This is a genomic window from Acutalibacter caecimuris (assembly GCF_034335085.1).
In the GTDB taxonomy this organism is placed as follows: domain Bacteria; phylum Bacillota; class Clostridia; order Oscillospirales; family Acutalibacteraceae; genus Acutalibacter; species Acutalibacter caecimuris.
Map to the genome: position 1 here is coordinate 1 of NZ_JAWXXJ010000011.1, position 113912 is coordinate 113912.

A 113912-nucleotide genomic window follows, 5' to 3' on the forward strand; every position below is an offset into this window, starting at 1 on the left:
TCCTTCTTCTCAAAAGATGGCGCGGTATTGCTACGCGCTACGCCAAAAACGCCTCTTCCTTCGCCGCCGCTGTCCAGATCCGTTGTATTGCTATTTGGCTCCTTGTTTATTGACGACGCCATCTATTGGAGCTATAGCTGCTTTTCCCCTGTCTGCAAATAAGCACAAACAGCCGCATAAAAGTCCGCAGCACCCAGTAACTGCTCTTTAGCATCCTCGGCAGATACCAGGAAGAAATCTTCATAATCGCTTTGGTTGCGAATCAAAGATGCTTGTCCGACAATGCTGGATAGATCTTTCGAGAATATGCCGGGTTTAATATATTTTCCTTGAAATGGGAAATCACACCGGAATGTTTCTTATAATCAACGCCTTCCAACGCAAGAACAGCCCTCATACTATGGAATATCGTGTAATAGGAGCGATTAACGCAGTCTTTGTACCGGGCATTTTCGTAAAGGAGTTGGGCAGTTTTCAGGGTCTCTTTAGCCGCCTCAATTCTATAGTTGGAAAGCTCTCGCCATTTGGTATCAGGCATATAACTGCACCCCTTCGTTGTGGATGTTCCAATAATATGGCAGCACATTTTGATAATTCTGAAAATCTGTAAAAGGAATAGCGGTAGGCGAAACGGTGATCCCATAGGTTAGGCTCAGTTCAGAAGAAATCTCGCCCAATCGTGCAAAGGCTTTATGGAGTGTTTCCCGGGAACAGTCCACAAGTGCGGCGACATCCACATCAGATTCTTCGTCAGGGTTTCCCCGAGCGTAGGAACCGTATAAAATGACCTGCCGAAGAGAATCGCCAAATAACCTGCGATACTCTGAAACCAAATCGGTGGTTAGTCCATTTAACTGCTCAGCAGTACACATACACGTTCCCTCCTCGACTTTTGTTAAATTTAGTATACCATAGATTATGAAAATACACAAGTGGGTTATTTGCAGGGCCTAAATGTCATCAACTCTACCCTCAGTTGAGTTTTCTCCCTCAAGCACTACAATCTCGTTATTGTGAAATCGCCTCCTCTCGACTATAATATTACCATACTGCCGAAAGGAGGTACCAACCATGCTCGACAGCCAAAAAATATCCGCCTTCCTTGCTCTAAAGCGTAAGGAACTCGGTATGACCCAAGTGGAGATAGCGGACAAGCTGAAGGTTTCCTACCAGGCTGTGTCCAAGTGGGAGAACGGCGCCGTCCCCAGTGTGGAGGTGTTGGTAGAGCTGGCCCGGATACTGAATGTTTCCGTGGACACCCTGCTCAACGGCGGGGACAGGATAACCTATGACCAGACCGAGGTTGACCTGGTACACTTCGCAGATTTAAGGCAGAAGATAGCCGCCCAACTGACCATAGGCGACCAGCGCGTCCTTAACAAGCCCGCCATGCCTACTGTACTCTATGATTTCCAGTTCCCCGATATAGAATCTCCGGTGCTGGTCATGAGTCCCGGATGGTACGGCTCAAAATGTAAGCTGGCCGCCCGGTATGGATATGGCGAATCTGCGGGCCACGACATTGTAAACGATTTGGTAAGCAATGTCCTTTCTATGGGCGCAAGGCCGCTGGCTGTTACCGACTGCATCGCCATGGGCGAGGATAACGAGGATGTCCTGCTGTCCATTGTCAAGGGAATTTCGGACGCCTGCAAGGAAAACGGGTGCTCCTTTATCGGCGGCAGCACCCGTATCCACTCGTTCACGGTGCAGAAGGGGGCTTATGAAATTTGTGCCAATGTTGTGGGCGTTGCGCCAAAAGGGGGCCTTCTGGATGGGAGCGCGATCCGCAAGGGCGACGTGATACTGGCCGTGGCTTCCAATGGCCCGCACACCACGGGCTACACGTTGCTGGGCATACTCTTGGAGAAAATGCCGCTTATAAAGAAAGAGATGGTGGCCGGGGAGACTTTCCTGGAGCAGATCATGAAGCCCCACGCCTCCTATTACAAAGCCCTATCTCCTCTGCTGGGAAGGGAAGATGTGCACGGCATGACCCACATCATCTGCCACTATGGCCTGGAGAGCCATATGGACGAGATAATCCCAGAGGGCCTGTGCGCAGAGATTGATTTGAGCAAGGTGCGTCTCTTGCCAATATTCCGCCACATCAAAAAAATGGGGAATATTTCTGAATCGGATATGCTCTCCTCCTATAACTGTGGGATGGGGATGTGGCTGGTTGTGGCAGAGGAAAGCGCTGGAGAGATTGCAAAAATCGTGGGCAGATATTATGACTGCTATGAAGTCGGCAGAATCATAACAGAAAGTCCGAAATCGGGAAATGTGATTTACAAGGGAGAAATAAGCTGGTATAATTAAAAAATCAACCCAAAATGAGGAGGGGTGCAAATGAGAAAATATTGGCTCGTATTCAAAAAGTCCCTGAAGTCAGAGCTTACCTACCGCGCGGCAGCCCTATGGGGAATTGTCGGCGCGGGGCTCAGCTTTCTGATTCAGATATTTCTATGGCAGGCGCTTTTAAGCTCTGGGGTGCGCAATGATATCAGTTTCCCGGATATGCTGCTGTATGTGCTTATCAACTCCCTTGTGCTACAGTTGACCCGCGCCAATGTGGCAGGAGTGATAGAAACCGCCATGATAGACGGTACCATTTCCATGGAACTGCTGCGGCCTATCTCCTACAAGGGATATATGCTGGCCCATACCCTTGGCAAGAACATCTACGGAGCGTTGACCGCGACTCTGCCAATCTTGCTCCTGAGCCTGTTCTTCCTCTCCGGGGCGGTGCTGCCGGATCTGGTACATATCCCGCTGTTTCTCCTGTCCGCGTTGCTGGGAATTGCTTTGAAGTTTGAAGTGACATATCTGGCCGGGCTGACAGCGTTTTGGCTGCAACGCTGCTGGTTTATCCGCTTTTACCTGACCGGGTTGAGCAGCATATTCGGCGGTACGATGGTACCTATCTGGTTCTACCCGGAATTTTTGAAAACTCTGAGCTATTGGCTGCCCTTCCGCTATGTGACCTTTGAACCCATCAACATCTTCCTGATGAAGACTTCGGTAGAACAGGCGTGGGTTTCTATTCTGGCGGCGTTGCTGTGGCTGATAGGGCTAAGTATAGTGGACAAGCTGGTTTGGCGGGCGGCAACGAAGAAACTGACCGTCAACGGCGGCTGAGAGGAGGGGAAACATGAGAGATTTCCGGCGGCTGTTCAGCAGCTTTTTCAAGGTGGCCCTGCGTAGGGAGATGGCCTACCGGGGCACGTTTATAGCCGGTATCATAGGCCAGTGGATCAGCTATGGGGCGACATTTCTGGGCATATACATTATGGTTTCCAGCTTTGATATTTTGGGCGGCTGGAACGGCTCCGAGGTGCTGATGCTCTATGGGCTGTCGGTCATGTCCTACGCAATCGGAGCATCGTTCTTTTATAATTTTTCTAATGGACTTGCAGGGCGCATCCGTTCCGGAGAGTTCGATGCATCACTGACAAAGCCCATCCACCCATTTCTGCACGAAGTGTTTTCGGCAGGGTACAATGTGGGTTATATCAGTCATTTTACCGTTTCACTGGTCATCATGGTGATCGCGCTTTCCCATACAGACTTTATCCCTACTGTGCCAAGCCTGCTGTTTTTGCTTTCGGCAGTGCTAGGCGCGTCACTGGTGCAGGCGGCGGCACTGATCGCCTCCTCCACCATGAGCTTTTTTACGGTGGGGAACAACCCTATTGCAGATTTTCTGCTGTGGGATGTGAAAGAGTTCACCAACTACCCCATTACGGTTTTCCCCAAAGGGATACAGTTTGTGCTTACCTTTATTTTGCCCTTTGCGTTTATGAATTTCTACCCGGCCGCTGCTCTGCTGGGAAAATCTATCCCAGAGGGATACCCGGCTATACTTCCATACCTCAGCCCTCTAGTGGGAGCGCTTGTATTTGCGCTGAGCATTTTGCTGTGGAATTGGGGACTAAAACACTATAAGAGCACAGGCTCTTGAGAGCGAGCCATAAGGAGGCCAATATGAGCTTTATTGAAGTAACAGACTTATGTAAGGATTACCGCATCGCCAAGCAGGAAAAGGGAATCGCGGGGGCGGTCAAGTCTCTGTTCCACCGGGAATACACCGTCAAAAAGGCGGTAAAAGATGTATCTTTCTCCCTGGAAAAGGGCGAGGTCGTGGGCTATATTGGCCCTAACGGCGCGGGCAAATCCACCACCATCAAGATGCTCTCCGGGGTGTTGCTGCCCACCAGCGGCGTGGCAAAAATAGGGGATATCATCCCTTATGAGAACCGCAAGGAGAACGCCAAGCGTATTGGTGTGGTGTTCGGCCAGCGTTCCCAGCTCTATTGGGATTTGCCCATATCCGACACGTTCGATTTGTATGAGAGCCTATACTCCGTGCCACGGGAGCGGTTTCGCCAAAACTGCCAGTTCTACACAGAGCTGCTGGATATGAAAGACTTCCTGCACCAGCCGGTACGCCAGCTAAGCCTGGGCCAAAAGATGAAAGCCAACATTGCAATCGCCTTGCTTCACGACCCGGAGGTGCTGTACCTGGACGAGCCCACCATCGGCCTGGACGTGACCAGCAAGAAGGTGCTGCGGGACGCATTGAAAAATATCAACGCCCAGCGAAACACGACCATTATTCTGACCACGCACGATATGGACGATATCGAGGCGGTGTGTCAGCGGCTTATTATGATTGACCAAGGGAAAAAGCTGTTTGATGGTACGCTTGAGGATTTCCGCACCAAATATAACGATGGGTTTACTGTTAAATTGGAGTTTGATACTGTACCGCCGTCCTGGCAAGAGAGCAGCAAATACGAGCTTTTGGAGCGGGACGAGCGCCATTGGCTTATCAAATCCAAGACAGAAATGACCGCCAAGGCTGCTATGATCGACTTGATTGGGATATACGACCCTGTGAACCTTTATGTGCAGGAGGAGAGGATCGAGGATATTGTACGAAGGGCGTACGCGATGGATGAGGTGGTATAAATAGTGCTGTGGCCCCACCTACATGAGGAGCGTGTCAGGTGCTTTAGAGCAACAGTCGGAGAAGTTGAGGGGCACTGGCAAAGAACGCCATGTGAAAGCCGTGTTTGTCGAGTGGAATAATGTGGCCGCAGTAGAGCCTATAATCCTGCACAAATAGCACAGATTCTCAGTCGTCCGATTTTCAAGCAGGAGAAAGAGTAGGGGTCGTGGAGCGTCCCCTACTCGGTTCACAACGCCCGGCAACGCCGGTCGTTTCAAGGGATTACGGGATTCTTAGTGCAGAATCACAATAGGGGTCATGAATCAAAATTTGCGGAAAAAGTGGGGTTGCAACACGAAAAAATGGCGGTTTTGCGCCAGATTTTTAGGGGTCAAAAAAGGTGTTGCGGAGGGTTTGCGACTGCTTTCCGTTTTCAAGAAAGCAAGAGAGTTGTTAGCTCAAAAATTGCGCCGCATAAACAAAGAAAGAGCTTTTCAGCAGAGTAGAAAACGTAAGAAAAATGTCAGTGGACTTTCTCAGCAAGGTGTGGTATTGTGGTGTGCTGAGAAAGGAGAGCTGACAGATGGATCAGAAGAAGTTGTTGACTAACGGAAAAGCCTTTAAGCGCACAGATGACCGTTGGGGCGGTACAGTCTGGTACATGGACGAGAAAGGAGAACGTAAGCGTAAATCGTTCTCCGGTACTACCAAGGCAGAAGTCACCAAGAAGATGACCGACTACGTTGCGGCCTTTAACGATGTCTTGCAGGAGTCCGATGAATCCCGCAAAACGCTCAAGGAGAGCATGACCCACTGGCTACAGGTTTTTAAGTTTCCCTCAGTGGAGCGCACTACCTACGACCGCTGCGAATGTACGGTGGAGCACCAGATTTTTCCTCTGCTTGGTGAGAAAGTAGTAGGTGACATCACCGCCGCCGACCTTAAGGAAGTGCTGAACCACTGGATGAGTGAGGGTTATGCCTACACCACGGTGAAAAAAGTGTACATCGTCCTCAACGAGTATTTTCGATACCTGGCCCAGCAGGAAATCCTGCAAAAGAACCCCATGAACAGCGTCCCTATGATAAAGAAGTCCAACTTCATGGCTGCGCAGAACAAAGAAGACCTGCCCACACAGGAAACGGTCACAGTGTTCACGCCAGAGGAAATAGAGAAATTCAAGGCTGAGGCGTTCAGTAAATTCAGTAACGGCAAGCCGAAATACCAGCAGCCGGCGGCTTATATTCTCATGCTAAATACCGGACTCCGCACCGGTGAACTGCTTGGCCTGCTCAACAGCGACATCAATTTAGAGGGTAGATATCTTGAAGTGCGCCAGAACGTCAAAGAAGTGTGCAGGCGAGAGGGGACAGACTACGTCCCCGGCAGAGAGGTCAAAGTCGGCAAGACAAAAACGGCCACCAGCAAACGCCGCGTGCCCCTGAATCAGGCCGCAGAGCAGGCAGTAAGGGAGTTACGCCAGGAGCGCGACTTCGGCCCCACAGCGCCCCTCGTGAGCGACGAGAGGGGCGACTACACCAGGCCAGTGAACTTCCGCAAGAGGTACTACAGAATCCTCAAGGCAGCGGGGATAGAGCAGAAGGGATTACACAGTTTAAGACATCATTTTGCCACTCAACTGATAAATGGTGTGAAACAGCCCGACGGCACCATCAAAGCACTCTCGCCCCGGCAGGTGGCCGACCTCCTAGGCCACAGCACCTCGCAGATAACTGAGATGTACTATGTCAAAAAAGATACAACCCGTCTGCAGGGAATCACGGACGGGTTCAATTTCTAGCCAGAGCAAGCCAACACAGGGGAGAGCACCCCGAAATTTTGATGATTTATTGATGCTGTGCCAGACGGAAAAGTTAGAAACGGATGCGAACAGATACGAAAAAACGGCAAAATACACGCCCAGGGGAGCGGCAATCCAGACCGCATACCACCACCCCAAAACACAAGAAAAGCCCGGAATTCCAAGGAATTCCGGGCCAAGTCTGTGGCAGGGGCAGAAGGATTCGAATATTCAAAAGTGTTACCTAGTTGTGTTATATAATACCCAACTATACCATATTTTGTAGTGAAAAACGTCCTTATTTACCGTCTTTTACCTCGTAGTACCACCTAATACCTCCCGCTTAAGGGAAAAAATAAGGGAAACTTTTTGAAACCTTCGGTACAGCAGATACTCCGTTTTATACGGTAGAAATGTTCATGTCCTTTTAAGTATTCAATTTTCGTATAACAAATTTGGTAATGCTATCGATTAGTGAGAAATATTGCTTGTGAAAGATAGAAACTGGAGCCTCAACTATTTGATGGGCAGAGGAATATGTCTTCATAATTTTATTCATGGAATACTTGAGTTATATATATTGCTTGAGCACAAGTCTTTTCAGGAATAACAGAACATTCCCATACACTATTACTTCCATCAATTGTATTAAAATCACCAATATTCTCAGTTTTACACTTTCTACCATCATATGGATAAAAAAACAAAGAAAAGCTAGAAGGATTTATCTTTTCCTGGACTTCTTTGTAGTCACATTGAATATATAATTGATCAATAGTTTTTGCAAAGAAGAATGGACAAGTAAGGAATGCCCCATTTGTTTTTGTCTGGTAGACTTCTTTCATGGTAAATTCAATTGAAAGTTTTTTCATACCCTTTTGTGGGGGAATAGTACACTGTAGAAAACCTTTGAAACCGGAATGATTGTTTACCCGACAGGATGTGACTTTCTTATTAAAAGATTTATCATTAACGATGTAAGTTATAGTATGAGTTTCTTTCCCTCTAGGTTGAGAAATAAGAAAATTGATTGAGTTGGAATTACTTAAGCTTTTAAGTTCAAATGTCCAATTACACTGCAAGTCAAATGGGCCATCAGACATATGATTCCGCTTGACTGTGTATTTGTATGTTGCGCGCTTTATATGCAAATTCCCAGATTGAAACGTTTTATTATCAGATTTATTATGGTGCTTAGAAGATTCATAAATTAAGAGCAATTGTATTGCTTGTGATCTTTTTTCATCCGAGAGTAATTGCAGAACTTGTGACTTATTGGTCGTTGCATAAAGATAGTATACCAGAATAAGCAGACATAGAATTCCGATAACAGCAGTGACAACAGCAAATAGTGTACGACCAACGAAAACTGGCGTGAGGGCGCATATGATTGAAAAAAGAGTTGCCAGATATGCTAAGAAATTGCTCAAATTTTCCTTTATAAAATTGACGCATTTTTTCATTTTAATTTCCTCACTTATCATTTTAATACTTCAAGTGTGGCTGTGCCTTATCGGTAATCAACTTTACACAGTCAATCATAGGATGCACTTTTAATTACCTAATTGATTCATTATCCGTAATCATATAGAATATATAGATAGAACTCGTCCGGATTCTAACTTGGATTAAAAGGAGTTCGGGTATGATTATCAATAATGAATCAACCTGCCCCAAGTGCGGCGGGAGATTGAAATATTACGACAAAGTTCCCAGGATTGCACGGACGAAAGGTAGACACACAAAGTGGGTAACGATTCGGCGAATGCGATGTGCCAAGTGCGGTATGCTGCATAGAGAATTACCGGGGTATGTTTATCCATACAAACAGTATGAGTCGGAGCTTATTTCAGGCGTTCTGGATGGAACGATTACTCCCGACACTCTCGGATATGAAGACTATCCGTGCCAGGCGACTATGCTGAATTGGCTGGCGCATAAATCCCAGTTCCTCTTATGAATACATATTTGGAGGTTATACTATGGCTGGGAGAAACAACGAAACTGACAAAGAGATGGCAAGGCTACTGGAGCAATTTGCAAAGGAGTATCATGAAATCATGTATCGCGAGGCGTGTAAGACAATGATATTCTGTACATGCGCTATGGTCTTACTAACCTTTGGCTTTGACGGCGTTCGACAGGCAGTTAGAGAACGGAACTTCAGAAGAATGTATCAGATTAAGAAGTAAAGGAGAGGGGCCAGCACGGCCTCTTTTCTTTATTCAAAATCTGTTTTGTCATCATCGGTTTCCTCGAAGTGTTCTATCAGCTTATCTTCAGTTTGTTGAGCTTCGATATCCGTGATGGTATGTTTCTGCTTATACTCTTCAAATAAATTGTAAGCACCTTTTACCGCAAGTGGAATAAGTATAGCCAGTGCAGGAATGATACCACTCACCCATCTTTTGTTTACAGCGTTTGTTGTGAGCTGTCTCTCATGCAGCCTGATTTTTCGTATGTATTGCTGAGGACCACCATTCTGACTTGCTAAATGGGATAAATCACTATAAGGCCAACCCAAATTTGTCACCTCTTTCGCATTTAATGCAGATGCTTTTATGAAACAAATTTTGAAAGGAGTTTTTTGATAATGCTAAATAAAGTTAAGGGGAAAGTTGAAAAACATAAAAAGATAGTTAAAGCGTGTGCGTTGACGGTTGGCGTTTGCACGATACCGTATGTATCGTTCAGACTTGGCGCTCAACATGGCATTAACGTGTTCGAACGATGGCTTTTTCAATCCGATCCGGACTTGCACGAACAGGTCGATACTCTATTCAAGAAATGTTTATAGGAGCGATGAGAGCTTACGAAACGTAGACTCTTATAGTATACCATATTGTTACAAATTTATCAAGAGGGATTGTACTCCGCGAAATTCGCAAAGTCTACTGTGAAGAGAGGGTTGCCCATTGACGCTCTCTATTACTTTTTCACCGACTTCTTTTTTACTTTAGGCTCCGTCTAACCTAGAATAGAAATCGGAGGGAAACTTAAGCCGAAAGGAGCAAAAACACAATGAGTAAGAATCTGAGGCATCCGGAGCTATCGGAGAAAAATCCATACTGGATTGAGAGGCACCGCTACTACGAGCTTAAGCATTTCTGCTTGCAGTACCCTCCCTGGAAGAAGGAGTACGACATAATAGATGGGGCCAGCAAGCGCGGAGATGACCTGGGGACAGTCATTCAAATCAGCGGATATGGCGACCCCACCGCAAAAGCGGCCGAGGCAACGATCTATCTTTCGACTAGGATGGACATGGTTAAGAAAGCCGCTGCTGATTCGGACGAACTACTTGCAAAGTATCTTGTCATAGGAATTACGGAGGGATGGTCCTACGATGTACTTAAAGCTAGGTTAGAAATTCCATGCGGTAAGGATACGTATTATGACCGGTATGCCCGCTTGCGCGGCTGGGTAGGGGCGCTGCCCCTAAGACCCTGTTTTTAGAGCCGCAGAAAGGAGATGTTCATATCAATACCAGAAGAACGAAAAAGCTCAGTCTTCGGCTGAACGAGAAAGAGCACAAGAGGATTACGCGCCGAGCGAAATCTTGCGGGCTTACAAAGTCAGCTTACGTTCGCCAGCTTATCGTTGGATATGAGCCGAGAGAATCACCGCCTGCTGATTACTTAGCTATGGCCCGCGAGTTGAAAGAGATTGGTAATAATCTGAATCAGCTTGCTTTTGTGGCTAACGCCACCGGGCTGATTGATGAGGTCGCTTACTACGAGAATGTGATCCACCTGCGGGATAGCCTACGGCGCATTGAGCAAACAGTAACCTGTACAAGCTATGATAGTTAGAAATGCAAATTTTCCCTTCCTCTTGCTGCTAATGTCATAATCGCATTATAAGCTACATTTTTCGAGCGCTGTTGCCGATATTATAAAAAACAAGAAAAAAGTCTTGCTCATGACGTAACGTAATGAGTTATACTATTCGCAGGAGGTCGTTTAAGCGTGGAAAAATATAGATCTGTCCCACAGGGATATTTGACGGTGGGCGAGGTTGCAAAAAAGATGGATGTTACAGTCCGAACATTGCAGCATTACGATAAAGAAGGGTTACTCTCGCCGTCAGCCGTGAGTGATGGAGGCCGCAGACTTTATACTGACAAAGATATTGTCAAACTGCACCAGATACTGTCCTTGAAACATTTAGGGTTTTCCTTGAATGACATCAGAGACAGACTGATTCCACTAGACGATCCAGCGGATGTGGCACAAATTCTTTCAGAGCAAGCAGCTACAATACGCAATGGCAAATGTCAAGTAATTTATGCGAAAAAACTATAAAATATTTTACGCGGCGAGCCCGACGGCCTCGGAGAACACGCTCGCGGCGCTCTTAAAGCCCAAAATCCCACGAGGATAATTGTTGAGCCACGTCTCGGCGGCTTTGACCTCGGATGGCCTCACTTTATCGAAATTTGTACCTTTCGGGAACTTCCGGCGTATCATGCGGTTTATATTCTCATTTGTCCCCCGCTCGCAAGCTGTGTACGGGTGACAGTAGTAAACGACCGTCCGCTTTTTTCCTTTCCTCCGAAGGCTCCGCTCGAGGCCCTCGCAATCCGCGAACTCCGAGCCGTTGTCAAAAGTAATAGACTTGAATATCCTCGGGAAGTCCGCGCCGAAACGCCTCTCGAGCCTGTCCAGCGCCCGGACGACGCTCTTTGTAGTGCCGTCCGGGATTTTTATAATTATCTCGTTCCGGGTAGCCCGCTCGGAGAACACGAGGAGCCGCGCCTTTGAGCCCTTTTTTCCGACGACGGTATCGCCCTCCCAATGTCCGACCTCCTCGCGGGTCTCGACCTCTGGCGGACGCTCCTCAATACTCCGGCCCCGAGGAGCCCTTTTCTCGCGCACCTTTTTATACTCCCGCTTGCGCTGGCCTTTCTCCGGGAGGTCTTTATTTGTGATATGGGGGAAGATATTCCCGTCGTCTATGTACTTGTAAATCGTGGCCCGGCAAAATGTGATATGGTATTTCTCGAGATACTCCTCCTCCCGTAAAAGGGCGCACACGGCGACCGGGGAATAGTCCTCGTGTAAAATCTTCTCCTCTATGAACTCGGCGACGGCGAAATTATTCCCGATTTTAAGGGGCGCTCCCTTTGCGGCGAGCCCCTCTTGATATTTCGCCTCGGCTTTGTCGGCGCTGTACCGTATCTCCGTCGTGTAATCGCTGTTTAGGTGCTCATACTCCCCGCGCTTGATTTCCCGGTAGATGGTGGAGATATGTACCCGGAGCTCGTCGGCTATGGTCTGCTTGTGTATCTTCTGGCGGAGCATGACCTCGAGGCGGAGCCGCTTTTTATACGTCAAGTGCTCGTACTTTTTCTCTTTCTGCTTTTTCTCCGTCTTTGCCTTCTTGGTCGTGCTCTTTCTCCGCGCCATTGTCCGGCCCTCCCCTAAAAAATCGAAAAGGGGGACGGCCTCCCGTCCCCCTTGCCCTCGGTTACTGGCTCAAGAAATCCTCTATTGCCTTTTTGATAATCTGCGCTTGTGAAATTCCCTCGGCGGCGCATTTCTCTTTGAAAGCCGCCGCAAGGTCTTTCGGGACATATGCAGTAACCGCCCCGTAGGTTTTTTGATTGTACCGCCTCTTTACCGCCGAGGATGTCTCACTTTTTCTTTTTCCCTCCGTCATTCTTCCGCCACCTCCGCGAATTCTTGTTAATAAGATAGCATACTCTCGAGAGTATGTCAATAGCTTTACTCGAATTTATGCGAAAAAATCGCCCGGCGGGAGCTCCCCGTCGGGCCGTTCTCATTCTTTGCCTGTGAGCCAATCCATAGACACGCCTAAAACCTCGGCGAACGTCATTAGCTCGTAGTCGGTTATAAACCTGTCCCCGGTCTCTATCTTCGAGATAGCCTCCCGCTCGATAGTGACCCCTTGCACCTGCATACGGGCGGAGAGGTCGGCTTGTGATATTCGTAGCGTTGTGCGCCGCTGATGGATACGCTCCCCGGCGACGTTCTTTAGACCGTTATAGTCGTAAATCTTCAAAAAATTGCCCTCCCTGTGTTGTGGCCCCTTGACTGTATCATAAATATCGTGTATTCTTGTAATAAAGATTTACAAATCGGTTTTCTTTCTTACAATCTGTATTAAAGGGAGGCTTTACCAATGCGAAAGCTCAAATCGTGGGAAATCGTCTTACTTGTTATTTTCTACCCGATCGGTATTTGTGTACTGATATACCGCCTATGTAAAAAGAGCAAGCTCAAGCGGGAGGCGGAGGAGGCCCAGCGCACCGCCGCCGAGGAGCGGGAGCGGAAAGCCGCCGCCGACCGGGAGCGCCGGGCACGGGAGGAGGCCCGCCGAGCCTCTCTCGACCGCCGTATTTACCGGGTCGTTGGCGTGACCTTTGACAATGACGACGGCCCGGCTCGTAACCGTCAAGAGATACTCCGGGAGATAGCGGCAGAGGAGCCGCACCCGAGAGCATTTTCTCTTGAGGTCTACGATTTCGAGGGTGAGCCCGCCGTCGGCGTATTCTACAACGGGGAGCAAGTCGGCAATATTGCAAAAAAGGATTTGCCCGGCGTTCTCCCACTCATGGATAGATACGCGGGCCTCTCCGATTTCGCTGTCACGGGCGGCGGGGATAAGTGCGGCCTCGAGATAGCCGTCTATTTCAAGAAAAGCGCATAGCCGCCGGAGGCAAACAAAAAGCGGGCGAGGGTATCAAACCCCCGCCCGCTTTTCTTATTCCTTGTCCGGGAGGGCCTCGAGGAGTCCGGCCCGCTCGAGCGTCCGATAGAGCACGGCGGCGACCTGTTCGCGGGTAATCGGCTTTTGCCAATCGAAATTACCCGCGCCGTCCCCGGCAAAAATGCCCTTGCGCTTGCAATACTCCGTTGCGGCCTTGGCCCATGCGGAGGGATTGTCTCCCGTCCCGGCGGGAGCCGTGGGCTCGGCGGGCTTATCCGCCGCCGCGAGCCGTTTCGTTACCTCCTCCGCGATTTCCCCATGACGGCTATACAGGTATTCGCCGGGACAAGCCTTGTTTGCAAACCACCGATGAACGGTCAAAACCATTTCGTCGGCTTTCGGCGTGTAGGCGAGGGTCTTTTCCTTGTCGCCAAACCATAGGAGCCTCTTTTTCCCGTTCCTCTTGCAAATGTCGGTACATAGGTCGAGGAGGGCGGAAAAGGCGGCGGTTTTCACGGCGTATGGGTGTGCGGTATCGCTGGCGACCTCGATAGTAACGGCCCTGTGGTCGTTCGCCCCGCTCGAGGTACACCACGAGCGGTCTTTTTCCTCGACGTACATACCGATACGCCCGTCGAGGCCGATACCGTAGTTAGAGCTCGCCTCCCGGCTCTCCGGGGCGAAAATCTCCCCGATACGCTCCGCCGTACACTGTCCCACGACACAATGGATAGAGATACGGTCGATAGCGTGATTTCGCGGGCTGTTCCTGTTCGGCGAAATCCTCGTATAGTTTACTAAATTGCTGTTGCTCATTTTTTGCGCCTCCGTTTTATTTTGTCTGTTGTTCCCCCGCGTCCTCTACGGTCTTTTTCAGTTTATCAATGAGTTTCAGCAGAAAAGCGGGGAGAGGTACGCCAATCTCCGAAATGTTCTCGAGGATAGAGATACACTCATTGAGTACGAGCCAGATAGTCACGAGCAAGCCGAAAAAGAAAAAGCCGCCGAAATCAATACCAATTTCCGCCCCCGCCACCTGCACGACCCAATCCGCGACGATAGCCACGGCGACGGCGAGGAGATAGGCGACTTTCTTCACGATACCCAGCACTCCCACGCGGGAGGAGAGCTCGCACTTGACCCACGCGCTAACCATGCCGGAGAGGTAGTCGATAACCATAACTCCGGCGAGGACAAAAACCGGGATAGCAAGCTCCCGGAGATAAGCGGTAGCCGCCGCCATAGCGACCGCAATAGCGGCCTTTAAGGTTGTTTCTTTCATGTTGTTTTACCTCCGTTATTCTTCTATGTAGTCGAGTACGACGGTCTCTTTCCCCGGCAAAAGAGCGCACCCGCGAACGTGGTAAATCTCCCCGCCCACGAGAACACCCTCGCCCTCGTCCTCGCCGCACACGAGATAAAGGCCGGGAGCGGTGAGGCGTACCCATATCAATGCCTCTAACCGGGCAATCTCTACACCCCCTTTCGAGACCGTGTAGACCGCCCGACTCATTCTACCCGCTCCCATGCCGCCGGGTATTCCTCCGGCGACCATGTATTTCCGTCTATCGTGCTCCGATAGATGGAGCCCTTGTAAACGACCTTATCGCCCTTTTTGTATGCGTTGTGCGCCCCGGTCGGCCTTGTCCACTCGTCGAGGCCCGTCTCGCCGTCCACCTTTACCGGGCTCCAAAGTGACGCGGCGGCGGGCGGGCTCCACTCCGCCGCCGACGTGTGAGCGGTCTCGCACTTGTAGAGGCCCCCTTTATGCCGTACCCGTGTCCCGGCGGCGTAGTCCCGGCCCGGCTCCCACGCCGGGAAAAGCTCGACGGCCTCGAGCGCGGTCTCGTCGTCCAGCCCGGCGGCGGAGACGCTCCGCTCTATCACGGCCCGGAGCTTTTTCGCTTTCTCTACGGAAATCATTCGCTACTACCTCCCGTCAGAATGTTAATAACCTCCTCGGCCTGTTCGACGAGGAGCGTCCCGCTCGTCTCCTCGAGCGTGGCCTCCTGTTCAATGCCGAGGAGCTCCCCGCCGGGGAGCTTAAAAACAATGTCCTCGGCGGTCTTGACCGTGTTCCCGTCCTCGTCAGTGTGCTCATAGGGGAGCTTTACGCACACACCCCCGGCCTCCGCCGGGCCGCACGGGACATAGGAGCCATTTTCCGCGACCTTGACGTATACCACCGTATCAGAGTATCCGGCGAAAGCGCCCTCGACTGTGACTTTATACATTTACCGTCCCTCCCTCGGCGGCTCCCCGAGCCTCGCCCGGTAGAACGCCGTTAAATCCTCCGTCTGCATAGTACGGAGTAGGCTTTTCCAATAGGTGTTATCGGCCTCCGGCCATTTCGCCGGGTCGAAATCCTCGGCGGCGAGCTCCGGGCGGCGCTGGTAGTGCTTATAGAGCCGCTCGAGCATTTCTTGACGGAAAGCGCCCTCGGTTGTGTTCTGCCGGAAATGCCCCCAGCCGTTTTCACTCGTGGCGGCGCAAATGCGGCGACCGTCCGGCGCGAAAAGGTATCCGTCCCGCTCCTCGCATACTGTACCGTGCCGGAGGTTAAAAGGGCCGTCGATACCCTCCCCCCGGAAACGCTTATAGACGATATACTCCATATAGTGACCTCCCTACGCGGCGAATAGCTCGCGGTATTCTCTTTCGACCGTCTGCACGGCGAAATAGTCGTTAAACCTCCTCATGTGCCCCCGGAACGATGTAACGGACGTATCTACGTCCTCTTTCGCCATTCTCCCGGAGTCTACCCAACGGCGGAAAACCTTTAGCTTGTCCCTCATGTGCTTTATGCTCTTGTAGCAAGCCCGGCGGATAACCGCGCCGTTTTTCCCGTAGCGAAATCGCACCTTGAGGAAAGTAAAGCCTCGCGAGAGCTTGACTATCTGCGTCTTTTTCTCGTTTAGCTTTATCCCGAGCTCGGTGCAAAGCCTCTTGATATGCCCGAGGCACTCCCGGAGCTTTTTCTTTGAACGATGGATAATACACCCGTCGTCCATATACCGCTCGTAAAACTTCATGCGGAGCACGTCTTTTACGAAATGGTCGATTTTGTTCGGGAGGGCGATAGCGGCAATCTGCGAGACTTGACTCCCGAGGCCGAGGCCCACGTCCCCAAAGCATTTGATAAAATACTCGGAGATAGATACGAGTCGGTCGTCGAGGCCGCTCTTTTCAATTTCCCGAAATACCGGGCCGTGTTGCGCGGTATCAAAGTATTTTGAGAAGTCGAACACGAGGACATAGCCCTCGCGCCCGTGCTGTCGGTAGTGCTTTGTGAGAAAGCCCGAGACCCGCCGGACGGCGAAATCGTAGCCTTTCCCCCGGAGGCTCGCCCCGTTGTCATAGATAAACGTCCGGGAGAGCATAGGTACAAGGGAGTAATCACATAGGCAACGCTGGACGACGCGCTCGCTTATGTGGACGCTCCGAATATGCCGGGGCTTTCCTCGCTCGACTAAATCAAACTCATAAAAGCCCTTTGTCCGAAAACGCCCGGCGAGCAATTCGTCGTGCGTTTTGTTGACGTTCGCGAGGGCGCTCGCCTTGTACCTCTGTGTGCTCGCTTTCCACCCTACGCCTTTCACGGACTCCCGATAGGAGCCGTACAAGTGCTCGAATGAGAAAACGCGCTCAAAGTCTCCGTATTGTTTCGCAAGCTCCGCCCGCCTCTTGAGACGGGCGGCTTTACGGCGCTGGTAGCGCCGCTCGTGTCTTTCTGCGCTATTCATAAAAAAATGATACCTCGCACAATTCTTTCTATGTCGCGTTGTCTAAATTGCGTAACGGTGGAGTCATGAAACGGCGGTAACGCGCAAGCCGCCGCCATGCAAAAAGCGTCCGGCTCCCCGTGTCGCGGTATAGGTTTGTCGTCCCGCCTGTTGGCGGTCGGAGGGGTCGTATCCCCCTTTTGCAAGGGCGCGGCTTTAACTCGTTTCAAGCTATTCGGTCTGGCCCGTGCGAAATCCCGGCGTGAACGCGAGCGAATAATTCGCGTTGTTGTTGTTGACCGTGCCGTCTGTGTTCACATTCACGAAATTGTTGGAGTTGCTACGATTAGGCGAACGGAGCCACCAATTAACGGCGATACGGGATACGGCCCAATCGAAACGGAGCGATAGGGCCTATCGGCTCTTGTCGCTCCGCTTGATTTTGGATATTTGAGAAATCTCGTCGGTTATCTTCCCGACCCATTCCTTGAGGACGCTCGCCGGGAGCTTTTCGCGGTTTACGCTCATAAAGGCGAGGTCGAGTACGTCCAGCATGGAGTTATAGTATCCTTGCGCGTTCTCGTAGAGCTCCCGCCGCCGCTGGATATTCCGTCGGCGTATCTCCTCCGGCGCTTTCTCGTCTATGAAAATGAGATTTGCCGTCTTTATGAGCCTATACGCCCTTTGCGCCGCATTGTAGAGCGGCAAGGAAAAATAGAACGTATGGGATTTCGGGAGTATCTTTACCCGGTCGTATGTAAAGACGTAAATCTCCCGCGCAAGGTCGAGATAGTCGGCGGGGCTTTCGCCCCGCCGGGATTTCGGTACGCTCATTTACTGCCCCCTTTCCTCTTGTGGCGTTGGAATTGCGCCCATTGAGGGCGCAATTCTCGAGGCCCGAATTATACGCAAAAGCCCGGCGTGAACGCGAGCGAATAATACGCGTTGTAGTAGTTGACCGTGCCGCCTGTGTTCACAATCACGAAACCGTCGGAGCCTCTACGACGAGGCGAACGGAGCCACCAACTAACGGCGATTCCCGTGGCGTTGTACTTGTACTTTACCTTGCTGTTTCCGGCCTTGTAATAGTCGTACTGCGCTTGCTTGTTGGCCTCGTATGTGTTCGCGTAGGTGATAGTCCCGAAAACCTCATACTCCGAGAGGAGGAAAAAGTAATCGGTCGTCGCGGTTACGTTGGCCTGTGCGGTCGAGGCGTTTCCCGTGTTGTCTGTGTACTTTGTAACGCTCTTGAGGTTAGAGCGGAGGTCTGAGGGGATAACCCCGAGGATTGTCCCCGCGTAACTCGTGAGGCTCGTCCCGCAAATCCCGGTACGCATTTGCGAGCTATTCCAGCCGCCCGCGTTGGTGTTGCTCGCGTTCATAACGAAATAGCCCGCGCCCGGCGCGGCCCATGAGCTGTCCGGGCCGTACTTGTTATCGTAGAGAGCTACGTCCGTCCCGCCGGAAACGGCGGTCTTGCCCGTGTCCAGCGCCTTAATATTTTCCTGTACCGCCGTTTGGTCTGCCGCCGTGAAATAGCGCCCGATAATATCGCCCTTTGTCCACGAGCGCGGGGTCGTGCCGTCGTACCCCCTCTCGATGGTGAGGACGTTCCCGGCCTTTGCCGTCATGAGGACGGTCTCCGCCGTGGTGGTATCTGCGCCAATCGTCAAAATGTTAGGCGCGTCCGGCAAGATAGAGCCGTCGAGGACGGTTACGCTCGTGTCGGAGGTCGTGAGAGCTCCGGCGAGCGTGGTCTCCGGCGTGTTCGGCTGTGCCGGGTACATTGTCTTTAACTCTGCCATTGTGTAACCCCCTTAATAATCCCCGCCGCCGCGAGAATTGCAAAAAGTTTGAGAGAATACCGCGCCGACAATACGGCTCATAGTGTCCGGGAGTATCTCGACCGTATGCCATGCGTTACGGAGGTTAATCTTGTCCTCGTCGTCGATAACGCGGACGATTTCCCCCGGCCTAAACCGCGAGAAAGCGTCTTTCGTGAGACGGTGGAGGTCGATAGCGCCTATCTCATAGGAGACGTAGGGCTCGGCGCTCTCCCGTAAAATCTGCTTTGCGTATGCCTTGAGATTTTCTGCGACCTCATACCGGGTATCGACAAGGATATCGACGCTCCGAAAGACGACTCCCATAGCCCCGCTATGGGTATTGTTGAACGTAAAGCCCAGCGCCACGTTATACCACTCCTTTCCCGCGAGATTTCGCTTTCTGCATATTGTAGAGCTCCCGCGAGATTTTCTTAACGTCGGCCTCCTCGCGGACGACGAGCTCGGCAATATGGAAATTGTTCGTTACGTTCGTGTCCCCGCCGCCGGAGACCGCCGCCCGGCTCCGCTCGTCTGTCAGAGACGGGACGGAGGCGGCGACTTGCTCTATCGTTGCTTTCGCGGAAAAGCCCGTCTCTATCTCCCCGATGGAGTCGGCGAGGGAGGCGTTTACTTTCTTCATGCCGCCCTCTACCTCGTCGAGCATTTCCGCCGTCATATTGCCGTAGGCTTTGACCGCTTTCCCCTTGTTCTTATCGAGGCCGACGACCGCGCCCTCGACATTCATTTCCGAGACCCACTCCATTTTTTTAGATGGAGAATGAATACCGAAAAAGTTTAGGACATTATCCCAAATACTCTGTACCCAGCTTGAGACGTGATTCCAAAGCCACCCGGCTAACGACTGGATACCACTCCAAAGACCGCGCACTAAATTAGCGCCTATCTGTACGAACTGGCTTACGCCTTGCCCGAGTGCGTTCACCATGCCCGTAATGATTTGAGGCATAGCCCGGACGAGCTCCGAGATAATCGTCGGGAGGTTTGTAATCAGGGACGTTAGGAGCTTTACGCCCGTCTCGATGATTTTCGGGATATTGCTAACGAGGGTATTTACTACCGACGATATAATTTGCGGTAGGGCCTGCACTATCGTCAAGATGATTTGCGGGAGGTTGGTAATCAGCGCCGTTAAAAGCTGGACTCCCGCCTCGACGATTTCCGGCAAATGGTCGAGGAGCGTCGTTATTGTGGACTCGATGATTTGCGGCAATACCTCGCATATCGTCGTAATGATTTCCGGGAGAGCCTCCACGAGCGACGTTAAGAGGGTGATACCCGTCTCGATTATCTGCGGGATAGCCTCGAGGAGCGACGTAACAAGGCTCTCTATCAGCGTCGGGATTGCCTCGAGCAATACCGGGATAGCGTCTATCACGCCTTGCGCGAGCCCTGTCACGAGTTGGAGGGCCGCGTCTATGAGGAGCGGTATATTTTCTATGAGGGCTTGTACTAACTGCGTGATAGCCGCCACCGCCGCCGGGATAAGCTCCGGGAGCGCCTCGGCGATACCCGTAACGAGCCCCGACACGATTTGTATAGCGGCCTCCGCGAGTTGCGGGAGCGCCTCGACGAGCCCCTCTATGAGCGTTGTAATGACGGAGACCGCGCCCTCTGTGAGTTGCGGCGCGGCGTTCGCTATCCCGCCCAGCACATTTATAACGATTTGAGCGCCAAAGTCGAGGAGCTCCGGGAGCTTGTCGGCGGCTTTCCCGATTATCCCGTCGATAGCGTCGGCGAGCGCGTCCTCGGCCCCGTCCGCCCCCTCCATGAGCCCGATAAAAGCGTCTACTACCTCGGAGATTGCCGGGGCGAACTCGGCGACGAGCTCGCTCTTTACGTCCGCCACCGTCCCGCCGAGGCGGGCGAGGGTATCGTCGAGCTCCGCTTGTGCCTTGTTTGCCGCTATGAGCGTCGCGTTATTTTCCTTGAAAATATCGGTCGCGTTTTGATATGTGCCGGAGAGCGTGTCGGTAATGAGGGCCGTCCGCTCGGCCTCGTCCGCACACGCGGCGAGCTTTTCGTTAAACTCGTCCTCGGAGATACCGACCCAATTCAGCGCGTCGGCAAGTGCGCCCGTGACCTGTCCGACCTTTGCGGTCTCGTTCGACGCTTCTATGAGGCTGTTTATCGGGAGAGCGTCGCCAAACGTACCCGTAACCCCGGCGGCAATATCCGCCCATGTAGCAACGTCCTTTTCCGAGGTCGCAAGTTGCGCGAGTAGTTGCGCGGACTCCGTATCCCGTCGCCCTCTCGAGCCACCCGAAAAGCGTTTGTATGAAAGCCTTTTGAAAGAGGTCGAGCTCGAGGGTAGCCCCGAGCGTCCCTTGTGACTGTTTGCAAAACCGCTCGACGAAAATAATCGGGCGCTCGCCCGTCTCCTCGTCGAAATACCACGGCGAGCCGTCCGGCGGCTCGTCCATTTCCCGCACGAGGCGACCGTAAACGGCCTTGAATGTATTGAGGGCTTGCGGAAGTATGACAGCGGAAGTATAGTCATCAGCGGGCGCATGGGGATTCAGCTGCAGTCAGCCTCTCTGCCTGCCTACATCAAAGGAATGGAGGCTGTTCGTCTTTTTGCAAAATGGAATAAGGCAACGGTCAATACCTCTATGTTGGTGGCATTAGGTGTAAACGATCTGAGCGGCAAACAGTATCGGGAGATGTCAACCGGGCAGAAACGGCGGCTGCATTTGGCACTGGCTTTAATCAGCGATCCAGATATCGTGTTCTTAGACGAGCCAACTGCCGGGTTGGATGTCGAGGGGAGGATCGCTCTCCACGAGTATATCCGCACTCTGAAAGCCCAAGGAAAAACGATTTTGTTAGCCAGCCATGACATGGCCGAAGTAGAGAGCCTGTGTGACAATATCGCAATTCTGAAAGACGGCCGGATAGCGTTTAAGGGAACAGTGAACAAACTGACGGAGGCGGTCGGAAAACATTACAATATCTGTATCAAAACAAGCCAGGGAACAGAAACCTTTGAAGCTGACAACATTGGGGAAAGTTTGATCTCCATATTGAAAGGTTATCAAGAAAAGAAGATGGATATTCAAGACATCCAGGTAGACCGTGGCTCTTTGGAACAGCATTTTGTAAAAATAGCAAGGGGGAGTAGGGAATGAACGGCTTTTTATATGGAATTGAACTGCAATGGAAACTGGACTTAAGAAGCAAAACAATGTTGATAACGTGCTATGCCGTTCCACTCCTGTTTTTTGCAGTCATGGGAGGAATCTTTACATCTGTTATGCCGGATAGCCGCGAAACTTTGATCCAATCCATGACAGTCTTTTCCGTCGCCATGGGTGCGCTGATTGGGTTGCCGCCATCGCTTGTGGAAATATACAGGAGCGACGTGAAGAACGCATATCAGGCGAATGGCGTGCCTCTGTCATTAGGATTATTTTTGACGAATATTTCAGCATTTGTACATTTGCTCATTATGAGTTTCATCCTTTATGTCATTGCGCCGGTTGCCTTTGATGCAAAAATCCCGGCACATCCGGGAACATATTTCGCGGGGTTGATCACCCTGATAGCCGTATCGCTTAGCATTGCCAGTGTGATCGGTTTAGCCGCAAAAAGCACGGCGAATACGTCAATGATATCTATCATGTTATTTCTTCCCTCTACGATGCTCTCGGGGATCATGTTTCCAAGCGATATGCTGCCCAAGGCATTTGTGATGGCTGGCAAATTATTTCCCGCGACATGGGGATACGCATTTTTGACTGAGAGTACGTTTATTTGGAATAACCTCTGGCCTTTGCTTGTGATCTTCGTTATAGCTGCACTATTGTGCGCTTTTTTGATGAAGAGAATTGAAACACGGCAATAGGAACGAAAAAACTGCCCAGCGGCAGAAAGGAAAGACACCGCTGAGCGAAAAGACTTTTATACTTGGCTTATCTTCAGTTGCGGCGGTTTTGAGAAATCAGAACCGCCGCATTTTTTGGTGTATAGTGTATAGAGGAAGGGACGCTAAGCAGTTACGGTAGTTCAAGGGCACACTAATATTACAGTATTGATAGAGTTTGGGGAAATCTTTTCAAAAACTTTTGTAAAGAGGACATTAGGTGTCCAGTTTATAGTATATCCTTTGTGGAAAGGAGCAAAGGGAAGGAGATGAGTACATGAGTGCCGTCGAGCGGCGACAAGCCTTGCTTGAAGTTTTATGCCGCCGGCGGTCTGACACCTATGCGAATTTAGCCTTTGAATTTGGCGTATCAAAAAAGACAATTCAGCGAGATGTCGAGATACTCATATGCTCATATCCAATCGAAACTGTCCGTGGACGCTATGGAGGCGGGGTTAAGGTCGTAGGGGATTATCCCTATAACAGCCATGCCTCAAAACGCACGCTAAATTGCGAGCAAACAGAACTGCTCGTGCGGATAAGGAAAATGTTATCGGGAAAAGACATAGATACTCTTGACAGTATTATCACCGGCTTTGCTCCTTGAACTACATAGCACCTTGAAAACCGCATAACAGCGCACAAGTAATGCACCGCCCGTACCGCAGGGTCAAAGGGGGGTACTGGTGGATAGGCCTGGACGGTTTAGTCAGCCGTTGTCACCATTCGCTGGTATCGCGCCACACGCCAACGTGGGCTTGTGCGCTGCATTTATACCCAAATGAAAGAAGTATGAACTATGGCAAATAGTATTTTTGCAAATTACCCGGATGTCGTATCGGTGGATGATGTACAAGCCATGCTCCACATCGGCAGAAATGCCGCTTATAGCCTACTGCAAAGTGGGGCAATCTCTACGGTGAGGGTGGGGAAGAGGTATATAATTCCGAAAGCCAGCGTGATTGACTTCTTGGGCTTGAATAAGGGCGCGAAACCTGCTATAATGAATCCATCAGGTAAAGCGTGTGAAAGCCTCGAAAGGAGTAAATAAATGGCAATCACGGGCTTTGTAACAACGAAAGGCGGCAAGTACTATGCCGTACTGAATCTCCATGACGAGAACGGAAAGCGCAAGCAAAAGTGGTTTCCCACTAACCTGCCCCTGAGAGGAAACAAGCGCAACGCTGAGAAGATTTTGCGCACCTTGATAGACGAGTGGGAGGCTAAGGACATACCTTTCTGCCAGCTAACCTTTGCCGACTACTTAAAGCAGTGGATTAAGCGGGCCGGGGTGAACATCAAGCCTAACACCTATCGCACTTACCAGGCCATGGTCGCTAATCATATCGTGCCGTATTTCAAGCAGCACCCAGTATTGTTGCAAGAGTTGAAACCCACAGACCTGGACGCTTATTACCAGGTCAAACAGCAGCCAGGGAGCAAACAGAACGGCAAAGGTACGCTGTCAGCTATGTCCATCCGGCACCATCATCAAGTAATCTCTAAAGCTCTAAATGACGCGGTGCATGACAGCCTAATCCAGTATAACCCTGCCGCAACCGCAAGAAAGCCAAAGGCCGAGCGCTACAACGCCAGTTTCCTCAATCCGGCAGAGATAGACACCCTGTTGGCCTTATTCATTGGGAATGTGGTGGAGCTGCCGGTTAATCTATGCGCTGTGTATGGCTTTCGCAGGAGTGAAGTGCTTGGGCTGAAATGGGAGCATATCGACTTCGAGACCCGCACTCTGACAGTCACAGAAACGCTCCAGCAGGGCGTTAAGGGCAATTATGTGGACACTCCAAAGACCAACAGCAGCTACCGCACCTTGCCCATGACAGACAGCGTGTACGCGCTCCTAAAGACACAGAAACGCGACCAGGAGCGCATACAGGCTGCTCTCGGCAAAGGGTACATACAGAGCGACTATCTATGCACCTGGGCAGACGGAACGGTTATATCACCCAACTATCTGTCCCGCACGTTCCATAACATCATTTCAAAAAGCAGCTTACCTAGTGTCAGACTTCATGACTTGAGGCATAGTGCGGCCAGCAATCTGCTAAACATGGGCTTTTCCATCGTCCAGGTACAACAGTGGCTGGGCCACGGTAGCGCGTCCACCACGCTGAATTTCTACGCCCACGTCGATAAAAATTCCAAGCTGGACATGGCCGCTGCCATGGAGAAGGCCATCTATCAACCCACCTGATGGATTGGGTGATAGAAAAATGATAGAAAAACCGCTGGAAACTGATAGAAAGCAAAATGAAACCCCCGGAAACCCTAGAGTTTCCGGGGGATAAGTGGCAGGGGCAGAAGGATTCGAACCCTCGGCACGCGGTTTTGGAGTGGATGTGGAAAAGGCATCAGCGGACATATACCAGCCAGTTTTCCGCGCGGTTGAGCCGTTTGTCTTTCCAAGACACACGTCCGAAAAATTTTTGATGATTTATTGTTGATTTCCGAAATTCTCAAGCCCAAAACCGGAGCTTTCCAACATGAAAACAAGCCGCTTTTGAGTGGATTGGGCATAACGATGGTAGTGATAGTAGCATAGAAATAACACTTTGTCAAGTCGGCAGTACTTCTCAATTTTTGCGCCGCTAAACAAAGAAAGCATTTCCAAATCATACCATTTACTTCTCCAAAATCTTAAAAACGATACGACAGCATAGCTTTAACTCCCTTTAGCTTCCCATCCCCATCATAAACCGTAACCAGAGCGATCTCCCCTCCATCCGTAGACTTAACAGAGAACACACCGCCTCCCGGCCTCATGTCCGTAAAGCTGTCTACAGCCTTGCCTTCATACCGTATGCTCCTCTTGCCGTCCTTCTCCTGATAGCTCACCCCATAGGGCGCATACTTCTCCATACGCTCCGCAATGGTCTCCCCGGAGCTGTCGCCAGTACCTTCAGTAGCGGTGGCTTCAGCGTTTATGACCGCCCCGCTCTCCACGAAACTTTTATCCTCCGCGCTTTCCTGCAAGCCGGTGAGCTTGCCTCCCTCATAGACGGCCTCCAAGTCCAGGCCCTTCGTACCCAGGCTGTTGCACACCCACAGCTGGCGTTCCGGGTCGAACAGGCTGCGCACCGGCTGGCCGTTCCAGCTCATGGAGAGGCTGCCTGTTGGGCTGTTGGCATTCGAATCAAAGGTCAGCCCAAACTTTTCGTACCGCTTCAGCTCCTGGGCAGTGCGCTCAGCCTCGTACTGGAATTCAGCACCCACATACCGCTGGCCCTCCAGGGCATCCAAAAACATCTGCTCAGGCTCAAACTCCTCCAGCCGCACCAGGGGCCCCATCAGGTTGTAGCTGCCGTCGCCGTTGTCCACCCTCTCCCGGATGGTGCGCACGTCCACGCTGCCCTCTGGGTCGTAATGCTCGTACTGAGAAACCCATCCGCCCTCATGCTCCGCGCCGTCCACAAAGATGCGCACCCGCTGGCCGTTCCAGTACAGGTTGCCGTCGCTGTTCTGGAAGGTAAGCCCGCAGCTCTTGTAGTCGTCGAAAAGGCTCGTGTAGTCGAAAGTATCATCGTAAAAATCGGACTGCTCTTTTGCCTCTATGGCGTTCTCCCAGTCCGCGCTGCCAACCACCCGGTCAAGGGGATTCATTACCAGCATGGTGTTCTCATCTCCGTCAACGGTCTTGGAGACAAGATAGCCGCTCTCAATCATGTTCAGAATTTCCTCGTACTCGGCTATTGTCTCGTCCACCATCTCCTGGGTCCAAGTGAACCAGCCGGTGCTTTGTGTCCAACCTTTTGAGCCGATCATATCCTGCAAATCCCTTTTCTCGTTCTCTAACCATGCGGCGTATTCTGCGGCAGTCCACCACTCGACCTCCGGCTCGGGGTATGCTGCGGCGAACTCCTCGTCGGTCATGGCGGTCCAGGTCTCGCCGTCATCGAAGCTGTAGTAGGTGGTGCCGTTTTCATCGGTATAGGAAACCAGAGCGGCATCTTTGTTTTCCACCACATAGCTGGTTTGGGGTGCATCATTATTATTGTTATCCGCGCTGGCGGAGGTGGCAAAAACTGTCGCTGTACCGCCTATTAGGCAGATGGATAGAGCCAGCGCAATCATAGATTTCCTTTTAATAGTCATAATTGATTTTATCCTTTCTTCAATAGGAGCTTTGCTGAAATAATTTCCTATCAGGGGCGGCCCGCCTCTGCGCTCCTCCATGCGGATAAGCGCCATGGCGTACCCGGACCTCATGTCCTGTCCCAGCTGCCGGAGTACCGCTTCATCGCAGGCCAACTCGATGTCCAGGTTGGCAAAGAACAGCATGACCCAGACCAGCGGGTTGAACCAGTGCACGCAGAACGCGGCAGCCAGCGCCAGCTTCAAAAGTCCGTCAAACCGCCAGATATGCGCCCACTCGTGGGCCAGCACGCAGCCTAAAGTTTCCCTGTCGTCCCAGTCTGTTGACTTGGGCAGGAGTATCACCGGGCGCAGGATACCGTAGGTCAGCGGTGCGGCTATTCTGTCCGACTGCCGGACGGTGACCGGGCGGCGAAGCCTATGCTCCAGGAGCCAAACACTCACATAGTCGTTGTGAACAGGCAGTGCCTCCCGGAACTCCCGGCGGCATTTTACATAGACTGCCATAAAGTACCAGGAGCATACCAAGAATCCTGCCAGCCAGAGCGCGACCCAGGGGTCAACGCTTGCGGCAGCGCCGCCCACAGCAGTAGGCGTTCCGGTGGCTTCGCCCGCCCAAGCGGAAGGGGAGAGGGGCGCTATTGCTGGCCCGGGCTGGTGTACCGCAACCGGCACGGGGCGGCTCAAAAGCGAGTACACACTGCACGGCGCGGGCAGGGAAAATGGTACCAGCAGGCGGATCAGCACCAGCCACCACAGCGCCGGGAACAGCCGCTTGGGCAGCCGTTGTAGAGCCAGCGTTCGGACCAGCAGGATCGCCAAAATCATGGCCGCGCCGGACAGGCTCATTTGCAGGAGGCTCATTTCTCCACCTCGCCCTCAACCATCTGTTTCAGCCGGTTAATTTGCTCCGCCGAGAGCTTTTTGCGCCCCAGCAGCGCGGCGAACAGCTTATCCACCGAGCCGTCGTACAGCTTGCCTATGAGCTCGTCGGTCTCGGCCTCCTGCACGGCCTCCTTTGGAATGAGGGCGTGGCAGAGAAAGCCCGGCTCACTGCGCTCGATAGCCCCCTTGGCGATACACTTTTTGATGACGGTATAGGTGGTGTTCATGTTCCAGTTGGTCTCGGCCTTAAGGATGTTAGAAATCTCCTTGGCGGTGTGGTCGCCGCCGCGCCAGAGGACGTTCATTACCTTGAGTTCGGAGTCGAATAGCTTGATTGGCATTTTTATCGGTCCTTTCTTTGAAACTATTGCAATAGTTTACACGTTTATACTACCACAGTAGTGCTAAGCTGTCAAGACTATTGCAATAGTGCAAATGTAAAGAAATTGTGAATAGAACGATTATCAGGATAAACAAAAAGCAGATATGCAGGACTATGAAAGATTTTCCAGTCTCAAAGGGCGCAGAAAACAGTCAGAAAGACAAGCAGGTTAAAGCGCGGGGTCTACCGCGCGGAAGACATCGGACGGCAGAGCCGACCGTCGGGGCAAAATGAGGGATTTTTCTTTCTGAAAATCAGGGGTCGGTGGATGAATGGTAGTTTTAGGCAAGAATATGCACGAGATAACCTGCCCATGGGGCAGGGCAAGCATAGCGTCCGGCTATACGCCGTCCGCATGAGCCGGGAGTTCCCGGCTCTCCCCCTGCCCCCTAAAGGGGAGTTGGAATGGCTTTGCTCGGCGCTCAAAATTTGCGCCGCATAAACAAAGAAAGAGCTTTTTCGGGAGGGCAGAAAAAGTAAGAAAAATGTTAGTAGACTTTCGCGGCAAGGTGTGGTATGTTGTGTTGTTGACGAAAGGAGGCTGACAAGCATGGCACAAAAGAAACTGCTCACAAATGGAAAGGCCTTTAAGCGAACGGATGACCGTTGGGGTGGTACAGTTTGGTACATGGATGAGCGAGGAGAGCGCAAGCGCAAATCCTTCTCCGGGACCACCAAGGTGGAAGTCACTAAGAAGATGACCGACTACGTTGCGGCCTTTAACGAAGAATTGCAGGAGTCCGATGAATCCCACAAGACACTCAAGGAGAGCATGACCCACTGGCTCCAAGTGTTCAAATTTCCCTCAGTGGAGCGCACGACCTACGACCGTTGCGAATGCACTGTGGAGCACCAGATTTTTCCTCTGCTTGGTGAGAAAGTGGTGGGTGACATCACCGCAGCAGACCTTAAGGAAGTACTGAACCACTGGATGAACCAGGACTACGCTTACACCACAGTCAAAAAGGTTTACATTGTCCTAAACGAATACTTCCGCTACCTGACCCAACAGGAAATCCTGGTGAAGAATCCCATGAACAGCGTACCCATGATAAAGAAATCCAATTTCATGGCGGCGCAAAACAAAGAAGACCTACCCACGCAGGAAACGGTTACCGTGTTTACGCCAGAGGAAATAGAAAAATCCAAAGTCGAGGCGTTCAGTAAATTCAGTAACGGTAAGCCCAAGTACCAGCAGCCAGCGGCATACATTCTCATGCTGAACACAGGTCTACGCACAGGGGAGCTGCTGGGCCTGCTCAATAGCGACATTGACCTGGAGCATAAATATCTTGAGGTGCGCCAGGGAGTAAAGGAAGTCTGCAAGCGGGATGGGGTAGAGTACACACCCGGCAGAGAGGTCAAGGTTGGCAAAACCAAGACCGCCACCAGCAAGCGCCGTGTGCCGCTGAATCAGGCCGCAGTGCAGGCGGTAAGGGAGTTACGCCAGGAACGCAACTTCGGCCCCACAGCGCCCCTCGTGAGCGACGAGAAGGGCGGCTACACCAGGCCGGTGAACTTCCGCAAGAGGTACTACCGGATTTTGAAAGCAGCGGGCATAGATCAGAAAGGATTGCACAGTTTAAGACATCATTTTGCGACCCAACTGATAAACGGCATGAAACAGCCCGACGGCACCATCAAAGCACTCTCGCCCCGGCAGGTGGCCGACCTCCTGGGCCACAGCACCTCACAAATCACCGAGATGTACTATGTCAAAAAAGACACAACCCGCCTGCAAGGAATCACGGACGGGTTCAATTTTTAGCCAAAGCCAGCGTGAGAGGGGAAAGCACCCCGTAATTTTGATGATTTATTGATGCTGTGCCAGACGGAAAAGTTAGAAACGGATGCGAACAGATACGAAAAAACGGCAAAATACACGCCCAGGGGAGCGGCAATCCAGACCGTATACCACCACCCTAAAACACGAGAAAAGCCCGGAATTCCAAGGAATTCCGGGCCAAGTCTGTGGCAGGGGCAGAAGGGCTCGAACCCTCGGCACGCGGTTTTGGAGTGGATGTGGAAAAAGCATTAGCGGGCATACAACAGCTGGTTTTCCATGCGGTTGGGCCGTTTGTGTTTCCAAACGGTACGCATCAAAAGATTTTGATGATTTATTGATGATATCCAAATTTTTGGAGCCAAGAAACAGACGGTTTCGCCTCCACAGGCAGCGAGTTTTTGAGTGATAAGGGCAACCAACTCTGTGAAGGTAACATAAAATTTGAGATAAGCCAAGCAACTTTTACCCACCAAAATCTGCGCCGCAAAACTAAAGAAAAGGGGACCCTTGCAAACGAGAACGGTACTGAGTCTATATGACAGCGCCATGAGATAACTCACTTTCCGACGATTAGGTCCGCCAGCGTAATCGGCTCAAGATAATCCGAAATCACCTGGTCCAACCCCTGCCAAAGAGGCAGCGTCCGGCACCGGTCTTTCCGGGGGCAAGGCGCCTGTCCCGGCTTCAGGCAGGCAACCGGCACCAGCGTCTCCTCCATAAGCTCAAGGATAGACTTCACGCTGTATTCTTCCGAAGGGCGGTTCAGTCGGTAGCCGCCTCCTTTTCCCCGCATGACGGCAAGGAAACCGCCTTTGACCAGTTCCTTCACCACGATTTCCAGATATTTTTCCGAAATTTCCTGGCGCCCGGCTACATCCTTCAACGGCACATACCCCTCTGCCTGGTGTTCCGCAAGGTCCAGTAGAAACCGCAGCGCATACCTTCCTTTTGTAGAAACCATCCCAAATCCTCCTTTCTTTTTCCTATTATACCACAAGGTAAATAGGGTTTCAAGATGCGCAATATACCTATTGACAAACTAGGTTAATAGGTATATAATGGAAGCACTTCATCGAATGGGAATAGAAAGGAAGGTTGCTTTATGAATTATAAATTTGAAACCCTACAGCTGCATGTTGGGCAGGAGGAGCCCGATCCTGCTACGGATGCCAGGGCTGTGCCTATATACCAGACCACGTCCTATGTCTTCCGGGATTCAGCCCACGCAGCTGCCCGATTCGGGCTGGCTGATGCCGGAAACATCTATGGCCGTTTGACAAACTCCACCCAGGATGTGCTGGAGAAGCGCCTTGCGGCTTTGGAGGGCGGTGTGGCGGCGCTGGCTACGGCCTCCGGTGCGGCCGCTATCACCTACACCATCCAGGCGCTGGCCCAGGCGAGGGACCATATCGTGGCCCAGAAAACCATTTATGGCGGCAGCTACAACCTGCTGGCCCACACCCTGCCTCAGTACGGCATCAAGACCACCTTTGTGGATGCACACGACCTGAGTGCAGTGGCCTCGGCAATCCAGTCCAATACAAAGGCCGTCTATCTGGAAACCCTGGGCAACCCCAACAGCGACATCCCTGACATCGACGCCGTTGCGGAAATCGCCCATTCCCACGGCCTGCCGCTGGTCATCGACAACACCTTTGGCACGCCCTTCCTCATCCGTCCTATTGAGCATGGGGCCGACATCGTTGTCCACTCCGCTACGAAATTCATCGGGGGCCATGGGACGACCTTGGGCGGCATCATCGTAGACAGCGGCAAATTTGACTGGAAAGCCTCCGGGAAATACGCGCCCATTGCGGAGCCGAACCCCAGCTACCATGGTATCAGCTTTGTAGACGCTGTCGGCCCTGCCGCTTTTGCCACCTATATCCGGGCCATCCTGCTCCGGGACACTGGGGCCACCATCTCCCCGTTCAACGCGTTCCTGCTCCTTCAGGGCGTAGAGACCTTGTCCTTGCGTTTGGAGCGCCATGCCGAAAACACCAAAAAAGTGGTGGAATATCTCGCCTCCCATCCGCTTGTGGAGAAAGTCAACCATCCGTCCCTGCCCGGCCACCCGGACCATGTCCTATATGAAAAATACTTTCCAAACGGCGGCGCGTCCATTTTTACGTTTGAGATCAGGGGCGGCCAGGCGGAAGCCCACAGGTTCATCGACAACCTGGAGATCTTCTCCCTACTGGCCAACGTGGCGGATGTGAAGTCCCTGGTCATTCACCCGGCTACCACCACCCACTCCCAGCTTTCCCCGGAAGAATTGCTGGACCAGGGCATCAAGCCCAACACTATTCGCTTGTCCATCGGTACGGAGCATATTGACGATATCCTAGCTGATCTGGAGAAGGGCTTTGCCGCTGCGGCGCAGAAATAATCAGAAGTGGTTTTGTTATGATCTATACATCCGCTGACCAAATAATTGGGAAAACGCCCTTGCTGGAGCTGACACATATAGAGGAATCAGAAGGGCTGAAGGCTTAACCCCGCCGGTTCTGCGAAAGACTGTATTGCTAAGGCAATGATTGACGAAACCGAGGCCAGTGGCAGGCTACAGGCGGACTCCACCATTATTGAACCCACCTCCGGCAATACCGGGATCGGCTTGGCCTCCGTGGTGGTGGCCAGGGGATACCGCATCATCATCACCATGCCGGAAAGCATGAGCGTGGAGCGCCGCCAGTTGATGAAAGTTTACGGCGCAGAGCTGGTGCTGACTGAAGGGGGCAAGGGGACGAAGGGCGCCATTGCCAGGGCAGAGGAACTGACAATGGAAATCTCGGGCAGCTTCATCCCCGGCCAGTTTGTTACCCCCCGCCAACCACAGCCGCCCGCAGGACCTCCACTGGCCCGGAAATCTGGATAGACACAGAGGGGAAAGTGAACATCTTTGTGGTGGGCGTAGGCACTGGCGTTACCATTATAGGCGTGAGCCAATACCTGAAGGAACAAAACCAGGCGGTGCAAATTGTGGTGGTGGAGCCCAGGGACTCCACTACTCTCAGTGGGGGACGGGCCGGGGTGCACAAGATACAGGACATTGGCGCTGGCTATGTGCCAGAGGTGCTGGATGCCTCTGTTTACGATGAAATCATCCTTGTCGGTAAGGCGTTTCTGCACTGCCACATAGCCCATCAGTTGATCAATGCTGCAGTGCAGGACATTGGCCAGCAGCGGCAAAACAGAAATATCCGGCATAGAACTTCCATTTTCCCACTTGGAAACAGCTTGAAAGGATACCCTTATCTGTTCAGCTAGTTTCTCTTGGGTCAACCCCTGCTGTTTACAGAAAGCGTGTATGTTTTTGCCGATTTGATTGCCTATAAAATCCGCCCCTTTCGGGATAAGTATAACCCAAAAGGGGCGAGCCATGTATAGCTTGTTTTTTGAGCTGGGGTAAGGATTCAACTGGGAGTAGAATAGGAGTGTACGGCCTAATACTCCCATGAATAAGGCTGGTTTTGCACCGTTCGATAAAAAAGCAGGCTAAAGCGTGGGCCCTCCATACAGATAGCAGTTTGTCGAGCCGTGTGAGGACGCTGTCAGCAGTTTTATGGCAGTGGTCATGCGTGAACAGGGCAAAGCACGATAAACACCATTGTGCGGCATTTGTGGCGATTTGTGAGGGGATAGCCAAGCAGGATATTGCGCCGCATCTCACTTGGATTTCGAGACTGGTTTTGAGAGAAGATACACCGCAAGGAGCGCCACTATATTGCACAACCCTTGAAGATTCCCAGCCGTCCGATTTTCAAGCAGGAGAAAAGTGGAGGGGTTGCGGTGCACCCCTCCGCCGGTTCACAACGCCCGGCAATGCCGGTCGTTTCAAGGGATTTCGGGCAAAATCACGATAGGGGTTGCTAATGACAATTTGGAGTGAAGGGAGGGATTGCTGTCGCGAAAAACGGCGAGGCTGCGAGGAATTTCCAGGGGTTGTAAATGAAGTGTAAATGTCCTACAAAAATCCTCCCCTTTTGGGGAGGGCAAGCAGAGCGCTCGTCCGACGTTGTCGGACGGCACGATTACCGGGCAGTAGCCCGAACCCACTTTTGTAAGGGCAAGATACCTGGCTCAAAATTTGCGTTGCAAAACAAAGAATGCAGCCTTTAGAAATTTGAAAGCCACAGAGCAAAAGTAAGAAAAATGTCAGTGGACTTTCTCGGCGAGGTGTGGTATTGTGGTGTGCTGAGAAAGGAGGCTGACAAGCATGGCTCAAAAGAAACTGCTCACGAATGGAAAAGCCTTTAAGAGAACCGATGACCGCTGGGGCGGCACCGTGTGGTACATGGACGAAAAAGGAGAGCGTAAGCGCAAATCGTTTTCCGGCACGACAAAAGCAGAAGTCACCAAGAAGATGACAGACTACGTTGCTGCTTTCAATGATGCCTTGCAGGAGTCGGACGAGTCCCGCAGAACACTCAAGGAGAGCATGACCCACTGGCTACAGGTTTTTAAGTTCCCCTCAGTGGAGCGTACCACCTACGACCGCTGTGAATGTACGGTAGAACACCAAATTTTTCCTCTGCTTGGAGAGAAAGTAATAGGTGACATCAGCGCCGCAGACCTCAAAGAAGTGCTGAACCACTGGATGAACCAGGACTACGCTTACACCACAGTCAAAAAGGTTTACATTGTCCTAAACGAATACTTCCGTTACCTGACCCAACAGGAAATCCTAACAAAGAATCCCATGAACAGCGTACCCATGATCAAGAAATCGAACTTCATGGCGGCACAAAGCAAGGAAGATTTACCCACGCAGGAAACGGTTACAGTTTTCACTCCAGAGGAAATAGAGAAATTCAAGGCAGAGGCATTCAGTAAATTCAGTAACGGCAAGCCCAAGTACCAGCAGCCAGCGGCCTACATTCTCATGCTAAATACCGGACTCCGCACCGGTGAACTGCTTGGCCTTCTCAACAGCGACATCAATTTGGAGGGCAGATACCTTGAAGTGCGCCAGAACGTCAAGGAAGTGTGCAGGCGAGAGGGGACAGACTACGTCCCTGGCCGAGAGGTAAAGGTGGGCAAGACCAAGACAGCCACCAGTAAGCGCCGTGTACCCCTAAATGGGGCCGCAGTGCAGGCGGTAAGGGAGTTGCGCCAGGAGCGCGATTTCGGCCCCACAGCGCCCCTCGTGAGCGACGCGAAGGGCGACTACACCAGGCCAGTGAACTTCCGCAAGAGGTACTACCGGATTTTGAAAGCAGCGGGCATAGATCAGAAAGGATTGCACAGTTTAAGACATCATTTTGCGACCCAACTGATAAACGGCGTGAAACAGCCTGACGGCACCATCAAAGCACTCTCGCCCCGGCAGGTGGCCGATCTCCTAGGCCACAGCACCTCACAGATAACCGAGATGTACTACGTCAAAAAAGACACGACCCGCCTGCAAGGAATCACAGACGGGTTCATTTTTTAGCGAGAGCAAGGCGGCACAAGGGAGAGCGCCCCGGATTTTTGATGATTTATTGATGATGTACCAGACGGAAAAGCTAGAAACGGATACGAACAGAAACGAAAAAAGCGCAAAACACACGCCATAGAGAGCGGCATCGTAGACCGCAGCCCACCACCCCAAAACACGAGAAAAGCCCGGAATTCCTTGGAATTCCGGGCTTTGTCAGACTTGCCGGAGGCAACGTCTTTGTGAAGTGGATATGAAAAAGATATTTTGTCAAATCTGTGGGTGTATCTGAACCTTTACTGAATTTAGCTTTTTGGATTATCTTTAAGAAGGGGAGTTATTGAACTTAATACGAAACTGTGCTATAATAAAAATATTACTCAAGTTCTCAAAACGTGACAATCACGCAGTTCTGCAGTGGCATTGAAAATATGATTTCCAGGAAGTGAGAAGTTATATGACAGTGTACGATGCTCTTAATCAGATTGAGAGCAATTCTTTTGAATTTCTTGAGATATCTGCTTTTCAGGACAAATCAAATAATTTTGATAGTGAGAGAGATAAACGGATATATGATTTAATAAAGAATATCTGTAGCATGTATGTGAAAATATCTGATACCAAGATAGAATTTCAACCTTTCATCACATTAATGGAAAAACGGTCATTCGGCATTCAGGATATGACCAAAGAGGATTATGGATTATTAGAATCCATAGACTTCTCTTTGCTTCCTGTCAACATTCGCGCTAGGCTTGCTGATTTACTGTGGACGGAAAAGAAAATCTATTCTTATGCAATTGTTGCGATAAATTCTTATATGATTTTATTTGACCAACTATTTTCAGACGATGAATGGTTGGAAAGTTTGAATATGATTCGAAGAGCAATATCCATATCGATATCGATTAACGAAAAGGAAAAATGTACTGAAGCATGTGAATCAGTGTACAAGCATATCCTTAGAATTGATGGGATGGACAAATCTTTCTTATCGATCCGTCTTATAAGCATTGTGATAAGAAAAAAATACGGTGATATCGATACAATAATTAATATCTTGAACAAAATCATTATGAATAACCATTCTAATGTTCACATTGTTGAAGCGACTTATAAATTGTTAGGTGACTGCTTTAAGTGGAAGGGAGACAATGCGGGTGTTTATGATGCTCGTATAGCTTTAGGCCATTATTATGAAGCGAAAGCCGAAGAGCTGACAGGAGATGATTTTAGATCGCTTTCTATTGCAGTTGATTACTTACAAAAATCTATTTTCATTTACAGAAACTGTAAGTTGGCAGAAAAGGCGGAAAAGGCCCAAAAGAAAATGGTATTCCTTCAGAGTAAAATTCCACAAACTATGGGAGTTATCCATAGAAAATATGATGTGAGCAACTTGAGCCAATATATGAATGAAGTTTTTGATGGCTTATCATTCAGTGAGGCTCTTTTACGGCTTATTCAATTCACAAGTTTCCGAAAGAAAGAGGATATGAAAAAAGATGTGCTTAATGCGTTAAAAGAATATCCTCTATCGCATTTGTTTGGAAAAAAGGCTATTAATTCTGCCGGACAAACCACCTTTGCTTTAAAACCCTTGGATATGCATGACCCTGAGAGCGATTCACAAATACTGAATGCACATATACATCAGCGATTGCTGGAATATGAAACTATCGACGGAGATTTATTTTTAAGGATAGCATTGGGAATTATAAGAAACAAATATGATTTCCAAATTACTGACTTGGATTTTTTAATTCAAGATAATCCTATCATCCCTCAAGGGCGTGAATCGATATTTAAAAGTGCAGTATATATGGCATTAAAAGGGCAGGAATATGAAGCTATTCATATACTGTCATCGCAAATAGAGAATCTATTTCGGAATTTAGCACGAGAGTTAGGTGCACTTACGGTTACGCTAGAAGATGATGGTACCTCCAAGCAGAAACTTCTTACTTCTGTCTTTGATTTACCAGAACTTGTAGATGCATATGATAATAATATTCTATTTCTATTTAAAGGATTACTTAACGAACAAGCAGGTGCAAATATCCGAAATAATGTCGCACATGGGTTGTTAACGGAAACATCCGCTAAGTCAGGAGTTTGCATTTATTTTATCTGTGCTGTCATTCGTTTGTTATCGTATACTTCCTCTGAATGCGTTAATATTCTTAACAGTCCCAAGCTGAAAGACTTAAAGCCGCCAGATAGGGACATCATGCCAGTATTATCATAATGCGGTGAAAAAATACTCTTGTTCTATTTCGAAAAAAACCGATGAACTTTTGATGCGAGTAGGAATCTAACATGATTATGATTTCAAGATATCTTGTTCAACTTCTAGCCCTCCTGCAAAAATTACTTTGATCCTGTCCTTGGATTCGACCACTACACATTCCAGCACCTGCCGTGCCAAACGGTCATCGTATTCCATGGGGTGATTCTCAAGCCCATCCAGGATAGTGAAAATCTCATCCAGCCTTGATTTCGTATTCTCCTTTTCCTGCTGTACATTATCGTATTGAGTGAGCTGTTGTTCAAGGCTGCTTTTCTCAGCCATGAGTTCTGTGGCCCTTTGCTCGTCGAAATCTTCGACTGTATCCGTGGCTATGGCCTGAAGCATGGTCCTGAACTCTGCATCGATTTCTGCAATCCGAATCTGAATATCCATGCTTTTATCTTCAGTATCACCAGTGTCCAGTCCCATGCCGATGTGCAACTTCAGTGTGCCTAGCACATCGGCGCTCTGTTTTGCCGTCCGCATGATTGCCGTCATGATGGCCTCTTGTAGCACACTTTCATCCATGGTGGGGGAGTGATGGCAGTATTTTTTGCCGAAGTCCAGCCGGTTGATGCACCGCCAGACCGCTTTTTTCTCACTCTTAACTGTCCAGGTGCATCGCCGGTATGGGGTACCGCACTCACCGCAGACCAGGAGTTCCGTCAGAGCGTACTTGCTGGAGTATCGGCCCTGCTCCGTCTTTGTACCTACCTGTTTAACTTTTCGCTTGCCTGTGCGCCGGGCCAGTTCTTCCTGCGCCCGACTAAAAGTAGCGGGATCAATGATGGCAGGATGGTTATTCTCGACGAAGTACATGGGCCGAGCCTTGCCGTCGTTGCGCCTGACTTTTTTGCTGATACAATCCACAACATAGGTCTTATTGAGAACTGCATTTCCAGCATATTTTTCATTTGAGATAATTGACTGTATTGTCCCAGGCACCCATCTGCCGGAACCGGTAGGAGTCGGGATGCCATCAGCAGTCAAGTCATTTGCAATGGTAGTCATACTGTCACCGGCCAGAAAGCTGGTATAAATTCGTTTTACCACTTCGGCCTGCTCCGGGTCAATCTCCGGCTTGCCGTCAGGTCCACGACGGTATCCCAGGAACCGCTTATATTGGAATGGCACCTTGCCCTCTTTCGCACTCTGGTTCTTACCCCATATGACGTTGGCGCTAATGTTCTCGGATTCGCTCTGGGCGATGCTGCCGTAAATGGTGATATAAAACTCAGCCCCAGGCTGGGTGCTGTGGATGTTCTGTTCCTCGAAGAAGATGTCCACACCTATCTCCTTAAGCATACGCACATATTTTAACACGTCAGCAGTGTTCCTTGCAAACCGGCTGATGGATTTTGTAATAATCATGTCAATTTTGCCACGCCGACACATTTTAATCATTTTATTGAATTCATCGCGCTTTTTGGTGCTGGTGCCGGAGAGTCCCCTGTCTGCAAAGATGCCCACGAAGGCCCATTTTGGCTCACTTCGTATCTTTTCGGTATAGTATCTTACCTGCACGTCATAGCTGTTCAATTGTTCCTCCTGGGCCGTGGAAACGCGGCAATAGGCGGCCACCCGGAGCTGCCTGTGTGCCTGCTTGATTTCTTCAGCAATATCGACTTTGGCAGGAATTTTGCGAACTACTTTCTGCGGAGTAGTCGTTGTCGGCTGCATATTCTTCACCCTTTCTGATAGTCTGATTATTTATTAGTGTGATTGCAACTGTGCCATTTTTGTCGAGGTGGATGCTTTGCACTGCCCTCTTAAAAAGTGGCATAGAAAAAGCTGAAAGCGGCTCCGTGTTTGCAAGAGTCGCTTTCAACCTATGTGCTGTATATGAAGCGGAATCAATATCCGCATATTTTAGGGAGACACATTCCAGCATTTTTTGCCGTAGGGTGTCCTTGTCATAATCGAGCGTATCCAGTGTCCGGGCAATTTCATTCTCTATTTTGCGAACCTGCACACTTGGCTCATGCTCTGGCTCAGCGGAAACTTGCACCAACTCAGGGTTGACAATCACTGTATTAAGCAGTACAGTAATATCATCGAGCAGAACATCATCTGGCTTGTGAATCACCGTGCGGCAGTCGGCGTTGGAGCATATCCATCTTTGCTGACACTTTTTGAACCGGCTGTCGTGCCTGCGATTCATTTCATGACCACAGACCGGACAAATCACTGGAACATCAATATGGAATATTTTAGCGCTGCGGTCGGTGCCAGCTTGCGTATTCTTTTCAGTCTTCATCTGGCACAGTGCTTGGTGCGTTTCCATGTCAATAACCGCAGGAAAAGCACCCATACCAACATACCGATCATCTTCAATTAGTCGCATGATTCTGGATTTGTTCCAGCCGGTAACGCCGGGCTGGTACTCCACGTTTTCCACATTCAGCTGGTTGGCGATATCTAGCAGGGACAGTCCCTTCAAGTAATCGCCGAAAATGCGTTTTAGCACAGTAACTTCCCGCGGACAGGTTACTATTATGCCGTCCTGGTACTGATACCCGAAGAGGATATTTCTCTTTTTCATGCTGTGCCACACCTCGCATTCTCCGGGATTTTTTCGGTGAGTGCCAGCCCACCGATGAGATGGAAAGCCAACTGCGCATTATCCACAACCGTAATGCTCTGGACGATTTGCTCGAATAGCTGCTGGTCGAAGGGGGTACCCGGCACATATTCTGCCAGGATATCATCCAGTGATTTCAGTGTATCCATCAGTTCGTCATCTCCATCCTCTGCCAGAGCCTTTCTACGATCCAGCCGCAGGGCATTGATTTTGTTGCTTATCACCGAGGACTGCGCAGCAAAATCAGTGGCATTGAGAATGCCGTTGGTGTGGAGCCGGGCAACCACCAGATTCTGCGCACTCAAGTCGGCTATCTGCTTGTCGATCTGGCGGATTCTATCTTGGCTCTCAACATTGCGGCTCTGCATGAGTTCTAACTGATGGATGAGTGTCCCCAGCAGATTCTGACGGTGAGCGGCAAGTTTATCGACCATCAAGCAGAAAGTGTCATACACAGCATTTTCCCGCACACGGCGATTTGAACATTTAGTGGCACCTGCGGCCCTGCCGTTACACAGCCAGTATACCGTGCCATTTACAAGTTGCCTACGGAAACTTCTCCCACAATCTGGACACTGTAGCAGGCCGGATAGCAGATATTTGTTTACCTTTCTGTCAGCATTGCTCCGCACTTTTTGTAATCTCTGTGCAGCATAATATATTTCTTTGCTGATGATTGGAGGATTACTGTTCTCCACATAATACTGAGGCTTTTCGCCACAGTTTCGAACCTGCCGGAAGGGGAGGGTGTCTGTTGTGAATTTTTTCTGCAAAAGTGCATCGCCCATATATCGTTCGTTGTTCAATACATAATCAATGGTATGGTGATACCACTTTTTCTGACTATACCTGCGGGGAACTCTCTCTGCATTAAGGATATTGGCGATGTTTTGTTTGCCGATGCCTTGCAGATACAGGTCGAAAATCCTGCGTATCACAGCCGCCTCATCTTCCTTGACGGCGAGCAGGCCGTCCACCATCTCAAACCCATACGCAGGCGCGTTGCAGTTAAATTCGCCGGATTCCATGCGCTTTTGGTAGCTCCAGCGCATATTATCTGAGATGGTGATGCTCTCCTGCTGGGCGGCCATGCCGGGGAAGGTCACCAGCATTTCCATGTTCATCTTGTCGCTGTCGATACCCTGTTCCTCGAAGTAAATGCTTACACCCATCTCTTTGAGGCTACGCAGGGCTACAAGCAGTTCCTGCGTATTCCGGGCGAAGCGGGACACTGATTTGGTGATGATACGGTCAACCTTGCCCAGCTTACAGTCACGGATGAGCCGGTTCAGCTCATCACGCTTTTTCATGTCCGTGCCGCTCAGCCCTTCGTCAGCGTACACGTCAACCAGCCGGTACTGCGGATTTTTACGCTCATAATCCTTGTAGTAGCGAATTTGCGCCGCAAAGGAGTGTAGCTGGTCAGCAGAGTTACTGGACACCCGGCAGTAAGCGCCCAGCCGGATAACCTTTGGAATATCCGGTTTCCGGCTGATATCTGTTACAGTCATTTGCATCTTTCCTTTCTTATAGATTTACCTTGTGGCAACACCAAGGATATCACAAGAGTTCAAATACATCCAGTGTAAGCGGCCAGAGTTTTCACTCTAGACATATATTTTTTCGGCATCGTAATGAGCAGCGCTGATCTGCAAAACTCGCTCGTATTCTTCCTGGGTGATGAGCTGCATTTTCAGCAGCAGGTGGAGCATATTCACGCTGTAGCAGAAAGCAGAATTATTGATGTCGTTGTTCATAAAAGCGCCTCCATATATTTGAGTCCAAAACTGACGATGATAGCGTGGTCAACCCGGCCCATGGCAGCCTTGTCTAGCCTACCGCTATAACGGATGAGCCGTTGTTTATCGATAGTCCTGATTTGTTCCAGCAGAACAACAGATTCCATCTCCAACCCATCCGCATGGACAATGACATGGGTGGGCAGCTTTGCTTTATCTGACTTACTTGTAATAGCTGCCACAATGGTGGTGGGGCTGAACTTGTTTCCGGTGTCATTCTGGATAACGAGAACAGGGCGTGTGCCCTCCTGCTCACTGCCAACCACCGGCGATAAATCGGCGTAGTAAATTTCACCGCGCTTGACTATTTTCATATTTCCCTCCGTAAGTAGAGGCAGCAGTCAAAAGGGCGGACTGCCGCTTTGTATCAATCGTTTTACTTGTCCATATTTGTCCTCAACACCCCTGGACAGGGAACGCACCTTCCGGCCTGTGCACATGAGATATTTCATATCTCGGCCTCATTGGAATCACACCACCCCCAGGATCTCTGCGGGGCGCCCTCCTTTGCTGCGACGGGTCACGCTCGGCTTTAGGACGGGACGCAAGTATCATTATCCCTTCTGCTGGTCATCGCCATCGTTGGATGTGCATTCCATCGTCTGAGCCTGGAGGCGTATAGTTAACGCCACCGCGTTAACTATTGGCGTCCGCTCATGTAGCTGCCGCTCCTCACGGCGGCAGAAGGAAAGTAAAAGGTGCGCTGGATATGCGGTTGTCAAAGAGCAAGGAGGGGAATAAGAAAGACCCCTCACTTTCCATGCCGAAAAGTGAGGGGTCTGCACAAGAGAAATTTTTAATTTCTCAAAAGTTTTTTGAGTTTGGCAAGGAGCCGCTCCTTGCGATAGTGGATTGCATTGTGATACACGCCAATCTGAGCAGCGTATTCACGTTCCGTCTGCTGATTGATGTATAGTGCTTGTATAAGCTCCCTGTCATCTACAGACAACTGCGCCAAAGCCTTCCGAAGCTTGTCCAGCAAAAGATTCCTTTCTGCCTGTCCTTGCGTATCGGCTACGGTATCTACCAAGATATCCTCGCCATTGAAATCATCCGTGGTGAGCATATCGTAGGAGAAGTCGCCGTTGTCATTTGAACGCTCGTTCAAATATTTTTGGCGGCGCTGCTCACAGTAGAATGCCTTGTATGCATCTACGGACACTTCCATCAACATACCATGCAGAGGCAGGAAATACCTGCCCAGGTATGTATCTTTCTGCTGGTGGAACTGAGCATAGCTGAGTTCCAGGTACGTTCCGTTTTCCAAGACGAACACTTTCTTCGGTGCGTATTTCACCATCTATTCCTCCAATCAATCTGTTTTGGGTTGCAAAACGATTGATTGGGGTGGGCCACGACACTGTGCGGAAGAACAAGTGTAACTCATGAAAAAGGCATTCTTGTTGGCGGTTAGGCCAACAAGAATGCCTTTGCTGTATTTTACTTCATGTTTATATGTATGGAGGCTTGCGGCACAAAGTGGAAATGTATTTTAACAACATATCGTAGGCTCACTTCCATGTCAGAACCTCCATATTGTACTGAATTAAAATACATGATAATACGAATTAACTAACATTCCAGCAAGGAAGAGTGTATTGTAAAATGCATATGAGGTGAAATATAATGCCGAACTATGCGAAGCCCTTGGGGGATACCATCAGAAAGGCGCGGGTAAAACTCGGATTTACACAGCGCGGCCTAGCAGAACAGCTCCACATTGACGAAAGAACCGTTCTTAACATCGAAAACTATCACGGAAATCCGGAAATGAGAATTCTCTATCCTCTTGTCAGAACCCTAGAAGTAGACCCGTGGGATATTTTCTATTCAGAGTTGGAACAGGAAAGCAAGGCGTTCCGGCAATTACGGATACTACTAAAAGAGTGCAGCGATGATGAGATCGCTGCACTACTCCCGGTCGTACAAGCCACTCTTGCCATTGTCAAGGCAAAAAGCGGTGCGGTTATTGAGAAAAACTAATCTTCTGCCTCGTCATTGACCACCAATTTGAGATTGATGACACCGATTCGTATTGTCTTTTTACATCTCGGACAATAGAGTGGGAAATTCAGCAGTACTGTATCCTGTTGCACCTTTGTGCGTGTTTTTGCCTTGCAGATGGGACAGTGAATCCAGTAGTCCTTTCGATCTTTATTATCCATATTAACACCTCCGGCGGTACTAGCTCTGTGTCTGTGCAACTGGCTTTGACCGCCTTTTTTAGTTGTGGTTGATACGCTACTATTTCATTTCCTGGGTGTACAGTACACCTTTTTTTAGCCGCAGAACTACATCGGCCTGCTTTGCCAGTGCATTGGAGTGTGTTACGATTACCACACACTTTCCAGATTTATGTACGCTGTCTTTTAAGATAGCAGTGATTTCATCGGCAGTATCCTCGTCAAGATTGCCGGTAGGCTCGTCCGCGAGAATGACCTGCGCGTTGCTGGCCAGAGCGCGGGCAATGGCTACTCGCTGTTGCTGACCGCCGGACAGCTTCAAAACATTCCGCTTACTTTCTTCGTTGGTCAAGCCCAGTTGTTCCAGAATGGGCAGGGACGGCACCTTTGAGGTCAGGGACACGTTTTCCAATGGTGTCAGATAGTCAATCAGGTTGTAGCTCTGGAAGATGAACGCCACATGGCTGCGCCTGTGATTGGCAAGCCCTGTCAGGGAAATATCTTCACCCTGGTACAAAATCTGACCGTTGGTAGGGCTGTCCAACCCACCCAACAATGACAGCAGTGTGGTCTTGCCGCACCCGGACGGGCCGAGGATGGCGTACATCTTGCTCTGCTCCATTTGCGCGTTGATATCGCGCAAAACAGGCTTACCATTTTCGTAGGCGTATTGCAGATTTTTCATTTCTAAAATGCTCATTGTGGAACCTCCTTTAGCTCATCTGTGATAGAATGTTTTTCGGCTTCATTCTTATAACCGGCAGGGATGCCAGCATGACAGCGATGGCACATATAAAGATTCCCAGCAGGCAGACCCACAAGAAGCTTGTCGGCGTAACATGGACTTCTACGCTGTCCGGCGTTACCATGTTGGTGGTGTCATATGGGATGTACTGGCCAGTGATGTCCAAGTATTCTGTTCCATCGTCGGGAAGTTCTATCTGCATTTCCGGTTGATTCTGCGCCGCCTGTGCGAACAGCAGATTGCTTGTGCCTTGTGCCATCGCGCCGCTGGTGAAGTAGGATAGTCCAAAGGCTGCTATGGCAATCATCAGTGTTTCCAGGATGTACTGTGTTACGACCTGTACCTTACTCATGCCGACGGAAAGCAGGATACCAGTTTCGTGTGTGCGCTGTTTTATCCACATATGGAGGATAAGCGCTAATATCCCGATACTAACAATTACGATTCCGATAATCAATCCTGTTACCATGCTCTGCATAGTGGTCAGAGAGGATGCCACGGCTTCGTAGGCAGTATTATCAACGGTTAGTTTGAAGCAGCTCCAGTCCAGGTCTAACTCCTGTATCTGTACCGCAATCTTATCTATGTCTCTGGGATCGTCCACAAAGAACTCTACACCATTGTCATACTGGATAGCATCGTTCATCATGATCTCCTGCATGGCCTTGTGGTCGATGATCAGGCGGTTCCGCTTGTCTGTTGACGTGGTGTTAAATTGTCCATCGTCCATGGTAACTTCATATATTCCGACGATTTTCAGTGATACGTTAGGATAGCCGCCTGCGTCATAGCAGCATTGCACCGTGATGGTATCACCCAGCTTCAAGCCGTTTCTTTCAGCAAGCGCGGTGCTGATCAGGGCGGCGTGATCGTCCTCGGGAGTGATGTGACGGCCCCCTACCAGTTTGAAAGCCCCTCGTCGGAAATAGTTGAAATACTCGGAATTCGTAACGGAGGGAAGTGCGCTGTAATCTCTCACTTGCCCGAAGTTAATGCCTGGAATAAACGAAAAATCCATTGCAAAGACGCTGCCAAAGCCTATACCGTTATAGTCACGGATACCTTTGACGGTCGAGACCTTTTCAATATCTGCGTCCGTGATCGGCGTACCTGTGTAGTCTACCAGCACACCGCCAATGCCCTGCTGGTATGTCCAGTTCTGGCTGTTGTCCATATCCCGTTCCAGCTTGATACTCCCGCCCACGGACTGCCGCAGGCTCAATGCGGACTGGTCTGCCGCTGTTAGGATGGAAAGCCCGGTGAGAACGAAGGTGGAGATTATAAGCAGGGTAAGCAAAAGAATTATGGATTTTCCTCGTTTTCGGGTCGTGTATAGAAATGCACGTTTTATGATGTTCATGGCCTGACCTCCTTAACTTAATTTGGATAGAATTTCTTTAGGTTGAAGCCGCATAGTGGGGCAGGCGGCTATGATTATGCCAGTTGTTGCAACCACCGTTTCAAGTGCATACTGCGCCAGTAGTTCCCAAGCGGAGATCGTCATACTGACAGTTCCAATCATGCTCTGCAAAACTGCACCGATCTGCACGGTTGCGAGGTAGCTGATCGGACAGGATATTATCGTGGAGAGCAGCAGAATCGTCCAAGTTTCGATTAGAAATTGTGCCAGTATATGCCCTTTTGAAATCCCCATTGCCAGGAATATTCCCACTTCGTGGATGCGTCCACGGATACGCATGGCGAGTATCAGAAGTAGGACTATGGTACTGACCACGATTGCCGCTACTATCAGCACTGTGGTAAGCTGGCCTATTGTCGCAAGCTGGGTGGAGATAGCGTCATACTCCGCTGTGTTCGTTTGCAGGATGTAATCCCCATCTATTTGTTCCATGACCGTTTCCAGGTTGGCAGGGTCAGTGACAAAGAAGTCTACGCACTCTATGTCGCTCCCTACCGCGCCGAGGTCTGTCAAAATCGTATCGGTGTCAAACTCCATGCTGGGGTCGCTCTCGTAGATACCGATGATTTCCACGGTTGCAACCGGGTCAGCAAAGGACAATTTGTCACCAACCTGCAAGTCGTTTTCTTCTGCTAGTTCCTGGCTGACCAGGGCCACACACTCATCATCCTCGGTGATATGACGTCCCTTTGCCAGCGTTAAAATACCGCTGGTAAAGTTCTGATTCCAGGCAGATTCCATATTTGCAGAAATCGGACCGGAAGGCATACCGGATGGATAGATAAAGCTGCCAGCCGTTGCGGACATAGATTGCTGGGCATTGTACGCCTTGATTTCGGGAGCGTCCGCAATCTGTTGGATGTCTTGCATAAAAACCGGTGCAAACTTCATAGCGTAGTCATTACCGTCGGTCTCGAGTTCCAGCGGCTTTCCACGCAGGGTAAAGGACGCGCCCACGGTTTCCCGCAGGTTTGCGGCTGCGCTCTGCACCGCACCCAGCATAGTAAAGCTAAGCGTAATGAAAACCGTGACCAGCAGAAAGAGCAGGAACAGGGTCAGGCTTTTTCCTGTTTTCCGTGTGTCGTACAGGATAGCCCGTCGTAATGTGTTCAAAAAAATACCTCCAATCCGTTTAGGATGGAGGTATCATATCACGCCAATATGGAGCTAATATGGGTGGTGTGTGGATCTAATATGGAATTGGCTCAAAATGTGATCTCAAATGACATCCCAGTCATGTTTTTGGATGGCGTGAAGGCAAAGGGGATGTCTAAAGATTTCAAAGTGGTGGCAACAAGGTATAGGCCAAGGCCATTCCCGCCGGTTGCGCGGTCGCGGCCATAGTCGGGCCGGTAGAACGGTTCAAAAATATGGACTAGGTGTTCCGGCGGGATGGGGGTGCATTCATTTTCCACTACAAGCTGTCGCCCATGACAGGAAACTGTAATGATACCATTGGGTTTTGTGTAGGATACAGCATTTGCCAGAACATTAGAGATTGCTTTCTCCAACATCCCTCTTGGCAAGCACACCGTATGCGGTTCGCCCAACTCTACATTCATAGTAAGCCCCTTGGATTTCGCTATGATTTGGTATGGCTCCAAAACAGATTCCAGCACATCGGCGACAAGAAATTCCGTCTGTTCCTGCTCCCCGGCAAATTCGGCCTTGGTTGTGTCCAGAATTTCTTTTATCATCTGTGCCAGCCGGTCGGTCAAATCCTTGCACTTAGCAAGGTAAGTGGCATGGTCTTTGTATTTGCCTACGCCCAGCAGCATATTTTCCAGCATGGCGCTAACGGCGGTGACAGGAGTTTTCAACTCATGGGACGCAGCTCGGAGAAAATTTGTCTTTTGTGCGTCGGCAGTTTCAACTTTTTGAATTTCCTGCTCCAAGTCTTGAATAGTAGAAAGTAAGGTGTGGTATAAATTATTCACGTTGTCAGCCAACATACCGATTTCATCCTGCGTATCTACCGGGCAAATTATATCAGGCTGCAATCCCTGCATTTGCTCTGCTGCGGCGCTGATTTTCGTGATAGGCCGGGAGAACATTTTGGAGTAGGCTAGAGAAAATAGCACGGAAATAACCGCACATAATGCGAATGTTATTGGCAGTATCATCAGTACCACATGGATGGCATCTTCAATGTGCTGTCGAGAAACAATAGCGGAGATCGTGCCCGCTCCCTCGGCAAATGTCTCGGTTACGTTGAAATAATCTGCGCCGCCATAGGGGTTCTCTGCCAGGGAGATTTTCAAGCCATCATCTGTACTGTCCGCGATAATTGTCACTTCGGTCTTGCCCTCTGGCTGAGTTGCGCCGATTTCTTCCTGGAGCAGGTTCACGTCATAGGAGAAGCCGTCATAAGTAACAGATGTATTTGCTTTCCACCTGGCGGCAAAGGCGGTCACACTGTCTATTCTTTTCTCTGGCGGGACAGTGAGAACCTCCTGGGACAGGAGCCCCACATCATTTTCCAATTTCTTTTTCTGCTGGTAACTGTATGCTTGCGGCATGAGAAAGTAAATCAGCGCATGGGACAGCAGAACGATGATAAGCATTAGGCTTAACGTGTAGAGGAATGTCTTTGGAAAAATTTTAAGTTTCTTCATTGGCTGACCTCTAATTTATATCCGATACCTTTGACTGTCTTAATGCAGTCCAGGTGTAGCTTCTTCCGCAGGTTCTTGATATAGGTGTCCACCAGGCGGTCAAGGACTTCTGAGCTGTTGCCCCATACGGCGTCAAGGATTTGGGAACGTGAAAGCACAAGCCCCTGGTGTTCCACCAACAGCTTGAGCAGATCAAGCTCCCTGGCAGTGACATCCAATTCACCAGTGGAATCATGAGCAGAGTAGCCCGAGAAATTGACTGTCAAACAGCCATACGTCCATATGCGGATGGGTTCCTGGGGATTGCTTCTGCGCAATAGGGCTGCAACACGTTTGCCCAGAATCACCATGGAAAAGGGCTTTGTCATGTAATCGTCAGCCTGTCCGTCAAAGCTAGCGACCTGGGTCTGCTCATCCTCCATAGCTGTCAGCATAAGTACCGGGACTTGGCTGGCCTTGCGGATGGAGTTCAACACTACCAGCCCTGTGACGGTGGGGAGCATAATGTCCAGCACAACAAGATCTATCTTCTGTGCTAAAAACAACGTGATGGCTTCGTCCCCATCAAAAGCGGGAATTACAGTGTGTCCAGCTTCTTGCAAGTATTCACAAACGGCTTCGTTCGTGTCGATATCGTCCTCAACAATTAGTATGGTTGCCATTGGCGCACCTCCTTTGGTTTAGTATAACATGGCAATGTGGAGGATATATGGAATTTTTCAATTTTCACAAGGATTATAGCCGCACTCTAGCAATAAATCAAGCCCACAATTGTAAACAAGGAGATAAATGTATATCTTTTCTTTCTGCTGTACTCTCTTTTCACTTGGGTAGTTCATTACACCTTCCATGGTGACAGGAGGCACCTACCACTATGAGGGTACAATATCTCTCTGGTGGGAAGTGTGTTTTTACCGCAGAAAAATGTACACATTGTTATCAGCATTTCTCGCCTTAGAACCGTACGTGACAGTTTCCCGTCATACGGCTCAAGCATTTCATCACGCTTTCGCGCGGCGCTCCAAGAAAATTTGCTGGCAATGTTTGTGGACGTAGGCCATATTGTTGACCTCGGCCGTGCCGCCCATATTGATTGGTGTTTTGTAAAATATTTCTTTATCTTCACCAATATCCATGGAAAGCCCACAGTGAAAACAACACCCATTTTGTTCTTTCCAGACCTTTTTGAACTGTCCGGAGAGATACTTCATCCCGCGCTGGAATTTGCGGTCTTTGAAATATTGGGTATCAAAATAGGGGTTTGCATCCATTCGTACTTTGGTATGGCGAATGATGGGGAAGTAGGCAATATTCACTAGCCGCTCCTTATCTGTAGAAAATATCCAGTTTTGCAGTTCCCGGCTGTGCCAATAATTCCTCACTATCCACTTGCGGTTCTTGTTAGGGTGGCGGCGCTTGGTCCATCTCCACAGCATTTCGTAGAGGATATGGTCAATACGGGAGAATGCCTCACTGGAACAGACGGATTGATGGTAGTTCGCCCAGCCCCGAAGCTGCTGGTTCAACTTGCGTATCAACTGCCCTTGCCCCCATGATTTGCCTTGCCCTAAAACCGTATCGTGCAGCTTGGAGATAAAGGCTTTCACAGACTTTTGTGACGGCCTGACAATGAGCTTTCCCTTAAACTTACGAAATGTCCAGCCCAGCATATCAAAACCGTTATCAATATGAGTGATGACCGTTTTTTCTTCGGATAGTTCCAGACCCCTGGTTTGCAGGAAATCGCGGATGATTTCTTTTGCTTCTTCCGCAATCTCCTTGGTAGCCGCAGTGACAATAAAATCATCGGCATAGCGCACCAGATTGACCTGGCTCTTGTTGTGGACGAACGCACTGTATTTCCCTTTCCTGCTCATGTCAAAGCGGCTTGATAATACTTGCTGTAAACCATCCAGCGCCATGTTGGCGAGGATGGGGGAGATGATACCGCCTTGTGGTGTGCCTTCATCCGTAGGGAACAGTTCTCCCTGGAAGACGAAACCGGCTTTTAGAAATTGCTTTAATACAGACTTGTCCATGGGAATATTGTCTATAAGCCATTGGTGGCTGATGTGGTCAAAACACCCTTTGATATCTCCTTCCAGCACCCACTCCGGGGAAAAGCTGCGGCTAAGGGCCGTGAATATATATTCACAGGCATCTTGGGCACAGCGCCCTTTGCGGAAGCCAAAGGATTTTGTGTCTGCTGTTGTTTCCGACACCGGGTCGAGAGCCAGTGCATAGAGCGCCTGCATGGCCCTGTCATACATACAGGGAATCCCTAGCGGACGTTTCTTTTTCTTGCCCGGTTTCTCGATATACACCCGGTGGAGCGGTTTTGCCTTGTAGCCTTTGTCTGTCAGGGTGAGCGCACCCCGCATTTTTGCAGCAGGGGTACTCCAAAGCTGTTTGTCCACGCCGGGCGTGTTCTTGCCTTTGTTCGTGGTCACCTTTCTGACAGCCAGCACTTTCGCGTAGTACGAATGAACTAACAAATATTGTAGTCTTTTCACTGTGTTCCATTTCTTTTCTTGGGTCGCCTTAGCAATCCTGGCTTGCAGCCTATTAACTTCCAACTCCGCTTTCTTCCAGTCGATGGATTTCCACTGATGGGAAAGCGCAGTCTTGTCCGGCAACCTCTCAGGGAGTTTACGCCCTGTCGTTGAATGATTACCGTTCATAGGTTTACCTCCATTTCTTGCCATGAAATACCATGGGATAAGTCAGCGCCCTTTCAGGCTGGGGCAAAGTTTGAACCCCTATCCCGCCCCATTACAGAGCAGGCATTCGCTTTTTATCCTGTTCCTCTACCCTCTGCGCCGTTTCTTCTCCTTGCGGGGTTGATACCTTTCCATTCCTGGAAAGGAACGCATAGGGCTTACCACGTTCCGCGTAACGAATAATTATGCGTGCTTTAGGAGCCGTCTATGAGCCGGGAGGATTGTGTCCATTTGTCCAGGGTACAAGACACTTCCCCAGACCACCTCCGCACCTTTTGGTTCAGGCGGTTGCGTCTGATAACGCCAGCCTTATTTCGCCTGTTCAACGTAACGACCCTTACAACGGTTCACATTACATTCTCCATGGCACGCTTATCCTGGCAGTACGACCGCATTAGGCTTGCAGTTTTCCCACGTTGTCCCACAGGCTCCCCACCCCGCCGTTACCAGCGGCGCAGGCTGTGGTAGGATTACCCCAAATGGATAGGGCAGCTTCTTAGGCAATTCTGTTACGCGACTTCGTGTCGCACATCCTGGACGTTATCCACGATAATTTCTGCTCCCTCCTTGCCGTAGTTCTTCTCCAACTGTGCAAAGGATTGGATAATGGGCACAATCTGCAATCGGCGGGAGCGGGAGGCGGAAAACATCATTTCCGCTGATTCAATTTTTGGAATCGTCCCGTACTCGTCACAGAAGAAAATGCACCTGTTTTTCAGTTTACCGCCGTTTTCATCTGCCACAGAAAGTATCTCCCGGTAGAGCTGCTGAATAATGAGTGAAATCATAAAAAACGAGTTAGGATTTTCCTCCGGTAGGATAACAAATACGGCGCACTTCTCGTTGCAGAATCTTTCGGCGTCTATCTCCGTATCAAAGCATAGAATCTGTTCAAGTTCGCTGTCGAGGAAGGAATTGAGGCGCGACAACGCAGTACCCATCACACTGGCCATGGATTCCTTTGAGGTGTTCAGCGCGGCCCCGGCAAACCATTTTGCTTTGTGGTCGTTGGGCAGCATGGACATGAGCTGCTGGAACTGATTTTGCCCTTTCTGCTGAGAAGGAGCCAGAAGTTCTTGGATAATTTTGAACACAGATACAATGTGCCGTTTCTGTGGCTCACAGAACTCTGCCACCAACAGGATTGTTGCCGTCAGCAAACCTTCGGCGGCATCATAGAAGTAAGCGTTGTCGCCAAAGGAGGAGCCATCCATGCCGGACATGATGATGGTCTTTGCAATGATTTTTGCGTATTTCTCAGCCTTTGCTTTATAGGCAAGCTGGTCTGGACATTCCAGATAAGCATCCATATATTTGTTGACCAGGTGGAGCAGGTTGTTGCCGTGGGAGCGGGTGGGATTGCGCAGGTCAATAACGGAAACATGATAGCCGTATTTTTCAGCTACCACACCATAATTTCGCGCCACGTCCCCCTTCGTGTCGGTCGAGAGCCAACTCATACCAGACGCGCAGGCGTACTCAATACAGGGGTACAGCCAGTATGCGGTCTTGCCAACACCTGCAGCACCAATCATGAGGGCATGGACATCGCCGGTGTCCACCATAGCGATGGTTTCTTTTCTGCCGGTACAGCCCATAACGATGCCTTGTGGAAGCGGCGTGCTACTTTCCAGCGTAGGCTCCTGATGATTAGCCGCTTGCTCCCGCCATCGCTCCGGCGTAAAAGGAACGTGCTGGTAGATATGGCGTATCTCACTTTTGCTTGCCCACCGAGCCGTACCGTGCTGACCATCGCCAACAGTCTTGGATTTTATATTATTCAGGCTATAGAAGTGCGCCAGAAGAGTAATGCCGCTTAGCACACAAAACATAAGCGCGCCCACAAAAATCAGCGCCGCAATATTGGGCATAATTCTTCCACCTCCAATCCTTCGCCACAAAGCAAATCCTCGTTCCAGTCCTTGTTGACCGGTACGAGAATCTCAGCTTCTATACCCTGCACAAGCAGCTTTGTGCTGATTCGTTGGGCGGCAAGCTGGCCCGGCTCATCGCTATCAAAACAAATAGATACTTTATTGATGCCAGGGTTATCTGTTATACATTGAAACAGCACTTTGTCCGAAACAGAGCAGGCCGCCGCATAGCTGTGATCACGCCAGCCGTCCTTATTCATGGATATAAAAGACAGCATATCAATGGGAGCCTCAAACAGATAGAGCCGGTCACTTTTGCCGTTCCAGTGAAAGCTGTATTCCGGTACACTTCCCCCTGCGTTGCCCTTATAGGTGGAATCGGAGCCAGTTCCTCGTTTATTGGCATGGCAGGGAGTACCGTCTTTATCAAATCCAACGAACACTACGTTGTGGTACTGCGCAGACTCATAAATCATTTTCTTGTGAACGAAAGCATACAGCACGTCCTTGTCGATACCGCGCCGGGATAACAGATACGCAAACACCCGCCGCATATTGTCGTTGGCAGACGGCAGTTCAAACTTCGGTGCAGTCTTTTGTACAGGCGGCATGACGGAAAGCATACCGCCACTTCGGCGCAGCAAATATTCCATTGCTTCCGGGTAAGATTTGTGGTAAAATTTCCTTACGAAGTCAATGGAATCACCGCCCACCTGCTCGTACTGATGAAACCACAGGTTGTCACGGATGGTCACTTTCTGAGAACCATCCAGCCACTCCAGCTCTGAGCCGGATTTGCGCAAGGTTTCACCCTGGCTGCGGAGCAGGCCAGCCAGATCGGTGCGCCGCGCCTTTTCTTTCTGCTCGTCCGTGAAGGGAATATATCCTGACATGAAACTCCTTTCCAAGAGAAAAGCCGCACCAGGCGGTGCGGCATCCCCTTAATGAATTTTTTACTTGCTATTCTGGTTCAGTTCGTCCAATTCCCGCATCAAGCCCACCCCAAACCGAACACCCTCCGCAAACATACACCGGCATTCTTCGTCTACGATATTAAACGAGAGGGTGACGATCCGCTCCAGCAGAAGCTGGTCAGAATCAGATAATTTGTCGCGCAATTCGTCCAGCAATTTTTTGAATTCCTCATCAAGCTGGCAGTATTTCTCCGTTTTGGGGTTGACATTTTCAGCGGGATAAATCCTGCCGTCGTAGAGCATATCAAATATTTTCATGATAGCACCTCCTGCCACAACAATACCCGCTTTGACGGCACAAGTCCAGAAGAATCGATTCGGCAAACCTACAGAAGATATGCGCAGAGAAATCATAATTTTTATCCCTGCCGCAAACCCTGTGCCTGCTTTTTCTCGTTGATTTTCCGGCGCAGCTTGCGGTCGACACTTTTATCCTGGTAGACAGGCTGTAGCTCATTTTGCAGGATTTGACTGGTCTGCTGCAGCAACCGCAGCGCACTCATCCCGATACCGGTACCACCAATTGTGAGCGAATGCTTGTGCTCGGTTTCCGTATCATTCCCGGCCACAGCCTGATTTTGTTGACTCTCTAAAATCAGATTCATCGCCGCTTGGATAACGGCGTTCTTAATGGATTTGAACTCTTTGTTTTGCGAGAGCGGTACTCTATCCGGCAGGCTGCTGTTGTAGGTGCGCAGGATTTTTTCTTTCTGCTGATACCACAAATCATAAAGCGTGGAGATACGGGTGTCCTCTGCCAATTCGTCCACGATGGAATTAACGATAGATTTCACATCCGCTTTCAGATATCCATACACTCTTTTGCCTTTGGTACGGGAGAGCCGCCTGGCAAGTTGCACCAGCAGTTCTTCCAGATGGTGATTGGAACATCCACCAGTATTTATCTGAGAAATTATTTCCGCAAGCGCATCCTTGCTAGTGGAACGCAGGTTGTCCCTATGCTCCGTCTGCTTTTCGTAGATGCACAACAAATCCTGCGCGAAAATATCTTTTGCAAAAGCCGAGCGCAACTTTTGTACCCCCTGTTTGGTGAGGTAGCCCTCGCTCTCTACTGTAGAGTACGCAATCAGATGCGCATGGGGATGATGTCCATCATTGTGAAATGCGGCAAACCACTTCAAGTGTCCCATAGGAATGCGCAGATTTTCAGAAAGCGCCTGGGTCTGAGTGCGCAGCATATCCCGCCAGCGAGAGCCGTTATCAAAGCCAAGGCGTTCCGCATCTTCGCGCCGGAGAGAAATAATCACCGTCCACACATTGCCGCCGTATTCGTTCAACTCCTGCGACACCTTTTTGAGATTTACCTGCACACCGTCATCCGTGAAAAGCCCATGAGAACCAAAGCGTTCAGCGCGGGGGCGAGTGGCAATATAGTCAGCATAGGTTTTAGCGTTTAACGCAACAGCCGCATTGTCCTCAATGGCGCGGGAGATAAATTCGGATGCAGATTCCACTGTCTGTTTCTGCTGGTAGTCCTTGTACTCCAACATATCTTTGGCGTCAAGAAAATCACGGAGGATTCTTTTGATCAACTGTTTCTGATTCCAACTGACAGGCGCAAACCTTTTGGTGTTATCGATTTTCTCCACGCCGTCACGGGTGGCAATATATTTTGCGTACCCACCACGTCCCTGCCGAGCGCCTGGTTTCAGATATTTGAACTTGGTAACTAGCTTTGCCACTCTACCGCATCCTCAAAACTGAAATTGCCATTGAGCCTTTTTACCTCCTGGATGCACTCACCACGCAGCCGTGCCAGAGATATTTCGTCGATCTCATTGCTGGCGGCAACTACATTCATCATCATGGCGAGTTCCACTGCTAATTTGAAAAGCATTTTGCTCTGGCGGTTATCGCTCTCGGCCACGATGCTTTTCATGTTGGAGAGGAAAGCGTTGGGGAGATAAGACGCACTATCCTCGGCGGTGAGACAGCCAATATAAAAGCGAATCGCCTTTTCAATAAATTCCGACTTGCTTCGGCAGTCATCCTGTCGGTATAGCTCCTTGACCTTCTCAAGTGTATCTGGATGGAGCCAAAGTGCGAATTTGTATTTGTCCTTTGGCACTGAAATCTTGCAACACCTCTTTTCTGATGGGCAACCCCGGAATATTTGGCTGAACACGGCCATTTATTGGGACTGCAACCCCATTTTTATTAAAACACAAATTTAGCAACCCCTTTTTGATTTCTGTCCCGGAATCCCGAAAAAGCCCTACGCGACCGGCATTGCCGGGCGTGGTGAGCCGTGCCGGGGTGCAGCAGCAACCCCGGCACTTTCTCCCGCTTGCTTTTCGACCTTGCCCAAACCCGCCCCAAATCTCCTAAAACCAGCACCTCTCCAAACCCGGCCCACAAATGCCCAACACGGCCTGCTTGGGGCCTGGGCCGAGTGTTTTCCCGACCTGGCCCCGCAAGCCCCGACATGGGGCCACACGGTGGGCAACGTGGGCCGACTGTGCTGATCCACTGCATTAGATTTTCTTATCCGGCGGCACGATGCCCTCCAACCGCTCAAAGCAGCACTCGGTATAGGACAGGCCATTCTCCGAAACGATCCTGTCCAGCGTAGCCAGCATATCCTGTTCTTTCAGACTGGCAGGGCCGCTGGGGCTGTCGAAACAGATCCACTCGGCAGAACCGGGGGAATCCTTGACATACACGTCATAGCCCAACCACAGGGAGTCCTCTGCCTGGAACAGCACCGAGTTTATCTTCATGCATCCCACAGTCAAGCTGGCGGCGACGGTATCTTCCATGTGCCGGGGACCTTGTCTGCGCAGACGGAACACCTCCCGGTCAGTCATGAATCTCTGGTACACATAGCCATCGCCCATCGTGCGGCGCAGTTCTTTTGCCCGGTTCACGCTGCCACCTCCTCACATATGAAAGTGGAAATCGTAGCCCTCACTCTCGTTCTCATCATCCTCCACATCATCCCACTCAGTTTCTTCCTCATCATCGAAATCCTCATCTTCCTCCGGCTCATCCTCGCCGTAATCGAACAGGGACTGCTGTTCATACCGCACGGCGGAATCGTAATAATGCTGTGCGCTGCTCTGCAAAGCCTGTTCCAGCGCGGAGGTATCCAGGCCGCAGTCCCGGTAGCCCTGATGCACCGTAGCGTAGTAGTTGGGGGAAGGAAGGTTGAAATTCATCCGCAGGTTCATCACATAAACCATGGCGCTGACTTCCTTGCCGCCCACCTGCACCGGCACATCTTCCTTGAAATAATGGCTGGGGAACCCTTCATACATATCCAGCGCCCTTTCGTCCCTGGCCTGAATCTCCCATAAGCCCACAGGGACGGATGCGCCGTCCTTGGGCGCAATGGTAGCAAAGGCAGAGCGTTCCCGGCCCTTGAACTGCAACTCATAGCCTTGCAGCATACCGGTTCCGTAAAATTTTGCAGTAGGGCAGCGGTACTTCATCTGCCCTTTATTGAGGTTACTGCCGTAGGCAACGTATAATTTCTTAGCCATATCAAACGTCCTTTCACATTCTCATGCCCATCTCTTGGGACTCGTCTTGTTCATTTTCTGTTATCGATTCCGGCGGAGCGGGTGCTTGCTCCATAGCCTGGGCAACTGATTCTGCCAACCGTTTCTCAGCCAACCGTTGCTTTTGAGCCTCAGCCTGGGCAGGGTCTTTCCAGGCAATATTACCCTCCAGATTTTTCAGCAGATGGTGACGGGCCGTCTTGAACTCATCGCCAATCAGCCCCAGCCGCAGGAGCCACACCCGGAAGGTATACTTCTCATTGCTGCTCTGTGTCTTAATTCTGGATGCCGACTTCTGCACCAGCGCCTGGTGGCTTATAGCAAGGCAAAGCTGGATATACGATTTTATCTCCCCAGCGTGGAGCGTGGAATTGAACAGCCGGAACTCGATGGTGCCTTTGGAGAACACGCTGTGCAGATTGAGCCCATGGTACCGCGTCCCATCGTAATGGTCGTAGCGACCGGTGGGGCCGTTGTACCAGATGGACTCCAAGGTATTCATGGAAGTGGGCCGCTTTTCATTGAGTTCGTCCAGAAATCTGGTATCCGTTTTCGCACAATAATGCTGCCGGTGCACGTCCACCTTGAGGGTCTTGTAGAGCAAGTCCTCTTTTGCGGCCATGATATTCACAATGTTGCGGAGGGTTTTCACGTCATGGTTTGATGCGTCCACATGAACATGGATACCACAGGAATCATTGACTTTGGCCCCGGCAGAGCGCAGCTTACGAATGAGCTCCTGGATGGTTTCGATATCCTCGTATTTGCAGATGGGAGACACGAACTCCACCGCGTAGGCCCCATTGCTGGAGGAACCCCGGCGGGATTCCCTGCGGATAGAAGAATCAGACACAAGTTTCCACTGCCGGTTCTCGTTATCGCGCACCGTGTAGGTGTCATAGCCGCCGCCCACATGGGTAGCGCTGGTATCAAAATGACCGGCGATCACCTGGGCGGCTGCGGCCCTGGTGATGCCGGTCATCTCGATCTCTATTCCGAACTTTTGCGTCCTCAAAAGCCATCACTGCTTTCCGGGCCAGGTGCCGGGGCGGATTCCTGCTCTGCCTGCGGCCTGGGGCGCTTGCGTTTCTCCGCAGGTTTCACCTCCATACCAGAGCGCAGGTCCAGGAACTCACGGACATTGCCGGGGACGGCTTTGGCATAGAGTGCGTCCACGGCAGAAACCATCTCCTGCTCAACCGCCTGCCCTTTCTGCTCCAAGTATAGGCGCAGAGCGGCCAGCTTTTCTTCGTCATAAGGAATCGTTATAGAGTCTTTTTTCATGAAAAATCCACCTTTCACATAGACATCCCCGGAGTTTCGTTCTGCACAAACTCCGGGGCAACCGTCAGGCATATTTCATTGTTTGTGGTCTCCATCTCATCGAACTCCGGGCGCGCGGAGAGCATATCCAGGAACAGCCGCCAGTCAAAAGTGGTCAGGTCTTCGTCGAAGATTTGCTTTTCGACGTCCCTGTCTATATCGGCGTAGGAAATAGTAAACTGCCCATCCTCCTGACCGGCAATCGCCTGCTGGACGTATTTGTCCACCAGCGCGTCCATCTGCACACAGAAATCCCGCAGTGTGGGGTACCGATCCATGAGCGACAGCGTCCTCGCGCCGGACAGATATGCGGCGTACCGTGCGTAGGACATCCCCTCGGAATTCACAAGAATTCCGTCATCGATGCCCTCACATAGCACCAGCATTCCGTGGGTGATGCCATGCTTGTCCATATACATCTCGCTGGCGTGTTCCGCAATGCAGGGATGGTCCCGCAGCAGGTGTTCCTTCAAATAGCGGAACTCACCGGGCGGCAACTCCACGGTGCGTTCGATCTCCCAGGGCTGGGCCTTGATCTCAGGCTCCTTGCGCTGGGGAATTACTTTCACTATCATCTTCTGTACCTCCGATTTCATATTTCGGTGTACCATAACCCAGGATCTCAAAGTATCCTATTGGGTAGCTGTTCTGCTGGCAGGCGTCGCCGGAGTTTCCCTCTATGGTGTACACTCTGCCGTTTTCTACCTTCTCCACGATGCCAACGTGGTCGGAGTTGCCGTCCTGGGTGCCGTCATCGTCCACCCAATCGAAAAATATAATAGCCCCTGATGTGGGCGTGGCGGAGCCATCCAGCCAGAGGTTCCTGGCCTTAAACCAATTAACTCCCTGGCTGCAGCCAGAGAAGCGGGGGATGATCCCGCTGTCGATATAACCACACTGGTCGGCACACCAGGAAACAAAACAGGCGCACCATTCTACCCTGGAGGTGAATCCGTACCAACTCCAGTACGGTTCGCCGCCCACATTGCCAAGCTGGGAACGGGCCACGTCTACGATCTGCCGGTTCACAAAAGTCATGATCTTCTCGAAATCCGCAGGGTCAATGTCCGTACCAAAGGCTACATTGACAGCGGCGATGAGTTGGGCATTGGTCTGCTCTTCAACGAAACACCCAGCCAGCTTTGCGGCAAAGTCCGGTTCGTGGGCGAAGTCGCCCAGAGCAAAGACAAACAGCACCAGCGCCTCTTTGAGCCGTTTTTCCTGCCCTCTGCCGGTCAGCTCCGCTTGAATGGCGCTGCCGGTATCCTCCATGAATTGCAGGTCGGCGCGCTGCCCGGCAGTGAGATTCTGCACAGCCAGGCGCTGGAACTCATCCACGTCTATTTCGAAATCAGCGCTGAAAATGGCGATCACCGCCGCAATGGGCATGATGACCGCCACCAGCAGCGTCAGCACAATGCCGACCACTTTCTTCAAGGTTTTGGGGTCTGACAGCAGAGCGACAGCAATTTTCTTGAGGGCCGCGCCCAGGGCAGCACTCATAACAGGTTCCCCCTTTCATAAATCCTGGAGCGCAAGCGAAAAAGGTAACGGCACTTACGCTGTTCGTATGCGAATTGCCAGAGGTGGCTCACCTCCCACCTGCCTTTCCGAACAGAACGGACTTGTAGTCCGGCGCAATCACCTGCAAAAGATACCGCTCATTGCCGCAGCGGTACAGGCAGGTGCCGCGCTCCGGGTACTTTATCAACTCAAACTCGCTGGGTTCCACCTGCAAGGCGTCCATGAAGTCCTTGGGGTTGATCTGCCCGGCATTGAACAGAAACTGATGGGTTGGAATGGAAAACAGCGGTTTCGTAAACTCCCGGATGCTGGGAATCAAAAAATCCTCGATATTCTGGCTGGCCAGAATGATCGAGGAATCTTTTTTGCGAACACGCTTCATGGCATTGCGGATATATTCGATTGCCGTCATATTGGTGAGGAAGAGATACAGCTCGTCGATGCTGGCGGCGGTGTTTCCCTTGCCCAACAGCTCGTTGGACATATAGGAGAGGATATTGAACAGCATGGCGTCTTTCAGGCGTTTGTTGGTATCCATCAGCCCTTTCACACCAAAGCACAGGAACTTGTCATCCACGATATTGGTATGCCCATTGAAATATTTGCTCTCCGCGCCCACGCACATAGAGTTGATGCCCAGGCACACTTCCTGGAGCATTTCCTCGGTGTAGAGGTACTTCCTCTCTCTGTCGTAGGTGTTGAATTCCTCCTGGCACAGCTTATAGAAGTCGGACATGATGGGGAAATCCGTTGGCCGCTTAGTGGAGTAGTCGGTGCTGTCGGTGATGCCGAACCGGGCGTAGAGCTTCATGAGGAGTATCTCGATGGTATCAATCTGGGGGTCGCTGAAATCCTTATAGGCCCGGAAGAAGTCTTTGAGGAAGGCGATATGCTGACTCAAACGGGTGACCCGCTTGAAAGCATCAGGTGTACCGGCGTCCACATCGCCGGAGCCGTCTGTCCATGCTTTGGGTTCCAGCGGGTTGATGGTGTACTCCCCGGACATGAAGTCAATATAACAGCCACCCAGAGCGCGGGTCAGCTCCTCATACTCACTTTCCGGGTCCAGGCAGATACAGGTCTTGCCACTTTCCCGAATATTTGTTAAAATGAGCTTTAACAGGTAGGACTTGCCCTGCCCGGAGTTGCCCAGGATGAAGATGTTGCTGGTGGTTTTGTCCTCCGCACGGCGGTCAAAATCCACCAGCACATTGGAGCCGTACTTATCCCGCCCGATATACAGTCCGTGGGGATCGGTCTTGCCGGAGAAATTGAAGGGATAAAGGTTCGCCACACTGGATGCAGGCAGCACCCGTTCGTACTGCGCCCCAAACTGATTTGCGCCTACAGGCAGAACAGAGAGGAAACCCTCTTTCTGGCGCAGGGTCAGCCGGTCGACAGAGATTTTGGAGCGGGTGAGTTCCATACTGATCTCACTCTGCAACTCCTTCAGCTTGTCCAGCGTCCGGGCCTTGAGCTCGATAAATACGGAACAGTGGAGCAGGGGTTCCTTATTCTTCCGCAGGTTGGCAAGAAGCTCCACCACATCCTGGAGGTTGCCCTGGGCCTCGATGGTTTCATTGACATCGTTGCCGCCGGACATGAGCTTGTTTTTGCGAGTGGCGTTCTGCATGATCTTGCGCTGCTCCATGGGCTCCACCAGCCGATGGTAGATGCGCAGGGTCACGCCGCTGCGGTCGGCAAGCTGGGAGAGGATGGCCTGCTCCTCGGTGCTGGGCGGGTACTCGCGCACCACCCACACTGACCGGTAGCTGTCGCCCACGATATAATAGTCACTCATGAAACGCACAGTACCAGGCAGGATGCAGTCAAAGAAGTCCTTGGTGCGGACGGCCTCAAGCTGGGCCGGGTTCATCTTTTTACGCTTTTTCTTAAACATATAAACACTTCCAATACTATATTTTTGCCGCTATGACCAGCAGCCTGCCGTTGTGGGAAGAATCGTAACAGGTGGACAGGGTCAAAAGCTGCCGTCCATATTTAGGCAAATCGATAACCGTGAACAAAGCCCTGCCTGCAATATTTCCAACAGCCTTGTTGAAATCTTCCGCGGTACCAGCGTCCACAAACTTGTACCAGTCATCGTTACTTTTGACCTGTACCACGGCAAACACCTGATACTCAGCACAGCCGTCTGCTGTTTGAAATTCAATGATGGGATGCTGGTCGCAGAAGTCTTTCTGCACATAACCCCGCAGCCCCGCAAACATGGTACCGTTCATCATGTTGTGGCCGTAGATGATGAGATTGTCACTGTCCAAGGTACACCTAAAATCCAGGAATGGCACACCCGATTCGCTGTACTCGCCGTGAAAATTCCGGCGCAGGTACCGCTCTGGATCGTCTGTCGTGTGCATGACGGGGTAATTGATGTCAGTATCGGGAATATACAGCCAGCCCACAAAATCGTCGTTCATGGCGAAGAGTTCGGAGAGGTCGCGGCGCTGTTCTTGAGGTTCTTCTCCATTTTCCGGGGCAGGAGCTACGGTGGCCTCTGGCTGCTCAGTCACAGCAGGAGATTCCGTTGGAGTGGAAATCGAATCGAGATTTTCCATCGTCACCAGTTTGACGAGCTGCTCGAAGTCCTTATTTTCTTTCTGCCGTGACAGAATCTCTCTGCCTACCATGAATCCACAAACCAGCAGAATGCCCAACAGCAGAAAAGCAAAGATGCCGAATTTAATCCTCCGGCTCGTCATGGTACACCTCGAAAAACTGGCCGCCGTCTGTGTCGGGCAGCTGGTCGCCATTCATGCTGGAATCGAAATAGATAGCCAGAAAGCGCTTGATATCGCTTTTTCTCATGCGCCGCACCTCAAAGCCCTGCTCGGAGATCACTTTCTCAATGCGGTTCACGGCCTGGAATACCTGCTCAGATTTCATCCCCTTGCACCGGCTTATGAAAAGGAACTGCCGGGCTGTTGCCATCTCCGCCTGCGCCCGATCCAGCATATCCATGTCCTGCTCCAGGAGCTGCCGCACCTGGGGATTGCGTTCCTCGTGAAGCCGCCCTTGCAGATATACCTGGTTGTCATCGAAACACTCACAAGAGTCGGTGCAGGTGATCTCGATATCCGGGATGGCAGACAGCACCATCATGAGGTGCCTGATTTTTATCTCGATGTTCGTGTGGGACAGCACCGAGATATTGGTGGGGGACACCAGAAAAAATAAGAGCTCGCCACGGCTGGTGGCAAGCCCGTATCTGGTGAAATTCTGAATGCCCATGAGCTCCTGGGTGGAGCGGCCCTTCTTTTTCTTTGCCAAGTTCGTTACCTCCAATCGTAGCTTTGCTGGCTGGATATGAAATAGCTGGCGGCATACCGCAGGAAATCCAGAACAGTGGTGTCCTCCATGCGGATGGTGAGAAAAGCAAAGCACAGCGTCACCGCCGCTGGTACCATGAAGTGGAGCTGCACCAGGGCCAGCACCGACAGCAGCGCCGCCACGCACAAAATGGCGAAGTCCCGCAGGCCCCAGAGCCAGAGGTTCGCCGTCGCTTTCAGGTTTTGCGGATATAAATAGGTCGTCATTTGATCCCTCCTTTATGCGAGCGCTTTTGCCACAGACCGGGTCATGTTGACCGCTGTGCTGGTGGCGTGTACCACGCTCATCATATTGACTTTTACGCTGGAATCCAGCCCAAACTGCTGGGCAATCCTTGGCACTTCGCCTGCCGCCAGCATGATCCCCAGCGCCAGCAGCATATTGTCCGAGAAGGTCAGCAGGCCCAGGAACAGCAGAGTTGTCTGCATGAACGCCGTCAGGCATAGGGCAATAATTTGTTTTACCCACTGGTTGAATCCATCGGTGTACCCTCTGGGAACAGAGAACATATACAAAGCTCCCACCGCCATCTGGATGAGGAGGATGCCGCCGCGCTTGATATTTGCAAAAAATATCTTCATTACGCAGTACGCAAAAGCTATGAGGGCCAGCAGTTCAAACAGCCCTATCACGGTATTCTGGGGCAGTACGAAGTTCGCCGTCAGGATGGCAATGCTCTGTTCAGACAGCCCCTGGGCTTGCTCTCCTGAGAAAATGCGGGTCAAGTCCCCGGCGAAGGTGTTTTGCAGGCTGATGCAGAATTTATACAATTCCACGGGTGCAACTCCTATGAGGGAGCAGGCGAAGAACCCTTTCAGCACATTTATCGCCGTAGTCTTGACACTGGCCCTGCCGGTCTGGTATTCTATAGCTATATCGAAAACAGCCACAACAGTCCCGGCGATAAACAGCGACCAGCCGAAGAGAGTGAACAAAGATATCGTTGCACTTACCCAACTCAGGTTGAAAATATCCGCGCCCATGTTTCCCATCATGGTGAAGAAGTCGCTGGCAGCGTCGAAAATCGTGTTGTAAAACCATCGGATCATGGCGTCCCATATGGCAGCAGACACCTGGTCCCCAATCGTATCGAACACCCCGCCCACGGCACTGCCTATGCCGCCGAGAATGTCCCCTAACCAATCAAAAATGTTGACCACCTCCAAAAAATGTAGGGACGATGGACGGCACACGCCGCCCATCTCCCGGTTATAAAATCACAAAATCGACCAAATATAGAGCGGGGCAGTGAGGGTGAAAATCAGGCAGGCAAACAGGATAGCCGGAGCCGTGAACTCGATCTGCCCATGTTTGCGGTAATCAAAATAAACTCCGCCAACCTTAACGAAAAACAGTATTGCCAGGATCATGTCAATGACAGGGAACACCACGTTGTCCACCACCGTGCGGATCTGGGTCTGCGCTGCTGTCCAGGTACTCTGGATGGCCCCGGCCACATCGCCGGTGGCCATGGCAGGAACAGCAAAAACAGGCACCAACAGTGCCGCAAAAATTGTACAGAACAGAATCTTCATCCATCTTTTTTTCATACCGCAACATCTCCTATCACTTTATTGATCTCATGATCTTTGATGGTTCTGACCTTGATATTCAGATTCCGGGCAAGCTTGATTTCGTTGGCCATGCCATCGGTGGTCTCATCCCCGAACACCCAGACCTCGTCACAGAACCATAACAAGGACAGCCCGGCAGCGATACCCATTTCACGCTCCGCCGGAACAGAATCATCCAAACACAGCGCATAAAAATGCGGGGTGACCGGGGCCGCCCCGCACCTCAGTGCGTATTCAGAGTACCGCCGTGCTTTCTCGATATTTCCTGCTATATTTCCCGCAAGGGGTGCGCAGATATACACCTTCTTCATCATTCAAAATCCTGCTCCTTTTTCTTTCTGCTGTACATAATGATGCCGGATACCAGGCCGCCCAGGGCGATAGCGCCCAGGCCCAGCCAGAAGCCCATCATGGAGCGGTCTCCAGTTTGGGGGTTGCCGGGGTTAGGAGTGGTGGGCTTATCCGGTGTGGGCGGCACGATCTTCACGGTCTGACCCTCGTCGCTGATATCCTCGTGGGCGGCGATTTTTACTTCGCCCTGATAGAGCGTTTCGAACACTACAATATCTGTGGCCTGTGTGATGCCGCTGCCGTCAAAGGTGAACTGCACTACAGTTTCACCATCTGCTTTCTCGGGCGTAAAAACAACCTCGGCCCGAATCTCCTGATCGCCGATCTTCAGAGGTTCGCCTGTGGCTTTGTCCATGAGAACTCCTGCCAGCTTGTACTCCGTGCCGGGGGTGAGGTTCTTGTAAGAGACCACATCCTCAATGGTGATGCTCTTGGCAGGCGCGGCATCTTTCTTGCCGTCGATAGTAGCTTTGGTGCCGATCTCCGGCCTGGTAACGACGATGGTGACCGTCTGGTCCTTGTCGCCAATATCCTCGTGAGTGGCGATCTCTTTGCCATTCAGAGACAGTTTCTCAAACACGACGATATCTGTGGTTTCGGATACCCAGCTTGTATCGAAGGGGAAGGAAACGGTGACTTCACCCTCGGCGCTTTCAGGTGTGAATGTCACTTCAGCGAGGATTTCCTCACCGTTCAGCTTGAAGGGTTCACCGGTGGTTCTATTCATGAGGGTGCCGGTCAGCTTATACTCTTTGCCAGCGGCCAGTCCCTTGTAAGATACGACATCCTCAATGGTAATGAGACCGTCAGCGTTCACTTCCTTTTTGCCGTCAATGTGGGCCTTGGTGCCGATCCGAGGGCCGGTGACTGTTACCTTGACCGTCTGGGCAGGGTCCTCGATATTGGCGTGGACCGCCAGCTCGATCCCCTCACGGGACAGGCTCTCGAAGGCCACGATCTCGGTGGAATCCACCAGCCCGGTGGTGTCGAAGGTGAATTGTACTACAGTTTCGCCATCTGGGGTATCGGGCGTAAAGACGCTTTCAGCATGAATTTCCTCGCCGTCTACCTTGAGAGCCTCACCAGTGGTCTTGTCCATGAGGATGCCGTAGACAGAATACTCCTTGCCAGGGGTCAGGTTCTTATAGGCTACCACATCGTCGATGGTGATGGGGCCGTCGATGGTAACTTCTTTTTCTTCACCGATGGTGGCCTGGGTGCCGATCTCAGGTACATGGACAGTGACCGTCTGGCTTTCGTCCTCAATATCCGCATGAACAGCTAACTTTCTGCCATCCAGATGCAGATCCTCGAACACCACAATATCCGTGCCGGCCTTGATATACTTTGCATCAAACTCAAACACAACAGCTACTGTGCCACTGGGACTCTCAGGGGTGAATGTGGTTTCAGAGCGCACCTGCTCACCGGCAATTTTAAGAGGATTGCCTGTAGATTTGTCCATAAGCACACCCTTGACAACGTACTCCTTGCCCGGCACCAGATGGGTGTATTCCACTGCATCTTCCAGGGTGAAGACTTCGGTGGCGTTGACTTCCTTTTCACCGCCGATGGATGCAGTCGTGCTGAGTTCCGGGATGCGGTCATTAACAACAGTGATTTCAATAACCTGTTCGTCCCGCTCCACCTGCACATGATGCACGTCGGTATTGGGCAGATAGCCCTCGGCAGGCTGCAGCTCTCGCACGATCCAGTTGCCCAGAGGGACATTCTCAAAGCTGAACACGCCATCTTCGTCTGAGGTAGAGGTCAGTATGGCAGTGTCCGAAGTGAACTGTAATGCATCAGGACGGAACAATCCGAACAGCGCACCGGCAATGGCTTCCTGATTCTCCCGGTCGATTTTCATGCCCTTGATGTTGCCGTAGATGAGTTCGTTGGCGATGGGTTCGCCGTCGTTGAGGGCAACTTCTACCAGTGCCACGTCCTGGCCAGCATACTCGAATACAACCGGGTACATGGTATCCGGCAGGGTGTAGTGCTTATCAGTAGAAACCTCTTTGGCATAGTAGCTGCCCAGAGGGAGGTCGGTGGCAAACACAACAAAGCCGTCCTCGGCGCAGTTTATGGTTTCAATCAAGCCGTCGGTGGGGATGATGGAACCATCTGCGGCAGTGATATCCTCACTGGCGTACAGACCAAACTGCACCGTAGTGATCTCGCCATTCTTTCCGATCTGGAACGGCTCGTCCTGCTCCAATACCTTCTCCAGGCTGATTTTTATCTTCTGCCGGTCATCATGAAGGGTGGTACTGGTTTCAGTAATATCGATTTCCTGGCCTGCATAGGTCAACTCCACCAGATGCGTTTCTGTGTCCAACACGGTGCCAAACGGGGCCTCGACTTCCCGCACCTGGTACTTCCCCAGGTAGAGGGGGGCGGTGGCAACAGGGCCGTCCTGGGCGGTCGTAAGGGTGGACACCACCTCGCCTGCGGAATAGCGGAGGGTACCATCGGGAGTGATGATGTCCTCGGCGGCGGTCACCTCATAGATAGCGCCTGCAAGAGCCGTTTCCTCGTAGACCGGCTGGTAGCTGACAGGGAAGGTGATTTTATTACCGTCCTCGTCGGTGGCAGCGCCGCCCAGAGCAGTCACGGAAGAGAACACTTCGCCCAGTTTCGTGATGCTGATTTTGCCCTTCTGAGGCATATTGGGGCGCTCAACTTCTACCACAGTGACGGTACTTTCTTCAGTGGAATTGTCCGGGGTGATGTCAAAATAGACAGGCTCGGAGTTCAGCACATAGCCGTATGGGGCCTGCACCTCCACCAGGGAATAGCCGGTACCGTAAGGAAGGGACTCCGGGGTGATGAGCGTGCCGTCATTGGTGGTATAGAAGGTATCGATTTTGGTGACCGCCGGATAGGTGAACTGCATGGTAACCAGCTGACCGTTGGGATCGTAAATCTGGAAACCTGCGCCAGCGTAGGGGATAGCCTTGCCTGTTTCCGCGTCGGTCTTAATAACTTTGACATAGCTGGCAAAGGGAGCGTTGTTGATGAGATAGCGGTATACGCCGCCATCCTTATTGATGAACACGTCGAAGTCCTTCATGAGCTCGCGCCCATCCCAGCCCATGGTCTGCCGGACGGTGTATACGCCATAGGGCAGCAGCTTGGTTTCGGCGTAGCCGTTCTCGTCGCAGGTCAGGTAGTCCCGCTCGGATTCTTTTGCGTTATCATAGCTGCCGGAGGACTTGAGGAACACGGCAAACTCAGCGCCGACTTCGGGGGTCTCGATCTGGGTGGAGCCATCGTCGCAATGCTTGATGAGGGTGATTTTTCCCTTCTGTACAGTTTCGGGGCTGGTGATGGCAGGAACAGAGTTAAACTCCACTGTATACTGCTTGGGGTCAGCGCCTACAGGATAGACGGTTTCGTCCAGCAGGTACCCCTCGCTGGGGGTGATCTCCTGCACCGTCCAGCCAGAACCGCAGGTGTAATAGCTGGTGGTAAAATGACCGTCGCTGTCGGTGGTGTAGGTGTCCACCAGCTTGCCGTCCTTGTACACGCCGTAGACGGCCCCTGCAAGAGTGGCGTCACCTTGGGGGACGGAGGTTTCTTTGTCCACCTTGTTCAGAGTAATATTGAACTTCTTCAGCACATTGCGGAAGGTAATATTAGTGACTTTCTCCCACTCAATATTGGTGGTCTGCGTGGAAGGCACAACGTAACGGACAGCCGTATCCACTTCCTCCAAGGTATACCCGCTGCCGGTGGGTACGTCGGTGAACTGCGCTGTACCAGAACTGTTGGTAGTAGCGTACAAATCAACAGTTTCGCCCGCGCTGGAAGTGCCGTAGAGATGGAAACGAACACCAGAGTTCAGGCCATCCTCGCTGTTTTTAGTGACGGTCAAGCTGCCCTTCTGGAGGGTGTTGTTGAAAGACACGGTTGCCGTCTGACCGGCCTGCACGGTCACCTTTTGTGGCTCCTGGGGAACATAGTCACCAGATATCTGCTCGGTTACAGTGTATTCGCCGGGCTGGAGGTTGTCAATCTGTACCTCACCCTTGCTGTCCGTGGTGACGGTCTGGTCGATACCGTTGCCGGTGATGTGGAAGGTAATGCCAGACACCTTGCCGTCCTCGGAGGTCTTGATGATTTTAGCGGAGCCGTAGGAAACCTTCATTTTGAGATAAGCTGCAATAGGGTCGCTCACAGGCTGGGTGTAGGTGACGGTATTCTGCTGGCCGGCGCCGGGGCCGAAAGTTCCGTCATCCCATACTACCAAACCCATGCGCTTGGACTCCTTCTTACTGGCGCTGACGGTCACGTCGCTGGTAGGAGCGGTGGGAGTGGTGATAGTCAGTGTATTGCCGCTGGCGGTGAACTTCATGCCGGTATAATCGGAGGAAAAAGCATAATTTCCCAGCACCTTGTTGGTATCGATCAACGAAGCGGTATACTGGCTGCCGTCCCATTCCAGTTCGATGGTGGGCGCTTTTCCCTTGCTCTTTGCCATGAAGGACGGTACCTTGCTGTGGTTCTGGACACTGGTGACCATGCTGTTGTAATGGTCCAGGATACGGGAACGGAGCGGGTGGCCTGCCTTGATGAAGTCCAGGACAGCATTCTTGCCACCGGTGCTGACATGGCCGAAATTCTCGTCACGTTCGCCCACGATGGTTTCCCAAATCAGGAGCTGCGTGGCATAGACGTGGGCCAGCTTGTCCGCACCCGCGGCGTTTTGAGACACCCAATCCGGGTCAACGGTGCCGGTGTAGCCATACTGTATAATGCGCCCGATGAGCGACTTGATCGTATCCCCATCGATGGTTTTGTTGTAAGCCGAGGGGTAGTTGTCCCAAAAGGTTTCGTCTTTGGAGGTGAAGGGTTCGCCGTTGTCGATGGGGACGCCCGGTTCGATACAGTACGCCACTTTGCCCTCGTAGGAGCCAACACAGAATGTGGCGAACATATCATAGGCGTCCATGTGCCAGCCGTTCATGAACTGGAGATCATCCCGCTCCCAATGGTCACGGTTGGCGTCCGCGCCGCGAGGGAAACTGATCATATAGATTTCGGAGCGCTCCCCAGCGGCCTGGGCCGTGATGCCAAAACTGACGAACATGGAAAGGCACATGAGCAAAGCCATGACCAGTGCCATACTTTTTCTTTTAATGGATGATGTCATTTACTCTCCTTTTCTGCCCTGGTGGGCAACAAAAAAAGCGCACTGCTTTTTTACAGTGCGCTTTTTGATGGTTATTTTATTGTTATGCGTACCCGATATAAATGTTGTAGGTGTTGCTGCCGGTGGATTCATACCAGATCCATACGTCGGTGATATCCGGGTCGTTTGCATATCTATTCAGCCTGCTGTTGATATCCCTCTCCAGGCAGGTGCTGTGGGGTCCGGCCCCGATGGGGTTATCCCAGCAGTCTACCGCGCTGCTTTCCAGCCGCAGGCCCAGACCTTGTGCGCAACTTTGGGCGTACCCGATCCAGTAGCCGATGTCGAAGGCAGGTTCCTCGACGATGGGTTCCGGGGTAGGCTCGGCAGGGGCGGGTGCTGGCGGCTCTGGTGTAGGAGCAGGTGTCGGTGCCGGGGTGGACGTGGCTTTCACGGTGACTTTCAGGTAGGCGTCCGGCTCTGTGGCAGGCTGTTTTGGCGCTGGCGTGGATGTCGTAGCCTTGGAGTCCGTGATTGAGTCGGAGCGCTGTACATCCAGGCTTTGCCCGGGTTCTTGGGTCTTTTCTTCTTCCACCACCGAAGTGTCGTGCTGCTCATTGTTGTCAGCCTGATGGGTTTCCTGGTCCTTTCCTGCGGTGTCTACCTTTATCTTGAGTCCTGCGGCGATCTGCTCCAAGGCAACGCTTGTGTCGATGTGGTCATCGGCTATTTTAGTGGGCGATTCTACATTTAGCACAAGGGACTGGGAAGCGGGTTCCGGCGCATTTTGTGCGGCCTGGGGCTGTTTGGCTTGGCACCCGGCGCTGCTGATAAGCAGGGCGGCGGTGAGGATAGCGGTCAAGATTTTCTTCATAAGATTCATCCTTTCTTGGAGTTTTTCTTGACCACAAGGATACCACATTTTTCTGAAAAGTCCAGACCAATTCCGAATAAATATGCAACAAATATACGGTCAGAAACTGCCCACGATCTGGGCGGAGCGCGTATTAATTTCATGGGGATGCACCTCCTGTTAGAGGGGCGTGTCGGCGCTCCGGATGCCCGGTGGGGAAGTTCTGATCTCCCTGCGGGGCAGCCTGCCCAGGCTTTCCGAAAGCTGCACGAACGCTGCCTTTTGCAGTTCCAGGGGCAAGGAGTCCAGCAGTTCCAGGAGCATGGCCCGGTCATCCGCCACGGGTTGCACCGTCTTACTCTGGCAGTTGTCGCACAGCTTTTCCCTACGGACGATCACTGATCTGCCGTCAGCGGACTCGGTGAAGGACAGTACATCATTGTAAGCGAAGCCCACCCGCTGCCTGATTTCGTAGGGGATGGTGATTCGTCCCCGCTTGCCCAAAATACGCAGAAGTTTCGTATTCATTCGTCCAGCCCCCTTCCGTCGCAGTTGGCCTCACAGGGGCAGTTCTCACAGTCAAACTCGCAGGGCACAGCGTTTAGGGGACAGCTCTCGCAGTCCCTGTCGCAGACATAGTCGCTGGTGGTGTCAGGCGTGTCGATAATAATCTTCCCGGCGCGGGAACTCATCTGGATGATGCTTTCCGTATTGATACCCGCCTCAAGGAACATCTCCAGGGGGACGGAAACCAGAATAAATTGTTCACTGTGGTTCATACAAAACACTTCCTATATTTCAAATTTCATCTGTGCTGGCTCAGCTTTTTCCCGCGCAGACAGGTCATAGTTGCCGATGAGCAGCTCCTTGAACTCCTTTCCAGCCTCATACCTTTGGGCCATGGAATGCACTCGGGTAAAATCAAACATGGGGAACCCCTCGTACAACTCTCGGATCTCGGGGCAGTCGTTGTAGGAGAGCAGGAACTTGCCCTGCATGGTTGCTGCCGTATCCCGCAGGCGTACATGGTCCTCCCAGGCGAACTCTACTGCGTACATATCTTCCGTGGAGTAGTAGGGCGGGTCCAGGTAGAAGAACGTGTCAGGCCGGTCATAATGGTGGATGAGAGTTTCAAAGTCCTGGTTCTCTATGACCGCATTCGCCAACCGGTTTTCTAACTGCTGGATAAGGCCGAACAATCGCCGCAGGTCAAAGGGCTGGGATGCAAAGGACTTCTTTCCGCTGGAATAGCTGTATCGCAGCAGTTTCAGGTACATGGCGGCCCGGCGCACGTCGTAGTCCTTGGTAATGCGCTGACGAACCGCCTGCAATTCCCCTGCCGCTGGCGGCGGGAACAGGATTCCTGTCAATTTCATTTCTTCTGCCAGGAATCTATCATCGAACTGTTCATGCTGGAAAAACTTCTTGATGGCCTGGAAGTCAGCGCGGGAGTTCAGATTGCAAAATCCCAATTCCCGGATGGTAGCCATAGTGCGTTCCTTCATGCAGTGAAACAAATTGACCAGATTCCTATCAAAATCATTGTAGACCTCAAAGGAGCCAGGTGGCTTACCCAGCAGCACACTGCCGGAGCCGCCGAACACTTCCACAAACCTGCCGTATTCCAGGGGGAACAGATTGTAAATGATAGGGAGGATGGGCGCTTTATTGCCTACCCACGATACCGGCGATTTTATATTGGTCACCTCGCTTTTAGCCGGAAGAACGTCCAGAAAACGAAAAAAGCCGGTATCATCGTTTTCTGAACGATTGATACCGGCTCAATTTTCTGTTATAATTATTTCATGGACATCCCGCTGTCGAGATCCTCATCTTCCTCTGTTTCTGCGGGTTCTTCTTGCTGATTGCCATAAAACCCGCCCAGGCAGTTGGGAACATAATCGGACAGCCATGTGCCGCCAAAGGTATCGTGGGTCTTTAGCCGCCAGATAGCCAATCGGCCCAGGTCTGCATCCACATCCTTGAATGGGAACAGCAGGCAGGTCAAGCCGTCATGCTCAAAAGTGGAACACGCCTTGAACACACTTCCGTTCCGCAGGATACCTTCTTGGGTCAGCAATCCATTGATGCCATCTACCCACTCCTGCAAATCGCCGCCGCAGCCTTGGATGATCAGGCCATCGGAGTTTTTCATGCGGCGCAGATCGTCCGTAGTGATATTTTTGATACTCACAGTTTTGGCCCTCCTATGGTTTCACCGTCATCCATGTTCTCATCTTCTTCCATGCCGTCATAGCCCCACAGCCCGTTGGCATAGTCGATGGCCTCCTGCCCGGTGGGATAGTATTCATCGCACAGCCTGCCGTTGTGGTATCCATCTTCACCGCAGTTCATCCCGATGTCCTCGTTGGCAAACTGGTGGGTGAAGTCCAGATCGGGATACATTTCAGCCAGCTTTGCCACGATGGGCTGGGGAGGAGCCCAGGCAGTTAAAAAGCGCAGGGACTTACCGTCAAACTGAACGCCGCCCTCGTAGCCGTAGGCGTTCCACTTGGTACCCCAATTCCTGGTTCGCCATTTATACCAGGTGGCAGCACCATACTTTTGCTCATTCTGAAACGCCTGCCTGCCCAAATTCCAGGCGGTGCGGTCAATGTCGGGCCGAACACGGAGAAACGCCTGCTCCGCCTTTTCGGGGATATTCAGCAGGTCGAAGTCCTCTTTTTTGCCGTTAAAGGTGTAGACTTCGATGAAGTCCTTGTATGCTGTCAGGCCGCGAGTGGTCTGGCTGCTTTCTTCGATTTCCAGCTCCGGCGGCATGGGGATGAGCTTGTTGAAGTCGATAGAGCCCAAGCCATATTCGTCGTTCTTGACGGCCCCAAACAAGGCTCTGACACGGGCAGGATCACCCTTAATTTCGATGATATTTGTCACATGGTTTGGCATGACGACCTCCAATAAATGTCTTTGATTTTCTCGCCCAATGCGGAAATAACAGACACCGTCACGGCGTTGCCTGCCATTTTATAAAGCTGTGCGTCAGACAGCCCAGTTGCGGCAGCTTTGTGGAACTGCTCGTCTTTGAATCCCTGCAAGCGCCAGCACTCTATGGGCATGAGTTTTCTCACTTTTCCATAGTGAATATGGCCGTCTGCGTCCCGCACAGGAACAGCAAATGGCGCTTTAGGATTTTCTACGAACACACCGGAGCGCCCGCCCTTGAACTTACCAATGCCGGTATCCTGGTTGGCCAGCAGACACCGGGCATTTTCGGTCAGGCTGGGATCTTCGTTCAGGTCGATAAAAAAATAGCCCTGGTTGTTGCCAGGGGTGACAGTATGCGCAATTTTGTCCCCAACCCTGCCACGCCTGGTATTCATGGTGGCATAGGCCAGGTCGATGCTGTCTCCGGGCCTGGCGAGCTGATAGCCAGCTTTCGTCATAACCTTGATGGGAAGAGTAACGTCGTATAGGCCGGTCTTGCCGCCAAAGCCGCCAGCCGTGCTGGTCAGGGTGATGGAGACTCCGGTGGGGGAGTACACCCGCCGTCCCTCTGGTCCAGGCAGGACTTGCTCAAGAGCCGCTCCATTTGTGTCTGTGAAAGAAAGAACTTCGCTGGAACATTTTCCTCTAAGATATCCGACAATATACACTCTCTTTCTCGACTGGGGGACTCCATGATCCTTGCTGTTAAGCACCTGCCACGCGACATCGTACCCCAGGTCATCCAGCGTACTGAGGATGGCCGCAAACGTCCGGCCTTTGTCATGAGATAGGAGTCCGGGAACATTCTCAAGCAGCAGAAATGCAGGTCTTTTAGCGGCGGCAAGACGTGCGATCTCAAAGAACAGAGTCCCTCTGGCGTCGTCGGCAAATCCTCTCCGCTTTCCAGCGATTGAAAAAGATTGGCAAGGGAAGCCGCCGCAAATAAGGTCGAGATCCGGCAGCGTGCCGGGGTCAATGGTTCTGGCGTCTGCAAAGAAAACCTCTCCTTCTGTGTCATATATGGCGTTATACGCCTGGTTCGCATACTTGTCTATTTCGCAGTGACCCACGCATTCAAAACCGCCCACGGCCTCCAGGCCGGAGCGGAAACCGCCGATCCCTGCGAACATATCAAAAAATCGGATAGCCATTTGCCATCCGACCTACCTGGTAAATATTCACCTCCTACATCTTCATGCCGAAGTTCTCGTCCTCATCCATATCCTGGCTTTCTTCCTGTTCTTCTGCCAGTTCTTCCTCCGTCAGCTTGCGGAAGGAGTCCTCACTGGGGATGATCCCAATCATCGCGCCGGTGTCAAAGTTACAGTGCAGGGTGCCGATGTCATCCACAGCAATTACAGTCCCGCGTGTATTGTCTTTCACCCGGTGGATATCGTTGCCCATGCTCAGCAGCATGATCCGGGTGCCGGAGGGGTACTCTGCTTTATATCTTTCTGCCTGACGATGCAGGCGATCCCATTCGTTCATATTGATACCTCCATTTCTAAATGCCGCCCATGCCATGGTGCGGTTCCAAATGTTCTTCCAGTTCATCCTCGGTGCAGAGGAAATACTCATCACCGCTTTTCCAGTAGGAAACATACAGGTCGCCCTCGTCTGTGCTGATGGGGCGCTGCTCGAAACCTTCTCCAAGCCCATCTGAACATTGGCCAATGATTTCTTCCCGCAAATCAGCCATTTCCTCTGCCGTAAGCGACTCCTTGAGGTGGCAGTCGATTCGGCCCAGGAGCCTGCCATCCACTTCCTCCACTGTCCAGACGGCGGACATGAGCTTGGCTTCTACACCAGGATTTCTATCCAGATATTGCGCCATATCGCCCATCTCCGGGGGCTGCTCGTCCGCGATGGCCTGCTCGATCTGATCCTGATATGCCGTCAGGAAACCGCCGCCCACATCGATATAGTCATCGTACTCGCCGTCATCCAACTGCCCGATCAGGGGACAGTAGAACGTCAGCTTTTCCGGCCCGGCGGCCTGGGTCATGTCACGGATATCGTCCAGGAGCATTTCCTTGGTGAGGTACTGGTTGTGGAGAATGTTCTGTTCCAGTTCAGTGAGGATTTCCTCTCTGGCAGTGGACACAGCGAACGCCGCGGTGTTGGCATCAGCCAGGGTATCACTCTTGCCGAATACCCGAAGCAGGCAGCTGCCGATCTCGCTGTCAGCCGTGAGTTCCACTTCGGCTGCATTGTCACCTTCCAGCAGGAGACTCCGGGGCGTTTTGCGGATGCCCATTTCCAATAGGGCGTGATGCAGTTCATTGATGTTGGTAGGCAAGTCTCGTTCGAGAACCGAGCCTGCCTTTCCTGTGATTTTTGCTTTGATCATTCGATACACCTTCCTTCCAGAAATGAAAAAAGCCGGTCGCTTGTTTTGGAGGAAAATCTCCAGCGACCGGCTATGTAAAAAGAAATTACTAAAATAAAAACCAGCAGAATTTCTTCCACTGGTCGGCTTAAGGGGTGAGGGTATCCGCATCCCTGCTCTTAAATAATCAGGGACTGGGGTCACTCACAGTGTTTGTCTCGCTTGATAGCGTAATCTACGCTGTGTTTCCGGGCAATATGCTCAACGTTTTTATGTGTCAAAAGGGACTCCAGTTCGGTTATACTGTCCACGGGCTGGGTGCAGGCTTCGCCCCAGCATAAATAGTACCGCGTCCCTTGCTCTGGAATAGGATAATCCTTTGTGAACGGAGCCAGAACTGCCAGCCCATCGGCACTTTTCGAGGTTTTGACCAATACCGTCAGTTCAGGGCGTGTTGTTTGCCGAAGAAAGGCTTGCAATTCTTCCGGCGTTTCCTGTGCTGTCACCATCAGTTCCGCCGACGGCCATAGTTCTTCCAGAAAGGCCAATAGGGCAAAGCTGTGTCCAGCAGGGTAATTCTGTGTTGACCCTGCCAGCCAGGAATATTGAAGGTCTGCCGCTTCCCGCCAGCGCATTTCCCCGGTGAGCCGGGCCAGCCGGGAGAGCACCAGCGCTGCCACAGAGTTTCCAGAGGGCATCGCGCCGTCGTAGGATTCCTTCGTTCTGGTCAGCAGCTGCTCCCCGTCCGAAGCGTACGGGTAAAAACCGCCGTGTTCCCCATCGAAAAAGAACTTCAACAGGTAATCGGCCAGTTCCGTACAGCGGGTGAGGTAGGCTAAGTCATAGGTAGCGCTGTACAGCTCCAGCAGCCCATAGGCGTAAAAGGCGTAGTCATCCAGCTTGCCGGGGTGAGCGGCGTCTCCATCCCTCCAGCGGGCCAGCAGCCGCCCATTCGGAGTGGTGAGCTTTTCCATAAGGAAATCTGCTGTCCGACAGGCTGCATCCAGGTACCGGGGTTCATCCAGCACCAACCCCGCTCTGGCCAGTGCAGCCAAGGCCAGCCCATTCCAGGCGGTGAGGACCTTGTCGTCCCGGTGGAGTGTCGTCCGGTTCAGGCGATAGGCATACACACGCTCCCGAAGGGCAGCCATTCCATCCGATTCCTGGTCAAATTTCTCCTGGCCCAGCAGATTTGGGATGCTTTTCCCTTCAAAATTCCCCAACTTGGTAATGCCGTACCATTGGCAGAAGCGCTCTGCATCTTCCTTGCCCAGGACGGGAAGCAGTTCCTCTGGGGCCAGCGTGTAATATTTTCCTTCCACACCATCGCTGTCCGCGTCCTGCCCGCAGCAGAAACCGCCCTGTGGCCCAGGCAGATCCCGCAACACATAGTCCAAAGTGCGGCGGACGACCTGCTCATAGAGCGGGCGGCGGGTATCCTGAAACGCCTCGGTATAAGCCAGTGCCAGCAGGGCGTTGTCGTAAAGCATTTTTTCAAAGTGGGGGACCAGCCAGCGCTCATCGGTGGAATACCGAGAAAACCCACCGCCCACATGGTCGAACAGGCCGCCCCGGTACATGGCGTTCAAGGTGTGAAGGGCCATCTCCCGCGCGTACCCATCTTCGGAGAGACGGGCATAGCGCAGCAGGAAAATCAGGTTGTGGGGGGAGGGAAACTTGGGCGCGGAGCCAAACCCGCCCCACTGTCCGTCAAAACTTTGGGCAAATTGACCGGCAGCCCGCCGGACAAGTTCCCGGCTGGGCGCACCGGGCCGGTTTTCCGTCTCCCGGCGCAGCTGGGCGGTGAGGCTCTCCCCAGCAGCCAGCAGCCCCGCCCGGTCCTCCCGCCACAGGCGGGCCGCTTCATGGACCAGGCGCAGGAGCTGTGTTTTCGGCAGGTAGGTACCCGCCCAGAACGGCTTCTGTTCCGGGGTGAGCAGCACAGTAAGCGGCCAGCCGCCGGAGCCGTTCATGAGCAAGCACGCTTCCATATACACCGCGTCCACGTCCGGGCGCTCCTCCCGGTCCACCTTTATGGGGAGGAAGGAGGCGTTGATGGCCTGGGCCACGGTTACGTCCTCAAAAGACTCGTGGGCCATAACGTGGCACCAGTGGCAGGTGGAATAACCAACGCTCAGAAAGACCGGCTTATCCATGCGCTTTGCTTCCTCGAATACTTCCGCATTCCAGGGGCGCCAGTCTACCGGGTTTTCCGCGTGCTGTAGGAGATAGGGGGAATGTTCCGTGCTCAATCGGTTGCTCATTTGTGCTCCTTTCCCGGCGTGGTGCCGGATGTTGTAATAAGGCAAGTGTTTGCGTTACAGGGGCGAAATATGAACCGATGGGCAAAATAAAAGTCAGCGGAATTTCTTCCGCTGGTCAGCTTATATCGAACTTGGTTTATATTACATCCTCTTTTTGTCATCCGTTGCAGGATTGTCAATCAGTGCCCCATCCTCACGAAACCGTGAGCCATGACACGAGCAGTCCCAACTGTGCTCAGCGGCGTTGTATTTCAGCGCACAGCCCATATGCGGGCAGCGGGGAACAGTAGGGGTCAGCAGGCCAACCACGGATTCCAGCCCATTCGCAGCCATCTGTGGGCGGAGGATGCTTCGGGAGGGCTGAAACACACGAGTGTATTTGCTTTCCCTGCCCAACACCAGATCCGTCAACAAAGTGGCTGCTGCCATAGAAGAAGTCATTCCCCATTTGTTGAACCCGGTTGCAACATAGAGGTCAGGCGTACTTTTTGCATACTGCCCGATATAAGGCACACTATCCAGGCTCATGCAGTCTTGAGTGGCCCACCTGGCGGCGATCCGTGCTTGGGGATAATTGTGTTGAGCGAAGGTTTCCAAGCCCTGCCAGCCGCCAGGCTTGCCAGTGCGATGGCTGCCGCCGCCTAACAGCAAAAAGCCTCGATGATTCCGGAAGGACAAACCACCTTTTTGCTCATCTATATACATCCCGCCCACATCCGGCGCACCTTCCAGGGCCAGCACATAGGAGCGCTGCTGGTACAGTTTGATGAAATAACCGCCATGCTTATTAAGAATGGGAAAGTGGGTGGCGATAATGATTTTCTTTGCGGACACGGTTCCGCCAGTTGTGAGCGCCCTGCCGGGCATAAGTTCCAGCACCTTGGTATGCTCAAAAATCCGCAGGCTCCGTGCGATTGCCCCCAGAAACTTCAAGGGATGGAACTGAGCCTGTTGGGGGAAACACACTGCCCCGGCTATGGAAAAAGGGAGGGGCAATTCCGTTTCAAAGGACGCCGAGAACCCAAGCTGTTCCAGCGCGGTGATTTCCTTTTCGATTTTCCGCCGGTCGTTCCGCGAATAAACGAAAGCGTCCTTTTCCTCAAAGTCACAGCCTGTTTCCCGGCAGAGTTTGCAGAACTGGTCCAGCGCCTCCTGGTTTGCTTGCAGGTAGAGCCTGGCTGTTTCGATACCAAATTCACGGATGAGCTTATTATAAACCAGCCCATGCTGTGAAGTTATTTTCGCCGTAGTATCCTTTGTGATGCCGCTGCCAATGCGGTCAGCCTCCACTAAGGCGTAATCCACCCCGGTTTGAGCCAACTTGTAGGCACACAGCACCCCAGCGATCCCTCCGCCGATGACTAACACATCTGTGCGCAGATCTCTGTCTAAGGGTGTAAACTGGGGCAGCTCCGCCGTTTGTGTCCAGATAGAATCCATATTATCACCTCGATAGGTTTAGGATAGCCTTTCCATAAAGCGATTATGTGCTGCCCGTCCATGAGGTGGTTCTATTTTGAGCACATAAGGAGCATGTGTGCCAAGCGGGTCGGAAAAATTTGCTCTTACTTATAAACTGATTCCGTTTATGCGAGAGTTCGAATCCTGCCGGAAAGCCAAAACGCCAAATTTTCATCTACGTTTTTGACTTTTGAAATCCAGGCTTTTGAGCATCAAAAAACCGCGCAACCGCGCGGTTTTTTGCGTGAATATCTTTTTTATATCCACAGGATGGCAGGGGCAGAAGGATTCGAACCCTCGGCACGCGGTTTTGGAGTGGATGTGGAAAAGACATGAGCGGACATATAACAGCCAGTTTTCCGCACGGTTGAGCGGTTTATGTTTCCAGAACCCAAGCCGCCTAAGTTTTTGATGCTTTATTGATGATATTCTAAAATCTCAGTCCTGCAGTTGCGGCGGGCGGTCCAAATCTGCGCCGCACAACAAGGAAAGCACGATTCACTGCCTGCGCGATAAAAAACCGCCCATATCCCAAAAACGCTTTCCAAGCATAAACACTATGCCGCTCTGATGAAAAACATCAACATTCTTTGCCGGAAATCAGCACCGTAGAGATGAAGCGCCCGTCTACATATTCGTTTTTCAAGGAACCGCTGTATTTCTCAGCAATATCCTGCATGTTTCTCAGCCCAAGCCCATGGACAGCCCCATCCCCTGTTTTTGTGGAGGTAAGACTTGCATTGTGCAGGAAGGGGTCCGAGGCCACTGGATTTGTGACCTTAAACAACACAAAGTTTTCCCGCTGCCGGATGTCGATTTGCACCCTTTTTTCTGGGGGCACTGCTTCACAGGCCTCAAACGCATTCTCGATTTGATTGGACAGGATCGCGCAGATATCGGCCTGTTCAAAGGCGGAGAGATCCTTTAGAATGATCCTAAAATCAAGGGTGATTTCCTTTTGCTCTGCCTCGCGCAGTTTCGTGTTGATGACCGCGTCTATAATGTCGTTGCCGCAGCGGCATAGGGGGGCGGAGAGAAAGGAAGTGTCCATAATGGAATGGACATATTCCGATATCTGTGCAGGCTTCTCCCGCTGGGCCAGGGAATCGATTACTGCAAGGTGGTGGTGGAAATCGTGCATGGCCTTTGCGTGATTGGCAAGGCTCTGGTTTAGGAGGGAATAATTGGCCTCCATCAGCCGGTTCATGGCAGACAGCCTTTGATGGGCGGCTTTTTCTTTTTCAGAGAAGGCTGCGGTAATGCGGGAGAAGATCAGGAGGAAAAGGAAGCAGGGCAAAATGACAAAGGAAACCAGCATAGCCCCCTGCAGCTGCACATAATTTCCGTTGAGCACCATGGCAAAGAGAAACTGCATGGTTCCGTAGGACAATACGGTGAAGGCCAGCAGCCCGGCGGCCGTTCTGCCTTGCAGCGCATGGAGCATGTTAAGACGCCTATAAAATAAGCGGAATAGAATGATATCACAGCCTTTATCTACGGCAAGATAGCCTATCCGGGCGGCTCCTGGCAGCAGGGAGGTATAGAAGATCTCACGCGGATCTCCTTGCAGGAGTCCCATGCCGATAAAGGTAAGATAATCCACAGATTGAATGACGAACATAGCGAGAATACAAGAAAGGCTCCGCATCTTGAGGCTTCCGGCAGAAAGGAATTTTCCGGCAGCGATGGATAACAGCATACCGCCGATAGGGGTGAGAAAGGAAAAGGACCTCCAGGAATTCATGAAAGCGACATAAAGGGTATAGATACACGCTGTAAGCAGCCATAGGCATAGGGTCTTTCTCCTGCCATACCTTGGGCCGCAGGCAGCCACCATGGCGCCGGGAATCAGCAGACATTCTATAAAGCTGGCCAATATCTCCGCAGTTGCACATGCAATATCCATGGGTCACCCCCCCCAAAGCCGCATAATGGTGTCCTTCACCTTGGGCAGCATGGGCCGGCTGATGGGCAGCCTCTCTCCCTGTTTCATAACCATCCAGCAGCCCTCCATGGCGCGGGCAAAGTTCAGGTTGATAAAACAGCTCCGCTCGATAAAGGCAAACGCAGGGTTGTGCAGCAGGCCAAAGACCTCTTTAATTCCCCGGCTGTCTGAAACAACGCCCTGTTCTGTGGTGAATATCTGCAGGCTGCGGTGCTCTTTTCGCACATACATAATATCTTTGTGAAGGATTCGAGTGATGTTGTTGTAATGGGATACCATCAGGCAGGCGCAGTTTGCGTCGTCCAGAGATTTCAAGGCGGTTTCCAGTGCCTCGGGCAGGTCCTTGTCCATGTTCTGCTTTAATATATACCGCAGCGCGTGGACAGCATAGCCCTTTGTGGCGTAATCCAGATAGGAGGTCAGGAAGATGATCTTGGCAACGGGCTGCCATTCCCGGATCTTCTCCGCCACTTCCAGCCCATTAGAGCCAGGCATTTCCACATCCAGAATATAAATATCAAACCGGTCGCCGTCCAGAATGGAGGAGACCAGGGCCGCAGGATTTGTACAGCACCAAACCCGAAACAACCGGCCTGCTGTTCCCATGTAGCTTTTTACCAGACATTTGACTTTGTCCAGAAGCTCCTGGCTGTCGTCCACAATGGCAATCTTTGTCATGGATATCACCCGCCTTAAGTAAGCATACATATTTTTTTATATTATAACACGCTTTGGAGCTCTGTGGTAGGATTTCGAGCGAATTGCCGGATTATCTGTAGCGAACGGCGAATACCGGGGCAGACGGCAGGGGGCGGGGACAATTCACACCCTATGATGAACAGTTTAGACAAAACCCCTGACTTTCTGGCGGATATATGATACAATCGCCCTATCCAAGACACAGTTGGAAATTTTGCATTGTGAACAGGAGTTGGGAAATGTATGCGAGTGCATGGCGCGTCTTTTACGGAGAATGTCTATCAGCTTTACCAGAAGAATCAGACCACACCCCAGGAGACCACCTACCAGGATTTGCTGCAGGCTACCGCAGGGGAAATTCAAAACGCACAGGAGCCAAAGGTGCAGATCTGGGCTGACTACCAGAACTGGAAGGCCCAGCAGCCCCCGCGGAAGCTGCCGGAGTCCCAGGGAGCAACAGAAGAAAACATGGCCTACCTGCGGGAAAACTTCACAGGGGAGCTGTCTTTGTTTCAGCGCATCGACGCGCTGGACACCATGCGGGAGATGGGGATGATCACCCAAGACCAAATGATGAGCACCTTGGGGTTTGGAACCTTTAGCCTCTATACGGTGGACCCCGACAAACTTATTATTTGTACAGGTGCACCGGGAAATGAAGAGTACCTTCATAAATGGACGCAGTTTTTCTGGGGTGCGCCCGTCATGAAATCAGACAGCCTGGAGGCCCTTTTCGAGCTGCTGGATGAACAGCTGCGTTTTGACGGCGAGGACGATGTTGCCGGAAGAATAGAGGAGGTTTTGAACAGGGTGACAAGAAAGGTGCTTGAATAACCATTTCACGCTTATTATGCTTTATAAAAGGAGAGGGAATCCATGATAGTCAGCAAATCTAGCTTTACAGAGAATTACTACAAGTATTACCAGGCAAATCAGCAGAACCCCCGGGAAAGCCCCTATGAACAGCTGCTGCTGTCTGCGGCACGGGACATGAAAAACGCCAATGAGCCGGGGGTTCAAATCTGGGCCGACTACAAGGACTGGAAGGCCCAGCAGCCTCCGCGGGAGCTGCCGGAGTCCCAGGGAGCAACCGAGGAAAATATGGCCTACCTGCGGGAGCATTTCACAGGAGAGCTGTCCCTGTTTCAGCGCATCGACGCGCTGGACACCATGCGGGAGATGGGCATCCTTACCCGGGAGCAGATGATGGACGGCCTGGGCTTGGGCGGCAGCTTGATTCGGGCGGGGAATACAAAGGTAATTGCCAATGGCTCTCCGGAAGCAGCGCGGGAACTGTGGGCCTGGGGTTCGTTTTTTGCGGATTCCCCTATCCTGCAGATGGACGACTTGGAGAAACTGTTCCAGGTTCTGGACGACCAGCTGCGGATAAACGGCGAGGAGGAGACAGCCCAGCATATCCAGTCCATACTGGAAAAATCGACCCACAGGGTATGGGAATAACCCAAGCTTTTGTGCTGGAAAGGAGACAACCACCTATGCGCGTGCAAGGGTCCTTCTCTGAGAATGTATACAGGTATTACCAGCAAAGCCAGCGTCCTGGCGGAACTAGCTTCATAAGGCAGGACTTGTCCAATGTCTTTGACCGGGAGATCCGGTGCGGAGCTGACCCCAAGGGGCAGATACTGGCGGACTATTGCGACTGGAAATCCCAGCAGCCCCCGCGGATCCTGCCCCCATCCCAGGGCGCCACCGAGGAAAACCTAGCCTATCTGCGGAAGCATTTTTCGGGGGAGCTGTCTTTGTTTCAGCGCATCGACGCGGCAGATACCATGCGGGAGATGGGGATTCTGACAGAAGAACAAATGTTGAATTACCTGGGGCTGGGTGAGAGCACCATAGGGGTCATCACAAAGGACACGCCTTATGTTCGTTTTATTCCGGCTGAAGCCTCTCAAGAGCTGCGCTCATGGATCGACTTTTTTGGATCGTCAGCCGTAGGGTTTTGTGACGATCTGGATAAGCTGCTGGATATTCTTGACGTGAGAATGCGCTTTGAAGGACAGGAGAATGTAGCGGAGCAGATTCAGGCCATTCTAAATAGAACGACAAACAAGAGTGCCGTGTATTGAGCGAGTGATATTTCAGTCTGTGATTTTTGCGTGGCCCGGATTTTTTTGTGGTGTAAAGAGTATAAAGCCTCCGATATTCCTGCTGGGCAGGTGTATCGGAGGCTTTTAGAATGGATGTTTTGCACAGCAGACGGGAATTTTGGGCGTCCGATTTTAAGTAGACTTACCGCTAGGCAAGTCTTTGGCAAGGGCAGAAGGCTCTGAACCCGAAGACTTGACGTTAGGTCAACGTCTTACATCCAGGTTTTGGAGTGGATGTGGGAAAAGCATGAACGGACATACAACGGCCTGCTTTCCGCGCGGTTGTACCGTTTGTGTTTCCGAAACCCACGCCCCAAAAAGTTTTGATGATTTATTGATGATATTAGAAATTCTCAGACCCAAATCAGAGCAGTTTCCAACCACTCAGCATGGCATTTTAGAGCGGCAAGAGATAATTTCGTTTGAAATAGTAGCATGGAAATCGGGGTGTGTCAAGCAGGAATTTCTCGCTCAAAATTTGCGCCGCTAAACAAAGAAAGAGAAGCCAACCGAAACAGGGGACGAAATATTTTTTCTTCTGTGCCCTTTAGCATACTCTTACATTCTGTTCTCATTACCCCAATCACAAAGTTGATCCAGCACCACCATCAGCGACTTTCCTCTTTCTGTCAGACTGTACTCCACCTTGGGCGGTATCTGCGGGTAAACCTCCCGGTGGATAAGTTCGTCATGCTCCAATTCCTTTAGGTGCTGGCTCAGTGTCTTGTCAGAAACCTTGCCCAGATACCGCTGCAGCTCATTGAAACGCACTGGCTGGTATTCCATCAGGCAGTAGAGGATTACCATCTTGTACTTGCCTGAAATCAGCGAAAGGGTATAGCTGAACCCGGTATCCTCAAAGCAGGCTGCTGAAATGCATTTTTTCATTTTATCACTTCCCTGCAAGTAAGTATCTAACTATAAAGTGGGTACTTGTATTCCTTTCCAACTCTCAGTATAATACATAAAGACGGGAAAGTAAAGCGTTTCCCTACAAAATAACCGGAGGTATCACGATGAAGAAAGATCTTGGAGTAAACCCCTATCTGTTTCCTATGCCCACGCTGATGATTGCCACCTACAACGAGGACGATACCGTAGATGACATGATGATGGCCTGGGGAGGCATCTGCGCGGGAAATATGGTAGCGCTGAACCTTGAAAAAGACCACAAGACCTGTGCAAACCTGGAAAAGCGCAAGGCTTTCACCATCAGCGTCCCGGATGTGGCGCATATCAAGGAGGCCGACTTTTTAGGAATCGCCAGCGCCAACAAGATGCCGGACAAATTTGCGCGCAGCGGCCTACACGCCGAAAAGAGCGGAAAGGTGGACGCGCCCATCGTTACTGAGTTCCCCCTCACCGTGGAGTGCAAGGTTGTGAGCATGGAGGAACTCGGTGGCGACTATCATGTGGTAGGCGAGATCGTAGGCGTACTGGCGGAGGAATCCGTCCTGGACGAGAAAGGCCGGGTGGATGCCTCCAAACTCAACGCCTTCGTGTTCGACCAGTTCCGCAACGGCTACTACGCCATCGGTGAAAAAGTCGGCCAGGCTTGGAACAGCGGCGCTGGGCTGATGAAGGAGTAAAAATCTGCCAATGCTAAGATAAGCACTATAGACCTTGCAATTGGTTTACTAAAATTTATCATGCCAGAAACGGGAGCATTGATCTGCAACGCAATGCTCCTTGTGTTGTTCCAGGATACTGCAAGAATATCCATGAAAATTGAGCATAATAGTCGGTCAAAAGGACAAGGAGGCTAAAGCGCGTGCCGCCCATAAAGATAGCAGACTGTTGAGCCGTGTGAGGGCGCTGTCGGCGGTTTTGTGGCAGGAATAAGGGAGGGACAGGGCAAAGCACGACAGCGGCCCTTGTGGGGCATTTGTGGTGATTTGTGAGGGAGAGATAGTCAAACAGGATTTTGCGGCGTATCAGATTCGGATTTTGGAACCGATTTTGAGAGAAGATATACCGCAAGAGCGCCGCCATATTGCACAACCGCTAAAGATTTCCGGACATCCGATTTTCAAGCAGGAGAAAGGCGGAGGGGTTGCGGTGCACCCCTCCGCCGGTTCACAACGTCCGGCAATGCCGGTCGTTTCAAGGGGTTCTGGGATTCTTAGTGCAAAATCACGATAGGGGTTGCTAATGCGGATTTGGAGTGAAAGGTGGGGTTGCTGTCGCGAAAAACGGCGATGTTGCGAGGAATTTCCAGGGGTTGCAAATGAAGTGTAGATCTTTTCCTCTCCTGTCTTTTTTGATGCTTCTATTCTATCACAATTCCTCTACCTTGTGTAGACACTATCTAACCGGGAAGATTATTTTTTCAGAGTTGGACACGAACGCATGGGAGTACATCGACCACGAAATCAGGCAGATTGTTTTAACGGGAACACAGGCAGATATGCTCTTGCGAGTGCTCCTAAAGGTTCAGAATCCTGCCCACGATATGTGTTCCAGATGGAAAAGCCTGGCTGACCGGGAGCGCTGGAAAGCGCATATTCAAGCAGTATACGATGTGATAAGTCAGCTATAATAGCCCATATTTGGCCCTGATGACTTCGGTTATCGGGGCATTTTTTGTGTTTTTGGGATTGAACAGAAAGGAGAATCAATGAAGATATACAGAAGCGCAGAGCATTATTGCGACCCCACATCCGGGCAAGCCCTGGATAACATCATGCAGGAGCGCCACGAAAAAGTCAAGAAATTGATTTGTGAATTACGGCGTTTGGCAGAATTGTCTGGGTTTTCGATTGTGGAAAGGGTGGTGCTTATGGACAAGCTGACCGGTAAAATCTATCGTTAGAAGGAGAAAAGGAGATGATTGTTTGAGCAAAACCGAACTGGATTATATGCGTCCTCAGACCGCAAAAGGCTATCGCTACCTCTCGGTTCCGAAGGAGCTTTTGGAGAATCCGGTGTTCTCAGGGCTGGACTATGGCGCTGTCATTTTGTACGCGAAAATGCTTGAAAGGACCAGCTTGTCGGCCCAGCATGAGGACAAATTTACCGATGAAAAGGGCCGACTTTTCATCATTTACACCGTGGAACAGATGGAAAAAGACCTCCAGCGGTCACACCCCACGGTAATCAAATTTACCAAGCAGTTAGCTGATATTGGGCTGATTGAAAAGGTAAAACAAGGACAGGGAAAACCCGCCAGGATTTACATAAAGGACTTTACTTCTGGGGACACTGGCGCTCAAGAATTGCCGGATATTAACCTCTGCAAGTTAGAAAATTTGACTTCTTGCAGTAATGAAAATGAACTTCTGGACGTTAAAAATCTTTCATCTATAGAACTTAATAGTAAAGAACTTAATAATAAAGACCTTATCCTTCCTACCTTCCTTCCGGAGAGGGGGGAGTGTGAAGTAAACGAAATGACAGAAGAAGATGTTGAAGAATTGCAAGCTGATGTGCGTTCGCAAATCGAGTACACCGTTCTTTGTGAGAACTATGACGAGGATTTAGCGGACGAAATCGTTGAAATCATCACGGAAACCCTCTGCCGTGATGGGACGGAAATGAAGATTGGAGGCACAGTATTTCCAACCGCCTTGGTGCGAAAACGTATGCGCTCCTTGACATATGAGCACGTCTCTTATGCGCTGGATAACCTTGGGAAAGCAGGGCCGGTACATAACCTGCACAGGTATTTGCTGGCGGTTTTGTTCAACGCTCCGGCTTCATGCAGCGCCGCAACACGGGCAATCTTCAACGCAAATAATTGAATTATTGGAGGATTTCATCATGAAAAACAAGTACGATACGCTGGAAAGCGAGTACAAGAATACCGCTAAAGAACTGGCCCTGATTACCGGCTGGACACCACAGCAGGCTGAAAAAGTGCTGGCTCTGGTAGCCGGATTTTCCAAGAAAAAGGCTGAAACGGTTGCAAAAGAGCAGCGTAAAAATCAGAAAAACTCGAGGATTATCGCCACAAAAAAGCTGCTGAAGAACTATCGCAACCTGAAGATTTCGTTGAAATGCGGCATGGAACACAACCTGAAATTGCTGGAGGACTACGAATACCAGCGCTTGATGGAAAAGGAAGAAAGCGTCAGGAATCAGAAATTGACCTCAATGGCGCTCTTAACTGCCTCGAATCAGGTGCTATGGGCGCGACTAAATGCGGCTCTGGATTGTTACAAAGAAATGTGCAAAAACGAAACCAGTCCTTCTGCCCAAAGGGGTTATAAGCTCATTTATGCCCGCTATCTTTGCGATACTCCGATAAGCATATCCGCTATTGAGGAGCGTTTTGCGATTGAACATTCGACATTTTACAAGAACTTAAATCGGGCGGTTGCTACGCTGAGCGTGATTCTTTTCGGCAGCGAAAGCGCCGAAGATTTCTGCTGGGGCGAGGATTCGTAAGCGGCTTTCGGCCGCAAAAAGGGGCCGAAAGCCCAAAAGTACTTAAAACGAAAATTTTTGAGTTTTAAGTACGCGCCAGCATCGCATTTGTAGGACAACGTGTCAGACATTCTGTCCGACACTTGCCATCAAATGCCCGCTTGCGCGGCTGGGTAGGGGTACAGCCCCTACAACCCTACTGGTGAAAGCACCGGCGGTTTTAGAGCCGCACTGTTACGCGCAGAAAGGAGATGATTATATCAATACAAGCAGAACAAAGAAACTGAGCCTTCGGCTGAGCGAAAAGGAGTACAAGAGGATTACAAGACGTGCTAAGTCTTGCGGGCTTACCAAGTCGGCTTATGTTCGTCAGCTTATCATTGGATATGAGCCAAGAGAATCACCGCCTGCCGATTACTTTGCTATGACCCGAGAGTTAAAAGAGATAGGCAACAATATGAATCAACTGGCTTTTATGGCGAACGCTACTGGCCTGATTGACGAGGCTACCTATTATGAGAACGTGATTCATCTGCGGGATAGTCTGAGGCGGATTGAAAAAGCAGTGCTGGGCTAAACCATAAAATTTCAAGAGCTTCGATACAGGGAATCGGCACCCAGTAAGCAAAAGCTTTCCCACTTGCTCCGTCAGCAAAAATGGTGTATACTATGACTGCGTAGCAATCTGAAAACGGAGGTGCCGCAATGAATATCGCCATTTGTGACGATGAGAATAGTCTGATTGAACAGCTGCACAGTATTATTATGCGTTGGTGTCAGTTGAGGGACTGCCCCTGTGAGGTTCGCTCTTTTGCCAACGGTGAGGAATTGCTTTTTGAAACGGCAGGCAGTTTTCCATTCGATTTGATTCTGCTGGATATTGAGTTGGGCAACGGAAATGTCACCGGCATGGAACTGGCCCGGAAAATACGGGAGGCAGATCAGCGTGTGGACATTGCTTTCCTGACAAATTATTCAGGGTATGTCTTTGAGGGCTATGAAGTATCCGCGCTCCGCTATTTGATGAAACCTGTTACGGAAGAAAATCTTTTTCCTCTGCTTGATTTGGTCCGTGAACGCATGGGGCGAATCAGCCGTTATCTGGTTGTAGAGATAGATGGGGAGCAGCGCCGGGTGGAGGAGGATAATATTATCTACTTAGAGGCGCGGAACCATACGGTTTTGATAGAGACGAAAACCGGGACATTGGAAGTAAAAGCTGCTATTTCAAACCTTTTCCAAAAGTTGAGCACTGATTTCATCCCAACACACCGCAGCTTTATTGCAAATTTGCGCCATGTGGAGCGGGTGGGCCGAAAGGATTGTTTGTTGGATGATGGCCGCAGTATTCCTGTCAGCCGGGGAGCCTGGGAGAAACTCAACCAAGCGTTTATTGTTTACTATCGGGAGGGATAGCATGGGCTGGATAATTTTACTAGCGGCACTGTCTGCGGTCTGCTGCTGTGGCACAGTGGCACTGGCAGTTTGGCTGATCCACCGCCGTTCCGATCGCCGCATTGCCGCTTATCAGAATAAACTCCTAGCCCGGCAGATTATAGAAGTAGAAAACCTCTACACCACCATGCGGGGATGGAGGCACGATTATCACAACCACCTACAGACCCTCAAAGCCCGCCTGGATATGGGTCAGACCCAGGGCGCAAGAGAATATCTTGACACATTGGAGCATGATTTGGACGGTATCCATGCTCTGGCCGAAACTGGAAACGTCAGTGTAGATGCCATTCTGAACGCCAAGCTTTCTTTGGTGCTGAAACAAGGGATCAACCTAAACGTAAAGGCCACGGTTCCCAAAAATCTGACGGTATCTGATATTGACCTGTGCGTGATTCTAGGCAATCTCATTGATAACGCTATGGAGTCCTGCGAAAAGGTGGATGAAGATGGGCGTTTTCTTCGTCTGTATATCAACGTGCTAAAACAGCAGCTTTACATCACAATTACCAATGCTACGGCGGAAACTATCCGAAAAATCGACGTCGCGTACATCTCCACAAAGCGTGGCAATCACGGCCACGGCTTGAAACGCATTGACCGCGTTGTGAAAAAGTATGATGGATATATCAACCGAAAGAACGAGCCAGGGGTATTTGTCACGGAGATATTGCTGCCATTATAGGAATATGTGCTATTCGCGCTCGAATTTTAACAGTTCGCGCGCGATTTCGTTTTTTGTGTGAGGTTATGCTATACTTAGGCAGCAAGCAGGAAGGAGTGATTTATTTGGATGAAAAAAAGCGGCACTCGACAGCGGCAAATGTTTTGTATCTGCTGCGTCATGTAACGAGAGTGGACCGCACATATCTGATGGTTTTAGCGGCAACACTGGCAGTGAAGCTGGTGCTGCCGGTAGTGGCGACATTGCTGCCTACAGCGGCGGTAGCGGCGCTGACCAAGAACGGGAGCATGGGACAGTATCTGGTAGCAATTTTAGGACTGATGGCCCTATATGCTCTGGGGACAGTACTCAGTGGGTATCTGACTAAAGTGATGGGCTTGAAGAATATGCGTTTGCGTACCCATACTTTCGTGCCGATTCAATACCAAAAGGCGCTCACGATGGATTTCTGTCTGCTGGAATCACCGGCGGGTCAGAAGAAGTCTGCTACTGCCGATGCGGCATTAAGCAGCAACAGAGTTGGTGTAGAGGGAATGCTCCGGCATCTGGAGCCGTGGCTGCTAAACCTTATCGGAATGGTACTCTATGGGGCTGCGGCGGTGCGGTTGGACTGGCGTATCCTGCTGGTGCTGTTGGCAATGACCGGAGCTAACTATTTCATTGCCCTCTGGGCTTGGCGCTTTAATATGCGAACGAAGCCGAAGGCGGATACCTTTCTTCAAGGACAAAAATATCTGCGGCGAGAGGGAGAGCAGCCCGCCAACGGCAAGGATATCCGCCTCTATCATATGGAGAAGTGGCTCATGGACGCCCACAATGCCTGTGTCATGGGCCGGGATAAGTGGAGGCGGCAGTCCTTCGGACGAAGGGCCTTACGCTCGGTCAGCGATAGCGTGTTTCTGGTGGTCAGAGATGCCCTAGCATATACCATGCTGGTGGGGTCTTTCCTGGCCGGAAATCTTGACGCGGCGGGATTTACCCTGACCGTCGGCATCATCTCTACGTTCACAAATTGGCTCAACGAGTTTGTGGCCACCAGCGATGACTGGCGCTATGAGACATTGGAGGTGGACGATCTGCGAGATTTTCTGGAACAGAAGGATGTACTCAACCACGGCCCTGGGTCGGATGTCTCTCAGGTCAAACGTCCGCCCCAGGTGGAGCTGCGGGACGTTACCTTTACTTATCCCGGACAAGAACGGCCAGTTATCAATCACCTGTCTCTCACCATCCGTCCAGGGGAGAAAATTGCCCTGGTTGGTCTCAACGGTGCGGGAAAAACCACCCTTGTCAAACTTCTCTCCGGTCTTTACAAGCCGGACAGCGGTGAAATTCTGGTGGACGGAATACCCACCACTGATTTCAATGCTGCCGAATACCTCCGACTGGTAGGAACGCTGTATCAGGACGTGAACATTCTGCCCTTCACCATCGGGGAGAACGTCTCCGGCAGGGAGGAGTATGACCACGCCCGGGTCTGGGCCTGTCTGGAACAGGCGGGTCTGAAGGAGGCGGTGGAGGCTTTGCCTAAAGGGCTGAACACTTCCATCACCCAGCAGTTGGAGCGTGACGGAGTAAATCTTTCCGGCGGACAGCAACAGAGGCTGCTCTTTGCCCGGACGTTGTACAAGAGTGCGCCCCTACTCATTCTGGATGAACCCACCGCTGCCCTCGACCCTCTGGCAGAAGCGGATCTTTACCACAAGTATGCCCAAACTACTGGGGGAAAGACCAGCGTATTTATCTCTCACCGCCTCAGCTCCACCCAGTTCTGTGACCGAGTTGTATACATGGAGCATGGGCGCGCCACCGAGGTAGGCACACACCGGGAACTGCTGGAACAAGGCGGAAAATATGCGGATTTGTTTCAGCTCCAGAGTTCCTACTACCGCGACGAAAAGGAGGCGCAGCATGAAAACGCCTAAAAATGCTTTTTTCCGGGACTGCCGTCAGTTGATCGCCCTGGTACAGCACAAACGTCCCGCTACGCTCCCGGTGGCATTGCTCACTGCTATACTGGAGAGCGCGTTTCCCTTTGTAAACATTATCTTCGGCGCACTGATCCTGGATCATCTCTTAACAGGGGATGGGGGAGTTATGGTGTTGGTCTGGTGGATGATCGGATTGGACTTTGTACTGGGGTGCAGCAGCCGTGTATTGCGCTGGCTCTGTCGGGCGGAGGCACTCACCGCCGATGAGCTGGCCCTTGGAGCCATGACGAAGAAGTGCATGACCATGGACTATCAACAGTTAGAGACACAGGAGATCATGGACAAAAAGGCCCGCGCGGAAGAAGGCTGCACCAGCCGGGGAAGTTTTTTTGAGTTTGTCTGGGGCCTCTCCGAACTCCTGGGTCACGGCCTTACGGTGCTTTACGCCCTCATCACTGTTAGCCGCCTCTTTGTCAGCAACTCTCTCCCGCTAGACACAAATGCCTGGGTTCAGGCGCTGAATTCTCCCTTGCTGGCTTTGGCGGCGGTGGTACTGGCTCTGACAGCACCACTTGGTTGCGTGCCGCTGACCAAGTGGGCCAACCGGGTAAACCTGGAGTGGTATAACATAAACGTGGACGGAAACCGCCGTTGGGGAGCCGTCAGCCGTATCGTTGAAGACTACCGGCAGGGCAAGGATTTGCGAACCTACCGCATGAGTGATATGCTGATGGATAAATATAAGCGGGTGGTGGATATTTTTTGTAAACACGCTAAGACCTTTGGCCTGCGCACCCAAGTTATCCAAAGCCTTATAGCGTTGGTAAACCTGACGACGGTGCTTGTCGCTTATCTTTTTGTGGGGCTGAAAGCCATGGCGGGCCTCATTACGGTGGGCATGGTGTCCATGCAAGTAGGGGCCATCACAGCCCTGGCAGGGGCAGTGCGGGAGGCGGTAGCGTTGGTGGGCCGTCTGGACCTCCAACGCAAGTACCTAAAGGAGTATGCGGATTTCCTGGCCATCCCTTCGGAAAAATACAATGGCACTCTTCCTGTAGAAAAGCGGGACGATGGAGACTACGACTTGGAATTTCGGGATGTTTCCTTCCGCTATCCAAACCAGGAGCAGTGGAGCCTGCGCCATGTGTCCTGCCGTCTGCCGAAAGGGGAAAAGCTGGCGATTGTCGGCCCAAATGGAGCGGGGAAAACCACATTTATCAAGCTCCTCTGCCGCCTTTATGACCCAACAGAGGGAGAAATTCTGCTAAATGGAATTGATGTACGCAAGTATGACTATGGTGAATATGTGTCGCTGATGTCGGTCGTGTTCCAGGACTTCAAGCTATTCTCCATGAAGTTAGGGGAGAATGTGGCAGCCGGTATAGACTATAACCCGCAGCAGGTCTGGGCGTGCCTGGATAAAGCGGGGATGAAGGAGCGCACGGAGAAGATGGAGGATGGCCTGGAAACTGACCTCTACCAGCAGAAAGAGAATGGAGTGGAGATTTCCGGCGGCGAGGCCCAGAAGCTGGCTATTGCCCGAGCGCTCTACAAGGATGCGCCCATCGTCATTCTGGATGAGCCTACCGCTGCTCTTGATCCTGTCAGCGAATATGAGATTTATAGCCGTTTCGGACAGATGGTAGAGGGCAAGACCAGTGTCTATATTTCCCATCGGATGTCCTCCTGCCGTTTTTGTGATTGGGTGTTTGTGTTTGACGGCGGGAGTATCGTACAGACGGGAAAGCATGAGGAACTCCTGGAGCAGGATGGGCTTTATGCGGAGCTTTGGCAGGCACAGGCGCAATTTTATTGAGAAATGAAAGAATGATAATGCCATTGTATTACTCCTGAGTAACAAAGTAGGAAAATATTGCGTGATCAAGGGGAAGGTCCCCGGTGAAGGGTGTTATGCCTTGGTCGAACCGGCAGGCGAGGCTCAAAGCTTACTTTCCAGAACTCTATACCGTATACTGCCTTTCCGATAATTCCGTTCAGAAGTAATAGTAAGCAGAGGTCAGTATGGAAGTAACGCTTTGCCACATAGGACCCAGTGTTTGTGGTTTGAAATTTTGAATGGTACGAAAGGAACAGGCTGGGCAGACCGCTTGACTAAGCCACAAACATAATATTATATGGCGGTTTTGCAATCTAGCAAAACCGCCGTTTTGCTTTGTTAAGTGGTCGGAATAGTTTGCCAGAGAATACGCGGCGGGCGGCACAAGGCGTAATATATATGGATTTTTAGTAGAACTTTTGCAAACAGGACGTTAGGTGTCCAGTTTATAGTATATCCTTTGTGGAAAGGAGCAAAGGGAAGGAGATGAGTATATGAGTCCCGTCGAGCGGCGTCAAGCTTTGCTTGAAGTCCTGTGCCGCCGACGGTCTGACACCTATGCGAATTTGGCCTTTGAATTTGGCGTGTCTAAAAAGACGATTCAGCGTGATGTCGAGATACTCATATGCTCATATCCAATCGAAACGGTTCGTGGACGTTATGGAGGCGGGGTTAGGGTCGTAGGAGATTATCCCTATGACCGCCATACCTCGAAACGCGCACTAAATTGTGAACAAACAGAGCTGCTCGTGCGGATAAGGAAAATGTTATCGGGAAAAGACATAGATACTCTTGACAGCATTATCACCGGCTTTGCTCCTTAATCTACATACATGAACCTTGAAAACCGCATAACGGCACACAAGTAATGCACAACCCGTACCGCAGGGTCAAAGGGGGATACTGGTAGATTGGCCTGGACGGTCTAGTCAGCCGTTGTCACCATCCGCTGGTATCGCGCCACGCGCCACCGTGGGCTTGTGTGCTGTATCTATACCCAGATGAAAGAAGTATGAACTATGCCAAATAGCATTTTTGCAAATTATCCCGATATCGTATCAGTGGAGGACGTACAAGCTATGCTCCACATCGGCAGAAATGCCGCTTACGGCCTGCTGCAAAGCGGTGCCATCACTACGATACGAGTAGGAAAGAAGTACATTATCCCAAAAGCCAGTGTTATTGATTTTCTGGGCTTGAACAAGGCCGCAAAACCTGATATAATGAACCCATCAGGTAAAAGCGCGTGCAAGCCTCGAAAGGAGTAGACAATGGCAATCACGGGCTTTGTAACAACGAAAGGCGGCAAATACTATGCCGTTTTGAATCTCCATGACGAGAATGGAAAACGCAGGCAAAAGTGGATTTGCACCGACCTGCCGCTGAGAGGAAACAAGCGCAACGCTGAGAAGATTTTGCGAGATTTGATTGATGAGTGGGAGGCAAAAGACGTACCCTACTGCCAACTGACCTTTGCGGACTACTTAGAGCAGTGGGTCAAGCGCGCCGGGACGAACATCAAGCCCAACACCTACCGCACTTATCAAGCTATGGTAGCTAACCACATCGTGCCGTATTTCAAGCAGCACCCAGTTCTTCTGCAAGAACTAAAGCCCACCGACTTGGACGCATACTATCAGGTCAAACAGCAGCCAGGGAGCAAGCAGAATGGCAAGGGAACGCTGTCGGCTATGTCTATCCGGCACCACCATCAGGTGATCTCTAAGGCGTTAAATGACGCGGTGCATGACAGCTTAATTCAGTACAACCCCGCCGCAACCGCGAGAAAACCGAAAGCCGAGCGCTACAATGCCAGTTTCCTAAACCCGGCAGAGATAGACACTCTGTTGGCCCTGTTCATCGGGAACGTGGTGGAACTGCCGGTCAACTTGTGTGCCGTATACGGCTTTCGCCGGAGCGAGGTGCTGGGTTTGAAGTGGGAGCATATCGACTTCGAGAACCGCACCATAACGGTCACAGAAACGCTCCAGCAGGGCGTGAACGGCGATTATGTGGGCACTCCCAAGACCAACAGCAGCTACCGCACCTTACCCATGACAGACAGCGTGTACGCGCTCCTAAAGGCTCAGAAACGCGACCAGGAGCGCCTGCAAGCAGCGTTAGGGACAAGCTACATACAGAGCGACTATGTATGCACCTGGGCTGATGGGAATGTTATCTCGCCCAACTATCTGTCCCGGACGTTCCATAACGTCATTTCCAAAAGCAGCTTACCTAGTGTCAGACTTCACGACTTGAGGCATAGTGCGGCCTCAAATCTGCTGAACATGGGCTTTTCCATCGTCCAAGTACAACAGTGGCTGGGTCACGGCAGCGCGTCTACCACCTTGAATTTCTACGCCCACGTGGATAAAAATTCCAAGCTGGATATGGCTGCTGCAATGGAGAAGGCTATCTATCAACCCACCTGATGGATTGGGTGATAGAAAAATGATAGAAAAACCGCTGGAAACTGATAGAAAGCAAAATGAAACCCCCGGAAACCCTAGAGTTTCCGGGGGATAAGTGGCAGGGGCAGAAGGATTCGAACCCTCGGCACGCGGTTTTGGAGACCGCTGCTCTACCAGCTGAGCTATACCCCTATCTTGACTGCTTACCCATTATATCACTCCTTTTCGCCGTTGTCAATCCCTTTTTTATAAATCGGGCATTTTGTCGAAACCGCCCCCGCTTTGCCGCCCACAACAGCCGCCCGCCCCCATTTTACGGCATCTGTGCCAGGGTTTCCACTGCACGGCGCATCTCTTCGGCGGTCTGCTCTGCGTCCAGATAGGCTGAGCTGTACAGTATAATACCGTCACAGGGGACAGCCCGCGCTGCCGCAATCTGCCGGCTAATCACATCCCCGCCCGCCCAGTTGGCACCCTGTTCGGGGTTGCCCGCTTTGTAAAGGGCCAATCCTGCGTATAGGGCCACCTCTTCGCACCGGGGAAGCGCCTGCCACTGCTCCATAGCTTGCGAAAAATTGAGTCCCGGGTTTTCAAACCCATAGTATAGCTGCGGGCAGATGTAGTCAATATAGCCGGGCACAGCGCACCATGCCGCCACATCCGCCCCCATATTGGTGTCATTATGAATGTTCCCCTGGGGGGAGATGCCAAAGCGCACAGCCGGCCGGGCCGCTTTCACCCGGTCATATACCTCCGCCACCATAGCGCTGATGTTCGCCGTGCGCCATTCCAATAGGGGCACGGGCTGCTCCACGTTTTCCAGGTAGAGCCGATAGGCCTCCGTGTCCAGCGCCCCGTCCTCTGCGGGGTAGAAGTAATCGTCAAAGTGGATGCCGTCCACCGAGTATTTTTCGGCGATCTCTGCCGCGCCCTCTGCAATCAGCGTCCGCACATAAGGATAGGCTGGGTTCAGGTAAACCGCGCCTTCCCATTCCATAAAGTAGTACGGGTCGCTGGCCTGTAGCATCTCATAGGGGTTGTCCCCAGAGAGTTGGGCAGGTGTTTCCGCCGTGCGTACCCGCAATGGGTTAAGCCAGGCGTGGAACTCCATCCCCAGGCTATGGGTGTAGTCAACCATAAACTGCAACGGGTCAAAGCCAGGATCTTTCCCCTGTTCCCCGGTAAGCAGATGGGACCAGGGGTACAGCGCCGATGGGTAAAGCGCGTCGCAAAAGGCCCGCACATGGACGATCAAGGCATTCAGCCCTTTTTCATGGGCGCTGTCCGCAATGCGCTTAAAATTCTCCTCAAAAGCGGCCTGGCTGTGTTCTTCGGTAGCAAGGGCCATATAGGGCACCCACACGCCGGCCAGTTCCTGCCGGGCCTGCCCTGTGGCAGGGGCCGGGCTGCCCACAGGCATATGGATAGCCGGCGCAGGCGTCCCGGCCGGTGCTGTCCCAGAAGGGGACGCAGGGGAGAGGGTGGCGTCGCCGCCGGTTTGCCCTCCCAGCAGCCACACACAGAACACTGCGGCCGACAGGGCCAGCCAGGGGGTCAGGTAACGTAAAATTTTCATAAATTCCTCCTTTTGCGTGAATCTTTTCCCCGTGCACCGCGAAATACCCCGGCAAGACCCGGCTATTACCTGTCTACTATCTGCCTGCTATAGCCTTACGAACTGCCTGGTTTCTGCTTGACACCTGCACAGAATCGCGCTATAATTCACCATATAATTATGCCGGAAAGGATGATATTATGCCAGCACGCTTTCTTCTCTTCGACGCCGACTATACCCTTTTGGACTTTCCCCAGGACATGGCCCGTGCCTTCCAGGCCATGTATGACGCCTGTTTTGCCGCCCAAAAACCCTGCGACGAAACCCTGCTGGCCTGCTACCATGCCTGTAATGACCGGGCCTGGGCGCGGTTTGAGCGGGGAGAATGCACAAAGCAAGAGCTGTATATAAGCCGGTTTGTGGAGTTTTTATCCAAAACCGGCCTAACCGGCGACCCGGCCGCTGTCAACGAGTGCTACTTTACCGCGCTGGCCCAAACAGGCACCCCATACCCCGGCGCCCAAGAGCTGCTGGCCACCCTGGCCCCCAGCCACGAACTGTATATGATCACCAACGGCAATGTAGTCAGCCAAATGCCCCGGCTGAAAAACGCCGGTCTGGCGGGCTTTTTCCGCGAAGTTTTTGTTTCAGAGGCCGTAGGCGCCGGTAAGCCGGACAAGCGCTATTTTGACTATGTAGCCGCCCATATCCCCGGTTTTACCCCGGAAAAAGCGGTGGTTATCGGCGATTCCCCGGCCTCTGATATCCAGGGCGCGATGAATGCGGGCCTAAAAAGCATCTGGTATGACCCCCCCGGCGCCTGGACCAATAGCAGGCCCGCACCGGCCTATACCTGGCGGGCAGAAAATTACGGGGATATCCTGGAATTGCTGCGCCATGTATAAGATATTCCTGGTGGAAGATGACCCCGTTATTTGCCGCACCGTGGCAGAGCATCTTACCCTATGGGGCTATGGGGTGCGGGCGGTAGAGAACTTCTCAAAGGTGACGGAGGAATTTGAGGCATTTGCGCCCCAACTGGTGCTACTGGATATCGGCCTGCCGGGCTATAACGGCTACCACTGGGTGCGGGAGATCCGCCAGCGCTCCAAGGTCCCGGTGGTGTTCCTGTCCTCCGCGTCGGACAACATCAATATCGTCACGGCCATTGAACTGGGTGGGGATGACTTTATCGCCAAGCCCTTTGATTTGACAGTGCTCACCGCAAAGGTGCAGGCCGTGCTGCGCCGGGCCTATGCCTTGCAGGGCAGCGTAGACATACTGGAATACCACAGCGCCCTGCTGGATCTGGGTGGGGAAACGGTAACGGGGCCGGAAGGGAAAGCAGAACTTACCAAAAATGAGTTCCGCATCCTGAAGGTGCTGATGGAAAATGCCGGCCATACAGTTAGCCGCAGCGACCTGATGACCCGCCTATGGGAAAGCGAGAGTTTCATTGATGACAATACCCTGACAGTGAACGTATCCCGGCTGCGAAAAAAGCTGGAGAATATTGGCCTTAGCGGGCTGTTGGCAACCCGCAAGGGCCACGGCTATGTTTTGGAGTAAACCATGCTATTTCTATATTACCTATGGGACCGGCGGCGGGTCATTATCGGTAGCCTTCTGCTGGCAGCAGCGGCAGCGGGGCTGTTTTGGCTGTACCGCCTGCCCTCCATACCTCTATTTTACTGTTTCTTGGTAGTGGGGGTGCTGGCCTGCGGCTTGTTCGGCCTGCCGGATTTTGTGCGGTACTGCCGCAGTGCCAGGCGCTGTCAGGCGCTGCGCAATATGGCGCCCCACCTGACCCATCCTGTTGGGCCGCCCCGGCTGGCCGAACCCTTTTCCCAGCAGATGCTGCTGGAAAGTATAGAGTTGTTGCGCCAGTATGCGTTGGAACTGGAACAGCAGCAGGCCGGCCGGCAGGAAGAGCTGCTGGAGTATTATACCCTTTGGGCCCACCAGATCAAGACCCCCTTATCGGCAATGGGGCTGATCTTGCAGTCAGACCCGGAAGATACCGGCGCACTGCGTCAGGAACTGTTCAAAACAGAACGCTATGTGGAACTGGTGCTGGGTTATCTGCGGATACATTCCATGAATGCAGATCTGCAGTTGGGCCTGTGTCCCGTACGGCCCATTGCGGCCCGGGCCGCCAAGAAGTTTGCGGCCCAGTTCATCTATAAAGGGTTGCGGTTAGAGCTGGACAACTTCGAAAACCGGGTGGTTACAGATGAAAAGTGGCTGCTTTTTGTGCTGGAACAGGTGATTTCCAACGCGGTCAAGTATACCTCTACGGGCACCATATCCATTACGATGGATGAAAGCGACGTGTTGGCCGTCCGTGACCAGGGGGTTGGTATAGACCCCAGCGATCTGCCCCGTATTTTCGAGCGGGGCTTTACTGGCCGGAACGGGCGGCTAAACGAAACGAGCACCGGCCTGGGGCTTTACCTGATCCGGCAAGTGCTGGATAAGCTAGGTAACCGGGTAGAGGTTTGTTCTGCGCCTGGCAAAGGCACAGAGGTGTGCCTATATCTAGGGCGGCCGGAGGCAGCAAGGGATTAGATTTGCTCCCGCTAGGCCAGCATAAAAGCCGGATGATCCAGCGCAGGCAATGCTTGCCGAGGCCATGGCTCCACAGCTATTTATCCCAAAAGGCAAAGCGGCAGGCATAAAACAGGAAACGCCCCTAGAAACTCTAGGGGCGTTTCCTGTTTTACCGGATGCGGTCCTGCTCAGGTACTTGGAAAAAGGAAACGGCGGCATCATCCCGTTTCATAAACAGTAAGCCAAATGAACCGGGGCCACAGTTGCTGGCAATGGCAGACGAGGCTTTTTGAAGATAGACCCGTTCAAAGGGGCAGTACTGCTGTACAAGGTTCTGGATGTATTGGAGTTTCTTTTCATCCATCCCAGAATACGTGATAAATAAGATGCGCCGGTCGATGTTCCGGCTTTCTATCAGCAACTGCCGGACATAACTCTTTGCCACACGGGGGAAACCACCCAGTTTCATGCCGCCAACTACCATTTTAGACTTTTTCAGCACAAGTACCGGATGGAGCAGCAGCGAATCACAGAGGACCTGTATTTGCTTTGATATCCGTCCTGCCTGGCATAGCATATGGGTATCGTTTATGACAAAAGCCGACGAGATAAAGCGTTTCATACGGCCCACCGACTCTATAATCTCTTCTTTTGCGGCATGGTGTTCTGCCATATAAGCCGCGCACAATACAATCAACCCCATGCTGCTGGAGAGGTGCCCGGAGTCGATGACCGTGACGTTTTCAAAAGATTTTGCCGCCTCGCAGGCATTTTGATATCCCTTGCTAACGTGTTTAGCCATAGTGATATGGACCACGTTCTGGGCCTCTGTAAGTTTCTGGGCAAAAAAGCGCTCATAGTCCTCTACCTCAGGGGCCTGCGAATACCCGACCCTTCCTTCGGCTAGGTGCATAAGCAGTTCATCCGCTTTCAATTCCTGCTCATCTAAAAAGCGCCCTTCGTCTGTACAAACATAGTACGGGCATACGGAAATACCAAATTTCTTTCTTAGGGAACTGGGAAGGTCGCATACGCTGTCTGTAGTGACCAAAATGGAGCGGCGCTTTACCTGCTCGAAAATGAGGATGTCCTTCTCAATATCCGACTGGCTGGCCTCTTCGTTCAGATGCACCAGTTCCTTTGGCAAGATACTCAGGACAGCCGCCTCCAGAAGCGTACCGCTAACAGGCTTAGCCAGGTAGCCGCTGAACCCTTCTTTACGGTAGAGGAGTTGGTTGTCGCTGCCCGCATTGGCTGTCAAGGCAACCACAGGGACTTCCTGGCACAGCCCCACCGGCTGCGCCCGTAGAGCGTGCAAGCACTCTATGCCGTCCATTTCCGGCATCATATGGTCCATCAGGATGCAGTCATAGTGATGGTTTTGGGTCAACCTGAGGCATTCGGCGCCACTTTTGGCTGTGTCAATTTGGATTTTGGTGCTCGACAGCAACTTGCTAACCACCATCAGGTTCATATCATTGTCATCCACCACAAGGATATGCGCGTCCGGCGCCTCAAAACTCTGCCTGTACGGCTCACCCTCGTGGCTTTTCGAACGGGAGGCCAGTGTAAAGGTCCCCAACTCTTTTTCGTCTACAATATCCTGGTCCAGCCGGACGATAAATGTGGAGCCTTTGGTGTAGACGCTGTTCACGCTAATTTCGCCGCCCATCAACCCAACCAGTTGCTGGACAATGCTCAACCCCAGCCCGGTGCCTTCAATAAAGCGGTTTTTCTCCTCATCCACCCGCCGGAAGGCATTGAAAATGTAGGGGATATTTTCTTTTTTTACCCCTTGCCCGGTATCTTCTACAGAGTACCATACACGTACCCGATTCAACGCCTGGCGCTCGCAGCGGATGGAAAGGGTGACGGAGCCCTTGCTGGTATATTTTACCGCGTTATTCAACAGGTTGATCAGGATCTGCTTGATGCGCACCTCGTCCCCGCAGAGCATACTGGGGATGGAAGGATCTACGTGCAACTTGAATTCAAGCCCCTTTTCTTTGGCTTTTATCCAGATCATGTTGACAATTTCAGAGAAGAGTGCCCCGGTTTCGTAAGAAACGTTGACAATCTCCATCTTCCCGGACTTGATTTTAGACAGATCCAACGTGTCATTAATCAGCGTAAGCAACAGCTTACTGGCCCCTTGGATGTTCCGGGCATTCTCCGCCACATCTTCGGGGATATCCCCCCGGAGAATAATTTCGTTCAACCCGATGATGGTGTTGATAGGCGTGCGGATTTCATGGCTCATGCTGGAAAAGAAGTGGTTTTCCGCCCGGTTCAGTTCCTCAATCTCCTTTTTCTGCTGCTGGGAAAGCTCGTTTTCCTCTTCATACATCCGGTTAAGGAACATAAGCAGTACGCTGGTCAGGAAACCAACCATGATGACGGAAAAAGCTGAATCGAAAAAGGAGGACTGCTGGGTACTTTGGGCGGCAAATTCTGGATAATAATAAGCAACGGTATAACATAGCAATGTTTCTGCCATGCATAAGGTGAAAAACAGAGCCATGCGCCTGCCTTGTAAGGCCAGGCAGACGTAAATGAAACAGAATATAAACCATTCGGGTACCCCGCTGTAAAACCCGCCGGCTGAAAAAAAGCTGATGGGGAACAGCAGGAGCAGCAATATGGTTATGGCCGTAGCGCCTGTTTGGATACGTTCCTTCTGGACGCTGGCTTTTACGATCATCCCCATAGCCACCAGGCTTACTATCAGTATCAGGATATTCCAGATACTTCTGCCCATAGGCATAATGAGTAGCAATGCCACCATGCAAGTAGCCGTCACAAGGCGGAACATCCGGTCGCGCAGGCTGATTCGGTGATCATTGATAAGTGCAAACCATTTTTTAATCACGCTGTCTTACATCCCTTCCAACACGGTATTTCCAAAAACAGGCCGGAAACCTTCATATCCCGGCAATCTGCCCGCACATATCTGTATGTGCCTGCAACAAAGCGGCATGATGGGCCCGGATAAAGCCCTCGTCGGCCCTTTTTCCCGCTAACTCCAGTTCTTTTGCCTGTGCGGAGAGGTTTTCTGCGCCAATGGTCAGGGCGGTACTCTTTAGTGCGTGCACTTTAACAGCATAGTCCGCCCAGTTTTCACTTTCATATAGGGAAACGATCTCGGCTTGCTTTTCCTGCCCTTGATCCCGGAACATCCGCAGCATCTCCCGGTAAAAATCCTCATCCCCTGCACAATAATCCAGCCCCATCTGCACATTAACGCCTGCCTGGGCCAACTGTTCAAAGGGGGAGGCCGGTTGCCCTTTTGCAGTGGCGGCATCCGGCTGGTGCTCTGGCCCCGGTCCCTCTGCCTTTTCCGGCGGAAGAAGCTTTTCCTCTGCGGCTAATGGAGCGGATAGTGTTGTTTCATCCGCAACAACGGCCTTTTTTCCGTGGGTCTGGCTATATTGGATGCAGCTTTTAGGCAGCACTTTCCGTAGTACCCGCTCCAATACGGTACGGTCTATGGGCTTTGGGACAAATTCCGTAAAGCCTTCACTGCGGAACATCTCCCTTGCACCGCTGACTGTATTTGCCGTCAGCGCGATCACCGGCAAGTCCTGGTACATACCGTCCCGCAACTCCCGGATCCTTTTTAGGGTTTCCACACCATCAAACCCCGGCATCATATGGTCCAGGAAGATAATGTCGTAGGAATGGTCTTCGCACTGCTCTATGGCGCCCCTTCCGCTCAGACAGGTATCCACTTCTATCCCGTAGGTACCCAGTACGCCTTTTGCTACCACAAGGTTCATCTCTTCGTCATCCACTGCCAAAGCACGGACGCCTACACAGGTAAAGGGTTTCCGGCCTGCAGCCTGGTCCTCCGCAAATCCCCGCTCACCCACCTCGCCGTTTAACAGGTTGGCCACGGATAGCGCGGAGAAGGGTTTATGTATCACAAGCAACCCGCTTTTACTGTCCAAGGTAAACTCCCGCTCCGCAATCACAATTACCCGTTTTTGCTGTGCCAGTTCTTCATAATACGCCCGGTTCTCCTCGTATTCTGGCTGGGCGATAAACACATGGGTCAATACATGGCTGTGCTGCAACCTGAGCAGGCCCTCAAAATTATGGGCCTGGTATCCTTTGATGCCCAGCCCCTGCATCAAACTCAAAATCAACCCGTCATAGTAGCCCCGGACCTCGTCAGAGGTATACTTATCCGGCTTAAAAAAGCAGCCGATACACAGTTGGTCCGCGTGGGCCAACGTGATGCAGGGCCGCCAATCCACAACACCCTGGGGGATCACAATATGGGCGTGCAGGCCCTGTTGCGTTTTGCTTGCAAAATGGATAAAGCCGCCCATCGCATTCAAAAGCCCCCGGGCAATGGGCAGCCCCAGCCCCAGCCCGCCCGCAAAGCGGTTGCTGCCGCTGTCTGCCTGGTAAAAGTCATCATACATCTTGGTAAGCTGGGCATTGGTCATGCCGATCCCGGTATCGTGGATATCAATGACCAGGTTGATGCCATATCCCTCCTGGCGGTACCCAATACGGACGTTCACGCCGCCTTCCTCTGTGAACTTGATAGAGTTTTCTACCAGGATCTTCAGCACATGGGAGATTTTCTCCGCATCCCCGACCAGGACAGCGGGCACCTTTGGATTGATGTCAAACACCAATTCCAGGTGCTGCCGGTTGCTCTGCAAAGCGGTGGAAGTGATCACATCATTCAACACAGAGGTGATCATGTATTCTTCCTTAGCCGGGGTCAATGTGCCGGCTACAATCTCCGTATAGTCCATCATATTGCTGATTTGGCTGGATAGACGTGTCCCTGCCAGCTTGATGGAGGAAATGTCTGACCGGATCTCCGGGGCCGGATCCTTTCCAAGAGCCACTTCGCTGAGGCCGATCACCATATTGATAGGTGTGCGGAGTTCATGGGAAACATTGGATAAAAAGACGGCGTTCTGCTTTTTCAATGTTCTCAACTCGGCAAATATGTTTTCATACCACTTCCGCTGGGCGGTACGCCGGTTGATCCAATACCTGGCCAGCGCCGTCCCGCCAATAATCACCACCGCGCCAAGCCCCAGGCGTAGCATATCCTGCGGTTTCATGGCAGAGGAAACCGTCTGCAACACGAAAATGTGGTACAGCAACGCCACAGCGTACAGGGCAACTGTCACGTGCAGGATCCATTTTTTGTTCAGCATAAAGAGGGAAAACACCAAAATCCCAGCCATGGCTGGGATATCAAATAGACTGGTTTCATGTACGCTGAAGAAAAAGAACTCTACCAGCAGCAGCCCGGCACATAGGGTTTCGTACAGGGTGTCCGATCCGACCCTGCCAATGTGCAGAAACCATACGCAAAAACAGCCGGCCGCTGCCAGCGGAATGATCCAGAGCTCCCACCCCAGGGCAACCGTGACCAAATTGAGAATGCTGCTAAAAATGGTAACAATAACAGCCAGCAGCAAGTGTTTGCTTGTCTGTTCCTCTCTTCTCATTGCTTTTCAAACTCCAGGGCAACCCGCCTTAACAACTCCTGGGGCTGGAAGGGCTTTTTCAAATAATTCACCGCGCCCAGCTTGATGGCGCTGACCACATCATCCTCTAACCCCGAAGCAGTAAGGAAAATCACGGGTATTTCACCAACAAATTCTTTCATGCGCTGAAAAGTAACAAAGCCGTTCATTTTCGGCATTTCAATGTCCAGCAAGACCAGATCCACTTTTTCCTGTTTGAGCATATTAAGTGCATTCATCCCAGAGTTGGCTAAAAGCACGTCATACTCTTTTTTTAAAATGATCTTTGTTCTTGCCAGGTTCATTTCATCGTCATCCACCACTAAAATGCGTTTTTGCATTTTGCTTGCCTCCTTGCTTTTGCTACTGAATAATTCAACTATGTATATTATATGTGAGGCCGGATAGAAAATCAAGCCTATATTTCTATTTTGAAATGTGTTTTGGGTAATACACAAAACACAAAAATTGAAAGGGGAACGTGCAGGATGTGGCCAAAAAGGCAAGTGGGGCAAGCAAAAGGGACATGGCGCATTCCGGCCGCAAGCCGCTGCCACCAGGCAAGGGATGCCCCGGAAACCAGAACGGCAAAAAAGCCGGCAAAGGGGCACCGGCTTTTAGGTGGGTTATATACTCTAAATTTAGTAGGAACCATACTGATAGGCCGCGCAACACAAGCCGGCCATCAGGAAACTTGGCCTTTACTTCACCGGCGCCCGGCGCATAAGCAGCCAGGCGAGGGCGGAAAAGAAAGCTGTAAGCAGGGTGCAGGTCAGCACCATCCTGGGCAGGGTACTATAGCACAACCGGGAAACCTCTGCGATACACGTGAGGGCCTTTGCCCGAAGGCCGGGATGGGCGGTGATAAAAGAGGAAACCAGGATGAACAAAGTAGGCGCGCCTGCCCAGAAGATGATTTTTCCCATTTTGTGTAAGCGATACATGAATACCGTGACAAGGTACCCAAGAGAACATACAGACAGCAGAAGAAAGAAACTGAACACAATGGAAGGCAGCATGGTGTAGCCATCGCTGTTGGCGTATGTCATCCCGTAAAGGGATACAGCCTGAAAATTGCCGGGGAAAGCGGCATAAAGCATTTTGAACAGGAAGGTGTAGGCCTCGTCTGCCACAGCCATAATGACGCAAATCGTGCCCATAGCGGCCAGCCAGGTTAAAAATTGGCTGCGCCGGGAGATACCATGCTGTAGATTCATCAAGAAACTTTCTTTAAAGGCACAAAGGGAGAGGATGAAAGCAAAACCGGTGGTTACGGCCGTGGTGCCGTTGATGGAAACAGCATCCCCGTCCCCAATGGAGATAAAGGGCGTTACAAGCAGGGGGAGTAGGGTCATGCTGGCCAGCACAGCGTAGTATACAAGGATAGCATTGCGCTGATCCCGGAGCAGGTAGCGGAAAGATGGGCTGAATTTCATGAAGATACCTCATTTCCTAGTTAAGAATTGGTAAGCTGGATAAACAGCTTTTGCAGGTCCATAGGCCCAAACTCCAGGTCTTTGGCAGTTTCCCCAGTTTGGTCAGGCTTACCAAGTACATAGGCGGTGCGTAGGCCGCCCAAAGCGTCTATCCCCAGCAACTTTTTCCCCTGGACGTAGGTTTCTACAGCCGCAGCCCCGCCGGACACGGTATAGCCGCCGGCCAGTAAAATTTCCCGCGGTTCCTGCCGCAAAATTTCCCCCTCTTTGATGATCACCACATCCTCCACCAGGTTTGCCACCTCTTCGATCAGATGGGTGGAGAGCACCACGGTAAAGGGTTCCTCCACGTACTTTTCCAGCAACCGTTTGTAGAAGAGTTCCCGATGGTTGGCATCCAAGCCCAATACAGGCTCATCCAGCAGAACATAGGGGACATGGACCGACAAAGCCAGAATGAGCTTGAAAATAGAGCGGTAACCGGTAGATAGTGCAGATACCTTTGATTTGGGCGGCAGGCCAAATTCCCCCAGCAGTTTCAGGGCATACTCGTGGTTGAAACCGGGATAAAAGGCCTGCGCCCAGCGTAAAGCCCCATTGACCCGCATAGAATCCGGGTGTAGGGTGGATTCGCTCATCAAAAAGACTTTAGACTGGGCCCGGTCGTTTTCCAGGCCGTTTTCGCCGTCTATAAGCACACGCCCCTCGTCGGGGAAAATGCGGTTTGTCAGGATATTCAACAGGGTAGACTTCCCGGCGCCATTGCGGCCCAGCAGGCCGTATATCCGGTTTTCCTCAAATACGGTGCTGATCCCTTTCAAGGCCTGTACCTGCCCAAACCTTTTCGCGACATTTTGTAACTGTATGGCCATTCTCTTACCTTCCTTTCTCTGTGCGGTCAAATTCCGTCGCAACCATATCCAGCAATGCCTGCCGGGTCACGCCCAGGCGCTTTGCTTCGGCTACCATAGCCGCAACAAAGCGGACAGAAAACTCCCCCTGGCGCTTTTTTTGCAGCAAGGCCCTGGCGCCTTCAGCCACAAACATACCAACACCCCGTTTTTTGTAGGCTGCCCCCTGGTCTACCAACAGGTTGATGCCCTTTAAGGCTGTGGCCGGGTTGATGGTATACCGCACGGAAAGTTCCGTGATGGAGGGCAACTGCCCCCCTTCCGGCAAAGCGCCGGATAACACCGCATCTTCCAAGCCCTCGGCAATTTGCAGGAAAATGGGTTTTTCCCCGTTCAAATCCAGCTTTTGCATACGCACCTCCTCTCTAGAATGGTTAACTACTTGAGTGACTAACTATGGTGCTAGTATACGCCTGCCGCCGCTATTTGTCAAGGGGAATCGGAAAATTTTCTTTGCGAGCGCCTATGCGCCTGGGACATACCCGGATTGTCCGTACCATACACAGGGGGTTTACCACGCAAAAAAGCCCAAGAGATTTATCTCATCTCTTGGGCTTTTTAATATGAAAAGTGCTGGTGATTCTGATACAAATGCACACCCTTGCCGCATAGGGGGTGCAGATTTTTTTGCCGTTTGGTGCTGCATAATAAGGGGTGTGCAGAGAGACTGGAAAGGGTGTGCAGGTGCTATCTCCTAATACGTTTCATTGTACTTGACAGAATATGGCGAACATCAATTTGATTTGATATCACATACTCAACAGCAAACTTAAACACAACCCTATAAAGTTCCTCTTTTGACTGATTGATTTGATTTGCCAAATCACTTGAAATACGCTCAGCCTCGTCTTTACACTTAGACCTAAAAACTCCCCGCTGTTGAATGCAAGAATTATATTCATCTTGGTTGTGAAAATCTGGAAGGGGAGCCTCATACCCATCAAAGTCAAACTGAAGAGGAGTGGAATAGGACAATTGCTGATTTGAATAAGTAATCGAAAGTTCCTGAAGTAATCTCGCCTTAAAACCATAAAACGCTTTTACCAGTAAGACTTCCGGCGTATAAGGAAGAAAATGAAAATACTGAGTATTTTCATTGTATATATGGATTGTTGCCTGATTTCCGTATTCAGAGTAAGGGATTATATCTGTTTCAACGTCCTTGTCCAGAAATGCTGCTACATAGACATTATCGTAGAAAATATAGTTATCAGTTTCAACATAAAAGTTAGCAACATTTTGGAAACCACCAATAGGTAGTATTCTGACATCAAGGAAACTTGCTTCTGCTTGCAATAAAATATATTTTTGCATTAAAGCATGAAACAGACTTTTTGCCATAACGTCTTCAACTAATATGATGATGTCGGGGTTAGTATCTTCTCTCATACCAATAGCACCTATTGCTTTAGCGGGTGGACATTGATATAGCACATCGATGCAGCCATCAGGCTGGGTCTCCAAGAAAATAACGTTTTTCTGAGATTTGATGATACTTGATGAATGAGTTGAAATCAAAATAGTTAGCCCTTTATCGCGGGCTAATTCTTGCAAACAACTGATTAACCGAATTTGAGCAGCTGGATGCAGTGCGAGTTCAAGTTCGTCAATTAAGATTAATGATCCATTTGCTGCGTTCTGCAAATCATACAGCAGATTAATCATAACAATTTCACCAAAGCTGAAATTCTGCTCAGTATAATATTTGCTATTCTGTAACGGTATGGCATATGCTATGTTACGTCGCCGATCATTGATTACATGAGCTCTCCCACGACGAAGGTCTCCTGTAGTTATTCGAATCATTGATGTAAATTTATTGGTATCAAATATTGTATTGAGTTTACTGTTTAGCCATGTATCGGGAGTTCCGCGACGCCGAGGCGTAATTTCATCTTGAGTAAATACTCTTTCATTTTTTGTGGTTATATTTACTATCTGAGGATAACGATACCGCTGAAGGACAGATGAATTCCTTCGATTAGGTCGCCACTCACCATTTGATCGCTTAGAGTATGTAACGGATTCTCCGTCTACTTCATAACTTATTGTTCCATCAAAAATGTCATAGGCATCATTAGTGTTTGAAGGGAATCCGAGTCGATAAGCATTATTATTGCAAATTCTACTGATACAAGTAAACAGAGTAGTTTTTCCACTTCCGTTTCGGCCTGTTAAAACATGGAGTCCAGGAGCAGGAAGTTCAAATGACAAATTTTTGATACCCTTAATATTATCGATAGTTATTTTTTTCATTATTTCACACATCCGAAGTAGGTAATTAATTTTCCGAGAACTTCTTAACACAATGTTCTCTGACAGAATACCACAAAAAATCCCATTAGTAAAGATGTTGTGTAACTGAAGTTGCAATTAACTGTAACCCTCTCTAATCCATTGAGGATCAGAGAGGGTTCGTTGTAGTATTATGCAGTTATCCCTCAATCTCCATCCCATTCTGGAAGGTGAACACCAGCCGCCCATCGTGGTAGGCTGTAGCTTTCTGCACCACCGCCAGCCAGAGGGAGTTGTCAAACTCCGTGATTCCAACCTCCCGTTCATGCAGAGCGAACATGAATCCACCGATGAGGTTGGCCTCGGCCTGCCGCTGTTTTTTCTGCTCCTGGAGGGCATCCACCCTGGCCTTGGCCTTCTCGTACCTCGCAACATAGCCGTTATAGCGTTCGGCATACTCTTCCTGGCTCTGTGCGCTCTGGGCGTTTTCCTGGATGCACCGCTGGGTCAGCTCCGTCACCACCGCAATCTCCCGGAGCAGCTCGTCCAGTTCCGCGTCAATGGCGGAGCAGTTGGTGAGGTGATCCTGCATGATGCGGCAATCATCCAGCAAGGCATCCTTTCCATCCAGCAGTTGATTGAACGCAGCCAGGAATCGGGCCTCCTGGTTGCTCTTGATGTACCGGGTGTAGTAGTCGATCTGCGCCTCGTAGCTGGTGAACTGCTCATCACTGTCGGTGGAGACGCGGGCGTACCCCGCCGTTCTGCGTTTCTTCGCCGCCACCGCCGGGGCATGGGTATGAAGATTGATGGTTGGGGGAATGACCGTTACTGCTCTTACTGCTGGCATGATCTCATCGCCTGTCCTTTCCTCGCGTATTCTCTGGCTGCGGCTTTCATCTCCGGGGTCCAGCTTTCCGCCCTGGAGCGGTCTGTCCACCGTTTAACGGTTTGAGTGCCGTCCTTGAAAAAAAATACCAGAGTGTTGCCCCCCTCGGCCCGGATAGCCGTTATTT

At 51.3% G+C, this 113912-nt stretch carries 121 protein-coding genes, 1 tRNA gene and 6 pseudogenes (1 of these 128 running past the window's edge); 46 read left to right on the forward strand and 82 right to left on the reverse strand.

The window, feature by feature from the left end; genetic code table 11:
- Positions 1–113, forward strand: a pseudogene (locus U8U01_RS07795) (IS5/IS1182 family transposase); the annotation flags it as partial.
- Between the two features lie 18 nt (positions 114–131).
- Here the strand turns inward: U8U01_RS07795 and U8U01_RS07800 are convergent.
- Genes U8U01_RS07800 through U8U01_RS07810 form a run of 3 tightly spaced genes read right to left on the reverse strand, consistent with a single transcriptional unit; the run spans position 132 to position 872 of the window.
- Entirely contained in the window at positions 132–266 is a 135-nt protein-coding gene (locus U8U01_RS07800; protein WP_322173128.1) for a hypothetical protein, read from the reverse strand.
- Positions 263–538 (reverse strand): HEPN domain-containing protein, encoded by a 276-nt coding sequence (locus U8U01_RS07805; protein WP_304433273.1) that lies wholly within the window; start codon positions 536–538, stop codon positions 263–265. The genes U8U01_RS07800 and U8U01_RS07805 overlap by 4 nt, the downstream gene beginning before the upstream one ends.
- Positions 531–872 carry a nucleotidyltransferase domain-containing protein gene (locus tag U8U01_RS07810; protein ID WP_304433272.1) on the reverse strand — a complete coding sequence of 114 codons (342 nt, stop codon included), beginning with the start codon at positions 870–872 and terminating at the stop codon, positions 531–533. The genes U8U01_RS07805 and U8U01_RS07810 overlap by 8 nt, the downstream gene beginning before the upstream one ends.
- Positions 873–1071: 199 nt before the next feature.
- Between U8U01_RS07810 and U8U01_RS07815 the strand changes: the two genes are divergently transcribed.
- The 6 genes from U8U01_RS07815 (at position 1072) to U8U01_RS07840 (ending at position 6755) form a co-directional block, all read left to right on the forward strand.
- Entirely contained in the window at positions 1072–2322 is a 1251-nt protein-coding gene (locus tag U8U01_RS07815) for an AIR synthase related protein (protein WP_322173130.1), read from the forward strand.
- A 30-nt stretch (positions 2323–2352) separates the two neighbouring features.
- Positions 2353–3141: an ABC transporter permease gene (locus U8U01_RS07820; protein WP_322173132.1), complete on the forward strand. Its 789-nt coding sequence runs from the start codon at positions 2353–2355 to the stop codon at positions 3139–3141.
- A gap of 13 nt (positions 3142–3154) precedes the next feature.
- Positions 3155–3964 carry an ABC transporter permease gene (locus U8U01_RS07825; protein WP_322173134.1) on the forward strand — a complete coding sequence of 270 codons (810 nt, stop codon included), beginning with the start codon at positions 3155–3157 and terminating at the stop codon, positions 3962–3964.
- Positions 3965–3987: 23 nt separating this feature from the next.
- Complete coding sequence (locus U8U01_RS07830; protein ID WP_304433267.1) at positions 3988–4974, forward strand: ABC transporter ATP-binding protein; 987 nt, start codon at positions 3988–3990, stop codon at positions 4972–4974.
- Positions 4975–5272: 298 nt separating this feature from the next.
- Entirely contained in the window at positions 5273–5563 is a 291-nt protein-coding gene (locus U8U01_RS07835; protein WP_322173136.1) for a hypothetical protein, read from the forward strand.
- Positions 5538–6755 (forward strand): tyrosine-type recombinase/integrase, encoded by a 1218-nt coding sequence (locus tag U8U01_RS07840; RefSeq protein ID WP_322173138.1) that lies wholly within the window; start codon positions 5538–5540, stop codon positions 6753–6755. The genes U8U01_RS07835 and U8U01_RS07840 overlap by 26 nt, the downstream gene beginning before the upstream one ends.
- Positions 6756–7306: 551 nt before the next feature.
- On the opposite strand, the gene U8U01_RS07845 is transcribed toward U8U01_RS07840, so the two are convergent.
- Entirely contained in the window at positions 7307–8239 is a 933-nt protein-coding gene (locus U8U01_RS07845) for a hypothetical protein (RefSeq protein WP_322173140.1), read from the reverse strand.
- Between the two features lie 161 nt (positions 8240–8400).
- Between U8U01_RS07845 and U8U01_RS07850 the strand changes: the two genes are divergently transcribed.
- Positions 8401–8715, forward strand: coding sequence for a DUF6431 domain-containing protein (locus tag U8U01_RS07850; protein WP_322173142.1), 315 nt, complete (start codon positions 8401–8403; stop codon positions 8713–8715).
- A gap of 261 nt (positions 8716–8976) precedes the next feature.
- On the opposite strand, the gene U8U01_RS07855 is transcribed toward U8U01_RS07850, so the two are convergent.
- Positions 8977–9288, reverse strand: a complete 312-nt coding sequence (locus U8U01_RS07855) for a hypothetical protein (RefSeq protein WP_322173143.1) — start codon at positions 9286–9288, stop codon at positions 8977–8979.
- Between the two features lie 488 nt (positions 9289–9776).
- Between U8U01_RS07855 and U8U01_RS07860 the strand changes: the two genes are divergently transcribed.
- The 3 genes from U8U01_RS07860 to U8U01_RS07870 all read left to right on the forward strand — a co-directional run bounded on the left by U8U01_RS07860 (position 9777) and on the right by U8U01_RS07870 (position 11059).
- Positions 9777–10211, forward strand: a complete 435-nt coding sequence (locus U8U01_RS07860) for a hypothetical protein (protein WP_322173145.1) — start codon at positions 9777–9779, stop codon at positions 10209–10211.
- 23 nt (positions 10212–10234) lie between these two features.
- Positions 10235–10567: a plasmid mobilization protein gene (locus U8U01_RS17565; protein WP_437124388.1), complete on the forward strand. Its 333-nt coding sequence runs from the start codon at positions 10235–10237 to the stop codon at positions 10565–10567.
- 156 nt (positions 10568–10723) lie between these two features.
- Positions 10724–11059, forward strand: coding sequence for a MerR family transcriptional regulator (locus U8U01_RS07870; protein ID WP_367575610.1), 336 nt, complete (start codon positions 10724–10726; stop codon positions 11057–11059).
- Positions 11060–11065: 6 nt separating this feature from the next.
- On the opposite strand, the gene U8U01_RS07875 is transcribed toward U8U01_RS07870, so the two are convergent.
- The 3 genes from U8U01_RS07875 to U8U01_RS07885 form a co-directional block, all read right to left on the reverse strand.
- The gene (locus U8U01_RS07875; RefSeq protein WP_437124389.1) at positions 11066–12058 is read right to left on the reverse strand and encodes an IS30 family transposase; all 993 of its coding nucleotides are present in this window, start codon (positions 12056–12058) and stop codon (positions 11066–11068) included.
- A 166-nt stretch (positions 12059–12224) separates the two neighbouring features.
- Positions 12225–12416, reverse strand: coding sequence for a ribbon-helix-helix domain-containing protein (locus U8U01_RS07880; protein WP_322173150.1), 192 nt, complete (start codon positions 12414–12416; stop codon positions 12225–12227).
- 120 nt (positions 12417–12536) lie between these two features.
- Entirely contained in the window at positions 12537–12779 is a 243-nt protein-coding gene (locus tag U8U01_RS07885; RefSeq protein WP_322173151.1) for a helix-turn-helix domain-containing protein, read from the reverse strand.
- Positions 12780–12899: 120 nt separating this feature from the next.
- Between U8U01_RS07885 and U8U01_RS07890 the strand changes: the two genes are divergently transcribed.
- Positions 12900–13427, forward strand: coding sequence for a hypothetical protein (locus U8U01_RS07890; protein WP_322173153.1), 528 nt, complete (start codon positions 12900–12902; stop codon positions 13425–13427).
- A gap of 54 nt (positions 13428–13481) precedes the next feature.
- Here the strand turns inward: U8U01_RS07890 and U8U01_RS07895 are convergent, their stop codons facing one another.
- From U8U01_RS07895 to U8U01_RS07945, 12 genes are all read right to left on the reverse strand, one after another.
- Positions 13482–14243, reverse strand: coding sequence for an N-acetylmuramoyl-L-alanine amidase (locus U8U01_RS07895; protein ID WP_322173155.1), 762 nt, complete (start codon positions 14241–14243; stop codon positions 13482–13484).
- Between the two features lie 16 nt (positions 14244–14259).
- A complete protein-coding gene (locus U8U01_RS07900) occupies positions 14260–14709 on the reverse strand; it encodes a phage holin family protein (RefSeq protein ID WP_322173157.1) in 450 nt (149 codons plus the stop codon).
- 15 nt (positions 14710–14724) lie between these two features.
- Positions 14725–14940, reverse strand: coding sequence for a hypothetical protein (locus U8U01_RS07905; protein WP_322172321.1), 216 nt, complete (start codon positions 14938–14940; stop codon positions 14725–14727).
- The gene (locus tag U8U01_RS07910; RefSeq protein WP_322173159.1) at positions 14937–15350 is read right to left on the reverse strand and encodes a carbohydrate-binding protein; all 414 of its coding nucleotides are present in this window, start codon (positions 15348–15350) and stop codon (positions 14937–14939) included. The genes U8U01_RS07905 and U8U01_RS07910 overlap by 4 nt, the downstream gene beginning before the upstream one ends.
- Positions 15347–15661: a hypothetical protein gene (locus U8U01_RS07915; protein WP_322173161.1), complete on the reverse strand. Its 315-nt coding sequence runs from the start codon at positions 15659–15661 to the stop codon at positions 15347–15349. The genes U8U01_RS07910 and U8U01_RS07915 overlap by 4 nt, the downstream gene beginning before the upstream one ends.
- Positions 15662–16042 (reverse strand): hypothetical protein, encoded by a 381-nt coding sequence (locus tag U8U01_RS07920; protein WP_161473108.1) that lies wholly within the window; start codon positions 16040–16042, stop codon positions 15662–15664.
- Between the two features lie 12 nt (positions 16043–16054).
- Positions 16055–17170 (reverse strand): RNA-directed DNA polymerase, encoded by a 1116-nt coding sequence (locus U8U01_RS07925; protein WP_322173163.1) that lies wholly within the window; start codon positions 17168–17170, stop codon positions 16055–16057.
- 210 nt (positions 17171–17380) lie between these two features.
- On the reverse strand, positions 17381–17527 hold the full coding sequence (locus U8U01_RS17445; protein WP_367575613.1) for a DUF6273 domain-containing protein: 147 nt from the start codon (positions 17525–17527) through the stop codon (positions 17381–17383).
- 36 nt (positions 17528–17563) lie between these two features.
- Positions 17564–17983 (reverse strand): hypothetical protein, encoded by a 420-nt coding sequence (locus tag U8U01_RS07930; protein WP_322173164.1) that lies wholly within the window; start codon positions 17981–17983, stop codon positions 17564–17566.
- Between the two features lie 68 nt (positions 17984–18051).
- Entirely contained in the window at positions 18052–18954 is a 903-nt protein-coding gene (locus U8U01_RS07935) for a DUF6273 domain-containing protein (RefSeq protein WP_322173166.1), read from the reverse strand.
- Between the two features lie 12 nt (positions 18955–18966).
- Entirely contained in the window at positions 18967–19341 is a 375-nt protein-coding gene (locus tag U8U01_RS07940; protein WP_322173168.1) for a phage tail protein, read from the reverse strand.
- 1 nt (position 19342) lies between these two features.
- On the reverse strand, positions 19343–21505 hold the full coding sequence (locus U8U01_RS07945) for a phage tail protein (protein ID WP_322173170.1): 2163 nt from the start codon (positions 21503–21505) through the stop codon (positions 19343–19345).
- Here U8U01_RS07945 and U8U01_RS07950 point away from each other — a divergent pair.
- The 5 genes from U8U01_RS07950 (at position 21504) to U8U01_RS07970 (ending at position 25067) form a co-directional block, all read left to right on the forward strand.
- Positions 21504–22121, forward strand: a complete 618-nt coding sequence (locus U8U01_RS07950; protein ID WP_367575611.1) for an ATP-binding cassette domain-containing protein — start codon at positions 21504–21506, stop codon at positions 22119–22121. The genes U8U01_RS07945 and U8U01_RS07950 overlap by 2 nt on opposite strands.
- Complete coding sequence (locus U8U01_RS07955; RefSeq protein WP_322173171.1) at positions 22118–22837, forward strand: ABC transporter permease; 720 nt, start codon at positions 22118–22120, stop codon at positions 22835–22837. The genes U8U01_RS07950 and U8U01_RS07955 overlap by 4 nt, the downstream gene beginning before the upstream one ends.
- Before the next feature lie 295 nt (positions 22838–23132).
- A complete protein-coding gene (locus tag U8U01_RS07960) occupies positions 23133–23462 on the forward strand; it encodes an HTH domain-containing protein (RefSeq protein ID WP_322173172.1) in 330 nt (109 codons plus the stop codon).
- Positions 23463–23654: 192 nt separating this feature from the next.
- Positions 23655–23906 carry a helix-turn-helix domain-containing protein gene (locus tag U8U01_RS07965; RefSeq protein ID WP_322173173.1) on the forward strand — a complete coding sequence of 84 codons (252 nt, stop codon included), beginning with the start codon at positions 23655–23657 and terminating at the stop codon, positions 23904–23906.
- Positions 23907–25067 carry a tyrosine-type recombinase/integrase gene (locus tag U8U01_RS07970; RefSeq protein ID WP_322173175.1) on the forward strand — a complete coding sequence of 387 codons (1161 nt, stop codon included), beginning with the start codon at positions 23907–23909 and terminating at the stop codon, positions 25065–25067.
- 443 nt (positions 25068–25510) lie between these two features.
- Here the strand turns inward: U8U01_RS07970 and U8U01_RS07975 are convergent, their stop codons facing one another.
- Together U8U01_RS07975 and U8U01_RS07980 are read right to left on the reverse strand one after the other, a co-directional pair.
- Positions 25511–27829 (reverse strand): M56 family metallopeptidase, encoded by a 2319-nt coding sequence (locus U8U01_RS07975; protein ID WP_322173177.1) that lies wholly within the window; start codon positions 27827–27829, stop codon positions 25511–25513.
- Entirely contained in the window at positions 27826–28191 is a 366-nt protein-coding gene (locus U8U01_RS07980; RefSeq protein ID WP_322173178.1) for a BlaI/MecI/CopY family transcriptional regulator, read from the reverse strand. Before U8U01_RS07980 ends, U8U01_RS07975 begins: the two co-directional genes overlap by 4 nt.
- Positions 28192–28500: 309 nt before the next feature.
- On the opposite strand from U8U01_RS07980, the gene U8U01_RS07985 reads away from it, so the two are divergent.
- The 3 genes from U8U01_RS07985 to U8U01_RS07995 all read left to right on the forward strand — a co-directional run bounded on the left by U8U01_RS07985 (position 28501) and on the right by U8U01_RS07995 (position 30356).
- Positions 28501–28674: a hypothetical protein gene (locus tag U8U01_RS07985; protein WP_322173179.1), complete on the forward strand. Its 174-nt coding sequence runs from the start codon at positions 28501–28503 to the stop codon at positions 28672–28674.
- Positions 28675–28782: 108 nt separating this feature from the next.
- Positions 28783–30000 (forward strand): tyrosine-type recombinase/integrase, encoded by a 1218-nt coding sequence (locus tag U8U01_RS07990; protein ID WP_322173180.1) that lies wholly within the window; start codon positions 28783–28785, stop codon positions 29998–30000.
- Positions 30001–30203: 203 nt separating this feature from the next.
- Positions 30204–30356: a hypothetical protein gene (locus U8U01_RS07995; RefSeq protein WP_322173182.1), complete on the forward strand. Its 153-nt coding sequence runs from the start codon at positions 30204–30206 to the stop codon at positions 30354–30356.
- A gap of 218 nt (positions 30357–30574) precedes the next feature.
- On the opposite strand, the gene U8U01_RS08000 is transcribed toward U8U01_RS07995, so the two are convergent.
- Positions 30575–30979 (reverse strand): RrF2 family transcriptional regulator, encoded by a 405-nt coding sequence (locus U8U01_RS08000; protein ID WP_166542252.1) that lies wholly within the window; start codon positions 30977–30979, stop codon positions 30575–30577.
- Positions 30980–31120: 141 nt separating this feature from the next.
- On the opposite strand from U8U01_RS08000, the gene U8U01_RS08005 reads away from it, so the two are divergent.
- Positions 31121–32407: an O-acetylhomoserine aminocarboxypropyltransferase/cysteine synthase family protein gene (locus U8U01_RS08005; RefSeq protein WP_322173184.1), complete on the forward strand. Its 1287-nt coding sequence runs from the start codon at positions 31121–31123 to the stop codon at positions 32405–32407.
- A 17-nt stretch (positions 32408–32424) separates the two neighbouring features.
- Positions 32425–33132: pseudogene (locus U8U01_RS08010) on the forward strand (PLP-dependent cysteine synthase family protein); the annotation flags it as partial.
- Positions 33133–33213: 81 nt separating this feature from the next.
- Here U8U01_RS08010 and U8U01_RS17450 read toward each other — a convergent pair.
- Positions 33214–33477 (reverse strand): annotated as a pseudogene (locus U8U01_RS17450) (helix-turn-helix domain-containing protein); the annotation flags it as partial.
- Positions 33478–34237: 760 nt separating this feature from the next.
- Here U8U01_RS17450 and U8U01_RS08015 point away from each other — a divergent pair.
- Both U8U01_RS08015 and U8U01_RS08020 read left to right on the forward strand, forming a co-directional pair.
- On the forward strand, positions 34238–35455 hold the full coding sequence (locus U8U01_RS08015) for a tyrosine-type recombinase/integrase (protein WP_322173186.1): 1218 nt from the start codon (positions 34238–34240) through the stop codon (positions 35453–35455).
- 442 nt (positions 35456–35897) lie between these two features.
- Positions 35898–37688: a DUF7380 domain-containing protein gene (locus tag U8U01_RS08020; RefSeq protein WP_322173188.1), complete on the forward strand. Its 1791-nt coding sequence runs from the start codon at positions 35898–35900 to the stop codon at positions 37686–37688.
- 75 nt (positions 37689–37763) lie between these two features.
- Here the strand turns inward: U8U01_RS08020 and U8U01_RS08025 are convergent, their stop codons facing one another.
- The 6 genes from U8U01_RS08025 to U8U01_RS08050 all read right to left on the reverse strand — a co-directional run bounded on the left by U8U01_RS08025 (position 37764) and on the right by U8U01_RS08050 (position 43410).
- Positions 37764–39410: a recombinase family protein gene (locus U8U01_RS08025; protein ID WP_322173190.1), complete on the reverse strand. Its 1647-nt coding sequence runs from the start codon at positions 39408–39410 to the stop codon at positions 37764–37766.
- Positions 39343–40272: a recombinase family protein gene (locus tag U8U01_RS08030; protein ID WP_322173192.1), complete on the reverse strand. Its 930-nt coding sequence runs from the start codon at positions 40270–40272 to the stop codon at positions 39343–39345. Before U8U01_RS08030 ends, U8U01_RS08025 begins: the two co-directional genes overlap by 68 nt.
- Positions 40269–41822, reverse strand: coding sequence for a recombinase family protein (locus tag U8U01_RS08035; RefSeq protein WP_322173194.1), 1554 nt, complete (start codon positions 41820–41822; stop codon positions 40269–40271). Before U8U01_RS08035 ends, U8U01_RS08030 begins: the two co-directional genes overlap by 4 nt.
- A gap of 96 nt (positions 41823–41918) precedes the next feature.
- Positions 41919–42068 carry a hypothetical protein gene (locus tag U8U01_RS08040; protein ID WP_322173196.1) on the reverse strand — a complete coding sequence of 50 codons (150 nt, stop codon included), beginning with the start codon at positions 42066–42068 and terminating at the stop codon, positions 41919–41921.
- On the reverse strand, positions 42065–42424 hold the full coding sequence (locus U8U01_RS08045) for a type II toxin-antitoxin system PemK/MazF family toxin (RefSeq protein ID WP_322173198.1): 360 nt from the start codon (positions 42422–42424) through the stop codon (positions 42065–42067). The genes U8U01_RS08040 and U8U01_RS08045 overlap by 4 nt, the downstream gene beginning before the upstream one ends.
- A 482-nt stretch (positions 42425–42906) precedes the next feature.
- On the reverse strand, positions 42907–43410 hold the full coding sequence (locus U8U01_RS08050; RefSeq protein WP_322173200.1) for an RNA polymerase sigma factor: 504 nt from the start codon (positions 43408–43410) through the stop codon (positions 42907–42909).
- A gap of 326 nt (positions 43411–43736) precedes the next feature.
- On the opposite strand from U8U01_RS08050, the gene U8U01_RS08055 reads away from it, so the two are divergent.
- Positions 43737–44093, forward strand: a complete 357-nt coding sequence (locus U8U01_RS08055; protein WP_322173202.1) for a helix-turn-helix transcriptional regulator — start codon at positions 43737–43739, stop codon at positions 44091–44093.
- Here U8U01_RS08055 and U8U01_RS08060 read toward each other — a convergent pair.
- The 38 genes and pseudogenes from U8U01_RS08060 to U8U01_RS08250 all read right to left on the reverse strand — a co-directional run bounded on the left by U8U01_RS08060 (position 44090) and on the right by U8U01_RS08250 (position 81251).
- Positions 44090–44275, reverse strand: coding sequence for a cysteine-rich KTR domain-containing protein (locus U8U01_RS08060; protein WP_322173204.1), 186 nt, complete (start codon positions 44273–44275; stop codon positions 44090–44092). The two genes, U8U01_RS08055 and U8U01_RS08060, sit on opposite strands and share 4 nt — an antisense overlap.
- A 79-nt stretch (positions 44276–44354) precedes the next feature.
- A complete protein-coding gene (locus tag U8U01_RS08065; RefSeq protein WP_322173206.1) occupies positions 44355–44993 on the reverse strand; it encodes an ATP-binding cassette domain-containing protein in 639 nt (212 codons plus the stop codon).
- A 13-nt stretch (positions 44994–45006) separates the two neighbouring features.
- Positions 45007–46398, reverse strand: a complete 1392-nt coding sequence (locus U8U01_RS08070; protein ID WP_322173208.1) for an ABC transporter permease — start codon at positions 46396–46398, stop codon at positions 45007–45009.
- Between the two features lie 12 nt (positions 46399–46410).
- Positions 46411–47571: an ABC transporter permease gene (locus U8U01_RS08075; RefSeq protein WP_322173210.1), complete on the reverse strand. Its 1161-nt coding sequence runs from the start codon at positions 47569–47571 to the stop codon at positions 46411–46413.
- Positions 47572–47663: 92 nt separating this feature from the next.
- Positions 47664–49073: a sensor histidine kinase gene (locus U8U01_RS08080; RefSeq protein ID WP_322173212.1), complete on the reverse strand. Its 1410-nt coding sequence runs from the start codon at positions 49071–49073 to the stop codon at positions 47664–47666.
- Entirely contained in the window at positions 49070–49735 is a 666-nt protein-coding gene (locus U8U01_RS08085; protein WP_322173214.1) for a response regulator transcription factor, read from the reverse strand. Before U8U01_RS08085 ends, U8U01_RS08080 begins: the two co-directional genes overlap by 4 nt.
- 339 nt (positions 49736–50074) lie before the next feature.
- Positions 50075–51754: a group II intron reverse transcriptase/maturase gene (ltrA, locus tag U8U01_RS08090; RefSeq protein WP_322173216.1), complete on the reverse strand. Its 1680-nt coding sequence runs from the start codon at positions 51752–51754 to the stop codon at positions 50075–50077.
- A 569-nt stretch (positions 51755–52323) separates the two neighbouring features.
- Positions 52324–53664: pseudogene (locus U8U01_RS08095) on the reverse strand (type IV secretory system conjugative DNA transfer family protein); the annotation flags it as partial.
- A complete protein-coding gene (locus U8U01_RS08100) occupies positions 53643–54560 on the reverse strand; it encodes a DUF3991 domain-containing protein (protein ID WP_322173217.1) in 918 nt (305 codons plus the stop codon). The pseudogene U8U01_RS08095 and the gene U8U01_RS08100, both read right to left, overlap by 22 nt.
- A 60-nt stretch (positions 54561–54620) precedes the next feature.
- Positions 54621–54899, reverse strand: a complete 279-nt coding sequence (locus U8U01_RS08105) for a DUF6809 family protein (protein ID WP_322173219.1) — start codon at positions 54897–54899, stop codon at positions 54621–54623.
- A 101-nt stretch (positions 54900–55000) separates the two neighbouring features.
- A complete protein-coding gene (gene mobP3, locus U8U01_RS08110; protein WP_322173220.1) occupies positions 55001–56344 on the reverse strand; it encodes a MobP3 family relaxase in 1344 nt (447 codons plus the stop codon).
- Positions 56332–56541, reverse strand: a complete 210-nt coding sequence (locus U8U01_RS08115) for a hypothetical protein (protein ID WP_322173315.1) — start codon at positions 56539–56541, stop codon at positions 56332–56334. Before U8U01_RS08115 ends, mobP3 begins: the two co-directional genes overlap by 13 nt.
- Positions 56542–57136: 595 nt before the next feature.
- On the reverse strand, positions 57137–57529 hold the full coding sequence (locus U8U01_RS08125; RefSeq protein ID WP_322173221.1) for a hypothetical protein: 393 nt from the start codon (positions 57527–57529) through the stop codon (positions 57137–57139).
- A gap of 12 nt (positions 57530–57541) precedes the next feature.
- Complete coding sequence (locus U8U01_RS08130) at positions 57542–58144, reverse strand: gamma-glutamylcyclotransferase family protein (RefSeq protein WP_304433417.1); 603 nt, start codon at positions 58142–58144, stop codon at positions 57542–57544.
- A gap of 13 nt (positions 58145–58157) precedes the next feature.
- The gene (locus U8U01_RS08135) at positions 58158–59177 is read right to left on the reverse strand and encodes an amidoligase family protein (RefSeq protein ID WP_322173222.1); all 1020 of its coding nucleotides are present in this window, start codon (positions 59175–59177) and stop codon (positions 58158–58160) included.
- Entirely contained in the window at positions 59174–59446 is a 273-nt protein-coding gene (locus U8U01_RS08140; protein ID WP_322173224.1) for a DUF6103 family protein, read from the reverse strand. Before U8U01_RS08140 ends, U8U01_RS08135 begins: the two co-directional genes overlap by 4 nt.
- A gap of 14 nt (positions 59447–59460) precedes the next feature.
- Complete coding sequence (locus tag U8U01_RS08145; RefSeq protein WP_322173226.1) at positions 59461–60060, reverse strand: DUF6329 domain-containing protein; 600 nt, start codon at positions 60058–60060, stop codon at positions 59461–59463.
- Positions 60023–60505, reverse strand: a pseudogene (locus tag U8U01_RS17455) (CHAP domain-containing protein); the annotation flags it as partial. The pseudogene U8U01_RS17455 and the gene U8U01_RS08145, both read right to left, overlap by 38 nt.
- A gap of 571 nt (positions 60506–61076) precedes the next feature.
- Positions 61077–62909 carry a VirB4 family type IV secretion system protein gene (locus U8U01_RS08155; protein WP_322173230.1) on the reverse strand — a complete coding sequence of 611 codons (1833 nt, stop codon included), beginning with the start codon at positions 62907–62909 and terminating at the stop codon, positions 61077–61079.
- Positions 62910–62925: 16 nt separating this feature from the next.
- On the reverse strand, positions 62926–63729 hold the full coding sequence (locus tag U8U01_RS08160) for a class B sortase (protein ID WP_322173232.1): 804 nt from the start codon (positions 63727–63729) through the stop codon (positions 62926–62928).
- Positions 63710–64297 (reverse strand): hypothetical protein, encoded by a 588-nt coding sequence (locus U8U01_RS08165; RefSeq protein ID WP_322173233.1) that lies wholly within the window; start codon positions 64295–64297, stop codon positions 63710–63712. The genes U8U01_RS08160 and U8U01_RS08165 overlap by 20 nt, the downstream gene beginning before the upstream one ends.
- Positions 64298–64302: 5 nt before the next feature.
- Positions 64303–64563 (reverse strand): hypothetical protein, encoded by a 261-nt coding sequence (locus U8U01_RS08170; protein ID WP_322173235.1) that lies wholly within the window; start codon positions 64561–64563, stop codon positions 64303–64305.
- 12 nt (positions 64564–64575) lie between these two features.
- Entirely contained in the window at positions 64576–65550 is a 975-nt protein-coding gene (locus U8U01_RS08175; RefSeq protein ID WP_322173236.1) for a conjugal transfer protein TrbL family protein, read from the reverse strand.
- A gap of 24 nt (positions 65551–65574) precedes the next feature.
- A complete protein-coding gene (locus tag U8U01_RS08180; RefSeq protein ID WP_322173238.1) occupies positions 65575–65907 on the reverse strand; it encodes a DUF3852 domain-containing protein in 333 nt (110 codons plus the stop codon).
- Complete coding sequence (locus U8U01_RS08185; RefSeq protein ID WP_322173240.1) at positions 65904–66245, reverse strand: DUF7768 domain-containing protein; 342 nt, start codon at positions 66243–66245, stop codon at positions 65904–65906. The genes U8U01_RS08180 and U8U01_RS08185 overlap by 4 nt, the downstream gene beginning before the upstream one ends.
- Positions 66242–71413, reverse strand: coding sequence for a VaFE repeat-containing surface-anchored protein (locus tag U8U01_RS08190; RefSeq protein WP_322173242.1), 5172 nt, complete (start codon positions 71411–71413; stop codon positions 66242–66244). The genes U8U01_RS08185 and U8U01_RS08190 overlap by 4 nt, the downstream gene beginning before the upstream one ends.
- A gap of 109 nt (positions 71414–71522) precedes the next feature.
- Positions 71523–72293 carry a hypothetical protein gene (locus U8U01_RS08195; RefSeq protein ID WP_322173243.1) on the reverse strand — a complete coding sequence of 257 codons (771 nt, stop codon included), beginning with the start codon at positions 72291–72293 and terminating at the stop codon, positions 71523–71525.
- A gap of 5 nt (positions 72294–72298) precedes the next feature.
- The gene (locus U8U01_RS08200; RefSeq protein ID WP_322173244.1) at positions 72299–72436 is read right to left on the reverse strand and encodes a hypothetical protein; all 138 of its coding nucleotides are present in this window, start codon (positions 72434–72436) and stop codon (positions 72299–72301) included.
- 16 nt (positions 72437–72452) lie between these two features.
- Positions 72453–72800 (reverse strand): AbrB/MazE/SpoVT family DNA-binding domain-containing protein, encoded by a 348-nt coding sequence (locus U8U01_RS08205; protein ID WP_322173245.1) that lies wholly within the window; start codon positions 72798–72800, stop codon positions 72453–72455.
- Positions 72797–73051 (reverse strand): hypothetical protein, encoded by a 255-nt coding sequence (locus tag U8U01_RS08210; RefSeq protein ID WP_322173247.1) that lies wholly within the window; start codon positions 73049–73051, stop codon positions 72797–72799. Before U8U01_RS08210 ends, U8U01_RS08205 begins: the two co-directional genes overlap by 4 nt.
- A gap of 12 nt (positions 73052–73063) precedes the next feature.
- On the reverse strand, positions 73064–73978 hold the full coding sequence (locus U8U01_RS08215) for a DNA adenine methylase (protein ID WP_322173248.1): 915 nt from the start codon (positions 73976–73978) through the stop codon (positions 73064–73066).
- 137 nt (positions 73979–74115) lie between these two features.
- Positions 74116–74427: pseudogene (locus U8U01_RS08220) on the reverse strand (hypothetical protein); the annotation flags it as partial.
- A 35-nt stretch (positions 74428–74462) separates the two neighbouring features.
- Positions 74463–75179 carry a DUF1281 family ferredoxin-like fold protein gene (locus tag U8U01_RS08225; RefSeq protein WP_322173252.1) on the reverse strand — a complete coding sequence of 239 codons (717 nt, stop codon included), beginning with the start codon at positions 75177–75179 and terminating at the stop codon, positions 74463–74465.
- Positions 75164–76369, reverse strand: coding sequence for a DNA (cytosine-5-)-methyltransferase (dcm, locus tag U8U01_RS08230; protein ID WP_322173254.1), 1206 nt, complete (start codon positions 76367–76369; stop codon positions 75164–75166). The genes U8U01_RS08225 and dcm overlap by 16 nt, the downstream gene beginning before the upstream one ends.
- A 34-nt stretch (positions 76370–76403) precedes the next feature.
- A complete protein-coding gene (locus U8U01_RS08235) occupies positions 76404–76706 on the reverse strand; it encodes a DUF4314 domain-containing protein (protein WP_322173256.1) in 303 nt (100 codons plus the stop codon).
- Between the two features lie 16 nt (positions 76707–76722).
- Positions 76723–77568, reverse strand: coding sequence for a hypothetical protein (locus U8U01_RS08240; RefSeq protein ID WP_322173258.1), 846 nt, complete (start codon positions 77566–77568; stop codon positions 76723–76725).
- A gap of 179 nt (positions 77569–77747) precedes the next feature.
- A complete protein-coding gene (locus tag U8U01_RS08245; protein ID WP_322173259.1) occupies positions 77748–79811 on the reverse strand; it encodes a thioredoxin domain-containing protein in 2064 nt (687 codons plus the stop codon).
- 141 nt (positions 79812–79952) lie between these two features.
- Complete coding sequence (locus tag U8U01_RS08250) at positions 79953–81251, reverse strand: FAD-dependent oxidoreductase (protein WP_160579607.1); 1299 nt, start codon at positions 81249–81251, stop codon at positions 79953–79955.
- A 204-nt stretch (positions 81252–81455) separates the two neighbouring features.
- On the opposite strand from U8U01_RS08250, the gene U8U01_RS08255 reads away from it, so the two are divergent.
- On the forward strand, positions 81456–81608 hold the full coding sequence (locus U8U01_RS08255; protein WP_322173260.1) for a hypothetical protein: 153 nt from the start codon (positions 81456–81458) through the stop codon (positions 81606–81608).
- A 244-nt stretch (positions 81609–81852) separates the two neighbouring features.
- On the opposite strand, the gene U8U01_RS08260 is transcribed toward U8U01_RS08255, so the two are convergent.
- Positions 81853–83178: a sensor histidine kinase gene (locus U8U01_RS08260; protein ID WP_322173262.1), complete on the reverse strand. Its 1326-nt coding sequence runs from the start codon at positions 83176–83178 to the stop codon at positions 81853–81855.
- A gap of 3 nt (positions 83179–83181) precedes the next feature.
- A complete protein-coding gene (locus U8U01_RS08265) occupies positions 83182–83895 on the reverse strand; it encodes a LytR/AlgR family response regulator transcription factor (RefSeq protein WP_322173264.1) in 714 nt (237 codons plus the stop codon).
- A 264-nt stretch (positions 83896–84159) separates the two neighbouring features.
- On the opposite strand from U8U01_RS08265, the gene U8U01_RS08270 reads away from it, so the two are divergent.
- From U8U01_RS08270 to U8U01_RS08285, 4 genes are all read left to right on the forward strand, one after another.
- The gene (locus U8U01_RS08270) at positions 84160–84750 is read left to right on the forward strand and encodes a hypothetical protein (RefSeq protein ID WP_322173265.1); all 591 of its coding nucleotides are present in this window, start codon (positions 84160–84162) and stop codon (positions 84748–84750) included.
- Positions 84751–84792: 42 nt separating this feature from the next.
- Positions 84793–85377, forward strand: coding sequence for a hypothetical protein (locus tag U8U01_RS08275; RefSeq protein ID WP_322173266.1), 585 nt, complete (start codon positions 84793–84795; stop codon positions 85375–85377).
- 35 nt (positions 85378–85412) lie between these two features.
- Positions 85413–86006, forward strand: a complete 594-nt coding sequence (locus U8U01_RS08280; RefSeq protein ID WP_322173267.1) for a hypothetical protein — start codon at positions 85413–85415, stop codon at positions 86004–86006.
- 268 nt (positions 86007–86274) lie between these two features.
- Positions 86275–86517, forward strand: a complete 243-nt coding sequence (locus U8U01_RS08285) for a hypothetical protein (protein ID WP_322173268.1) — start codon at positions 86275–86277, stop codon at positions 86515–86517.
- A gap of 68 nt (positions 86518–86585) precedes the next feature.
- On the opposite strand, the gene U8U01_RS08290 is transcribed toward U8U01_RS08285, so the two are convergent.
- On the reverse strand, positions 86586–86915 hold the full coding sequence (locus U8U01_RS08290) for a winged helix-turn-helix transcriptional regulator (protein ID WP_160577947.1): 330 nt from the start codon (positions 86913–86915) through the stop codon (positions 86586–86588).
- A 128-nt stretch (positions 86916–87043) separates the two neighbouring features.
- On the opposite strand from U8U01_RS08290, the gene U8U01_RS08295 reads away from it, so the two are divergent.
- The 13 genes from U8U01_RS08295 to U8U01_RS08355 all read left to right on the forward strand — a co-directional run bounded on the left by U8U01_RS08295 (position 87044) and on the right by U8U01_RS08355 (position 98732).
- Positions 87044–87616 (forward strand): flavin reductase family protein, encoded by a 573-nt coding sequence (locus U8U01_RS08295; protein ID WP_322173270.1) that lies wholly within the window; start codon positions 87044–87046, stop codon positions 87614–87616.
- A 746-nt stretch (positions 87617–88362) separates the two neighbouring features.
- Positions 88363–88566, forward strand: a complete 204-nt coding sequence (locus U8U01_RS08300; protein WP_322173272.1) for a hypothetical protein — start codon at positions 88363–88365, stop codon at positions 88564–88566.
- Positions 88567–88644: 78 nt separating this feature from the next.
- Positions 88645–88839 carry a hypothetical protein gene (locus U8U01_RS08305; protein ID WP_322173274.1) on the forward strand — a complete coding sequence of 65 codons (195 nt, stop codon included), beginning with the start codon at positions 88645–88647 and terminating at the stop codon, positions 88837–88839.
- A gap of 22 nt (positions 88840–88861) precedes the next feature.
- The gene (locus U8U01_RS08310; RefSeq protein WP_322173276.1) at positions 88862–89767 is read left to right on the forward strand and encodes a replication initiator protein A; all 906 of its coding nucleotides are present in this window, start codon (positions 88862–88864) and stop codon (positions 89765–89767) included.
- A gap of 19 nt (positions 89768–89786) precedes the next feature.
- Positions 89787–90413 carry a hypothetical protein gene (locus U8U01_RS08315; RefSeq protein WP_322173278.1) on the forward strand — a complete coding sequence of 209 codons (627 nt, stop codon included), beginning with the start codon at positions 89787–89789 and terminating at the stop codon, positions 90411–90413.
- 181 nt (positions 90414–90594) lie between these two features.
- Entirely contained in the window at positions 90595–90969 is a 375-nt protein-coding gene (locus tag U8U01_RS17570) for a plasmid mobilization protein (RefSeq protein ID WP_437124387.1), read from the forward strand.
- 128 nt (positions 90970–91097) lie between these two features.
- Positions 91098–91808: a LytR/AlgR family response regulator transcription factor gene (locus U8U01_RS08325; RefSeq protein ID WP_322173280.1), complete on the forward strand. Its 711-nt coding sequence runs from the start codon at positions 91098–91100 to the stop codon at positions 91806–91808.
- 1 nt (position 91809) lies between these two features.
- A complete protein-coding gene (locus U8U01_RS08330; protein WP_322173282.1) occupies positions 91810–92532 on the forward strand; it encodes a sensor histidine kinase in 723 nt (240 codons plus the stop codon).
- Between the two features lie 104 nt (positions 92533–92636).
- Positions 92637–94457, forward strand: a complete 1821-nt coding sequence (locus U8U01_RS08335) for an ABC transporter ATP-binding protein (RefSeq protein ID WP_322173284.1) — start codon at positions 92637–92639, stop codon at positions 94455–94457.
- Positions 94444–96279 (forward strand): ABC transporter ATP-binding protein, encoded by a 1836-nt coding sequence (locus U8U01_RS08340; protein WP_322173286.1) that lies wholly within the window; start codon positions 94444–94446, stop codon positions 96277–96279. Before U8U01_RS08335 ends, U8U01_RS08340 begins: the two co-directional genes overlap by 14 nt.
- A gap of 515 nt (positions 96280–96794) precedes the next feature.
- Positions 96795–97124 carry an HTH domain-containing protein gene (locus U8U01_RS08345; RefSeq protein ID WP_322173288.1) on the forward strand — a complete coding sequence of 110 codons (330 nt, stop codon included), beginning with the start codon at positions 96795–96797 and terminating at the stop codon, positions 97122–97124.
- Between the two features lie 195 nt (positions 97125–97319).
- Positions 97320–97568 carry a helix-turn-helix domain-containing protein gene (locus tag U8U01_RS08350; RefSeq protein WP_322173289.1) on the forward strand — a complete coding sequence of 83 codons (249 nt, stop codon included), beginning with the start codon at positions 97320–97322 and terminating at the stop codon, positions 97566–97568.
- A gap of 3 nt (positions 97569–97571) precedes the next feature.
- A complete protein-coding gene (locus U8U01_RS08355) occupies positions 97572–98732 on the forward strand; it encodes a tyrosine-type recombinase/integrase (protein WP_322173291.1) in 1161 nt (386 codons plus the stop codon).
- A gap of 95 nt (positions 98733–98827) precedes the next feature.
- On the opposite strand, the gene U8U01_RS08360 is transcribed toward U8U01_RS08355, so the two are convergent.
- Together U8U01_RS08360 and U8U01_RS08365 are read right to left on the reverse strand one after the other, a co-directional pair.
- A tRNA-Trp gene (locus tag U8U01_RS08360) sits at positions 98828–98903 on the reverse strand.
- Positions 98904–99024: 121 nt separating this feature from the next.
- Complete coding sequence (locus U8U01_RS08365; protein WP_322173293.1) at positions 99025–100287, reverse strand: glycoside hydrolase family 10-like protein; 1263 nt, start codon at positions 100285–100287, stop codon at positions 99025–99027.
- Positions 100288–100466: 179 nt separating this feature from the next.
- Here U8U01_RS08365 and U8U01_RS08370 point away from each other — a divergent pair, with 179 nt between their 5' ends.
- Genes U8U01_RS08370 through U8U01_RS08380 form a run of 3 tightly spaced genes read left to right on the forward strand, consistent with a single transcriptional unit; the run spans position 100467 to position 102834 of the window.
- Entirely contained in the window at positions 100467–101171 is a 705-nt protein-coding gene (locus U8U01_RS08370) for a YjjG family noncanonical pyrimidine nucleotidase (RefSeq protein WP_322173295.1), read from the forward strand.
- On the forward strand, positions 101164–101835 hold the full coding sequence (locus U8U01_RS08375; RefSeq protein WP_322173296.1) for a response regulator transcription factor: 672 nt from the start codon (positions 101164–101166) through the stop codon (positions 101833–101835). Before U8U01_RS08370 ends, U8U01_RS08375 begins: the two co-directional genes overlap by 8 nt.
- Positions 101836–101838: 3 nt before the next feature.
- A complete protein-coding gene (locus U8U01_RS08380) occupies positions 101839–102834 on the forward strand; it encodes a sensor histidine kinase (protein WP_322173298.1) in 996 nt (331 codons plus the stop codon).
- 151 nt (positions 102835–102985) lie between these two features.
- Here U8U01_RS08380 and U8U01_RS08385 read toward each other — a convergent pair whose 3' ends face one another.
- The 9 genes from U8U01_RS08385 to U8U01_RS08425 all read right to left on the reverse strand — a co-directional run.
- A complete protein-coding gene (locus U8U01_RS08385; RefSeq protein ID WP_322173300.1) occupies positions 102986–105685 on the reverse strand; it encodes a DegV family protein in 2700 nt (899 codons plus the stop codon).
- Positions 105686–105737: 52 nt separating this feature from the next.
- The gene (locus tag U8U01_RS08390) at positions 105738–108296 is read right to left on the reverse strand and encodes a hybrid sensor histidine kinase/response regulator (protein ID WP_322173302.1); all 2559 of its coding nucleotides are present in this window, start codon (positions 108294–108296) and stop codon (positions 105738–105740) included.
- Positions 108293–108655: a response regulator gene (locus U8U01_RS08395; protein WP_322173304.1), complete on the reverse strand. Its 363-nt coding sequence runs from the start codon at positions 108653–108655 to the stop codon at positions 108293–108295. The genes U8U01_RS08390 and U8U01_RS08395 overlap by 4 nt, the downstream gene beginning before the upstream one ends.
- Before the next feature lie 360 nt (positions 108656–109015).
- Positions 109016–109750, reverse strand: a complete 735-nt coding sequence (locus tag U8U01_RS08400) for a hypothetical protein (protein WP_322173305.1) — start codon at positions 109748–109750, stop codon at positions 109016–109018.
- 20 nt (positions 109751–109770) lie between these two features.
- Positions 109771–110622 (reverse strand): ATP-binding cassette domain-containing protein, encoded by an 852-nt coding sequence (locus U8U01_RS08405; RefSeq protein ID WP_322173307.1) that lies wholly within the window; start codon positions 110620–110622, stop codon positions 109771–109773.
- Positions 110623–110626: 4 nt separating this feature from the next.
- Positions 110627–111013: a GntR family transcriptional regulator gene (locus U8U01_RS08410; RefSeq protein WP_322173308.1), complete on the reverse strand. Its 387-nt coding sequence runs from the start codon at positions 111011–111013 to the stop codon at positions 110627–110629.
- 335 nt (positions 111014–111348) lie between these two features.
- Positions 111349–112917, reverse strand: coding sequence for an ATP-dependent nuclease (locus U8U01_RS08415; RefSeq protein WP_322173309.1), 1569 nt, complete (start codon positions 112915–112917; stop codon positions 111349–111351).
- A 178-nt stretch (positions 112918–113095) separates the two neighbouring features.
- Positions 113096–113746 (reverse strand): hypothetical protein, encoded by a 651-nt coding sequence (locus U8U01_RS08420; RefSeq protein WP_322173311.1) that lies wholly within the window; start codon positions 113744–113746, stop codon positions 113096–113098.
- Positions 113734–113912, reverse strand: partial view of a recombinase family protein gene (locus tag U8U01_RS08425; RefSeq protein WP_322173313.1) — the final stretch only. Its footprint extends 958 nt past the window's final position; 179 of the gene's 1137 nt are visible here — the last part of the coding sequence; its start codon lies off the right edge, out of view; the stop codon is at positions 113734–113736. Before U8U01_RS08425 ends, U8U01_RS08420 begins: the two co-directional genes overlap by 13 nt.

Coding starts and splice junctions, on each gene's coding strand:
- U8U01_RS08105 (WP_322173219.1), bottom strand. CDS start 54,899: ATGAAAATATTTGATATGCTCTACGACGGCAGGATTTATCCCGCTGAA.
- U8U01_RS08145 (WP_322173226.1), bottom strand. CDS start 60,060: ATGATAGTGAAAGTAATTCCCCAGCGCAAGGAGCCTGAGATCAAGGCC.
- U8U01_RS07805 (WP_304433273.1), bottom strand. CDS start 538: ATGCCTGATACCAAATGGCGAGAGCTTTCCAACTATAGAATTGAGGCG.
- U8U01_RS08405 (WP_322173307.1), bottom strand. CDS start 110,622: ATGGCCATACAGTTACAAAATGTCGCGAAAAGGTTTGGGCAGGTACAG.
- U8U01_RS08160 (WP_322173232.1), bottom strand. CDS start 63,729: ATGACGAGCCGGAGGATTAAATTCGGCATCTTTGCTTTTCTGCTGTTG.
- U8U01_RS08065 (WP_322173206.1), bottom strand. CDS start 44,993: ATGAGCATTTTAGAAATGAAAAATCTGCAATACGCCTACGAAAATGGT.
- U8U01_RS07840 (WP_322173138.1), top strand. CDS start 5,538: ATGGATCAGAAGAAGTTGTTGACTAACGGAAAAGCCTTTAAGCGCACA.
- U8U01_RS08280 (WP_322173267.1), top strand. CDS start 85,413: ATGCGCGTGCAAGGGTCCTTCTCTGAGAATGTATACAGGTATTACCAG.
- U8U01_RS07880 (WP_322173150.1), bottom strand. CDS start 12,416: ATGACGGAGGGAAAAAGAAAAAGTGAGACATCCTCGGCGGTAAAGAGG.
- U8U01_RS08180 (WP_322173238.1), bottom strand. CDS start 65,907: ATGAAAAAAAGATGGATGAAGATTCTGTTCTGTACAATTTTTGCGGCA.
- U8U01_RS08355 (WP_322173291.1), top strand. CDS start 97,572: ATGGCAATCACGGGCTTTGTAACAACGAAAGGCGGCAAATACTATGCC.
- U8U01_RS08170 (WP_322173235.1), bottom strand. CDS start 64,563: ATGACGACCTATTTATATCCGCAAAACCTGAAAGCGACGGCGAACCTC.
- U8U01_RS07890 (WP_322173153.1), top strand. CDS start 12,900: ATGCGAAAGCTCAAATCGTGGGAAATCGTCTTACTTGTTATTTTCTAC.
- U8U01_RS07945 (WP_322173170.1), bottom strand. CDS start 21,505: ATGCGCCCGCTGATGACTATACTTCCGCTGTCATACTTCCGCAAGCCC.
- U8U01_RS08035 (WP_322173194.1), bottom strand. CDS start 41,822: ATGACTGTAACAGATATCAGCCGGAAACCGGATATTCCAAAGGTTATC.
- U8U01_RS08380 (WP_322173298.1), top strand. CDS start 101,839: ATGCTATTTCTATATTACCTATGGGACCGGCGGCGGGTCATTATCGGT.
- U8U01_RS07900 (WP_322173157.1), bottom strand. CDS start 14,709: ATGAAAGAAACAACCTTAAAGGCCGCTATTGCGGTCGCTATGGCGGCG.
- U8U01_RS08130 (WP_304433417.1), bottom strand. CDS start 58,144: ATGGCTAAGAAATTATACGTTGCCTACGGCAGTAACCTCAATAAAGGG.
- U8U01_RS07825 (WP_322173134.1), top strand. CDS start 3,155: ATGAGAGATTTCCGGCGGCTGTTCAGCAGCTTTTTCAAGGTGGCCCTG.
- U8U01_RS08415 (WP_322173309.1), bottom strand. CDS start 112,917: ATGAAAAAAATAACTATCGATAATATTAAGGGTATCAAAAATTTGTCA.
- U8U01_RS07905 (WP_322172321.1), bottom strand. CDS start 14,940: ATGAGTCGGGCGGTCTACACGGTCTCGAAAGGGGGTGTAGAGATTGCC.
- U8U01_RS07985 (WP_322173179.1), top strand. CDS start 28,501: ATGAATGGTAGTTTTAGGCAAGAATATGCACGAGATAACCTGCCCATG.
- U8U01_RS07860 (WP_322173145.1), top strand. CDS start 9,777: ATGAGTAAGAATCTGAGGCATCCGGAGCTATCGGAGAAAAATCCATAC.
- U8U01_RS07845 (WP_322173140.1), bottom strand. CDS start 8,239: ATGATAAGTGAGGAAATTAAAATGAAAAAATGCGTCAATTTTATAAAG.
- U8U01_RS08055 (WP_322173202.1), top strand. CDS start 43,737: ATGCCGAACTATGCGAAGCCCTTGGGGGATACCATCAGAAAGGCGCGG.
- U8U01_RS08305 (WP_322173274.1), top strand. CDS start 88,645: ATGAAGATATACAGAAGCGCAGAGCATTATTGCGACCCCACATCCGGG.
- U8U01_RS08195 (WP_322173243.1), bottom strand. CDS start 72,293: ATGAAGAAAATCTTGACCGCTATCCTCACCGCCGCCCTGCTTATCAGC.
- U8U01_RS08225 (WP_322173252.1), bottom strand. CDS start 75,179: ATGCCAAACCATGTGACAAATATCATCGAAATTAAGGGTGATCCTGCC.
- U8U01_RS07965 (WP_322173173.1), top strand. CDS start 23,655: ATGGCAAATAGTATTTTTGCAAATTACCCGGATGTCGTATCGGTGGAT.
- U8U01_RS08015 (WP_322173186.1), top strand. CDS start 34,238: ATGGCTCAAAAGAAACTGCTCACGAATGGAAAAGCCTTTAAGAGAACC.
- U8U01_RS08140 (WP_322173224.1), bottom strand. CDS start 59,446: ATGAAAAAAGACTCTATAACGATTCCTTATGACGAAGAAAAGCTGGCC.
- U8U01_RS08235 (WP_322173256.1), bottom strand. CDS start 76,706: ATGAACGAATGGGATCGCCTGCATCGTCAGGCAGAAAGATATAAAGCA.
- U8U01_RS08100 (WP_322173217.1), bottom strand. CDS start 54,560: ATGTCAGGATATATTCCCTTCACGGACGAGCAGAAAGAAAAGGCGCGG.
- U8U01_RS08285 (WP_322173268.1), top strand. CDS start 86,275: ATGAACGGACATACAACGGCCTGCTTTCCGCGCGGTTGTACCGTTTGT.
- ltrA (WP_322173216.1), bottom strand. CDS start 51,754: ATGAACGGTAATCATTCAACGACAGGGCGTAAACTCCCTGAGAGGTTG.
- U8U01_RS08115 (WP_322173315.1), bottom strand. CDS start 56,541: ATGAAAAGCATCGTGGCCGAGAGCGATAACCGCCAGAGCAAAATGCTT.
- U8U01_RS07815 (WP_322173130.1), top strand. CDS start 1,072: ATGCTCGACAGCCAAAAAATATCCGCCTTCCTTGCTCTAAAGCGTAAG.
- U8U01_RS08290 (WP_160577947.1), bottom strand. CDS start 86,915: ATGAAAAAATGCATTTCAGCAGCCTGCTTTGAGGATACCGGGTTCAGC.
- U8U01_RS08025 (WP_322173190.1), bottom strand. CDS start 39,410: ATGCAGCCGACAACGACTACTCCGCAGAAAGTAGTTCGCAAAATTCCT.
- U8U01_RS07975 (WP_322173177.1), bottom strand. CDS start 27,829: ATGAGCCTCCTGCAAATGAGCCTGTCCGGCGCGGCCATGATTTTGGCG.
- U8U01_RS08345 (WP_322173288.1), top strand. CDS start 96,795: ATGAGTCCCGTCGAGCGGCGTCAAGCTTTGCTTGAAGTCCTGTGCCGC.
- U8U01_RS08370 (WP_322173295.1), top strand. CDS start 100,467: ATGCCAGCACGCTTTCTTCTCTTCGACGCCGACTATACCCTTTTGGAC.
- U8U01_RS08030 (WP_322173192.1), bottom strand. CDS start 40,272: ATGAAAAAGAGAAATATCCTCTTCGGGTATCAGTACCAGGACGGCATA.
- U8U01_RS08420 (WP_322173311.1), bottom strand. CDS start 113,746: ATGCCAGCAGTAAGAGCAGTAACGGTCATTCCCCCAACCATCAATCTT.
- U8U01_RS08375 (WP_322173296.1), top strand. CDS start 101,164: ATGTATAAGATATTCCTGGTGGAAGATGACCCCGTTATTTGCCGCACC.
- U8U01_RS07930 (WP_322173164.1), bottom strand. CDS start 17,983: ATGAGCGTACCGAAATCCCGGCGGGGCGAAAGCCCCGCCGACTATCTC.
- U8U01_RS07915 (WP_322173161.1), bottom strand. CDS start 15,661: ATGTATAAAGTCACAGTCGAGGGCGCTTTCGCCGGATACTCTGATACG.
- U8U01_RS08365 (WP_322173293.1), bottom strand. CDS start 100,287: ATGAAAATTTTACGTTACCTGACCCCCTGGCTGGCCCTGTCGGCCGCA.
- U8U01_RS08350 (WP_322173289.1), top strand. CDS start 97,320: ATGCCAAATAGCATTTTTGCAAATTATCCCGATATCGTATCAGTGGAG.
- U8U01_RS07970 (WP_322173175.1), top strand. CDS start 23,907: ATGGCAATCACGGGCTTTGTAACAACGAAAGGCGGCAAGTACTATGCC.
- U8U01_RS08270 (WP_322173265.1), top strand. CDS start 84,160: ATGCGAGTGCATGGCGCGTCTTTTACGGAGAATGTCTATCAGCTTTAC.
- U8U01_RS07820 (WP_322173132.1), top strand. CDS start 2,353: ATGAGAAAATATTGGCTCGTATTCAAAAAGTCCCTGAAGTCAGAGCTT.
- U8U01_RS07830 (WP_304433267.1), top strand. CDS start 3,988: ATGAGCTTTATTGAAGTAACAGACTTATGTAAGGATTACCGCATCGCC.
- U8U01_RS07980 (WP_322173178.1), bottom strand. CDS start 28,191: ATGCCAATCAAGCTATTCGACTCCGAACTCAAGGTAATGAACGTCCTC.
- U8U01_RS08395 (WP_322173304.1), bottom strand. CDS start 108,655: ATGCAAAAACGCATTTTAGTGGTGGATGACGATGAAATGAACCTGGCA.
- U8U01_RS08410 (WP_322173308.1), bottom strand. CDS start 111,013: ATGCAAAAGCTGGATTTGAACGGGGAAAAACCCATTTTCCTGCAAATT.
- U8U01_RS08295 (WP_322173270.1), top strand. CDS start 87,044: ATGAAGAAAGATCTTGGAGTAAACCCCTATCTGTTTCCTATGCCCACG.
- U8U01_RS08330 (WP_322173282.1), top strand. CDS start 91,810: ATGGGCTGGATAATTTTACTAGCGGCACTGTCTGCGGTCTGCTGCTGT.
- U8U01_RS08190 (WP_322173242.1), bottom strand. CDS start 71,413: ATGGCACTGGTCATGGCTTTGCTCATGTGCCTTTCCATGTTCGTCAGT.
- U8U01_RS08340 (WP_322173286.1), top strand. CDS start 94,444: ATGAAAACGCCTAAAAATGCTTTTTTCCGGGACTGCCGTCAGTTGATC.
- U8U01_RS08275 (WP_322173266.1), top strand. CDS start 84,793: ATGATAGTCAGCAAATCTAGCTTTACAGAGAATTACTACAAGTATTAC.
- U8U01_RS08000 (WP_166542252.1), bottom strand. CDS start 30,979: ATGGTTTCTACAAAAGGAAGGTATGCGCTGCGGTTTCTACTGGACCTT.
- U8U01_RS07955 (WP_322173171.1), top strand. CDS start 22,118: ATGAACGGCTTTTTATATGGAATTGAACTGCAATGGAAACTGGACTTA.
- U8U01_RS08400 (WP_322173305.1), bottom strand. CDS start 109,750: ATGAAATTCAGCCCATCTTTCCGCTACCTGCTCCGGGATCAGCGCAAT.
- U8U01_RS08070 (WP_322173208.1), bottom strand. CDS start 46,398: ATGAACATCATAAAACGTGCATTTCTATACACGACCCGAAAACGAGGA.
- dcm (WP_322173254.1), bottom strand. CDS start 76,369: ATGGCTATCCGATTTTTTGATATGTTCGCAGGGATCGGCGGTTTCCGC.
- U8U01_RS08040 (WP_322173196.1), bottom strand. CDS start 42,068: ATGAACAACGACATCAATAATTCTGCTTTCTGCTACAGCGTGAATATG.
- U8U01_RS07960 (WP_322173172.1), top strand. CDS start 23,133: ATGAGTGCCGTCGAGCGGCGACAAGCCTTGCTTGAAGTTTTATGCCGC.
- U8U01_RS08265 (WP_322173264.1), bottom strand. CDS start 83,895: ATGACAAAGATTGCCATTGTGGACGACAGCCAGGAGCTTCTGGACAAA.
- U8U01_RS07835 (WP_322173136.1), top strand. CDS start 5,273: ATGAATCAAAATTTGCGGAAAAAGTGGGGTTGCAACACGAAAAAATGG.
- U8U01_RS08260 (WP_322173262.1), bottom strand. CDS start 83,178: ATGGATATTGCATGTGCAACTGCGGAGATATTGGCCAGCTTTATAGAA.
- U8U01_RS08050 (WP_322173200.1), bottom strand. CDS start 43,410: ATGGTGAAATACGCACCGAAGAAAGTGTTCGTCTTGGAAAACGGAACG.
- U8U01_RS07935 (WP_322173166.1), bottom strand. CDS start 18,954: ATGGCAGAGTTAAAGACAATGTACCCGGCACAGCCGAACACGCCGGAG.
- U8U01_RS08045 (WP_322173198.1), bottom strand. CDS start 42,424: ATGAAAATAGTCAAGCGCGGTGAAATTTACTACGCCGATTTATCGCCG.
- U8U01_RS08240 (WP_322173258.1), bottom strand. CDS start 77,568: ATGATCAAAGCAAAAATCACAGGAAAGGCAGGCTCGGTTCTCGAACGA.
- U8U01_RS08250 (WP_160579607.1), bottom strand. CDS start 81,251: ATGGATTCTATCTGGACACAAACGGCGGAGCTGCCCCAGTTTACACCC.
- U8U01_RS07910 (WP_322173159.1), bottom strand. CDS start 15,350: ATGATTTCCGTAGAGAAAGCGAAAAAGCTCCGGGCCGTGATAGAGCGG.
- U8U01_RS08020 (WP_322173188.1), top strand. CDS start 35,898: ATGACAGTGTACGATGCTCTTAATCAGATTGAGAGCAATTCTTTTGAA.
- U8U01_RS08005 (WP_322173184.1), top strand. CDS start 31,121: ATGAATTATAAATTTGAAACCCTACAGCTGCATGTTGGGCAGGAGGAG.
- U8U01_RS08080 (WP_322173212.1), bottom strand. CDS start 49,073: ATGAAGAAACTTAAAATTTTTCCAAAGACATTCCTCTACACGTTAAGC.
- U8U01_RS08245 (WP_322173259.1), bottom strand. CDS start 79,811: ATGAGCAACCGATTGAGCACGGAACATTCCCCCTATCTCCTACAGCAC.
- U8U01_RS07810 (WP_304433272.1), bottom strand. CDS start 872: ATGTGTACTGCTGAGCAGTTAAATGGACTAACCACCGATTTGGTTTCA.
- U8U01_RS07920 (WP_161473108.1), bottom strand. CDS start 16,042: ATGGAGTATATCGTCTATAAGCGTTTCCGGGGGGAGGGTATCGACGGC.
- U8U01_RS08325 (WP_322173280.1), top strand. CDS start 91,098: ATGAATATCGCCATTTGTGACGATGAGAATAGTCTGATTGAACAGCTG.
- U8U01_RS07925 (WP_322173163.1), bottom strand. CDS start 17,170: ATGAATAGCGCAGAAAGACACGAGCGGCGCTACCAGCGCCGTAAAGCC.
- U8U01_RS07990 (WP_322173180.1), top strand. CDS start 28,783: ATGGCACAAAAGAAACTGCTCACAAATGGAAAGGCCTTTAAGCGAACG.
- U8U01_RS08390 (WP_322173302.1), bottom strand. CDS start 108,296: ATGAGAAGAGAGGAACAGACAAGCAAACACTTGCTGCTGGCTGTTATT.
- U8U01_RS08205 (WP_322173245.1), bottom strand. CDS start 72,800: ATGAATACGAAACTTCTGCGTATTTTGGGCAAGCGGGGACGAATCACC.
- U8U01_RS08155 (WP_322173230.1), bottom strand. CDS start 62,909: ATGTTTAAGAAAAAGCGTAAAAAGATGAACCCGGCCCAGCTTGAGGCC.
- U8U01_RS07875 (WP_437124389.1), bottom strand. CDS start 12,058: ATGCTCCGCCAGAAGATACACAAGCAGACCATAGCCGACGAGCTCCGG.
- U8U01_RS07850 (WP_322173142.1), top strand. CDS start 8,401: ATGATTATCAATAATGAATCAACCTGCCCCAAGTGCGGCGGGAGATTG.
- U8U01_RS08200 (WP_322173244.1), bottom strand. CDS start 72,436: ATGAAATTAATACGCGCTCCGCCCAGATCGTGGGCAGTTTCTGACCGT.
- U8U01_RS07950 (WP_367575611.1), top strand. CDS start 21,504: ATGGGGATTCAGCTGCAGTCAGCCTCTCTGCCTGCCTACATCAAAGGA.
- U8U01_RS08315 (WP_322173278.1), top strand. CDS start 89,787: ATGAAAAACAAGTACGATACGCTGGAAAGCGAGTACAAGAATACCGCT.
- U8U01_RS08185 (WP_322173240.1), bottom strand. CDS start 66,245: ATGATGAAGAAGGTGTATATCTGCGCACCCCTTGCGGGAAATATAGCA.
- U8U01_RS08060 (WP_322173204.1), bottom strand. CDS start 44,275: ATGGATAATAAAGATCGAAAGGACTACTGGATTCACTGTCCCATCTGC.
- U8U01_RS07895 (WP_322173155.1), bottom strand. CDS start 14,243: ATGAGCAACAGCAATTTAGTAAACTATACGAGGATTTCGCCGAACAGG.
- U8U01_RS08210 (WP_322173247.1), bottom strand. CDS start 73,051: ATGAACCACAGTGAACAATTTATTCTGGTTTCCGTCCCCCTGGAGATG.
- U8U01_RS08085 (WP_322173214.1), bottom strand. CDS start 49,735: ATGGCAACCATACTAATTGTTGAGGACGATATCGACACGAACGAAGCC.